This is a genomic window from Arsenicibacter sp. R0_47 (assembly GCF_057652235.1).
In genome coordinates this window covers 1-115,343 of record NZ_JBYFCJ010000024.1, presented here as the reverse complement: position 1 = coordinate 115,343, position 115,343 = coordinate 1, and the positions used below count along the sequence as shown (strand labels likewise).

The 115,343-nt window shown below is 52.1% G+C and carries 77 protein-coding genes; 37 read left to right on the top strand and 40 right to left on the bottom strand.

The annotated features are described in order from the left end of the window. Window positions 1-107 precede the first annotated feature (107 nt). The 12 genes from sufD to ruvC form a co-directional block, all read right to left on the bottom strand. Entirely contained in the window at window positions 108-1,442 is a 1,335-nt protein-coding gene (sufD, locus tag AC23NW_RS27700) for a Fe-S cluster assembly protein SufD (protein ID WP_293837322.1), read from the bottom strand. Window positions 1,443-1,527: 85 nt separating this feature from the next. Continuing rightward, on the bottom strand, window positions 1,528-2,286 hold the full coding sequence (gene sufC / locus AC23NW_RS27695) for a Fe-S cluster assembly ATPase SufC (RefSeq protein WP_293837323.1): 759 nt from the start codon (window positions 2,284-2,286) through the stop codon (window positions 1,528-1,530). Window positions 2,287-2,506: 220 nt separating this feature from the next. Then, a complete protein-coding gene (locus AC23NW_RS27690) occupies window positions 2,507-7,912 on the bottom strand; it encodes a hypothetical protein (RefSeq protein WP_487453617.1) in 5,406 nt (1,801 codons plus the stop codon). A gap of 415 nt (window positions 7,913-8,327) precedes the next feature. Further along, complete coding sequence (locus AC23NW_RS27685) at window positions 8,328-13,535, bottom strand: SdrD B-like domain-containing protein (RefSeq protein WP_487453615.1); 5,208 nt, start codon at window positions 13,533-13,535, stop codon at window positions 8,328-8,330. A 320-nt stretch (window positions 13,536-13,855) separates the two neighbouring features. Next, window positions 13,856-19,384 (bottom strand): SdrD B-like domain-containing protein, encoded by a 5,529-nt coding sequence (locus AC23NW_RS27680; RefSeq protein WP_487453614.1) that lies wholly within the window; start codon window positions 19,382-19,384, stop codon window positions 13,856-13,858. A gap of 324 nt (window positions 19,385-19,708) precedes the next feature. Then, window positions 19,709-23,320 (bottom strand): SdrD B-like domain-containing protein, encoded by a 3,612-nt coding sequence (locus AC23NW_RS27675; RefSeq protein WP_487453613.1) that lies wholly within the window; start codon window positions 23,318-23,320, stop codon window positions 19,709-19,711. Window positions 23,321-23,691: 371 nt separating this feature from the next. Further along, window positions 23,692-29,031, bottom strand: coding sequence for an SdrD B-like domain-containing protein (locus AC23NW_RS27670; RefSeq protein WP_487453611.1), 5,340 nt, complete (start codon window positions 29,029-29,031; stop codon window positions 23,692-23,694). A gap of 430 nt (window positions 29,032-29,461) precedes the next feature. Continuing rightward, entirely contained in the window at window positions 29,462-30,598 is a 1,137-nt protein-coding gene (locus AC23NW_RS27665) for a DUF11 domain-containing protein (protein ID WP_487453609.1), read from the bottom strand. 195 nt (window positions 30,599-30,793) lie between these two features. Beyond that, window positions 30,794-36,592, bottom strand: a complete 5,799-nt coding sequence (locus tag AC23NW_RS27660) for an SdrD B-like domain-containing protein (RefSeq protein ID WP_487453607.1) — start codon at window positions 36,590-36,592, stop codon at window positions 30,794-30,796. 229 nt (window positions 36,593-36,821) lie between these two features. Then, a complete protein-coding gene (locus AC23NW_RS27655) occupies window positions 36,822-43,466 on the bottom strand; it encodes a beta strand repeat-containing protein (RefSeq protein WP_487453605.1) in 6,645 nt (2,214 codons plus the stop codon). Next, complete coding sequence (locus AC23NW_RS27650) at window positions 43,463-43,816, bottom strand: SdrD B-like domain-containing protein (protein ID WP_487453604.1); 354 nt, start codon at window positions 43,814-43,816, stop codon at window positions 43,463-43,465. Before AC23NW_RS27650 ends, AC23NW_RS27655 begins: the two co-directional genes overlap by 4 nt. A gap of 331 nt (window positions 43,817-44,147) precedes the next feature. After that, the gene (ruvC, locus tag AC23NW_RS27645) at window positions 44,148-44,726 is read right to left on the bottom strand and encodes a crossover junction endodeoxyribonuclease RuvC (RefSeq protein WP_487453603.1); all 579 of its coding nucleotides are present in this window, start codon (window positions 44,724-44,726) and stop codon (window positions 44,148-44,150) included. A gap of 151 nt (window positions 44,727-44,877) precedes the next feature. Between ruvC and AC23NW_RS27640 the strand changes: the two genes are divergently transcribed. From AC23NW_RS27640 to AC23NW_RS27605, 8 genes are all read left to right on the top strand, one after another. After that, window positions 44,878-46,017 (top strand): glycosyltransferase, encoded by a 1,140-nt coding sequence (locus tag AC23NW_RS27640; RefSeq protein WP_487453601.1) that lies wholly within the window; start codon window positions 44,878-44,880, stop codon window positions 46,015-46,017. Between the two features lie 86 nt (window positions 46,018-46,103). Next, entirely contained in the window at window positions 46,104-46,730 is a 627-nt protein-coding gene (locus AC23NW_RS27635) for a polysaccharide deacetylase family protein (RefSeq protein ID WP_487453600.1), read from the top strand. Between the two features lie 193 nt (window positions 46,731-46,923). Beyond that, window positions 46,924-49,089: a hypothetical protein gene (locus AC23NW_RS27630; protein WP_487453599.1), complete on the top strand. Its 2,166-nt coding sequence runs from the start codon at window positions 46,924-46,926 to the stop codon at window positions 49,087-49,089. Between the two features lie 47 nt (window positions 49,090-49,136). Continuing rightward, a complete protein-coding gene (locus tag AC23NW_RS27625) occupies window positions 49,137-49,880 on the top strand; it encodes a lysoplasmalogenase (RefSeq protein ID WP_487453597.1) in 744 nt (247 codons plus the stop codon). Window positions 49,881-49,900: 20 nt separating this feature from the next. Beyond that, complete coding sequence (locus AC23NW_RS27620) at window positions 49,901-50,614, top strand: OmpA family protein (RefSeq protein WP_487453595.1); 714 nt, start codon at window positions 49,901-49,903, stop codon at window positions 50,612-50,614. 137 nt (window positions 50,615-50,751) lie between these two features. Beyond that, on the top strand, window positions 50,752-51,633 hold the full coding sequence (locus AC23NW_RS27615) for a universal stress protein (protein ID WP_487453593.1): 882 nt from the start codon (window positions 50,752-50,754) through the stop codon (window positions 51,631-51,633). A 51-nt stretch (window positions 51,634-51,684) separates the two neighbouring features. Then, a complete protein-coding gene (locus tag AC23NW_RS27610; protein ID WP_487453592.1) occupies window positions 51,685-52,449 on the top strand; it encodes an oxygenase MpaB family protein in 765 nt (254 codons plus the stop codon). A 52-nt stretch (window positions 52,450-52,501) separates the two neighbouring features. Further along, complete coding sequence (locus tag AC23NW_RS27605) at window positions 52,502-53,533, top strand: Rpn family recombination-promoting nuclease/putative transposase (protein ID WP_487453590.1); 1,032 nt, start codon at window positions 52,502-52,504, stop codon at window positions 53,531-53,533. A 40-nt stretch (window positions 53,534-53,573) separates the two neighbouring features. On the opposite strand, the gene AC23NW_RS27600 is transcribed toward AC23NW_RS27605, so the two are convergent. From AC23NW_RS27600 to AC23NW_RS27555, 10 genes are all read right to left on the bottom strand, one after another. Continuing rightward, a complete protein-coding gene (locus AC23NW_RS27600) occupies window positions 53,574-54,893 on the bottom strand; it encodes an ABC transporter permease (RefSeq protein ID WP_487453589.1) in 1,320 nt (439 codons plus the stop codon). A gap of 12 nt (window positions 54,894-54,905) precedes the next feature. Beyond that, window positions 54,906-55,820 (bottom strand): ABC transporter ATP-binding protein, encoded by a 915-nt coding sequence (locus tag AC23NW_RS27595; RefSeq protein WP_487453587.1) that lies wholly within the window; start codon window positions 55,818-55,820, stop codon window positions 54,906-54,908. 183 nt (window positions 55,821-56,003) lie between these two features. Next, on the bottom strand, window positions 56,004-56,435 hold the full coding sequence (locus tag AC23NW_RS27590) for a chromate transporter (protein ID WP_293834464.1): 432 nt from the start codon (window positions 56,433-56,435) through the stop codon (window positions 56,004-56,006). 91 nt (window positions 56,436-56,526) lie between these two features. After that, complete coding sequence (locus tag AC23NW_RS27585) at window positions 56,527-57,768, bottom strand: dicarboxylate/amino acid:cation symporter (RefSeq protein WP_487453585.1); 1,242 nt, start codon at window positions 57,766-57,768, stop codon at window positions 56,527-56,529. 131 nt (window positions 57,769-57,899) lie between these two features. After that, on the bottom strand, window positions 57,900-60,161 hold the full coding sequence (locus tag AC23NW_RS27580; protein ID WP_487453584.1) for a T9SS type A sorting domain-containing protein: 2,262 nt from the start codon (window positions 60,159-60,161) through the stop codon (window positions 57,900-57,902). A 201-nt stretch (window positions 60,162-60,362) separates the two neighbouring features. Continuing rightward, a complete protein-coding gene (locus AC23NW_RS27575; RefSeq protein WP_487453582.1) occupies window positions 60,363-60,797 on the bottom strand; it encodes an SRPBCC family protein in 435 nt (144 codons plus the stop codon). Between the two features lie 60 nt (window positions 60,798-60,857). Then, entirely contained in the window at window positions 60,858-63,956 is a 3,099-nt protein-coding gene (locus AC23NW_RS27570) for an efflux RND transporter permease subunit (protein WP_487453580.1), read from the bottom strand. A gap of 137 nt (window positions 63,957-64,093) precedes the next feature. Beyond that, a complete protein-coding gene (locus AC23NW_RS27565; RefSeq protein ID WP_293834474.1) occupies window positions 64,094-65,212 on the bottom strand; it encodes an efflux RND transporter periplasmic adaptor subunit in 1,119 nt (372 codons plus the stop codon). 20 nt (window positions 65,213-65,232) lie between these two features. Continuing rightward, window positions 65,233-66,516 (bottom strand): TolC family protein, encoded by a 1,284-nt coding sequence (locus AC23NW_RS27560; RefSeq protein WP_487453578.1) that lies wholly within the window; start codon window positions 66,514-66,516, stop codon window positions 65,233-65,235. Between the two features lie 126 nt (window positions 66,517-66,642). Next, window positions 66,643-67,026 carry a hypothetical protein gene (locus AC23NW_RS27555; RefSeq protein WP_487453577.1) on the bottom strand — a complete coding sequence of 128 codons (384 nt, stop codon included), beginning with the start codon at window positions 67,024-67,026 and terminating at the stop codon, window positions 66,643-66,645. Between the two features lie 287 nt (window positions 67,027-67,313). On the opposite strand from AC23NW_RS27555, the gene AC23NW_RS27550 reads away from it, so the two are divergent. After that, window positions 67,314-68,012 carry an NUDIX hydrolase gene (locus AC23NW_RS27550; protein WP_487453575.1) on the top strand — a complete coding sequence of 233 codons (699 nt, stop codon included), beginning with the start codon at window positions 67,314-67,316 and terminating at the stop codon, window positions 68,010-68,012. Between the two features lie 56 nt (window positions 68,013-68,068). On the opposite strand, the gene AC23NW_RS27545 is transcribed toward AC23NW_RS27550, so the two are convergent. Continuing rightward, entirely contained in the window at window positions 68,069-69,040 is a 972-nt protein-coding gene (locus AC23NW_RS27545) for a GNAT family N-acetyltransferase (protein ID WP_487453573.1), read from the bottom strand. Window positions 69,041-69,097: 57 nt separating this feature from the next. Next, window positions 69,098-70,507 carry a chromosomal replication initiator protein DnaA gene (dnaA, locus tag AC23NW_RS27540; protein WP_293834483.1) on the bottom strand — a complete coding sequence of 470 codons (1,410 nt, stop codon included), beginning with the start codon at window positions 70,505-70,507 and terminating at the stop codon, window positions 69,098-69,100. Between the two features lie 369 nt (window positions 70,508-70,876). Here dnaA and AC23NW_RS27535 point away from each other — a divergent pair, with 369 nt between their 5' ends. The 3 genes from AC23NW_RS27535 to AC23NW_RS27525 are packed head-to-tail and all read left to right on the top strand — an operon-like array spanning window position 70,877 to window position 75,345. Further along, a complete protein-coding gene (locus AC23NW_RS27535; protein WP_487453572.1) occupies window positions 70,877-72,238 on the top strand; it encodes a methylmalonyl-CoA mutase family protein in 1,362 nt (453 codons plus the stop codon). A 24-nt stretch (window positions 72,239-72,262) separates the two neighbouring features. Next, the gene (gene scpA / locus AC23NW_RS27530) at window positions 72,263-74,464 is read left to right on the top strand and encodes a methylmalonyl-CoA mutase (protein WP_487453570.1); all 2,202 of its coding nucleotides are present in this window, start codon (window positions 72,263-72,265) and stop codon (window positions 74,462-74,464) included. Between the two features lie 20 nt (window positions 74,465-74,484). Continuing rightward, window positions 74,485-75,345, top strand: a complete 861-nt coding sequence (locus tag AC23NW_RS27525; RefSeq protein WP_293834489.1) for a helix-turn-helix transcriptional regulator — start codon at window positions 74,485-74,487, stop codon at window positions 75,343-75,345. Between the two features lie 50 nt (window positions 75,346-75,395). Here the strand turns inward: AC23NW_RS27525 and katG are convergent, their stop codons facing one another. Then, window positions 75,396-77,624, bottom strand: a complete 2,229-nt coding sequence (gene katG / locus AC23NW_RS27520) for a catalase/peroxidase HPI (RefSeq protein ID WP_487453569.1) — start codon at window positions 77,622-77,624, stop codon at window positions 75,396-75,398. A 353-nt stretch (window positions 77,625-77,977) separates the two neighbouring features. On the opposite strand from katG, the gene AC23NW_RS27515 reads away from it, so the two are divergent. From AC23NW_RS27515 to AC23NW_RS27445, 15 genes are all read left to right on the top strand, one after another. Continuing rightward, window positions 77,978-78,691 (top strand): class I SAM-dependent methyltransferase, encoded by a 714-nt coding sequence (locus AC23NW_RS27515; protein ID WP_487453567.1) that lies wholly within the window; start codon window positions 77,978-77,980, stop codon window positions 78,689-78,691. A 9-nt stretch (window positions 78,692-78,700) separates the two neighbouring features. Next, window positions 78,701-79,864 (top strand): hypothetical protein, encoded by a 1,164-nt coding sequence (locus AC23NW_RS27510; protein ID WP_487453565.1) that lies wholly within the window; start codon window positions 78,701-78,703, stop codon window positions 79,862-79,864. A gap of 91 nt (window positions 79,865-79,955) precedes the next feature. Next, the gene (locus tag AC23NW_RS27505) at window positions 79,956-80,264 is read left to right on the top strand and encodes a hypothetical protein (RefSeq protein WP_487453564.1); all 309 of its coding nucleotides are present in this window, start codon (window positions 79,956-79,958) and stop codon (window positions 80,262-80,264) included. A 141-nt stretch (window positions 80,265-80,405) separates the two neighbouring features. Then, complete coding sequence (locus AC23NW_RS27500; RefSeq protein WP_487453562.1) at window positions 80,406-80,729, top strand: ArsR/SmtB family transcription factor; 324 nt, start codon at window positions 80,406-80,408, stop codon at window positions 80,727-80,729. A 6-nt stretch (window positions 80,730-80,735) separates the two neighbouring features. Then, on the top strand, window positions 80,736-81,197 hold the full coding sequence (locus AC23NW_RS27495; RefSeq protein ID WP_487453561.1) for an SRPBCC domain-containing protein: 462 nt from the start codon (window positions 80,736-80,738) through the stop codon (window positions 81,195-81,197). A 48-nt stretch (window positions 81,198-81,245) separates the two neighbouring features. Next, window positions 81,246-81,824 (top strand): YdeI/OmpD-associated family protein, encoded by a 579-nt coding sequence (locus AC23NW_RS27490; RefSeq protein WP_487453559.1) that lies wholly within the window; start codon window positions 81,246-81,248, stop codon window positions 81,822-81,824. A 34-nt stretch (window positions 81,825-81,858) separates the two neighbouring features. Next, a complete protein-coding gene (locus tag AC23NW_RS27485; protein ID WP_487453558.1) occupies window positions 81,859-82,992 on the top strand; it encodes an acyltransferase family protein in 1,134 nt (377 codons plus the stop codon). Window positions 82,993-83,063: 71 nt separating this feature from the next. Beyond that, window positions 83,064-83,366, top strand: coding sequence for a DUF1330 domain-containing protein (locus tag AC23NW_RS27480; RefSeq protein ID WP_293834518.1), 303 nt, complete (start codon window positions 83,064-83,066; stop codon window positions 83,364-83,366). Between the two features lie 13 nt (window positions 83,367-83,379). Further along, entirely contained in the window at window positions 83,380-84,144 is a 765-nt protein-coding gene (locus AC23NW_RS27475; RefSeq protein WP_487453556.1) for a helix-turn-helix transcriptional regulator, read from the top strand. 106 nt (window positions 84,145-84,250) lie between these two features. Beyond that, entirely contained in the window at window positions 84,251-84,643 is a 393-nt protein-coding gene (locus AC23NW_RS27470; RefSeq protein ID WP_487453554.1) for a DUF1398 domain-containing protein, read from the top strand. 159 nt (window positions 84,644-84,802) lie between these two features. Continuing rightward, on the top strand, window positions 84,803-86,155 hold the full coding sequence (locus tag AC23NW_RS27465) for a flavin monoamine oxidase family protein (protein ID WP_487453552.1): 1,353 nt from the start codon (window positions 84,803-84,805) through the stop codon (window positions 86,153-86,155). A 124-nt stretch (window positions 86,156-86,279) separates the two neighbouring features. After that, the gene (gene leuC, locus AC23NW_RS27460) at window positions 86,280-87,686 is read left to right on the top strand and encodes a 3-isopropylmalate dehydratase large subunit (protein ID WP_487453550.1); all 1,407 of its coding nucleotides are present in this window, start codon (window positions 86,280-86,282) and stop codon (window positions 87,684-87,686) included. Window positions 87,687-87,747: 61 nt separating this feature from the next. Beyond that, window positions 87,748-88,344 carry a 3-isopropylmalate dehydratase small subunit gene (gene leuD, locus AC23NW_RS27455; RefSeq protein WP_071505798.1) on the top strand — a complete coding sequence of 199 codons (597 nt, stop codon included), beginning with the start codon at window positions 87,748-87,750 and terminating at the stop codon, window positions 88,342-88,344. 82 nt (window positions 88,345-88,426) lie between these two features. Then, entirely contained in the window at window positions 88,427-89,947 is a 1,521-nt protein-coding gene (locus tag AC23NW_RS27450; protein WP_293834526.1) for an alpha-isopropylmalate synthase regulatory domain-containing protein, read from the top strand. A gap of 204 nt (window positions 89,948-90,151) precedes the next feature. Continuing rightward, the gene (locus tag AC23NW_RS27445; RefSeq protein ID WP_487453548.1) at window positions 90,152-91,219 is read left to right on the top strand and encodes a DUF5694 domain-containing protein; all 1,068 of its coding nucleotides are present in this window, start codon (window positions 90,152-90,154) and stop codon (window positions 91,217-91,219) included. 61 nt (window positions 91,220-91,280) lie between these two features. Here the strand turns inward: AC23NW_RS27445 and AC23NW_RS27440 are convergent, their stop codons facing one another. Beyond that, entirely contained in the window at window positions 91,281-92,180 is a 900-nt protein-coding gene (locus AC23NW_RS27440; RefSeq protein ID WP_487453547.1) for a hypothetical protein, read from the bottom strand. 145 nt (window positions 92,181-92,325) lie between these two features. After that, the gene (locus AC23NW_RS27435) at window positions 92,326-94,392 is read right to left on the bottom strand and encodes a tetratricopeptide repeat protein (protein ID WP_487453545.1); all 2,067 of its coding nucleotides are present in this window, start codon (window positions 94,390-94,392) and stop codon (window positions 92,326-92,328) included. Window positions 94,393-94,488: 96 nt separating this feature from the next. Between AC23NW_RS27435 and AC23NW_RS27430 the strand changes: the two genes are divergently transcribed. Next, complete coding sequence (locus AC23NW_RS27430; RefSeq protein WP_487453544.1) at window positions 94,489-95,364, top strand: DNA/RNA non-specific endonuclease; 876 nt, start codon at window positions 94,489-94,491, stop codon at window positions 95,362-95,364. A 9-nt stretch (window positions 95,365-95,373) separates the two neighbouring features. Continuing rightward, window positions 95,374-95,739, top strand: coding sequence for a VOC family protein (locus AC23NW_RS27425; RefSeq protein WP_487453543.1), 366 nt, complete (start codon window positions 95,374-95,376; stop codon window positions 95,737-95,739). Between the two features lie 33 nt (window positions 95,740-95,772). On the opposite strand, the gene lysM is transcribed toward AC23NW_RS27425, so the two are convergent. Continuing rightward, window positions 95,773-96,249, bottom strand: coding sequence for a peptidoglycan-binding protein LysM (gene lysM, locus AC23NW_RS27420; RefSeq protein WP_293834537.1), 477 nt, complete (start codon window positions 96,247-96,249; stop codon window positions 95,773-95,775). 208 nt (window positions 96,250-96,457) lie between these two features. On the opposite strand from lysM, the gene AC23NW_RS27415 reads away from it, so the two are divergent. After that, window positions 96,458-97,246, top strand: a complete 789-nt coding sequence (locus AC23NW_RS27415; protein ID WP_487453541.1) for an outer membrane beta-barrel protein — start codon at window positions 96,458-96,460, stop codon at window positions 97,244-97,246. A 33-nt stretch (window positions 97,247-97,279) separates the two neighbouring features. Here the strand turns inward: AC23NW_RS27415 and AC23NW_RS27410 are convergent, their stop codons facing one another. Continuing rightward, on the bottom strand, window positions 97,280-97,855 hold the full coding sequence (locus AC23NW_RS27410; RefSeq protein WP_487453540.1) for a hypothetical protein: 576 nt from the start codon (window positions 97,853-97,855) through the stop codon (window positions 97,280-97,282). 80 nt (window positions 97,856-97,935) lie between these two features. Continuing rightward, window positions 97,936-98,271, bottom strand: a complete 336-nt coding sequence (locus AC23NW_RS27405; RefSeq protein WP_487453539.1) for a winged helix-turn-helix transcriptional regulator — start codon at window positions 98,269-98,271, stop codon at window positions 97,936-97,938. Window positions 98,272-98,572: 301 nt separating this feature from the next. Here AC23NW_RS27405 and miaA point away from each other — a divergent pair, with 301 nt between their 5' ends. Beyond that, window positions 98,573-99,475 carry a tRNA (adenosine(37)-N6)-dimethylallyltransferase MiaA gene (gene miaA / locus AC23NW_RS27400; protein ID WP_487453537.1) on the top strand — a complete coding sequence of 301 codons (903 nt, stop codon included), beginning with the start codon at window positions 98,573-98,575 and terminating at the stop codon, window positions 99,473-99,475. Window positions 99,476-99,497: 22 nt separating this feature from the next. On the opposite strand, the gene AC23NW_RS27395 is transcribed toward miaA, so the two are convergent. From AC23NW_RS27395 to AC23NW_RS27355, 9 genes are all read right to left on the bottom strand, one after another. Next, window positions 99,498-99,791: a rhodanese-like domain-containing protein gene (locus AC23NW_RS27395; protein ID WP_487453536.1), complete on the bottom strand. Its 294-nt coding sequence runs from the start codon at window positions 99,789-99,791 to the stop codon at window positions 99,498-99,500. A 33-nt stretch (window positions 99,792-99,824) separates the two neighbouring features. Further along, the gene (locus tag AC23NW_RS27390; protein WP_487453535.1) at window positions 99,825-100,781 is read right to left on the bottom strand and encodes a DUF4034 domain-containing protein; all 957 of its coding nucleotides are present in this window, start codon (window positions 100,779-100,781) and stop codon (window positions 99,825-99,827) included. A gap of 8 nt (window positions 100,782-100,789) precedes the next feature. Continuing rightward, window positions 100,790-102,631 (bottom strand): T9SS type A sorting domain-containing protein, encoded by a 1,842-nt coding sequence (locus tag AC23NW_RS27385; protein ID WP_293840030.1) that lies wholly within the window; start codon window positions 102,629-102,631, stop codon window positions 100,790-100,792. After that, entirely contained in the window at window positions 102,628-103,422 is a 795-nt protein-coding gene (locus AC23NW_RS27380) for a PASTA domain-containing protein (protein WP_293840032.1), read from the bottom strand. Before AC23NW_RS27380 ends, AC23NW_RS27385 begins: the two co-directional genes overlap by 4 nt. A 108-nt stretch (window positions 103,423-103,530) precedes the next feature. Continuing rightward, window positions 103,531-104,121: a riboflavin synthase gene (locus AC23NW_RS27375; RefSeq protein ID WP_487453533.1), complete on the bottom strand. Its 591-nt coding sequence runs from the start codon at window positions 104,119-104,121 to the stop codon at window positions 103,531-103,533. 5 nt (window positions 104,122-104,126) lie between these two features. After that, window positions 104,127-104,900, bottom strand: a complete 774-nt coding sequence (locus AC23NW_RS27370) for a class I SAM-dependent methyltransferase (protein WP_487453531.1) — start codon at window positions 104,898-104,900, stop codon at window positions 104,127-104,129. Continuing rightward, a complete protein-coding gene (locus tag AC23NW_RS27365; RefSeq protein ID WP_487453530.1) occupies window positions 104,897-105,856 on the bottom strand; it encodes a glycosyltransferase family 2 protein in 960 nt (319 codons plus the stop codon). The genes AC23NW_RS27370 and AC23NW_RS27365 overlap by 4 nt, the downstream gene beginning before the upstream one ends. Then, window positions 105,853-106,944 carry a DegT/DnrJ/EryC1/StrS family aminotransferase gene (locus tag AC23NW_RS27360; protein WP_487453529.1) on the bottom strand — a complete coding sequence of 364 codons (1,092 nt, stop codon included), beginning with the start codon at window positions 106,942-106,944 and terminating at the stop codon, window positions 105,853-105,855. Before AC23NW_RS27360 ends, AC23NW_RS27365 begins: the two co-directional genes overlap by 4 nt. After that, a complete protein-coding gene (locus AC23NW_RS27355) occupies window positions 106,941-107,333 on the bottom strand; it encodes a sugar 3,4-ketoisomerase (protein ID WP_487453527.1) in 393 nt (130 codons plus the stop codon). The genes AC23NW_RS27360 and AC23NW_RS27355 overlap by 4 nt, the downstream gene beginning before the upstream one ends. Before the next feature lie 81 nt (window positions 107,334-107,414). Here AC23NW_RS27355 and AC23NW_RS27350 point away from each other — a divergent pair, with 81 nt between their 5' ends. The 6 genes from AC23NW_RS27350 (at window position 107,415) to AC23NW_RS27325 (ending at window position 113,864) form a co-directional block, all read left to right on the top strand. Then, the gene (locus tag AC23NW_RS27350; protein ID WP_487453526.1) at window positions 107,415-108,041 is read left to right on the top strand and encodes a DUF1684 domain-containing protein; all 627 of its coding nucleotides are present in this window, start codon (window positions 107,415-107,417) and stop codon (window positions 108,039-108,041) included. Between the two features lie 35 nt (window positions 108,042-108,076). Then, on the top strand, window positions 108,077-110,518 hold the full coding sequence (pheT, locus tag AC23NW_RS27345; RefSeq protein WP_487453525.1) for a phenylalanine--tRNA ligase subunit beta: 2,442 nt from the start codon (window positions 108,077-108,079) through the stop codon (window positions 110,516-110,518). Between the two features lie 101 nt (window positions 110,519-110,619). Further along, complete coding sequence (locus AC23NW_RS27340) at window positions 110,620-110,958, top strand: hypothetical protein (RefSeq protein ID WP_293840055.1); 339 nt, start codon at window positions 110,620-110,622, stop codon at window positions 110,956-110,958. 59 nt (window positions 110,959-111,017) lie between these two features. Then, window positions 111,018-111,308 (top strand): cell division protein ZapA, encoded by a 291-nt coding sequence (locus AC23NW_RS27335; RefSeq protein WP_071505775.1) that lies wholly within the window; start codon window positions 111,018-111,020, stop codon window positions 111,306-111,308. A gap of 217 nt (window positions 111,309-111,525) precedes the next feature. Further along, the gene (rny, locus tag AC23NW_RS27330) at window positions 111,526-113,100 is read left to right on the top strand and encodes a ribonuclease Y (protein WP_487453524.1); all 1,575 of its coding nucleotides are present in this window, start codon (window positions 111,526-111,528) and stop codon (window positions 113,098-113,100) included. Window positions 113,101-113,189: 89 nt separating this feature from the next. Next, on the top strand, window positions 113,190-113,864 hold the full coding sequence (locus tag AC23NW_RS27325; RefSeq protein ID WP_487453522.1) for a DUF4230 domain-containing protein: 675 nt from the start codon (window positions 113,190-113,192) through the stop codon (window positions 113,862-113,864). 16 nt (window positions 113,865-113,880) lie between these two features. Here AC23NW_RS27325 and AC23NW_RS27320 read toward each other — a convergent pair whose 3' ends face one another. After that, the gene (locus tag AC23NW_RS27320; RefSeq protein ID WP_487453520.1) at window positions 113,881-115,167 is read right to left on the bottom strand and encodes an HlyD family secretion protein; all 1,287 of its coding nucleotides are present in this window, start codon (window positions 115,165-115,167) and stop codon (window positions 113,881-113,883) included. Window positions 115,168-115,343: the final 176 nt, after the last annotated feature.

Genomic DNA, 115,343 nt, shown 5'->3' with positions numbered 1-115,343 from the left:
GAAGTAATCCCCGTCGCTGTGCCGTCAGGTACAGCACATGCAGTTGTATAGTCACAAAAAAAGCGGCTCAGATGTCTGAGCCGCTTTCCTGTCGCTTATCATTATGCTTACATCGCCAGTTTCTGAGCAACAACCGCACTCAGGTACTCGCGGATCGGTTCAATTTTGATTTGTGTCAGCACGTCCTGCGCAAAGGCATACATCAGCAATGCCTGGGCTTCGGTTCTCGGGATACCGCGTGACCGCATGTAGAACAGGGCCTCTTCGTCGAGCATACCCGTTGTTGTACCGTGCGAGCACTTCACGTCATCCGCAAAAATTTCGAGCTGCGGCTTGGTATTCATCGTTGCTTCCGGCGACAACACTACGTTTTTGCACGACTGGTACGCGTTGGTTTTCTGCGCATCCTGACGAACAAAGATCTTCCCGTTGAAAACGCCCGTCGATTTCTCTTCCAGAATCCCCTTATAGAGTTCGCTGCTGTACGAGTTCGGTTTAGCGTGATCAACCAGCGTGTGGTTATCGACAAACTGACGGCCGTTCGGGATGTAAAGCCCGTACATGTAGGCCTCGCAGTACTCCCCGTCGAGCACGATATTCAGGTTGTTCCGGACAAAGCCGCCATTCAGCGTAACCGTGGCTGAATAGAAGTGGCTGTTGTCGGCCTGACGCACCTGCGTTGTCCCGATGTGATAAGCCGCATCCGTATCGTTCTGCACTTTGTAGTGTTCAACATTAGCGTCGCGGGCCAGCGAGATTTCGGTCACGACGTTGGTGAACGCCGTCATCTCACCCAGCGAGCGGTATGATTCGGCAATTTTCACGTTTGCATTCCGGCCAACAATAATCAGGTTACGCGGCTGGGCAGCGACTTTCTTTTCGCGGGCGTCGTTGATGTAGCGGATGATAATCGGCTGTTCGACCACTTTCCCGTCCGGTACACGGATAAATACCCCGTCATGGGCAAATGCCGTATTCAGGGCCGTAAAGGCATTATCCTGATAATCGGCCTGCTGTGCAAAGTAATTGTTAATCGTTTCCGGCTGCGACTTCAGCGCTTCGGCGAAGCTCAGAATCTGTACCTCAGCCGCAGGGCTGACGATGGTCGACATCTCCGGTTTGTAACGACCATTCACAAAGTAAAGAATGTTGCCCGACAGGTTCGGGATTTCCAGCGTATGCAGGTCATCGGCCGACAGCGGTGAGGGGGTTTCCAGCTCAAACGCTTCCTGAATCAGGTTCTTTACATTGGCATACTTCCACTCTTCGTGTTTAATGGTCGGAAAGCCCAGTTTGTCGAACTGTTGCAGGGCCGCCCGGCGCACCTGATGCACGGGAGACTTGCTTTCGCCATTGATTCGTTCCTCCGTCACCTGAAATGCGGCCAGCAACTGGTCTTTCAGCGGAGAGGTCCGACTGTATGATTGAGAATTGGGAGTCATAATAGTTTTGTAGCAGTTTGCTGAGGCTCACGCCCGGCAGTAGGTTTATTGAACAACAGTTTCGTCAACGCGTTACTGCCACAGATTACTGCTGGTATTCGGCTTCAGCTTTGATCCAGTCGTAGCCTTTTTCTTCCAGCTCAAGGGCCAGTTCTTTCGGACCCGACTTCACGATACGGCCTTTATACAATACGTGTACGTAGTCCGGCACGATATAATCCAGCAATCGCTGATAGTGCGTTACGACAATGGTTGAGCGTTCCGGAGAGCGCAGTTTGTTCACGCCTTCGGCCACAATCCGCAGGGCGTCGATATCCAGACCCGAATCCGTTTCGTCGAGGATCGCCAGTTTCGGCTCCAGCATCGCCATCTGGAATACTTCGTTCCGTTTTTTCTCACCACCGGAGAAGCCTTCGTTCAGGGAGCGGCTCAGGAGCGACTGGTCGATGTTCACCAGCTTCATTTTCTCCTTCATCAGTTTCAGGAACTGAACGGCATCGAGTGCCTCTTCGCCACGGTATTTACGGATTTCGTTCAGGGCTGTACGCAGGAAGTTCGTTGTACTGACGCCCGGAATTTCAACCGGATATTGAAAAGCGAGGAATATACCTTCGGCAGCCCGCTCTTCGGGTGCCAGTTCTAACAGATCTTTTCCATCAAACAGCACACTTCCGCCGGTAACTTCGTAGGTTTCACGACCCGCTAACACCGAAGCCAGTGTACTTTTTCCTGAGCCGTTCGGGCCCATAATTGCATGAACCTCACCGGCTTTCACCTCAAGGTTAATGCCCTTTAGAATTTCTTTTTCCCCAATCGAGGCCTGCAAATTACTGATAGTAAGCATAATAGGTCAGTCGTAACGGCTGTAAAAGAACTGCAAAAGTAGCGCTAAATCAGATTGATTCTACGCAGCTAACAAAAATGAGTGAATAAAAGTTGATTTTGCGCCCGCCCGAACCGAAATAAAGTACTGAAAAGCAGATGCAAAGAAGCCCGGCTTCATCTGAGCCGGGCTTGCCTGACATACTTGCTTATTCCTTCGGCATCGAACCAAAGGAGATCGTTTATGGGAGCGTTGCTACCCTTGATTTCGTTTTCCGGATCACGGCCGGTACACAGATTTCCGCCGGGCACTGGCAGTTGGTCACTACATCTACCCGCACATCGCGGTAGCAGCCCAGTGCACTGTATACGCGGACGGTATATTGCTGATCGCCCGCGAGATTTGACGCAATCACACCGTTGGCCGGTATGGCCGTCAGCACCGGATTCACCGTGGTGAAGCTGCCGCCCGCCGAGATCGCAACGCTGTACGAAGCCGGATCACCCAGCCCCAGCACCGTCAGCTGACCGTTCAGCTGTGGCTGGCTCGCAATACAGGTCGGCGACTTCGCCATCACCGTAAACAACGGCACGCTGTCAGCTTCAATGACAATCGGACAGCACGACAGATCCGGACACAGTCCCGGCGCATCGTTTACCACGATCCGATACTCACCGAACGCCGTTGCTGTAAATGTATTTAACGGACCTTCGTAGGCTTTTATTTCGGCACCTGTAACCGGTTTAAAGAACCACTGATACAAACTGTAACCAGACGGAGCAGACAGTTCATATTCAAAAGTAGCACCTGCACAGACTTTTACTGGTACAGACGTACAAACTTTCGCAATGGCCCCCGGTATCATGGCGGTGTTATAGACAACACCCTCTTCGGTGATGCTGGCCGAAAATACCAGCGTCACGGTTGCACTCGCCGGCAGGCTCGGAATTGTCCATTCGCTCACCGGATTACCAGGCGAGAATGTACCCGTTGATACATTGATTGAGCCGGTCTGAATCGCCAGTCCGCTGCTCACCGAATCGCGCACCACCACGTTTGTTGCGGCACCGGGACCTCCGTTGCTGACAATCAGCGTATAGGTAATCAGGTCACCCACTTTCGCGCGGCTGGCACTGACCAGCTTTGTGATGGCGAGCGATGTCTGCTCATTGACACTGACCGTCACGGAACCGGTGGCCACGCACTGACCGCTGGCACACGACGCGGTATAGGTTGTTGTTGTCAGCGGCATGACCACAATGCTCGGCTGTCCGGCAAACTGACTACCCGCCGACCAGGTAAGTGTTCCGCTCTGACAACCGGAAGCGGTCAGGGTAACACTTTGCCCGGCGGCAGCGGTCTGACTGGAAGCTGTGACAAGTATGGTATTACCTATTCCGACAGTCACCGGAATGACCAGTGTCAGCACCGGCGTACCCAGTACGCTGGCGGTGACCGTCAGCCCTTGTGTTCCGCTTAGTAACCCATCGACAGTTGCAACACCGGCTGAGTTTACAGCACTCACCGTAGCACCGACCGGACCTGTTATGGCCAGTTGTACCAGCGGGTTGGTCAGGCCGAAGTTGAGCGGCAGCAGCGTTAAAGACAAGGTCTGCCCTAAACAAATGACATTATTTAAGGCAATATCAAGCAGTGGTGCCACAACGGTCAGGTTAATGATCGTCGTCGGGCTCACACACGTTCCGTTACCGCAGACCAGCGACAGGGCCTGAACCCCGATCGCAGACGTCGATACCGGCACAATGCCCTGCACCGGATTCAGCAACGTACCCAGCGTACCGGCCGGACATAAGCCCGTCAGCGATACCGTACTGCCGACAACCGTCGTCAGTGTACCTGGCAATGACGGCGGCAGCAGACTGCCGATATTCACCGGAATCGGCAGGGTCAGTACCGGATTGCCCAGCACACTGGCGGTCAACGTCAGGGTTGACGGGCCGGCTGGCAGGCCGTTTACCGTTAAGACGCCATCCGGACCTAAAGCGGAGATCGTAGCACCCACCGGTCCGGTTACCGCCAGTTGAATCAGCGGATTCGTCAGACCAAAGTTCACCGGCAGCAGCGTCAGCGACAGCGGGCCGTTGATGCAGGCAATCGTACCGGTCAATACCTGTACAATCGGGGCCACAATGGATAAGTTGACAATACTCGTCGGACTCAGACAGGTACCGTTACCGCAGACGAGCGACAAGGTCTGAACGCCTACTGCCGACGTTGATACCGGAATTACCCCTTGCAGCGGATTGAGCAGCGTACCCAGCGTACCGGTCGGGCACAGGCCGGACAACGATACTGTACTGCCTGTCAGAGCAGTCAGCGTGGCCGGTAACGACGGGGCCAGCGGAACCGGCAGCGCGATAACCGGCAATGGCAGGCTGAGCACTTGTGTACCCGCTACGCTGACACTGACTGTCAATGTGGTTGTCCCCGAGGTCAGGCCGCTAACCGTTAAGGCGCCATCCGGGCCTAAGGCTGAAATCGTTGTATTTGCCGGACCGCTTACCCCAACGCTGATCAGCGGGTTGGCCAGGCTGAAATTCCCCGGCAAGACCGTTAATGACAGATTCTGCCCCACGCACACCAGTCCGCCCTGCAATATCTGTAGCAACGGCGCAACCACACTCAGGTTCAGAATGCTGGTCGGGCTTAAACAGGTGCCGTTACCGCAGACCAGCGACAAGGTTTGTACCCCGACCGCCGATGTCGATACCGGAATGATACCTTGTAACGGGTTCAGCAGTGTACCGAGCGTACCGGCCGGACAGAGGCCCGACAACGACAATGGTGTACCGGCCAGCGCCGTCAGGGTCGTTGGCAGCGTAGGCGGCAGCAGATTACCAATCGTAACCGGGATAGGGATCGTAAGCAGCGGCGTCCCCAGCACACTGGCTGTCACGGTCAGCGTCGACGGACCGGCGGGCAGGCCGTTTACCGTCAGGACACCATCCGGGCCGAGTGCCGAGATCGTCGCCCCTACCGGACCGGTCACCGCCAGCTGAATCAAAGGGTTGGTCAGGTTAAAGTTGACCGGCAGCAGTGTTACCGACAGCGGCTGGCCAAGGCAGACAATACCGGATGTCAACGTTTGCAGCAGCGGCGCCACTACGCTTAAATTGATGACGGATGTCGGGCTGACACAGGTGCCGTTGCCGCAGATCAGCGACAGCGACTGCACCCCGACGGCCGTTGTTGATACCGGAATAATGCCTTGCAGCGGATTCAGCAGCGTTCCCAGCGTACCGGCCGGACAAAGGCCCGACAGCGATAGTGTGCTGCCGACTACCGTTGTCAGCGTCGTTGGCAGGGACGGCGGCAGAATACTGCCCACATTTACCGGAACCGGAATCGTGAGTACCGGATTGCCCAGCACACTTACCGTCACCGTCAGCGTTGACGGGCCGGTTGGCAGGCCGTTTACGGTTAATACACCATCGGGGCCGAGCGCCGAGATCGTTGCACCAACCGGACCGGTTACGGCGACCTGGACCAGAGGATTGGTCAGGCCGAAATTAAGCGGCAGTACGGTTAGTGACAGTGGCTGACCCAGACAGACAACACTGGTAAGCGTTTGTACGAGCGGGGCAACAATCGATAAGTTAATGATATTCGTCGGACTGATACAGCCTGAGGCGTTTGTACAGATCAGCGACAGGCTCTGTGTACCGACCGTGGATGTCGATACCGGAATACTGCCTAAGAGCGGCAGACCAGGAAGACCCAGTGTGCTGCCCACCTCGCAGAGGCCCGACAGCGACAACGGCAAGCCGACCAGACCCGTTACGGTTGTTGGTGTCGTTGGCGCCAACGGCAGCGGCAGACGCACTACCGGCACCGGCAGGCTCAGCACCTGATTGCCCAGCACACTCACACTCAGTGTCAGCGTTGTGGTTCCTGATGTCAGGCCGCTGATCGTCAATACACCATCCGGACCAAGCGCCGAAATCGTGGTGTTAGCCGGTCCGCTGACACCCACGTTGATTAATGGATTTGACAAATTAAAGTTACCCGGCAGCAGCGTCAGCGATAAGGCTTCGCCCACGCAGGCCAGCGGCCCCTGTAACACCTGCAACAATGGCGCAACGATTGACAGGTTCAGCACATTCGTCGGACTGATACAGCCTGAGGCGTTTGTACAGATCAGCGACAGACTCTGCGTACCGACCGTTGATGTCGGCACCGGCACACTACCCAGCAGCGGCAAACCCGGCACACCCAGTGTACTGCCTACTTCGCAAAGACCGGATACGGATAATGGTAAGCCGACCAGGCCCGTTACGGTTGTCGGCGTCGTCGGGGCTAATGGTAACGGTAAGCGTACGACCGGTACAGGCAGGCTTAGCACCTGTGTACCCGCTATGCTCAGGTTCAGCGTCAGGGTTGTAGTTCCTGATGTCAGCCCGCTGATGGTCAATACACCATCCGGACCAAGCGCCGAGATGGTGGTGTTGGCCGGGCCGCTGACACCCACGTTGATTAATGGATTTGACAAATTAAAGTTACCCGGCAGCAGCGTCAGCGATAAGGCTTCGCCCACGCAGGCCAGCGGTCCCTGTAACACCTGCAACAATGGCGCAACGATTGACAGGTTCAGCACATTGGCCGGGCTTACGCACCCTGATGCGTTTGTACAAATCAGCGACAGGCTCTGCGTACCGACAGTGGATGTCGACACCGGAATACTGCCTAATAACGGCAGGCCGGGAAGCCCCAGTGTACTGCCCACTTCGCAAAGACCGGACAGTGATAAGGGCAGACCTACCAGGCTGGTTACCGTTGTCGGCGTGGTCGGCGCCAATGGCAGCGGCAACCGCACTACCGGTACCGGCAGGCTCAGAATTTGTGTTCCTGCCAAGCTTACGCTAACCGTCAGGGTTGTTGTGCCCGAGGTCAGCCCGCTGACGGTCAGCACACCGCCCGGACCGAGCGCCGAGATGGTGGTGTTGGCCGGGCCGCTGACACCGACGTTGATTAACGGATTTGTTAAATCAAAATTACCCGGCAGCAGCGTCAGCGATAAGGCTTCGCCCACGCAGGCCAGCGGCCCCTGAACAATCTGCAATACAGGATCAAGAATGGAGAGATTGACAAGAGTCGGTGCGCTCAGACATCCCCCGTTGTTACAGACAAGGGATAGGGACCGGGTTCCGGCCGTGGTGGTCGGCACCGGAATGACGCCCAGCAGCGGCTGCGTTACCGTTCCTAACACAGTCCCGACCGGACACAATCCGGATAAGGACAATGTTGAGCCAGTCAGCGCAGTCAGCGTTGCGGGCGGGCTTGGGCTGGACGGTAGTCCGGTAATGTTCAGGGGAACCTCTAATACCAACGGAGGGATTAAATTCAGCGGATCAAGGACCGGTAGCACATCAGCCGAGATTGTCAGATTATAGACACCTGTTGGTAAACCGGTTCCGGTACTGACACTGATTAAACTGTTTCCACTCCCAACGGAGGCACTGATACCAGCGGGACCTGATACAGATAGATCCAGAATTCCCAGATCACCTGTCCCTGGCAAGGTTAGACCGGGAAGTACTGTGAGGCCTATCGGTTGCCCGGCACAAATGGAACCGCTCGACGGCTGAATACTGATGAGCTGGGCTTTACCCGCGAAAGGTAACAGCATAGCCAGCCAAAGCCAAAGCCATGGCTTTTTCCGTGGAAGTAAACAATAAAGCATAAACGTTATAGTTAGAAAACCTGTCGCAACTCCGCCCTGCTGTGTCCTTTTCCTCAATACTATGGCTTATCAATTTAAGCCGACATCAGAAAAAGATTTTTTATGACAACAAAACCAAAAATCACTTCTAAGTACTTAATCTGCGACAACAATTAAACCACTATTCAATTCACGTAACAAATAATTTTACTTCAAATACTAAAATCAATCAATTAGTCACAATTTTGACATATTCATTGACGAAAGCAGGCAAACTTTTTTTCGTAAAAAACAGGGGCCGGTACTTACAAAAAGTATACCATTAATTAATGATTAACCATCCATAAGTACCGCTCACCTGCTTTTTTGCCGGCAAAGCATATTATTTTATCTTTCTGATGCGAATTGGCACGCATTCGGGCCCATCACACGTACAGGTTACCTGAATGGTAACGGTCACATCCTGATAACAGCCGCGCTCGTTATAGATCCGGACAGTATACGCCCCTGCCGTACTGATGGTATCTGCCAGCAGCCCGTTTTCCGGAATGCCTTTTGCGGCACCGGCGGTTGTTTCGTTAAACGTACTACCGGCTGAGTAACGGTATGTATACGCATTCCGGACACCATCCAGACCGCTCAGCTGAATCCGGCCATCAGCCTGCGCCACCGTACCGCGGCAGGTCGGGTTAGCAGCGGTAAGCGAGAACGACGGAATACTGTCTTCACGGATAATTACCGGACAGCACGATCCGCTGGCACAGGCTCCGCCCTGTTCATCAATGAAAACCGTGTATTCGCCCGCGGTGGTGGCAGTATAGCTGTTCAGGCTACCTTCATAGACCAGTGTACCGTTCCGCAAGAACTTATAGTTCAGATACCCCGCCGGTGCATTGACCCGGAAGGCGTAATCACTCCCTTTACAAACGATAAACGGCACCGACACACAGACCTCTGCCGTATCGGTCGGTACGGTAGCCGTGTTCCGGACAGAACCTCCCCGCAACACACTGGCAGAGTAAACAACGGTTGCGGTTCCGTTCACCGGCAGCCCGGGCACGGCCCAGGCAAAACCGGACGCCGTTGTCGTAAACTGCCCGACCGACGTGGTAACGGAGCCGGGAATAACGACCGCATTGGTGGTCAGCGAATCCCTGACTATATCGTTCAGTGACGGGCCGGTTCCGAGGTTTTGTAAAACCAGCGTGTACGAAATCAGTCCCCCTACCTGCGCCTCCGAGCGGTCGACCAGCTTGCGGATTGTCAGTGCAGGCGTCAGCGGCGCATAAACGGCAATGGAAACCGTAGTATATGTACTACAGCCGGGAACCGTTGTCACGACGGCCGTAAACGTATGAATACCCACCGGCAGCGCCGATGTGGTCACGGTCGGCGAGCTGACTGACGAGAGGGTAATTCCAGCCGGTGCCGACCAGACATAGCTGTAACTACCGGTCGGCGTTACGTTGGCCGACAGGTCAACAGCACCGCTACTCATCGCAGTCTGGCTGCTAACCTGAGTCGTTACCGTAATAACCGGGCAAAGGGTCTGACACACCGGAGAGGCAACTGTCTGCGTGGCTATACAACCGCCGGATGTCATCAGCGCCAGTGTGACGGCACTACCGGAAGCAATGTTGCTTACTGTAAAGCTGTTTCCGCTCTGGCTGAGGGTTCCGGCTGAGGCCGAAACGGTTGCCGAAACCGGACTCACTGTCCCCAGTATTATGTAGGTTTTCCCGTCTGCTGCACAGGTCGTCGACACTACTGTAAAGACAGGGTTTGGCACCACCGTCACCATACCGACGGACACGGCCGTCGTACTCAACACCACGCAGGTGGCGCTGTAACTTAAGATCGTCGTCGTTGTAATCGTCGGCGAAACAGGAATCGACAGGACCGGCGTGGTTCCGCTCACCCCGTTGCCCGACCAGCTCAGCTGACCCGCACAACCCGTTGCCGTCAGACTCGCCGTACTGCCCGCACAGACCGTTGTGTTATTCACACTCACCACCGCCGGCGCGTAGCTGTCAATGGTAAGACTGCCCGTGCCCACACAGCCCGGACCGCTCACGCAGCTGGCCGAGTATACCGTAGTCGCCACTGGACTTACCACCACCGTGGTCTGCCCGTCGAAGCCACTGCCCATCGACCAGCTCAATGTACCGCCCTGGCAACCCGAAGCTGTCAGGCTAACGCTGCTGCCCGAGGCCACTGTCGTGTTCGGGCTGGCACTCAGGCTCACCACCGGTATGGGCACCACCGTCACCGTGCCGACCGACACGGCCGTAGAACTATATAAAACACAGGTAGCCGTATAGCTCAGTACGGTACCGGACGTAATCGTCGGCGATACCGGTATGGCTACCACTGATGTGGCTGCACTAAGGCCCTCGCCCGACCAGCTCAACTGACCGATACAGCCCGTCGCCGTCAGACTCGCCGTCGTTCCGGCACAGACCGTTGTGTTATTCACACTCACCACCGCCGGCGCGTAGCTGTCAATGGTAATATTGCCCGTGCCCACACAACCCGGACCACTTACGCAGCTGGCCGAATATACCGTAGTCGCCACCGGACTTACCACCACCGTGGTTTGCCCGTCGAAGCCACTGCCCATCGACCAGCTCAATGTACCGCCCTGGCAACCCGAAGCCGTCAGGCTAACGCTGCTGCCCGAGGCCACTGTCGTGTTCGGGCTGGCACTCAGGCTCACCACCGGTATGGGCACCACCGTCACCGTGCCGACCGACACGGCCGTAGAACTATATAAAACACAGGTAGCCGTATAGCTCAGTACGGTACCGGACGTAATCGTCGGCGATACCGGTATGGCTACCACTGATGTGGCTGCACTAAGGCCCTCGCCCGACCAGCTCAACTGACCGATACAGCCCGTCGCCGTCAGACTCGCCGTCGTTCCGGCACAGACCGTTGTGTTATTCACACTCACCACCGCCGGCACGGTACATGATGCCGGAGCAGTAAAGGTATCACTCACCGGCCCGCACCACAGATCCGAGAAGGTGGCAGTAACTGTATACGTAGCCGCATCGCTGGTGAGCCCCGTAAACGCAAACGGCACCGACGTGGTAGAGGCCGTAGCCGCAACCGTCAGCGATGTTGTTCCGACAGTAATCGTCAGCGTACCATCAGCCGGTAATCCTTCTGTCAGAAGCGCCCCGAGTAACGTATATTGATTCGTGGCACTGTTACATCCGGATGGCGTTAAAACCAGTGACAGGGAGCAAGGTGGCAAGGGCGCAAAACCAATATCTATATTATGATTATTTTCTCCTGAATATCCTGTGTGTACCGTTGCCGATACCAGACCGCCCGTCTGCACGGCATCATTGTCCCGCACGGCCACATTATCCGTCAGCGGCGCATCGGCAAACGCTCTCCGGAGAATCGCTGTCGTAACTGTCAGACCATATAACGGGCCATACCCGCGGCCACGATACTGGGAAGCCGGAATCCGGATCGTGTACTGACGATCTACCTGAAGCCCCGGCCGGTTGGGCCGGAAAATACCTGTCGTATCAATTACATTTCCCTGATTGAAATAATACGTACCGTCAGCATCCGTAACCTGCGTACCAACCAGCTGATTTTCATCATTATACAACTCAAGTATTACATTCGGCACGACCTGTTCATCAGCATCCTGGATTCCGTTTTTATTCGTATCAATCCAGACACGATTCCCGATTTCGAGCGATTTTGCCGTGCATAACACTTCAATACCGCCAACACCCGATGCTTTACCAAAGAGGTTATTTCCGTTATTTGGCGGAATTTCAGTTAACAGCTGGAACCCTCGTACTTCCTGGCCAGTCGTATTGCTCAGTACACGGTAGCCGTTTGAATAGATATCCCCGCCGTTCGCTTCATTGATCGGGTCAAACGCCGACATGATCAGCTCATTGGTTCCCGGCACAAGTCCAAGGGCCCCGTCGGCCGTTTCGGTATGGCTGTCTTTGTTGAAATTATCCCCCGAATAATATTCGTATTCAATCGGGCTGTAGGTAGCATCCAGATATTGTCCTCCGCCGTTATCCCCGCATTTACCGAGTTGCTCCAGATCATACACCGGTTTATTGACTGTTCCGGAATTACAGATGCGCAGCACATCCCCTCCCGCACGCAGGTTAAACCGCCGGAACTGCGTATTGTCATCAGCCCGTTTTGAGCCCTGCGGATCCGGCCCGTCAAAAATACCCTGATGCCCGAAGCGATCCATGAAGGCAACGACAAGCGAGCCATCATCATCAAACACGATATCAGACAATAAGGCTTGCGGACAAACCAGCTCCCAGCGGTAGCCTAAGCTCCAGACCTCACCCGGCGATTCGTTGTAGTTCGTCCAGTCTGCATCGTCGGTCCAGGGCTGCCACTTGCCGTGTTCGCGGATAAACTCGCCGCCTGAAATATTACCCCGCAGATAATCCAGCGTAAAGTCAATAACCGGCGTCATGACGTGGGTCAGCACGTTCAGCTTGTAGATATAGGCGTGCAGATCCTGATATTGTTTAGAAATGCTGCCGTCGCACACGGTACCAATGTATACGTCGTCGCCGCGGACACCTAATCCATAGGGACGTACCACCCCACCGGTACAGGCCGGCGTGGGTAGGTCATAGGCCAGCACATCAGCGGCGGTCGGAAAGGTAGCCGGATTTTTATCGCTGTCGATCCGGATCCGGTAAAGCCGGTTTTCGTTCAGACTGACCACAAAAAGGAATTGTCCGTCACTCGACATATCCATGTCGCCGAACGAGATTTTCCCTACTGCATCCGTGGGATTACCATTGGCATTAATCAAATCCAGATAGTAATCGCTTTTCATGTGCGGATCATTACCCGTATTGACGGTTACGGTGCCGCCATTGATGTGCGCCACGGTCATCCCGTTCAGGTTGAGCCACTCAAATGACCGCGACCCCGCCGGATCCTTAATATCCGTTGTTACATAAATAACCCCGGTCCCATTAGCGCCGAATGCCGTATGGCGGCGCATAAACGAGGCAGCATACAGCCAGCCCGTTTCCCGGTCAAAGGCTGTTCCCCAGATGGACCCGACTGTTGTTGCCGGTGCATTCGGGTGGCCGACATCATTCGGATCCTTGCCGTTTGCGTTGTAAGGAATGTTAGCGAGCAGGTTATCGCCAAGCGTCGTGCCGGATCCCACAACAAAACACACCACCGAAACAGGAGGCGTCGCTTCACAGAAATCTACCGGATAGTTAATGGCAAAATTAATGTCGGTAGCAGGCCCATGCACAAACTGAACGCCTGTGCCATTACGTCCGACTCCGGGTGCATAAGCACCGGGAAAAAACTTCTTGAGCGAGTCCGGAACGGAAAATTCAATCCGCAGGGCCTCTCCCGCTGCCGCTGCCGGTGCTAAGGCATACAACCCGTCGGCGCCGGATACAGCCGTTGCCAGTAATGAGTTGTCAGCTCTGAATGATTGAATAACGATGCCTTTTACACCAATATCATTACCATCAGCCGCCCCGTTGTTGTTGAAGTCACGAAATATCTTACCTGACTGTGCTATTACTGACGAAAAAGTCAGTATAAGCAATAAAACTGGCAAGACTATTTTCAAAATTTGTGCATAAAATTTCGCCATACGTGTTGAGTTAATCTCAATTGGATATACCTCACCCGCAGCAAAAAAAATGCCCTATGTCCCAATATGAAACACTTAATAAACAATATGATACTATAAGTATATTTTACGACTACTTTTTACCATCAAATAACCATTCATTCATGTTTACATAAATCCATCATTAGTAACATCAAATACTATGCCACATTTTTAGCGTAAACACGCTGAAAACAAAAAGGGCTTCCCATCTTATGGGAAGCCCTTTTTTACACATGAATAACCCTTGTTTTTTACCTCACTTTTGAGCGCTTAATAACGACTGGCACACAGATTGCCTCGGGACATTCGCAATTTGTACTTACTGTTATTGTTTCATCACGGAAGCAACCCTGTTTATTATATACCCGCACCGTATACGTCTTTGTTTGGTTCAGCCCGTTCAGCAATATCCCGTCTGCCGGGACCGGCCGGACGACCGGATTTGTCGCCGTAAAGCTGCTTCCTTCTGAGATAGCATACGTATACCCCGTCATCGCTGTTGCTGAACCCAGCCCTGTGATAACCAGACTACCATTTGCCTGCGGCTGGTTAGCCACACACGTCGGAGAGCTGGCAATCAGGCTAAAGGCCGGAATGCTGTCTTCTTCAATAATGAGCGGACAGCACGATAAAGTCGGACATTTATCCGGCTGCTCATCCACCACCACCCGGTATTCGCCCGGCTCAGTGGCTGTAAAACTGTTCAGTGCTCCGTCATATACGACTGCCTCCGGTGCCGTACCTACCCGCCGTAGCCATTGGTAACGGCTAAATCCGGCCGGGGCACTCACCTGAATAGCATATCCGGAATCTTTACAAACCCGGATCGGTATCGACGTACAGACGGTATTGGTATCCCCGGGAATGGTAGCGGTATTATACACAACCCCTTCAGTGGTAGCACTTGCCGAAAATGTCAGGGTAACGGTCGTATTCGATGGCAAGGAAATCAGCGTCCACAAACTAACCGGCGAGCCGGACTGATAAACACCCTGCGATACACTCACCGAGCCCGGCACGATGGCCAGCCCGCTGCTGATCGAGTCGCGGACGATTACGTTTGTGGCCGTTCCCCGACCCGTATTGCTCAGCACAACAGTATACGAGAGTACATCCCCAACCGCAGCCTTGGCCTTATTTACATATTTTTCAAGCGATAGCTTCGGTAATAACTGCACCAGCAAACTGATGTTGGCAGAAACCTGACATTGGGGTCCGGTTGTGCAGGTTGCCGAATACACCGAATTAACCGTCGGGCTCACCACGATACTGGTTGTCGCCTGCCCCGTTGACCAGACAACAGTGCCACTCTCACAGCCCGTGCTGACTAAGGTTACACTCGTACCTTCAACCGGATTCGTTGCACTAGCCGTTAAGGTCAGGGCCGGAATCGGGTATACCATCACCATGCCGGTTGCGACCTCGACAATAGACCCGTTTGTACAGGTTACACTGTATTCGGTCGATACCGTCGGACTAACCACTACCTGTATCGTTGTAGCTCCTGTGCTCCACCGTAACCGCGCATCACAACCAATCGCAGACAGAGTTACGCTCTGTCCGGCGCAGATAATGCCATTATCCGTAAAGATCATCAGATTGATCGGCGCTCCGCCAACGGTTACACTGGCCGTTGTCATACAGTTTGGCTGCGTGATACAGGTTACCGAATAGGTATTGCTGATGGTTGTGGCTTCCACAACGGCTATACGTCCGGTGTTACCCGGCACATTCCAGATGAATGACCCGTTTTCGCAGCCGACAGCGGTTAATGTTACGTTGCTGCCCTGAGTTACCGTCAGGCTTGAGGCCACGATGGACACAGAAGGCAGCGGTTCAAAGGTTGCCGTGGCAATGCCCGTGGTTACGGTCGCAACGTTTGTACAGGTAACGGTATAACTCAGTACCGTACGGGTTGTTACTGTCGCCGGCGACGGCACCTGAATCTGCGCACTGGTACTATTCACCCCGTTGCCGCTCCACTGAATCTGTCCGTTACAGCCCGCGACCATTAACACAGCTGTTTCGCCCGCACATGCCACATCGCTGGTTACAACAAGGCTGGTTGGTGGCAGAGCCGTAATCGTCAGACTTGTCGTTGTCGCGCAATTTGGCAAGTTGGTGCAGGTTACCGAATAAACGTTCGTTGCGGCCATCGGCATAACAATGCGCGTATTCTGTGCCGTATTGCCGTTAACACTCCAGGTCAGATTACCATTCTGGCATCCTGAAGCCGTCAGCGTTACGCTGCTCCCCTGCACCACCGTCAGGCTGGAGGCTGTCAGCGTCAGGCTCGGTATTGGTACAACCGTTACACGCCCGATTGCTGTGGTGGTAGCCGAAACAGTAGTACAACGGGCGGTATAACTCAGCACCGTCGTGGCCGTAACGGCTGCATTTGTAGAGACAATTATATTGGTCGTATTGCTGGTAAAGTTATTTGGCCCTATCCAGGAAACAATTCCCTGACAACCGGTAGACGTCAGCGACGTGGTAGCTCCGGCACAGACCGTCTGCGAACTGACACTGATAACCGCCGGAACCGTACAGCTGGCAGGTGCGGCATACGTCCGGCTCACACTTCCGCAGGCTGTCGCCGGCGACAGCACCGAAACAGTATGCGTCCCGCTGCCCGAATTCAGCCCCGTCAGCGAGAATGAGGCCGATGTCTGGCCTACTGTCACCGAAACGACCGAACGCACACTGCCATCTGTAACCGTCAGACTTCCGGCCGGTGTGTTGGTCAGGCTGATGGTTCCTGCAACGGTGTACTGGTTCGTTACCGGATCGCACTGGCCCGGCGTAACACCTAACGCCAGCGAACAGTTACAGCTTGTTTGCGGCAAGGTAACCGAAATAACGGTCGAGCAGCATGGACCGTTAAAAATGATAAGTTTGTAAGCCGTTCCGGTAGTAGCCGCCGGATTTGACAGCCCCGTAAACGCCACGGCACCGCTTACGACCGCCGTATTGGTTGTTGTCGTATAAGCAGGCGGTGTAGTCTGGCTGGCCGGATAGAGTGCCACCTTATCGCCATTGACAATATTCGTCAACCGGATAGCTGCATTACTCTGGGCCGTAATTCCCGCACAGGTCGCCGGCGTTACAGACAAGGTATAGGTCGATGTCAGGCAGACAAAGCCAACGTCGAAGGTATGATTTACCTCGCCCAGACTACCGGTGGTCAGGCTGATAACCGGTGCAGTAATCCCGGCTACCGTACCAATCTGCGCGTCCGAATCGTTCAGGTCGTTAGCGGTTACGGAAGTGCTGTTAAAGGCTGATAGCTGATATTTTCCGTTGTCTACCGTCAATGTTGTTCCGCTGAACTGATTACCGGTACCAAAAACAAGCTGATACGCGGTATTCGGTTGTACAAGCGTGTAGGAGAAATAGTATTCCCCGACCGCATTGGTAGTTGTTGAGGCGACCAGCGTAGTACCACGATACAAGGCAACCCGAACATTTGGCAGGCCTTTTTCGCAGGCATCCTGAATACCATCCTTATCGGTATCCACCCAAACGCGGTTACCGATCTGCAGATACTGAACAGGATCGCAGGTAAGTTCCATATCCCCTAACCCGGCAGCTTTGCCGAACGTACCCGGTGCCGGATCAGCATTGGAAGTTGCCGTCTGGTAGACAACATACGCGTCATTGACCAGACCGCTTGTATTATTCATGCGGCGTACCCCGCCAGAAAAAGGTGTAAACCCATAATTTGTGTTAACCCCTGTCGGATCCATGGCGCCGGTGACAACCTCGCCGGATCCCGGACGGAGGGCCAGTGACCCGAAACCGACCTCAGAGTGATATAACCCATCGCCCAGATCAACACCGGAATCATCGTTATAAAACTCGCCGAAGCCGGGGCCCTGATTATTTCGGTTTGCATAGCCGGTTGCAGGCCCTGCCTTAGCGGCATTTTCCAGTACAAATGTACCGTTCCGATAAAATGCCCGGAGAATATCTCCGCCAATGTGCCCGTTGTAAAGAATTGACGTTCCGTTTGTGGCATAATTCCGGTAACCCGTCTGTAAACCGGTCCGGTCGTTCAACGCCAGTACCAATGAGCCATCAATATCGAATTCAATGTCACTCAGTATCGGCGTAGGCCGTGTAACATTGAATAAAGGATTGTAATCAGCCGTAATGAACAGGTTGCTGAATGAATCCGTCCATGGGTACCAGCCCGTGACATCTCTGTTACCACCGTCAGGAAATCCTTTCGGATAGGTCAGCGGAAAATCGAAAACCGGTTGGGTAGAGAAGGTACTGGTTGCGGGATCAAAGGCAAAGACCCCGGCCCGCAAATCCGAACGGGTACCGGCAGACCCATCACAAATGGTACCGACATATACTTTCCCTTTATTATACTTAACCGCCCAGGAACGTTGCTGCCCGTTTGCACACCCCAACCCCGGAACTGCATAAGGCCCACCCTTAAGGGTAATGCTGGCTGCATTCAGGGTGATATTGTACGCAGACAGATCGAGTGCATACAGTGAATTATTACTCAGATTGAGGAAATATAAAGTCTCTCCGTCGCTCGACATGCTCATTCCGCCGATACCGATCTTACCGATAGCCGTAAAGGATTGCGGATCGTTAGACGGCTGAGTTTTGTCGCCTACCAGTCCGCGGGCGCTGTTGCTGATAAACGTCCCCACACTAACGCCCAGATTTCCGACTTTGATATAGCTTAGTGATTGCGGGCTGGATGGGTTCGTGAGATTGGTAATATAAATGGCATCCAGTCCCCCGGGGCCGAGCCCTGAGTGCCGCTTAATGGTTGCCGCACTAAACAACCGTTTTGTATACTTACTATACGCCTGTGCCCAGGTTGATCCTATGGTTGAGGCCGGTATCATAAACGTTTTGGTTCCGCCCGTTCCCGAACTGTTGTAAGGGAAACCGACCAGAACATCGCCCGAGGCGGCGGATCCGGCCACTAACGGGTCACCGCTTACATAACAAGGTGTTATGATCAGCGGATTACTCTGACAATAATCAATAGGATCGTTTACCCCCAGATTAACCGCACAACTGGCTGCGTCGACAAACTGAACGGTAGTTTTACTACTTGCCCCATACACTGTCGACGTATTCAGGAAGGCCGGCGGGATACTGGTAAATTCTACCCTGACCGGATAGACCACGGCTCCGCTGATGCTCCATTTACCGAACGCATCGGTTGTTGCCTGATAAACGGTGTTATCACAGGCGTAGGCTTTAACCGTTACGCCGGCAACCCCGTTACTCTCACCCGGTTCCAGAATACCATCGCCGTTGTAGTCATTAAACACAACCCCTCCCAATCCGCCGGTCTGACAAACAAGCGGATTACAGGAAGCCGGAATTGTGTAGGATGCCACTACCGGAGTTGTACAGGTTGCGTTTACAAACCTGGCGGCTACCGTCGTACTGGACGGACCATTGGCGTTAATCTCAAAGGCTACGACCTGCGGAGAAACAATCGTCTGTAAACCCGATGGTGTCGTCGTGCCGTTATTCCCGTAATTAACCGTGATTTCCCCCGGCGTAATCGTCCGGCTCTGGGTGCCCGTAGCTACGACTATGTAACTGTTCGCGGGCGCACTGGTCCAGCTTACCTCAACGCTGACGGTCGCTTTACTGCTTCCGCTGACGGAGTAACAGCCGGAAACTGTCACTTTCTTAATAGCAACGGAGCACTGCCCGAATACAGTAAACGTTGCAAAACATAACAGAGCAATACATAACGTACCGCCCCGTATAAACGGGGTGTAGAAAAGTCCCATACTCTTTCAAAAAGTTTCGATGCCAAAAGTGCCTGTAATACCAATAGTTAGGGCAAAAAAAATGCCGTCTGTCGATCGAGGCAACAAAATGGTTTTATCCGAAACATTTGAAGACTAAAGCGGAACTAATATTTGATTTATGGTCACAAAAACAGCTTACCTTTATAACACATAGTATTTTAGCAAAATTAATGCCATAGTACATATATAATTTATTTCATATATAAGTTCCGGGCTGTTACCCGTTCTTTTAACTGATTTCCCATAAAAGCAATATAAAAAAAGCGCTGTTCATACAGCGCTTTTTAAGTACGTTGAAGCTGTCTATTTAATTCTGGTAACAGTTACCGGCACACAGCTTGCTGGTGGACACGCGCAGCTAACCGTCATGGTAACGGTGAAGTCGGCAAAGCAACCGGTGGCATTGGTGATCCTGACGGTGTATGTCTGCGTTGCACTCAGGTTCCGGATCAGGATCCCGTCCTCCGGAATCTGCGCAACCGTAGTCGCTGTAGTCTCATTGAATGCCGTACCCGTGGAGTACCGGTACGTATACTGCCCCGCACCGGCCGGACCGCTCAGTGCAATCTGTCCGTTGGCTTGCGGCTGATTGCCCGAACAGGTCGAAGCTCTGGCCACCAGCGTGAACGACGAGATGCTCTCTTCCTCAATAATCTGCGGGCAGCAGGCGTCCTGCGGACATCCATTGGCATTGACCCGCACGATATAGGAGCCGGCCTGCGTTGCCGTGTAGCTGCTCAGCGGTCCGTCATAGACCACCTGATCCGGCTGACCGGCTACCTGCCGAACCCACTGGTACTGGCTATAACCGGCCGGGGCGACCAGGCGAATGGCGTAATTGCTGCCCTTACAGACCTTAAATGCCACCGATGTACACACGGTAGTGGTATCGCCCGGCACATTGGCTCCGTTGTAGATTACGCCCTCTGCCAGTACACTCGCCGAAATAACGAGAGCTGCCGTACCGTTTGCCGGTAAACTCGTCAGCGCCCATGTGCTGACCGGAACGCCGGGCGTGTAGGTACCCGATGTTACGCTCGCTGTGGTTGGCTGGTAGGCAGCAAGGTTGCTGCTGATCGAATCCCGTACAACCACGTTATTGGCCGTAACCGGACCGGTATTGGTCAGTACCAGGGTATAACTGATGACATCACCAACCTGCGCCTTATTGGTGCTGACGAGCTTTCTCAGCGTCAGGCCGCACTGTTCGCAGACAAAACCGGCATCGAACGTATGGTCTACCCACCCGCTGTTGCCCGTTGTCAGGCTGATTACCGGTGCTACCAGACTGTTAACGGCTGCGACAGCGGCATCCGAATCGTTCAGGTCATTGGCGACACCCGATGTACTGTTGGACAACGTGAGCTGGTAAGCCGTCTGCCCCAACGTCAGTGCATTACCGGCAAACTGCCCCTGGATGCCGAAAGCAACCTGATACACCGTATTCGGCAGGAGCGTTGTATCTGCGCCCGTCCCGTTCCAGGTGCCGGTTGTCAGTTTGCTCTTTGCGGAGAAATAATACTCACCGGCAGCATTGGTTTCTGTAGTGGCAATCAGACTGCCGTTTTTATAGAGGCCGACCTTTACACCCGGCAATGCCGGTTCACAGGCGTCCTGAATTCCGTCATAATTGCTGTCGATCCAGACGCGGTTACCCAGTTCCATGTACTGTACCTGATCGCAGGCCAGTTCAAGGTCACCCAGACCAGCAGCTTTCCCGAAGGTGCCGTCGGCCACGGCGCCCGGATCATTGAACGTATCCGGCGTGGCATAGACGACATAGGCGTCGTTGACAAGGCCCGTAGTATTGTTCATGCGGCGGATACCGGCCGCCCAGTTGACAAACGGATACGGGGTATTGATACCCAGCGGATCCATCGCCGCCGAAATTACTTCGCCCGAACCCGGCCGCAACGCCAGGGCGCCCAGACTGTTTTCGGAGTGATTCAGGCTGTTGCCGAAATCAACGCCCGAATCATCGTTGTAGAACTCCCCGAAGCCCGGTCCCTGATTGTTGCCCACCCCATAGCCTGTAGCAGGTCCGGCCTTGGCGTTGTTTTCCAGTACATACGTACCGTTTTTAAAGTAGGCCCGCAGAATATCCCCGCCGATTATACCGGTATAATCATTGTTATTATTGCCGTCCAGCCCGTAATTCCGGAAGCCGGACTGCAGACCGGTCCGGTCGTTGAACGCCAGAATAAGTGACCCGTCGATGTCGAATTCAATATCGCTGAAGATCGGCTGCGGATGGTCAAGAAAGGCGCTGTTGGGTGTCGTGTAGGTTGCAGAGACCAGATCACTGAAATTGTCGGTCCACGGGAACCAACCGGTAATGTCAGTGGCACTAACGTCCGGATAGCCTTTCGGATAGGTAAGCGGAAAATTAAAAACCGGTGTGCTGTTGAAGGTCTCCGTGGCCGGATCGAACGCAAACACAGCGGCCGTCAGGTCTGAGCGCGTACCGTCGGCGCCGTCGCAGACACTACCCACATATACCTGACCCTTATTGACTTTCACCGCCCAGGAACGCTGCCCGCCGTTTACGCAACCCATATCCGGTATGGCATACGGCCCGCCTTTCAGGCTGATATCACCCGGATCACCCGAAATATTGTAATTGGTCAGATCAAGCGCATACAGGGCATTTTCGCGGATATTCATCAGGTAGAGCGTTCTGCTGTCGGAAGACAGGCTCATGCCACCGATTCCGACCTTGCCGATAGCATCAAACGCCTGCTGATCAACCGACGGCGATGTACGGTCCGGTACCAGACCACGGGTGATGTTATCATCAATCGTACCGACATTGATCCCGAATGAGCTCAGGGTGATGTAGGCAGGAATGCCCGGATTCGCCGGGTCCGACAGATCCGTCACATAAATGGCATCCAGGCCACCCGGACCGAGACCGGCATGGCGCTTCAGCGTAGCCGCGCTGAAAAGATGTTTAGTTACTTTATTATAGGCTTGTGCCCAGGTTGTGCCCACAAACTCGCCCTTGATGGTAAACGTCTTAGGCCCGCTCATGCCTGTGCTGAAATACGGGAAGCCAACTATAGCATCGGCAGTTGCCGAAGACCCACCCTGTAACGGATCGCCCATTACGTAGCAAGGTGTAATGATCATCGGGGCACTCTGGCAATAATCGAGCGGGTCATTCACGCCCAGACTCACATCACAGCGGCTTCCGGCCACAAACTGAACAGTTGTGCGGCTACCGGTTCCGTTAGGCGTCGACGTACCAAGGTAGGCCGCCGGAATGTTCTGAAATTCGACCCGAACCGGATAACTGATCCCCGTCTGGCTGAGAAACCAGCGGCCGGTCACGTCAGACGTTGCCTGATACTGCGCACCGTTACAGTCATAGACGGTTACGGCAATGCCAGCCACTCCGTTTGTTTCGCCGGCATCCTGTATCCCGTTGGCATTGTAGTCATTAAAGACCATACCGCCTAGACCGCCTGCCTGACAGGCCAGCGGCACACAGGCTGCCGGAGCCGTAAACGAAGCCGTTGCCGTACATCCTGCATTTGACCCGAATACCGCCGAAACGGTACCGGTACTGCCATCGGCATCAATGTCAAAAGCAATGGTCTGAGGGGATACAATAACCTGGACGCCACTGGGTGGTGTTGTACCGTTATTCCCGTAATCAACCGTAATCGGTCCCGGGGTAATGGTACGGCTTTGCGTACCGGTTGTAACGAGAATGTAATCGCCGGCCGGCGGATTAACCCACCCGACGTTGATACTGACCGTCGCTTTGCTGGACCCGCTGACAGAATAGCAACCCGACACGGTTACCTGTCTGATCGTAAGGCCGCACTGACCAAAAGCGCCGTATAAGCCAACACAAAACAGACAGCACAGTAAACTGCCCGCCCGTAACAACAACCGGTAATAATGTACCATAAAAATTCTATGCCAAAAGTGCCTGTATGTACTCCGAAACGGAACAAAAAAAATGCCGTACTCGTGAGGCTGTTCCGAATACGGCATTAAGGTACACTTTTAGCGCATTTTATACACTTTAAGTACCGATGCAACCTATAAAAGTTATTTTCCAATTTACATTAATTCAACAGCAACTTTCATACCAAATCGGAAACAAAAAGCTACCATTTATCAATTCTTCTACACTTAAATTTATTTTCAGAATACATTCGGTTCTTCAGATTCCGTTTTTTACATCATCAGCTTGCCCTTATATTAATTTTCGTCAGCTGCTATTACGCAAAAAAGCTCTCCTGAGGAGAGCTTTTTTGCGTAGCGTTACCAGTCGGTTATGGATTTACAACCCGTACTCTCCGGATTGATACCGGTACGCAGACTTGCGGCGGACATGCACAGTTGACTGACAGCGTAACTGTTACGTCGCGGAAACAGCCTTGCTGGTTATAAACCCGCACCGTGTAGGTTTGTGTCGTATTCAGATTGCTGAGAATAATCCCGTTTGCCGGTACCGAAGCGGCCACAGATGGCAGCGCCGTTGCCGGCGTAAAGGTTGCACCAGCCGATACCTGATAGGTAAACTGCGTCGGATCAGCGCCCAGGCCCATAATCGTCAAACTGCCATTCCCTTGGGGCTGCGTATTTACACAGCTTGGCGACTGCGCCATGACGGTGAACTGTGGAATACTGTCTTCTTCAATCACAAACGGACAGCAGGACAGATCCGGACACTGACCCTGTACATCGTTTACCACCACACGGTACTCACCGGCCTGTGTTACCGTAAAGCTGGACAATGTACCATCATACACAACCGTTTCGGCCGATGTCGGGGTAGCCCGACGGAACCATTGATAGCGTGCGTAACCTTCCGGTGCGTTCAGCTGGAATGCGTAGTCTGTCCCCTGGCAAACACGGATTGGAATGGTTGTACAGGCCGAGGCCGTACTGCCCGGTACCGATGCCTTGTTATACACAACGCCTTCGGCCGTTACACTCGCCGAGAAGGTAAAGGTAGCTGTACTGTTGGCCGGTAACGATGGCACCACCCACACACTCACCGGCGAACCCGGCGAATACGTACCAACCGACGGCATCACCGACGCGGTCAGAATCTCCAGTCCGTAGCTTACCGAATCCCGCACCTGTATATTGGTGGCTTCGCCGGTACCGGTATTCGCCAGCACAATCGTATAGGAGATGATGTCGCCCAGGCGTGCGCGGGACGCACTGACCAGTTTGGTAACAGTAAGTACAGGCGTTTGCGGTGGCATAACCGTCACCGTTACCGTCGCCACTGACTGGCACTGCGGTCCGGTTGTACAGGTAGCCGTATAGGTCGTAGTAGCCGTCGGACTGTCTACAATGCTCATCATACCAGTTGCCGCCGGTCCGGTTGACCACACCAGCGTGCCGCTTGTGCAGCCAGTTGCCGTGATCGTAACGCTCTGTCCCGGCGTAACCGACGGACTTGAGGCGCTTAACGAGATTGCCGGTGCTCCCTGAACAATTACCGTTGCCGAACCCACGACGCTGCTGAGGTCATCCGAGCAACTGACGGAGTAAACCGTAGTTATTGCCGGATTCACAACGATGGTTGCTGTTGTCTGTCCGGTGTTCCAGAGCAGACTGGCCGTACAGCCGCTGGCAGTCAGGGTAGCCGATTGGTTGCTACAGATAATCCCGCCGGTGACCAGTACATCCAGCACCGGAGGCACCTGACCGATCCGCACCTGGTCAGTACCCTGACAGTTCGGTCCGGTTGTACAGGTTACCGAGTAGAGTGTCAGCGCGCCGGATGTTATCACAATGGTTGGCGTTACTTCGCCAGTTGACCACAGCAGCGTGCCGTTCTGACAACCAGCTGCCGACAGGGTCACACTGCTGGTTGTTGTACTGCGCTGCGCCGAGATGGTTACGTCCGGCACCGGCACAATGGTAATGGTGCCAACGGCCGTTGTTGTTTCAACGTTGGTCGTACAGGTAGCCACATACGTCAGTGTGGTCAGTGTCGTCGTCGTTGCCGGTGTCTGCACGGTCAGGACATTGCCGTTGACCGTACCGGTACCCGGATTACTGAACGTTACCGTATTCGAACAGCCAACCGCCGTCAGACTCGCCGTCTGGCCGGCACATACCGTTGCGCTGCTCACCGTAAGCGACGTTGACGGGATCCCTGTCACCGTCACGGACGCCGTGCCGCTACAGTTTGGCTGGTTAGTACAGGTAACTGAATAAACGTTGGTTGTACCGGTCACCATCACCTGAGCCGACGAGGACGAAACGCTGCCGGTGATCGTACCCATCGTACAGCCCCGGGTTGTCAGGGTAACCATGCTACCCTGCACCACTGTCAGGCTGGAGGCCGTCAGGGTCAGGCTCGGGATTGGTATCACAACGACATTACCGACCGCAGAAACAGCAGTTGCCGCATCCGTACAGGTAGCCGTATAGCTCAGCACAAACGTATCCGTTATGCCGGACGGCGTATTAACATTCAGTACGTTACCGGCAAAGTTAACGACGCCGTTACCGTTCCACGTTACAGTGCCGTTTGCACAGCCGGTCGCTGTCAGCGTAGCCGGCTGGCCGGCACACACGGTGGTGCTGGAGGCGGTAACACTGGCTGGAGGCCGGGTGGTGATGGTCACAGAAGCGGTTCCGGTACAACCGGGTGCCCGTACGCAGGTGAATGAATAGACATTTGTCGCCAATGAAGCCGTAACCGCTGCCACACTGGTTGATGCCGCACCGGACAAGGTTCCGCCGCTGCAACCGGCAATGGTCAGACTGACCACACTACCCTGCGTAACCGTCTGTGACGGTCCGGCGGTGATGGTCAGCGACGGCACCGGTACGATGGTAACGGTACCGACAGAAACAGCGGTCGAACTGTAAAGAACACAGGTAGCCGTGTAGCTAACCACAGTCTGTGCTGTCAGGCTGGCTGATGTACCGACGGTTACGACCGATGTGGTTGCCCCACCGGTAATGCCCGTACCGGTCCACTGGATGGTGCCTAAGCACCCGGCAGCCGTCAGACTGGCCGGTGAACCCGCACATACCGTGGCCGAAGACGCCGTCACGGATGCCGGCACCGTGCAGGAAGCCGGTGCGTTGAACGTCAGGCTGGCCGTTCCGCAGGCCGATGCCGATGAGAGTACCGTAACCGTCCGTACCCCTAAACCACTGGTCAGCCCGGTTAACGTAAACGGAAGCGATGTAGTCGCGGCCGAAACGCTCAGTACCGTTGACGCTGTACCGACACTCACGGTTACGCTGCCGGCTGTCGTGTTGGTAAAGTTGACAGTACCACTCAGGGTATACTGGTTGGTAACTGAGCTACAGGCGCCCGGCGTTACGGTCAGTGACAGGTAACAAGGCGCCGTCAGACCAAAGTCAAAGTTGTGGACGGCACCGCCTTCGCTGCCGGTCGTAAACCGGACACACGGACGGCTGGCTTCCACAACCGCATCGTTATTACTGATCGTTGTGCCGGAGTTGATGCTTGAGCTTTCACCGGGCCGCGGGGATACACTCGTCAGCGACAGGAAGTTGCCGGTTACGACTGTACCGGTGCCCAGACTACTGATCACAACGGCATAGGCCGTATTGTAGGTCAATGCGGTGGTGACAGCTGCCGAGGTTGACGTAACCGTCGAACTGCTGGCCGACGAGAAATAATACTCACCGGCGGCATTGGTCGTTACCGATGCCAGCACCGTTGTTTTGGCACTGTTATATAACTGGACAACGGCACCGGCAATTGGCTGTTCGCCCGGATCCTGGATACCGTTCTGATTCTGATCGAACCATACGCGGTTACCGATCTGAACCGGCGCCGGGCCACATAACAGTTCGACGTCACCAATACCGTTTGCTTTACCGTATGAAGTAATGTCGTTATCAGTATAAAGGTAAAAACCGGCAGTCGGCGAAGCCGTAGTAAAACTTTCGCCCGCTTTAGCCCCTGTGGCATTGACCAGTCGTTTTACCCCGCCGGTATTAAAAATATCGTTTGGGTCCATAGCGGTCATAATTACCTGGCCGCTACCACCCAGTACGGCCAGCCCCCCTAGTGAGCTTAGCTGGTGGTTAGCCCCCTGCTGTACACGGTCGCCCCAATAGAACTTACCGCCCCCCGGCCCCTGACCGGCAGTCTGCGCAGTTGTATTGGCCGGAATGGTACAGGTAGCCCCATTACTTTCAATGGTCCATGAGTCAGCCGGCGTACATTTGCCGGCCCGCAGGATTTCACCCGGCGAAATAACACTCACAAAGTCAGTAAGGCCACTAATCGGGAAATAATTCTGATAGCCCATCTGATCGCCAAAGCGGTCGCGCACGCCCAGAATCATATCGCCGTTAACATCAAATTCAATATCAGTTAGCCAAGGCTGCGGATAACTGGCAATCACCGGATTTGCTCCGGTCAACCGGTCGGCACGGAAGCTATTCGTCCATGGACGCCAGTATTCAGCCCGTGCCTGAGGGGCCGTAGCAATCGAGTAATCCGCATTGGTCGGCGCCTTCAGATAATTCATCGGAAAACTCAGCGCTACCGATGTAGTTGCCGTAGTACCAGTAATCTGATAGGCATAAACGGTCCCCTGCAATCCGGCTGTCGGGCCGTATGTATCCGCAACACCATCATTATTGGCATCAGCAACAACCGCATCTTCCCGCGTACAGACAACACCGACATAAACTTTTCCGCGGTGGTATTTAACGGCAAACGGCCGGTAGCTCGTACCAGTCGAACAGTTATTCGGAATGCTGAAACTTACCGTATCCTTTGTTGCAATATTGAGTTGGTATAGCCGCCGGTTAAACAGGTTGACTACATACAGATATTGTTCATCGTCCGAGATATCAATGTCGCCCAAACCGACCTTACCGACCAGACTGAACGACTGAATATCGTAGCTGGCCTCTCCTGCCGACACCGATAACGGTCCGTGCACGGTTGTAGCGGCGCCGGCAACGTTACTGAAGTTAAAGAAAGGAGTCGCCGCCGTTGTACCCGACTGCAGGTTAGTTCCCAGCGTTGTTACATAGATCGCTCCCGGCCCGCCCGGACCATAACCTACATGCCGTTTCTGAAAAGCTGCCGAAAAAAGCTGCCGGGTTGTTTTTTTGTAGGTAAGCCCCCAAACCGATCCGACAGCCAACGCATTGGCAATGCTGCTGTGAGACGGTCTGGCGTCACCGGTTGTACTGTAAGGTACCCCCACAATGACGTCCCGCCCTCCGGCCAGTGCCGTGTTGCTGAGCGGTGTGGCCGTAGTCGGCGTTCCGGACACAAAGCAGGTTGTGATCACTTCAGGATCCTGTGTACTGCAATAATTCTGCGGATAGTTAATCCCGAAATTAATGCCCGTAACGGATGTGGCCACTGTCACAAACTGAACGTTGGTGCCGTTACCGGTTCCCCGGAAGCTGCCCAGATCACCCTGCGGCAGGTTCGTAAACTCCAGCCGGAACTGCCCTATGCCGGTCGTAAGCGTATACGTACCCGTTGATGAGGTGGTAACCGACAATGGTGAGGTCGCTGTATTACTACTATAAGCGGTAACGACAATGCCAGGGACACCTACATCCCCTGCCGATACTCCCGTAGCACTTGCCGGCGTAGTTCGTACCCCATCGCTGTTGAAATCGCGATAGACCACACCCGAAATTGTTTGTGCTCTTAGTTCGGCAGACAGATAACCATATCCCACTAAAAGCAGTAAAAGGCAAAAAATCCTTCGCCGATTTTCAGGTGATTTAATACCAGTAAAACAATGCTCCATAATGTTTCCCGAGAGGACAAAATCGTAAACTTTTAATATATTTTTTTCAGGCAATGGTCATGCCAAATACACTAACTAATGGCTATTTCCTACTTAAGATTACCTTAAGCTTATTTTTAACCAATTTCAGCAATTCAATACAATAAGTTTACATATTTATCAAAATAAATACTTTTAACATTTATTTCAAGCCTCTTTTAATCAAAAGGTATGCCAACAAGTGCCCCCCCCCTGGCAAATAAGTAAAAATAAAACCCCGAACGGAAACATCCGTTCGGGGTTTTATAGGATCATGTTCAGTTACTGGTTACATTCGGTTTCTTGTCTTTCTAATGCTTATTGGCACGCAGATTTCCGGCGGACACGCACAGTTGACCGTCAGCGTTACCGTCACATCACGGTAACAACCCAGCTGGTTGTAGATACGCACCGTGTAGGTCTTCGCCGCACTCAATCCGCTGGCCACTACCCCAGTCGGAGGCAGACTTTGCAACGTCGGATTGGCTACTGTGAAGCTGCTGCCTTCCGAAACGGCATAGCTGTAACCGCTAACACTCGTGCCCAGGCCCATCACCGTTAGCGTACCATTTGGCTGCGGCTGGTTAGACACACACGTCGGCGATTTGGCCATCACCGTAAAGACCGGAATACTGTCTTCTTCGATGATTGCCGGACAGCACGACAGATCCGGGCACTTACCCTGTACATCGTTCACTACCACCCGGTACTCTCCCGTCGCCGTCGCTGTATAACTGCTCAGCACGCCGTCATAAACCATTACCTCCTGGCTGGTCCCCGACCGGCGGAACCACTGATAGCGGATATAACCGGCAGGCGCTGACAGCTCGATCGCATAGTTCGTGCCTTTACATACCTTGATCGGAATGGACGTACAGACGCTTGCTGTATCACCCGGAATCATCGCCTTGTTGTACACTACCCCCTCAGCAGTAGCGCTGGCTGAGAACACAATCGTTGCGGTTGTATTAGCGGGCAATGTGGTTATATTCCACAGACTGACCGGATTGCCTAAGGTATAGCTGTTGGCTACCGATGTTGTTACAGACCCAGGCAAGATGGTCAGACCCGAACTGATCGAATCACGGACAATTACGTTATTGGCCGCACCCGTGCCGGTGTTGGCTACCACGATGGTATACGTCAACAGCTCACCCAGCTGTGCTTTCGATTTATTCACCAGTTTCTCCAGTGACAGGCTTGGTGTCAGCGACTGACCGACCGTTACCGTAATGTTGGCGACTCCCACACATTGCGGACCAGCAACACAGGTTACGCTGTAGTTGGCGGTCATGGTCGGACTAACCACAATACTTGTTTTTCCATTGTCACTACTACCCGTCGACCAGGCAAGTGTACCACTCTGACAACCGGCCACTGTCAAGGTCGATGACTGACCAGGCGTAATTGCCGATGGTGATGCCATGGCTGTCAGAACCGGAGCAGACGCGACCGTCACTTGCGCCGCCACCTCAATAACCGAAGATCCGTTAGTACAGATGGCGGTGTACGACGTTGTTTGTGTCGTATTTATGACTACACTAGCCGTTGTCTGCCCGTTGATACCATTCCCGCTCCAGCTGATGCTGCCCAGACATCCGGTTGATGTCAGTGTAGCACTCTACCCGGCACAGATCACGGCGTCATTGACCGTGAACTCATTCGCACCTGCATTTCCAACCATAATCCGGCCGGCGGCCTTACAACCCGGTCCGCTGGTACAGGTTACAGTATAAATACTACTAACCGCTGCCGGTACAACAATACTGGTTTTACCATTGTCAACCGCTCCCGTCGACCAGGTCAGCGTACCGTTTGTACAACCGCGGGCCGAAATGGTAACCGCTGTTGAGCTGGCAACTGATGTCCGGCTGACCGTCAGGCTGACCGGCACCATCACTGTAACCGTGCCCACTGCCGTGGTGGCTGAGCCGCCCTGAGTGGTACACGTCGCTGTATAGGTTGTTGTCTGCGTCAGATTCGGCGTCACCAGGCTGGCGCCCGTCGTGCCGTTCGACCACGTCACCGTACCGTTGTTGCAGCCCGAGGCCGTCAGCGTAGCCGAACTGCCGTAGCATACCGTGGCTGAGACAACCACTAAGCTCGCCGCCGGCTGCGTATTGACCGTCACCGACGCCGTCGTCAAACATGCCGGTCCTGTCGTACACGTGGCCGAATAGGTTTGCGTGTTAGCCGTTGGCGTCACGCTGATGCTGGCTCCGTTCTGACCCGTTGACCACGTCAATGTGCCCACACAACCGATGGCCGAGATGCTTACCGGTGTTCCTACCGTCACGTTTGTCGAACTGGCTTGCAGACTCAGCACCGGCTGTGGCATCACCGTCGCCGTGCCCACTGCCGTGGTAGCCGAACCGGTCTGCGTCGTACAGGTCGCTGTATAAGTTGTTGTCTGGGTCAGATTCGGCGTCACCAGGCTGGCCCCCGTCGTGCCGTTCGACCACGTCACCGTACCGTTGTTGCAGCCCGAGGCCGTCAGCGTCGCCGAACTGCCGTAGCATACCGTCGCCGAGACAACCACCAAACTCGCTGCCGGCTGGGTATTCACCGTCACCGACGCCGTCGTCACACACGCAGGGCCTGTCGTACACGTGGCCGAATAGGTTTGCGTGTTAGCCGTTGGCGTCACGCTGATGCTGGCTCCGTTCTGGCCCGTTGACCACGTCACATTGCCCACACAACCGATGGCCGAGATACTTACCGGTGTTCCTACCGTCACATTCGTTGAACTGGCTTGCAGGCTCAGCACCGGCTGTGGCATGACCGTCGCCGTGCCCACTGCCGTGGTAGCCGAACCGGTCTGCGTCGTACACGTCGCTGTATAATTGGTCGTCTGCGTCAGATTCGGCGTCACCAGGCTGGTGCCCGTCGTGCCGTTCGACCACGTTACCGTACCGTTGTTGCAGCCCGAGGCCGTCAGCGTCGCCGAATTGCCGTAACATACCGTCGCCGAGACAACCACTAAACTCGCCGCCGGCTGCGTATTGACCGTCACCGACGCCGTCGTCAAACATGCCGGTCCTGTCGTACACGTGGCCGAATAGGTTTGCGTGTTAGCCGTTGGCGTCACGCTGATGCTGGCTCCGTTCTGACCCGTTGACCACGTCAATGTGCCCACACAACCGATGGCCGAGATGCTTACCGGTGTTCCTACCGTCACATTCGTTGAACTGGCTTGCAGACTCAGCACCGGCTGTGGCATTACCGTCGCCGTGCCCACTGCCGTAGTAGCCGAACCGGTCTGCGTCGTACAGGTCGCTGTATAAGTTGTTGTCTGGGTCAGATTCGGCGTCACCAGGCTGGCCCCCGTCGTGCCGTTCGACCACGTCACCGTACCGTTGTTGCAGCCCGAGGCCGTCAGCGTCGCCGAACTGCCGTAGCATACCGTCGCCGAGACAACCACCAAACTCGCTGCCGGCTGGGTATTCACCGTCACCGACGCCGTCGTCACACACGCAGGGCCTGTCGTACACGTGGCTGAGTAGGTTTGCGTGTTAGCCGTTGGCGTCACGCTGATGCTGGCTCCGTTCTGACCCGTTGACCACGTCAATGTGCCCACACAACCGATGGCCGAGATGCTTACCGGTGTTCCTACCGTCACATTCGTTGAACTGGCTTGCAGACTCAGCACCGGCTGTGGCATCACCGTCGCCGTACCCACTGCCGAGGTGGCCGAGCCGCCCTGAGTGGTACACGTCGCTGTATAGGTTGTTGTCTGCGTCAGATTCGGCGTCACCAGGCTGGCCCCCGTCGTGCCGTTCGACCACGTCACCGTACCGTTGTTGCAGCCCGAGGCCGTCAGCGTCGCCGAACTGCCGTAGCATACCGTCGCCGAGACAACCACCAAACTCGCTGCCGGCTGGGTATTCACCGTCACCGACGCCGTCGTCACACACGCAGGGCCTGTCGTACACGTGGCTGAGTAGGTTTGCGTGTTAGCCGTTGGCGTCACGCTGATGCTGGCTCCGTTCTGACCCGTTGACCACGTCAATGTGCCCACACAACCGATGGCCGAGATGCTTACCGGTGTTCCTACCGTCACGTTTGTCGAACTGGCTTGCAGACTCAGCACCGGCTGTGGCATCACCGTCGCCGTGCCTACTGCCGTGGTAGCCGAGCCGCCCTGAGTCGTACAGGTCGCTGTATAGGTTGTTGTCTGCGTCAGATTCGGCGTCACCAGGCTGGCCCCCGTCGTGCCGTTCGACCACGTCACCGTACCGTTGTTGCAGCCCGAGGCCGTCAGCGTAGCCGAACTGCCGTAGCATACCGTCGCCGAGACAACCACTAAACTCGCTGCCGGCTGGGTATTCACCGTCACCGACGCCGTCGTCACACACGCAGGGCCTGTCGTACATGTGGCTGAGTAGGTTTGCGTGTTAGCCGTTGGCGTCACGCTGATGCTGGCTCCGTTCTGACCCGTTGACCACGTCAATGTGCCCACACAACCGATGGCCGAGATGCTTACCGGTGTTCCTACCGTCACATTCGTTGAACTGGCTTGCAGACTCAGCACCGGCTGTGGCATCACCGTCGCCGTACCCACTGCCGAGGTGGCCGAGCCGCCCTGAGTGGTACACGTCGCTGTATAGGTTGTTGTCTGGGTCAGATTCGGCGTCACCAGGCTGGCGCCCGTCGTGCCGTTCGACCACGTCACCGTACCGTTGTTGCAGCCCGAGGCCGTCAGCGTAGCCGAACTGCCGTAACATACCGTGGCTGAAACGACAGCGATTGTTGCAGCCACGGTACAGGCTGCCGGTGCCGTATATGTTTGACTAACAGTTCCACATGCAGTCGCCGCTACAACTACTGAAACAGTGTGCTTACCGCTGCCTGAACTCAATCCGGTTAGCGAAAAGACAGCACTCGTTTGACCTGCGGTTACACTAATTACCGTTGACTTTGTTCCATCTGTAATTGTCAGGCTCGTTGCCGGACTACTGTCAAGGCTAACCGTTCCGGAAACCGGATATGTATTCGTGACCTCATTACAAATACCCGCCAAAACGGTGAGAGACATTGAACAAGGAGGTATCAGCGAGTAGGCCGCATCGATTGAGAAATCATTTTCTCCGCCTACCCCGATTGTCAGCGTAACAACTCCGGTTGCAGAAGGATCTGAATCAATTTTGTCAGCATTATCACCTGTTGCTGTATTCGTATTTTCACTGATCAAGAGCGCCCCAGCACTTGCACTTGTTGGAAAGCAAACCGAATATGCTCCCCCGTAAGTTAAAGAAAGGTTCAGCACAGCGGACGTACTGGAGGTACCGGTTGCTGTACTAAAATAGTATTCACCTTTACTGTTCGTCGTAGCAGTCACACCATTAGCGGCAAGCCCCGGACCTTTCAGTGTCACAACAACCCCTGGAATACCCGACTCACCGGCATCCTGAACACCGTTATTATTTGTATCATTCCAAACACGGTTGCCAATCATAACCGGTGCCGGTGAGCAAAGTGCTTCAATCAAGCCTAATCCGTTTGCTTTTCCCAAGGTCACATCATTGGCTGCACTACCGCCTAATGTCCGGTAAATTTCTGCCCGCCGGTTGTCTGCACCTGTACGGTTATCAAACCAGGCAATTCCGCCAGACCAGGTATTAAGTGGGTCCATCATCGTGGATATCAAATAATTACTCCCGGGCAGAATCAGGCTACTACCCATATACGTTTCCTGATGTATCTCCACATTAGGCATACTTGAACTTAAATAACCACTGTAAGCATCTGTGTAATAAAATTCACCGGACGGGTTAGTATAAGTCGTACTGGTCGGTGTTCCAGGACCCTGACTGTTACCGGCACCAGCACTGGTCAGTGTACCAACAGTGCCGTTCTTCTCCAGGACCCACGCAGTTCCGTTGTAGGTTGCCCGTAACAGGTCGCCTCCGATGTACCCGTTCAGGAGTGTAGTTGAGGTAGTCTGTGTGGTGTTCCGCTGACGAAAACCCAACTGATGGCCGCCACGATCCATAAAACCCAATACCATGTCTCCGTTACCAGTAAAATCAATATCCGATAACATCGGCTGTGGTCGGGCCGACCGGCGAAAGAACGGATCAGTAGCGGTACCGGCTGAAGATGTATTCGTTATCGAGCCCAGATTAATTCCGGCAAACTGACTTACCCAAGGCTCCCATGAATCGCCCAGCGGGGCATCCTGTGTATGAATCATGCCTTTGGCATAATTCAGGCGGAAGCTAAACACCGCTGTCGACGGGATTGTTGTAGCTCCCTCATCCATCGCATATACATAGGCAAACATATCGTTTGCCGTTCCGCCATTTTCAGCGGTACAAACTACACCAACGTATACTTTTCCGTTGTAAACCTTTACCGCAAACGGGCGGCCCACACCATTCGTACAGCCAGGATTCGGGATAGCTATTTTCGTTAGATCCGAAGCCTGTACTGTTGTTTTAGCGGGATTACCAATAGACAGGGCCAATAGCTGCCGGTTAAACAAATCAACTACATATAAAACACGTCCATCGGTTGACAGAGTCATACCGCCTAAACCGATTTTACCCACGGCATCAAATCCCAAAGGGTCATTACTGGTAACAGCACCATCTCCGGGAAGGACCCGCGCCGCAATATCAGATGCACCTAAGGATAAACTAAATGGAGCACTCTCAAGATCAACATAAACACCATTTGCCGGTGCGCTACCTGACATATTCGTCACATAAATACCACCCAGGCCGGCCGTTCCGAGCCCGACGTGGCGTTTCATAAAAGCAGCCGTAAACAGTTTCTTCGACTCCCGCTGATACGCCGCGCCAAAAACACTACCCAGTTCTTTGGCATTGGCCAGTTTCGTACCCGCTATGCCTGTTCCCGATGAATTATATGGCACACTGACCAGGGCAACTTCTGTCGATACGGTACTCGTAGCTGACAGCGGATCCCCCACAACAAAACAGGGAATAGCGAGCGGAGGTGTTGACTGGCAGTAATCAGTCAGACTACTTACACCAAAGTTTAGTGTTACAGTTCCGGACGAGACAAACTCTACCGATGTCCCGGAGGCATTTCCGTTGTAATAACCCTCTCCCAAATAGCTAAGGGTTGATGGAATCGTATATTCCACCCGATACGGTCCGCTCCCGCTTGCCGTAATAGAATACGAGCCTGTACTACCCGATGTGGCAGAGCCTGCCAACACCCCACTCGTATTGTACGCTTTAATAATTACCCCGCCGACTCCCGGTTCACCGTAGGTATACGTGCCGGATGCCGGGGTACTCTGGTATGTTCCGTTCCCGTTATAGTCCCTGTAGACTATACCGGAAATATTCTGTGCCTGCACAGCCCCTGAGAGCCCTGCCACACAAACCAGCCAGACCAACAACTGTCTGCAGGAATGATACCCGCTCAATAATGTGCGTAAACAAATCATATTCATGGTTATCCTGAAAAGAATTACAAGTATGTAATCCCAGCTTCAGACAAAAACCACGCCAACAAAACAAATAAAACTCATATGTTACCGGTAACATAAAAACGTATCAAGTAGTAACATGCCTTTTAAAACGTAAAAGAGATAAACAGAATCAATTAGTTATAAAAAAATCCCCTGACCAGAATGTACTGGTCAGGGGAAGAAAAAATTTATTGATTGTTATTAATCATATCCGTGTTTTGGTCTTTTTGATGCTAACCGGTACACAGATTTCCGGCGGACACGCACAGTTGACCGTCAGCGTTACCGTCACATCACGGTAACAACCCAGCTGGTTGTAGATACGCACCGTGTAGCTCTTCGCCGCACTCAATCCGCTGGCCACTACCCCAGTCGGAGGCAGGCTTTGCAATGTCGGATTGGCTACCGTGAAGCTGCTGCCTTCCGAAACGGCATAGCTGTAACCGCTAACACTCGTGCCCAGGCCCATCACCGTCAGCGTACCATTTGGCTGCGGCTGGTTAGACACACACGTCGGCGATTTGGCCATCACCGTAAAGACCGGAATACTGTCTTCTTCGATGATTGCCGGACAACACGACAGATCCGGACACTTACCCTGTACATCGTTCACCACCACCCGGTATTCATCCGCAGCCGTGGCTGTGTAACTGCTTACCTCTCCGTCATAGACCAGCACTTCCTGACTGGTCCCTGACCGGCGGAACCACTGATAGCGGATATAACCGGCAGGCGCTGACAGCTCGATCGCATAGTTCGTGCCTTTACATACCTTGATCGGAATGGACGTACAGACGCTTGCTGTATCACCCGGAATCATCGCCTTGTTGTACACCACACCTTCGGTTTCTGCACTGGCCGAGAAGATAATTATGGCTGTACTATTGGCGGGCAGGGTCGTAATATTCCAGAGGCTGATTGGACTGCCTAAAGTATAACTATTGGCAACCGAGGTAGTAACCGAAGCAGGCAGAATGGTCAGACCCGAACTAATCGAATCACGAACAATTACGTTATTGGCAGGCCCTGTACCAGTGTTGGCTACCACGATGGTATAGGTCAACAGCTCACCCGGCTGTGCTTTCGATTTATTCACCAGCTTATCCAGTGACAGGATCGGCGTCAGTGATTGACCGACCGTTACCGTAATGTTGGCGGCTCCCACACATTGCGGACCGGCAGCGCAGGTTACGCTGTAGTTGGCGGTCATGGTCGGACTAACCACAATACTTGTTTTTCCATTGTCACTGCTACCCGTCGACCAGGCAAGTGTACCACTCTGACAACCGGCCACTGTCAAGGTCGATGACTGACCAGGCGTAATTGCCGATGGCGAGGCACTGAGCGTCAGACTTGGCGCAGATGCAACCGTTACCTGCGCAACAACCTCCTGTGATGAGTTTCCATTGTTACAAACAGCAGTGTAGGATGTCGTTTGTACAGGATTCACAACTACATTGGCTGTTGTCTGTCCGCTGATACCGGCGCCACTCCAACTGATACTACCCAGACAGCCTGTTGCCGTTAGTGTAGCACTCTGGCCAGCGCAGATCACGGCATCATTGACCGTGAACTCATTAGCCCCCGCACTACCCACCATCATACGGCCAGTAGCCACACAACCAGGGCCGCTGGTGCAGGTTACGGTGTAAATTCCGCTTACAGCTGATGGTACCACAATGCTGGTTTTGCCGTTGTCAGCCGCTCCTGTCGACCAGGTCAGCGTACCGTTTGTACAACCGCGGGCCGAAATGGTAACCGCTGTTGAGCTGGCAACTGATGTCCGGCTGACCGTCAGGCTGACCGGCGCTAACACCGTCGCCGTGCCCACTGCCGTAGTAGCTGAACCGGTCTGCGTCGTACACGTCGCTGTATAATTGGTCGTCTGCGTCAGATTCGGCGTTACCAGGCTGGTGCCCGTCGTGCCGTTTGACCACGTTACCGTACCATTGTTGCAGCCTGAGGCCGTCAGCGTCGCCGAACTGCCGTAGCACACCGTCGCCGAGACAACCACTAAACTCGCTGCCGGCTGCGTATTGACCGTCACCGACGCCGTTGTCAAACAGCCCGGACCCGTCGTACACGTCGCTGAGTAGGTCTGCGTGTTAGCCGTCGGCGTCACATTGATCGTACTGCCGTTCTGGCCCGTTGACCACGTCAAGGTGCCCACACAACCGATGGCTGAAATACTTACCGGTGTTCCTACCGTCACGTTTGTCGAACTGGCTGACAAGCTCAGTACCGGCTGTGGCATTACCGTCGCCGTGCCCACTACCGAGGTAGCCGAACCGGTCTGCGTCGTACACGTCGCTGTATAATTGGTCGTCTGCGTCAGGCTCGGCGTCACCAGGCTGGTGCCCGTCGTGCCGTTTGACCACGTTACCGTACCGTTGGCACAGCCCGAGGCCGTCAGCGTCGCCGAACTGCCGTAGCACACCGTCGCCGAGACAACCACCAAACTCGCTGCCGGCTGCGTATTCACCGTCACCGACGCCGTTGTCAAACAGCCCGGACCCGTCGTACACGTGGCTGAGTAGGTCTGCGTGTTAGCCGTCGGCGTCACATTGATCGTGCTGCCGTTCTGGCCCGTTGACCACGTCAATGTGCCCACACAACCGATGGCCGAGATGCTCACCGGTGTTCCTACCGTCACATTCGTTGAACTGGCTTGCAGGCTCAGTACCGGCTGTGGCATGACCGTCGCCGTACCCAATACCGAGGTAGCCGAACCGGTCTGAGTGGTACAAGTCGCTGTATAAGTTGTTGTCTGCGTCAGGTTCGGCGTCACCAGACTGGCCCCCGTCGTGCCGTTTGACCACGTTACCGTACCATTGTTGCAGCCTGAGGCCGTCAGCGTCGCGCTGCTGCCGTAGCACACCGTCGCTGAGACAACCACCAAACTCGCTGCCGGCTGCGTATTGACCGTCACCGACGCCGTTGTCAAACAGCCCGGACCCGTCGTACACGTCGCTGAGTAGGTCTGCGTGTTAGCCGTCGGCGTCACATTGATAGTGCTGCCGTTCTGGCCCGTTGACCACGTCACATTGCCCACACAACCGATGGCCGAAATACTTACCGGTGTTCCTACCGTCACATTCGTTGAACTGGCTTGCAGGCTCAGTACCGGCTGTGGCATCACCGTCGCCGTACCCACTACCGAGGTAGCCGAACCGGTCTGCGTCGTACACGTCGCTGTGTAATTAGTCGTCTGCGTCAGATTCGGCGTTACCAGGCTGTTACCCGTCGTGCCGTTTGACCACGTTACCGTACCATTGTTGCAGCCTGAGGCCGTCAGCGTCGCCGAACTGCCGTAGCACACCGTCGCCGAGACAACCACTAAACTCGCTGCCGGCTGCGTATTGACCGTCACCGACGCCGTTGTCAAACAGCCCGGACCCGTCGTACACGTCGCTGAGTAGGTCTGCGTGTTAGCCGTCGGCGTCACATTGATAGTGCTGCCGTTCTGACCCGTTGACCACGTCAATGTGCCCACACAACCGATGGCCGAAATACTTACCGGTGTTCCTACCGTCACATTCGTTGAACTGGCTTGCAGGCTCAGTACCGGCTGTGGCATGACGGTTACTGTACCCACTGCCGAGGTTGTTTGACTGACAGTCGTACAGGTTACCGTATAATTTGTTGTCTGCGTCAGGTTCGGCGTCACCAGGCTGGTGCCCGTCGTGCCATTAGACCATGTCAATGTTCCGCTGGCACAGCCTGTTGCCGTCAATGTTGTTGATGTTCCATAGCAAATAGTTGCCGAGTTCACCGCTACTGAAGCCGCTACCGTGCAGCTTGCCGGTGCAGCATATGTACGGCTTACTGTTCCGCAGGTAGTTCCTGACGAAATAACTGTTACAGTATGGTTGCCACTACCTGAGTTCAAGCCTGTCAGCGAAAAAGAAGCCGTTGACTGACCAGCCGTTATGCTAATTACTGTCGATTTAGTACCATCTGTAATCGTCAGGCTGGTAGCCGGGCTGCTGCTCAGGCTAATCGTACCGCTAACTGTGTACAGATTAGTTACCGGATTACAGGCGGCTGGTGTTACGGATAGTGTCATCTGACAGGTTTTCTCTTCCGTCAGACACATGGCATCCACTTTTGCCCATCTGTTCGCATCGGTATTACCACCCGTTCCGGTACCGACTGCGCAGACACGGATCAGGTTTGTTCCAGCCGGTGCTACGTCTGATACCAGTGTGTATGGTCCTCCGAAACTGCCTGTGCTCAACAGATTTGTAATCGTAAAGGCTTTTGGCGAACCAACCAATGAAGAACCATTCAGGAATTGTAGTGTCACAGTCTGACCGTTTGCCTGATGCACACCGGCAAAGAACGTCAATGTATAAATTGAGCCGACATTGGCCGAAACGCTCTGACACATTGATGTACTTGTACCACTTGTGTAGGCATATGCATATCCGTCCGGAGCATTAAAGTTACCCGTCGGATTCATTTCCGCTAAACCACCTGTCCATGACGGCGGCGGCGTAACAGTTGTTGTGGCTGTTGGCGTAGAAGGTAAACCCTGTTCAAAGCTGGCATTTGCCAGGAGGTTACCCGGACATGCCAGCAGACAGCCCCCCGGAGCTGTGTACGTCTTACTTGTTGTACCACATAAGGTAGCCGATGACGTAACCGTAATTGTATGGAAACCGGTGCCACTCTTAATCCCCGTCAGCGAGAATGGTACAGCAGTAGTACTGGCCGTTGCTGTCACGGTAATACTCGACGCATTGGTAGCCGGGCTGTCGTCAGAAATAACGATTGTCTGCGCCACGCCGTTAGTAATAGACAGTGTGCCGGAGACCACATATGTATTCGTTGCCGACTGGCAGGTGCCTGGTGTTACAGCCAGCGACAGAGAACACGGGGGCACGGCTACGTAGCCGGCATCAAATGAAAAATCATTTTCACCACCCAGACCAACAACAATCGCTACGACACCGGCAGTGTTCGGATCCGTATCAATTTTTGTAGCATTAGTACCCGTTGCAGTATTCGGCTTCGTACTCAGCAAAACCGTACCGGCACTCAGGCTGGTCGGGAAGCATACAGAATAGGATCCACCGTACGTCAATGTCAGATTGGTTACGGCCGAAGTGCTTGTTGCCACAGACAGGTTACTGAAGAAATATTCACCTTTGCTGTTTGTGGTGGCGGTTACGCCGTTAGTACCTAATCCAGGTCCTTTCAGGGTTACAACAACACCTGGAATACCGGCCTCACCGGCATCCTGCACACCATTATCATTCGTATCATTCCAGACACGGTTACCGATCATGATCGGTGCCGGTGAACAGAGTGCTTCGATTACCCCAAGACCGTTGGCTTTACCAAGTGTCGTTCCGTTTGGTTCTGAGCCCCCAAGCGTACGATAAATTTCGGCACGACGGTTATCCGTACCCGTCCGGTTATCGTACCAGCCAAACCCGCCTGACCATGTATTCAGCGGATCCATAATGGTAGCAATCAAATAATTACTGCCCGGCAGGACCAGACTGCTACCCATATAGGTCTCCTGATGAAGTTCGATGTAAGTGTTACTACTATTAAAGTAGCCAAAGAAATTTTCCGTACGATAAAACTCACCCGCAGGAGTGGTATACCCAGTAGTTGTCGGCGTGCCAGGCCCCTGACCGTTACCGGCGCCAGTGCTGGTTAATGTTCCAACTGAACCATTTTTCTCCAGTACCCACGCAGTTCCATTGTAGGCAGCCCGTAACAGGTCGCCGCCAATGTATCCATTGTACAATGTTGCTGTACTTGTGGAGGTGGTATTCCGCTGGCGATACCCAAGCTGGTGCCCGCCACGATCCATGAAGCCCAGGATCATATCACCGTTACCGGCAAAATCGATATCAGATAACATCGGTTGCGGACGCGCCATCCGCTGAAAATACGGATCAGCAGTTGTACCGGCTGCATTATCTTGATTGATAATTGCTCCCGCGTTAATCCCCGAAAACTGGCTGGTCCATGGCTCCCAGGCATCACCCAGAGCCGCATCCTGCGTATGTACCATCCCTTTGGCATAATTCAGGCGGAAACTAAAGACAGCCGTCGTCGGGATTGTTGTCGCTCCTTCATTCATTGCATAGATGTGCGCATACATATCACTCGCGGTACCGCTGTTTTCTGCCGTACAGATTACACTGACATATACTTTACCATCATGTACTTTTACGGCAAACGGCCGGCCGACCCCATTCGTACATCCTGGATTCGGGATGGCAATTTTGGTCAGGTCAGATGCCAGAAACGATGTTTTGGCGGGGTTACCAATAGCCAGCGCTAACAGTTGCCGGTTAAATAAGTCAACAATATATAAAGTCCGTCCGTCGGTTGAGAGAGCCATACCCCCTAATCCGATTTTACCAACGGCATCAAAGGCCAGCGGGTCATTGCTGGATGTTGTACCGCTACCTGGTAACACGCGGGAAGCAATCGTCGAGGCCCCTAATGAAAGACTGAAAGGTGCACTTTCCAGGTCAACATATACACTGTTTGCCGGTGTGTTACCGGCCATATTCGTCACATAAATACCACCCAGCCCGGCAGTGCCAAGCCCGACATGGCGTTTCATAAAGGCAGCAGTAAAGAGCTTTTTCGTTTCCCGCTGGTAGGCAGCGCCAAACACACTACCGACTTGCGCAGCGGTAGCCAGATACGTTCCGGAAAGGCCTGTACCAGAAGAATTATAGGGAATACTGACAATGGCAGCTTCAGTTCCTACGGATGTAGTGGCTGAAAGCGGGTCACCACTAACAAAGCAAGGAACTGCCAGTGGAGGGGTAGACTGACAATAGTCAGTTAAACCAGTTACGCCGAAATTAAGCGTCACACTCCCGGAAGCACAAACTCTACCGAGGTACCGGAAGCGATTCCGTTATAATACCCTTCATTGAGGTAACTGAGTGTCGCCGGAATAGTATATTCTACCCGATACGGGCCGCTTCCGCTGGCCGATATCGTGTAAGAACCGCTGCTACCCGACGTAGCCGAACCAGCCAGAACGCCGCTGGTGTTGTAGGCGCGTATCACCACTCCGCTGACTCCGGGCTCCCCGTACGTATACGTACCTGAACTTGGTGTACTCTGGTATACACCGTCACCATTAAAGTCACGGTATACGATTCCGGAAATGGTTTGCGCTTGTGTTAATCCCGACGCGCCAAGTAGTAGCAGAAGCATTATAAAAATGCGTTCAGGTACACACAGGCAGCGCTTAAGTGAGCGTAAATAATTTTTTCTCATAATTGTCCGCAAAGGAATAAGCAAGTATGCTTCCTTAAAGGACAAGAATTAGGCCAATCTAGTAACATTACGCCATATGTTACCAATGAAAAGTATTAGATCACTACTTTAACACCAAAATCACCTTAACCATTAAGCCATAAACAAAGATACCAGACCAAGCAGCGTATCTGTGTTAAAACAGAATTTCAGCGGCCGGCCTATCAAATAGTATGCCATACAGATTAATAAAAATGCCTACCGGCTGAATTTTGCCAAAAGCCTGCTTTCAGGAAATACGGTTAGGATTTTCGCTCACAAAAGCGCCCCATCCGCCTTTCTTTGTTTGCTTCGTCGAGCGCGTTGGCAAGGCATTTGCGTGGAAGTGATGGCACAACGCAATAGCCAGGGCATCGGTAGCATCAAAGAACTCCGGTTCAAGTTGGGTATGCAGCAGGGTAGCTACCATTTGGGCAACCTGCTCTTTACTGGCGTTGCCATTACCGGTTACTGATTGTTTAATCCGGCGGGGTGCATACTCGACAATCGGAATATTCCGCGACAACGCAGCGGCCATAACAACTCCCTGTGCACGGCCTAGTTTGAGCATCGCCTGCACGTTTTTCCCGAAAAACGGATCTTCAATGGCCATCTCATCCGGCGCATGTTCGTCGATCAGCCGGATAATGGTTTCGTGTAGTTTCTGAAGCTTTAGCTGATAGGTCGTATATTTGCTGAGTTTAATAACGCCGTACTGCAACATGGTCATGTCATTCCCACGGATTAAAACCACGCCATAACCGGCTATCTGGGTTCCGGGGTCAACACCAAGAATTATTTTTTCTGTGGATGAAGCAGATACGTTCATATTTTTAGCCGGTTCACTCATGTTGGCTGGTTTCTTTTATGCAAAGTAACGATTTCCGGGCCGATTCTTTACCGTACCGGCTAAATATCGGTGGCCGGTTCACAGACCTGGCAGCCGGCATAAACCGGTTACCGATTCCGAAAAGTACTTTATGATCAGTGTTGTGCTCCTGTTCTCCGGTCTGTATGCCCTCTTTACAATAACGCTCTGGATCATCTGGTTACGCATACCCTTGTCCCTATACGCCGGTCAACCGGCCTCTCCCCTACCCCGGCTCTCGGTGGTTATTCCGGTACGGAACGAAGCGGACCGCATTGCGGACTTGCTGGCCGACCTTGACCGGCAGACCTACCGGCATTTTGACGTGATTGTCGCCGATGACGCGTCTACTGATCAGACTGCGGCCATTGTACAGGCGTTCATCCGGAACGCATCTTTTCCGCTGACGCTGCTTCCCTTACAGGAAACCGGCACGGCGTCGCCTAAAAAACGGGCGATTACCCAAAGCATCCGCCAGGCTACGGGCGATCTTATTGTGACCACCGACGGCGACTGCCGGGTGGGGTCGGGCTGGCTGGAAAGTCTGGCTGTCTTTTACCGGCAGACCGGCGCCAGGCTCATCAGCGGGCCGGTTACCTTTCTGCCACCGGCCGGCCCGGCTACCGGACGCCTGTTTACCGCCCTGCAAACCGTTGAATTTGCGAGCCTGATCGGTTCGGGAGCCACAACGCTGCACGCAGGCGTCCCGACGATGTGTAACGGAGCAAACCTTTGCTACGAAAAAGCCGTTTTTCACGAAGTCGGCGGCTTTGCCGGTGTTGATCACCTGGCTTCTGGCGACGATGAGTTTCTGATGCATAAAATTGCCCGGAAATATCCGTCGGGGGTTCGTTTCCTGAAAAATCCGGACGCCATTGTCTTGACGGAAGCCCATCAGTCACTGACGGCGTTTTATAATCAGCGGCGGCGCTGGGCCAGCAAATGGCAGGCTTACCAGAGCCGCTGGCCATCGGTGCTGGCCGTTTTTATTTTTCTGAGTAACCTGATGCCACTTATCGGTCTGGGGTGCTGGCTGGCCGGCCTTATCACCGGCAAATGGTTTATGATAAGCCTGTTGCTAAAGGTTTTGCCGGAGTTTTTGTACTTACGGCAAATTCTTCTTTTTTTACAAAAAAAATCACTGATACCCGCCATCTTTTTAACGGCGGTGGTTTACCCGTTTTACGTTGTTTTTTTCGGATTAGCCGCCCAGGGCAAAGGATACCAGTGGAAAGGAAGAAAACTTAACTGAAGCCTGATGGAGGTACCGGTCTTTGTACCGGCTGCTTTACCGTCTCCGGCGGGCCTCACAGACTGCGAACGACCTTGTCATTCTTTTTGCACAAATCTAATTGTCTGCTCCGGAGTATCTATCCGGACTTCTGGTGGAAATCCGATGATTCAGAGCGGATTATTTACCTGACATTTGATGATGGCCCCATCCCTGAGGTCACAGAATTTGTACTGGAGCAGCTGGACAGGTATGCGGCTCAGGCAACCTTTTTCTGTATCGGCGATAACGTGCGGAAGCACCGCGATATTTTCTATAAGGTGATTGAAGCCGGTCACTATATCGGCAATCATACCTTCAATCATCTCAACGGATGGAAGAATGAAGACGTGACCTATCTTGAAAATATACAACGCTGTCAGCAGGAAATCGGCTTCGATACCCCGTTTTTCCGTCCGCCCTATGGCCGCATCAAAAAAAGCCAGGCGGCTCAGTTACTCGATCAATATGCCGTTGTGATGTGGGATGTGTTGTCCGGTGATTTTGATCAGTCAATGGCCCCGCAAACCTGCTTACGGAAAACCATACAATATACCGAACCGGGCTCTATCGTCGTCTTTCACGACAGCTGGAAAGCCTGGCCCAATATGCGGTATGCGCTGCCACGTATGTTGTCGCACTTCAGCGAACGCGGTTACCGGTTTCAGGCCCTGCCCCAGCCGGTTTATGCATAATCCGTATATCAGCTGAACCGGCAACGCCTTCTTCTTCCTGATAAGTTTTTAAACATCTTCCATAACCTTGCTGGTTATATAGGTAAGTAATGCATTCTTAACCAGCAACGTTATGAAAAAAGTAATTTACAGAAGCGCCTGTAGCCTGCCGGCCCCGGGCTTCCCCGTTCGTTATACTCAACCATACTAAGCCATGATAGTCGTACGGTCATTGCACCGGGTGATTATTTCGGTGCAGTATTTTATTATTTACGCGTGGGCGGTACTGCGGCATCTGCTGCCCCACGTGCTGCTGCTGCTGCTCGCGTATGTGCTGCTGTCGGGTGGTCCGCAGGTGCAGGATGTATTCCGCTCCCTGAACGCCGGCGCACCCAACCTGCTGACGAATATTCCGTTTATGGCCATGACCGGCTTTACCATCGCCTGGGGCGTCAGCCTCTGGTTCTGCGGCCGGTTGCTGCTGTCACTGGCCGACGTACGGGGTCCGAAACTGCTGGATACCTTTCACCGTTTTCCGCGGCATGAATCCCGCCGTGAACGCGAACGACTGAGCGATTTTATTGCCCAGATTCCGGCCATTCTCGGCCTGTTGCCACCGCTGCTGATCAGTCTTGCCTTTGCCGGCACCGAAAACCGGAAGCTGTTTTACGTACTCTGGTTCTACGGCCTGACCATTGCCCTGGGGTTATGGTTTACGTATCACCGGCAACTGCTCCGGATGGTGTTGCCAGACATTCGTTTTGATCCCTTTCTGTACAAACCCGACCGCCGTCACTGGCGCGACATCTGGCGGCTTTCTGACACGTATTCACGGATCTGCTACATCCTGCTGGCTGTTAATTTTGCGCTATGGCTGGCACTGATCTTCATCCCGGACCAATGGCCGGTAATCTGGCAGGCAGGGCCGGTCGGCATTCTGCTGATTGCCTTTACGTGGCTTACGCCTCTGGTCAGCTACCTTACCTATCTCAACCGGCCAACGCGCCCCGTACTGGTCCTGCTGACGTGCTGGATCGTGCTTTGTAGTTATTTTAATGACCATACCCTGTTGCGGTTTACCGAAGCAGGACCGGTAGTCCGGCAGTCGGCGCTGATTCACCCGGCGGCGGCGGGCGCCAACCGGTCGCTGGCCGCACTCGCCGACACGCTGTCCGGTACAGCCACCGGTATTGTCCGGCCGGGGATACACCGGCATCTAAGGCAATGGATCGCTCATCGTAACGCGTGGCCGACCGATACCATGCCCGTTTTTATTGTGGCAACAGAAGGCGGCGGAATCCGGAGCCTCAACTGGACAACGGGCGTTATCCAGCAGCTTGACTCAATGATTCCCGGCTTTTACAAGCAGCTTTTTGCCATCAGCGGGGTGTCGGGCGGAGGCGTCGGAGCGGCTTTTATGACGACGTTCCGACGCGATGTGGCAACGGTAACGCCGGCCAACCAGCGGCAGTTCCGGCAGGCGACCAACGACGATTTTCTGTCGCCGGTTATGGGGGCGCTGCTTTTCCATGAAACGTTGCAGAAAGTACTGCCTTTTCCGGTGCGGCAGTTCAACCGCAGTAACTGGCTGGAGGACGCCTGGAGTGCATCCTATTACCATCATTTACAGCTCCGTTCGCTGGACAAGCCCTTTTTATCGCTCTGGTCGGCGGCTGATTCGCTCGACCATCCGAGTCTGTTTCTGAATGCGGTTATTACCGAAAGCGGGCAGAAAGGCATTCTGAGTAACCTTCAGCTGGATTCGCAATACTTCCGCGACGTGGTTGACATCTACGGTATTACGCGGCGGGATATTCCGATCAAAACCGCTGCCTCACTGACTGCCCGTTTTCCGTGGTTATCATCGGGCGGGTTAATTACCTATCCTGACGGCCGCCCGTTCGGCCACGTTGTTGATGGCGGATACTGGGATAACACCGGTCTGGAAACAGCCTTGTCAATTCTGACAGCCATTACTCCTGACATTCAGCAGTTTAACAAAAACCCAAAACGGCCGTTTGTTATTCAGCCGGTAGTACTTTACCTCAAAAATACCTTGCTGGATGATGAGTGCGATGTTTCCGATTCGTATTTCGACTGGCTTATTCCGATTGTCGCCTCCATGAACGCGAACCAGCGGAAATCCGGTACGGTCTCAAACCTCACCGAAAACCTGCTGCACAATTATCAGCCTGTGGTTCCCTATCACATTATCCAGCTTGACCGGAAAACCGGTGTCCCCTTACCTCTGGGCTGGTATCTTTCCGAAGATGCGAAACATGACCTCTGGCGCAAAGTCAATGCCTTTGCCGGAAGCCACAAAGAGGTCATAAAAACAGTACAACATTTTTTCAATAACGGATCCAGGACAAAATATTAAAAAAGAATGTTTATTTTCGGAGCGTATTACATGGACCTTTCTAAACCGTGCGCGCTACCAACCTCCTTTTTCCCGTTTTCTGGGCCATAACCGGCATTGAAATCAGTGGAGACCTGCTTGATATTGCGTGGATGCATTTGGGCTTTAAGCCACTCATCATGATTTCGCTCATGCTCTTTGTCTGGCAACACCGTCCGCTGCTGACCATGTTTGCCAGTCTGCGCTGGCTGTTGGCGGGTATGGTCTTTGCCCTGGGCGGCGATATTTTCCTCATGATTCCGGAAAGAGACCTGTTTGTACCGGGTTTGGCATCCTTTTTGGTGATGCAATTGTGTTATATCGTTGCCTTTTTTCGGTCTGCCCGCGAAAACGGCCATCCTGTTACCGGTCTGAAATGGCTGAGTCATGCCCTGCCCTTTGTTCTTTACAGCGGGGCATTTGTCTTTTACCTGCGTGCCTCGTTTGAGACAAACACGGCGCTTCAGCCCCTTTGGACACCGGTAGTATTGTATGTGGTCTGCATCAGCAGCATGGGTGTTTCGGCAACGGCCCGCTTCGGTGCGGTATTGACAGGCAGTTTCCGGCGTGTGACCCTCGGAGCCATCTTATTCATGATCTCCGATTCCGTTATTGCGCTGAACAAGTTTGTTATCCGCGTTCCGTTTGCGCCCCTGCTGATCATGGTTACCTATGCAGCGGCCCAATACCTGATCGTAATCGGTATGCTGCGGGAGCATCAGCTGACAGACGAACGAATCCGGAAGCGAAATGACAGCCTCTTGACCCGTTGATTTTACGCTCATTATTCAGCATGAAAACGCTTCTCTCTCTGCTTCTTGTTTGCTTATGTACCATGGCTTCCGGCCAGAAAGTCATTAAAAAGGTTTCTGATCCGACAACCGTTACCATTAAGGCCGTCGATGAAAAAACGCAGCAGGAACTGAGTGCTCAGTATTCGGTTCAGGCAGTGCTGGGGAGGAAAAAATTTCAGGGGGTCAGCAAGCCGGGAAACTCCTTTTCCATGATTCTGACCAAAAGCGATACGCTCGTTGTTACTACACGGGTAAAGGGCTATTATGAGACTGAAGAAACCCTGCTGATTGCCTGTGACACCTGCGGCCTGTACGAACACATCGCGCTGATGGAAAAACAGGATTCCGTCTTCAGCGACCTTCAGCTCAACAAGGCCATCCGGCTCGATAATGTTTATTTTGATCAGAGCAGTTATATTCTGCGCCCCGAATCATATACCCAACTCAACAAACTGCTGAAAACCTTACAGGGGAACCCTAAGCTTGTCATTGAAATTGCCGGACATACTGATAATGTCGGTGACCGGCAACTGAACAGACTGCTGTCACAGAACCGCGCAAAGGTGATTGCCAATTACCTGGCGAACAACGGAATCCGTGACGAGCGTCTGCAACACAAGGGATATGGTGATACAAAACCCGTGGCCCCCAACGATTCCGAAGAAAACAAGCGCCAGAACCGGCGGGTTGAGTTTGTTGTTCTGAAGATGTAATAAACAGGTACTTTCCTGTCTATACTCACGCAGCATGCTGACACCGGTCATGCGCAGGCCCAAAGCCGTTCTCTACTTTTATATTGTTAGTCAGCCACTTAGGCTGAGCCAGCATACAAACAAAAACGGTAAAGGCCATGAAAAAAATCCTGCTGTTGACCGATTTCTCAGACGCATCTAAAAAAGCGATCAGCTTTGCTCAGGTGCTGTTCGACCATACGCCGGCTGCGTTCCGGATCGTAAATACCTATCCGCCGCTGGCCGATCTGACGTATGGTACCGCTGCCATGCTTGAAGCCGAAGAAGAAGCATCTCAACTTCAGCTTACTAAGTTGCTTGCCGAAGTAACCAGCCAGCCAATACCAGCTTATCACACTTACAAGACCGACACCAGTATCGGCGAGCCGGTAAGTACGGCCGAACGTTTGCTCCATCAGGAACCGTTCGATTTTGTACTGGTCGGGGCAAGCGGCAGGCACTCGAGTCAGCTGCTGGGCAGCACCGCAACCGGTATGATCCGTGACTGCCGGACGAATGTGCTTATTGTGCCAGCCGCTGCCCAAATCAAGCCGGTTCGGGAGATTGTTCTGGCGGTTAACGTTACGTCGATCAATGATATGGACACCCTCCTGCCGCTGAAGGAGATTCTGGCCGACAAAGGCGCGAAACTGACAATATTGACCATCACCAGCAAAAAAAATAAACTAACTTCCGCCGAAATTGAGCAGCAACGCGACCGTATTGCCAATTACCTGCAATCGGAAAGAGTTGAAGCCTACATAATTCACGATGACAAAGTTGAACACGGGATCAATGACTATCTGGATACGCACCAGGTTGACCTGCTGGTGACAATCCCGCACCAAAAATCACTGCTGGATGTTATCCTGAATACAAGTGTAACCCGTAAACTTGCATTTAAACCGCACGTCCCGATCCTGACCTTATACGAGCCGGATCCACAACCTGACTATCCCGACTATGAAGAGGTGTCGGTGATCGGGCTGATACCGTACTAAACCCCTCCGGGGGGCGTTAAGGTAGCGGAACAGCCTTGTAAACAACAATTCATGGAACGTTATTTCGTCCGCCCGGACTCCATTGTAAGACAGATCTGGGGTGATGCCGACGTTGTCTTACTGATTTTTGCCGGTTCAGCCGCTGAATTTGCGCTGAACCGTGCCGTAGACTGGCTTTTTTTCACCGGCCGCCTGCCGGCTGATCCGATTGGCCGGCTTTTCTCGACCGTTCAATATGCGCAGGCTATTGTGTTTGCCGATGCAGCTCAGGCACATCAAACCGTTTCACGGATGAGTGCCATTCATGCCGGTGTTGAAAAGAGCCGCGGCTATGCCATTCCTGACTGGGCCTACCGGGATGTGCTTTATATGCTGATCGATTATTCGGAACGGGCTTACCAACTGCTGCACCGTCCGCTGACACCGGCTGAGCAAGAGGCTGTTTTCCAAACGTTTTATGAGGTTGGCAAAGGCATGAACATTCCGGATTTACCAGCCTGTTATGAGGATTGGGTAACTGACCGTCAACAGCACCTGCAACAGGATCTGGAACACACTGCCTATACTGATCAATTGTTCCGCCGGTACCGGGAAGAACTCGGCGACTGGCGGTTTCAGCTGCTCCGGCAGGCCCAGGCCTTGCTGGTTCCGCAACGGGTTCATACGCTGCTGGACTTACCACAAAAGCCTTTGCTAAGTTATACCATAGGCCTGTATAGTATCCTGAACGGATTGGGTCTGCGAAAGTGGATACAACGAGCCCTGCTGCCAACGGAGTATCTGGCTCAAATTCAGGCACTCGATAAATTCAGCTGACCCTGACGGCCGTTTTTCGCTACTTTTGCAGCGTACCTACCACGCTTGCTGTATGGCAAAAAATCTGATCCGATTCGACTGGGCCATGAAACGCCTGCTGCGCCAGAAATCGAATTTTGGCATTTTAGAGGGTTTCCTCTCGGAGTTGCTGCGCGAAGACATAAAAATTGAGCAGATTCTGGAAAGCGAAAGCAATCAGGATATGGCCCGTCTGAAATTCAACCGCGTTGATATGCTGGCGATCAATTCGAAAGGCCAGCTTATTATCATTGAGCTACAGGCAGACAGCGAAAAGGACTACTTTTTCCGGATGCTGTTTGCAACATCAAAAGCAGTGGTTGAACACTTTAATCTGGGTGAGGAGTACCATCAGATTAAGAAAGTGTATTCGATCAACATTATTTACTTTAATCTCGGGCAGGGCGATGATTATGTGTATCACGGAAAAACCGAGTTTAAAGGATTACATACCGGCGATACCCTTGGTTTATCTACACGGCAACAAAAAAGTTTTTCGATTCAGAATGTCTATGACATTTATCCAGAATACTATATCCTGAAAGTCAATTACTTCAACGATCTGGCCAAAGACACGCTGGATGAGTGGATCTATTATCTCAAAAATAATAAGGTGAAACCCGGTTCCCGTGCGAAAGGCCTCTCACTGGTTCAGGCAAAGCTTGAGTTTGACAGCCTGAGCCGTCAGGATCGTATTGACTATATTAAGGCAATCGAAAATCAGGTTATTGAGCGCGATGTCTGGAAGACGAACATCGAGGACGCCGAAGAAAAGGGTCTGGCACGTGGTCTGGAAAAAGGGCTGCAACAGGGGCTACAACAGGGAATTGAAAAAGGAATTGAGCAAGGGATCGAACAAGGTCTACAACAAGGGATTGAAAAGGGTATTGAAAAGGGTATTGAGCAAGGACTACAACAGGGAATTGAAAAAGGCAAGGCACTAGCCATTCGCCAGAGCATCGTCCGGGCGTTACAGCGCGGTAAACTAACACCCGCTGAGATCGCCGAAGATTTTAATGTCACGGAGGAGCTGGTTCTGCAAATTCGACAGGAAGACGGTCTTTAACGAAAGAAGCCCGGCATCAGGTGCCGGGCTTCTTCATATATCAGCCTTTGTAAAAAAGCCATTTCGACATTTCTTTGAACGTTGGTTTTTTGCCGTACATCAGGATACCAACACGGTAAATGCGGGATGCCAGCCAGATCGTTCCGATAAAACCCAGTACCAGCAATCCCATCGACAGTGCCAGTTCCCAGGTTGGTACACCTAACGGTATCCGGACCATCATGACAATCGGAGAAGTAAACGGTATCATAGACGCCCAGAAGGCAAGGCTGCCGTCCGGATCACGCAGCACAAACTGGGCAACGCCAAACGCAAAAATAATCGGTAACATAATCGGAAAGACAAACTGCTGCGTATCCGCTTCATTATCTACCGCTGCTCCGATCGCACCGAATAAGGCGCTATACAGCAGATAGCCCCCCAGATAATAGAACAGGAAACAACCGATAATCAACGGCAGATTCAGCGTGCTGACCGCCTTCATGATTTTCGCCGCCGGCCCTTCTGCCTTAACCACGGTCGTCTTTTTGCCACCGTCCGCAGATTGCGTTACCTGTGCCTGAACAGTACCGGCCATTTCAGCCCGCTTCTGCATAATGCCCGGCGCAACCGTAAACAGCCCGACGGTTAACAGGATCCAGAGCAGAAACTGAGTCAGACCAACCATCGCAACGCCCAGAATTTTACCCAGCATCAGCTGAAAGGGTTTTATCGACGAAATAATTACCTCAACAATCCGGCTTGTTTTTTCTTCGGTAATACTGCGCATCACCTGCGTCCCATAGATCATCATGGTAATGTACAGGACAAAGGCACAAATGCCCCCCACTGCCGTGGCGGCTCCGGTACTGCTTTCTTTCTCGCCTTCTTCGTTCAGGCTGATCGTATCTGAGTCGACACTTACTTTAGCCTCTTCCAGCACTTTGCGCGTGATGCCTGCCTGCGTCAGTTTTATATTCTCAATTTCACGCTCAACGGCTTTTTCGATCTCATTCTTGATTTCATAGCTTACTCCCTTTTCGGCATATAGCTGAATGCCTTCGGGATGGGCCATAATATCAGCCGGAATGTAGGCGAGTACATCGTAATCGCTCTTCAGGAAGTTCTTTTTGGCGTCGGCGAAAGCAACTTCAGGGTAGGAAAACTTGTATGTATCCGTCGACTGAATTTTGCCTTTAAACATACCGCTGGCATCAATCACCTCGATTTTTTTCTCATCAACCGAACTGACCGCCAGATAAATCATCATTGCGTAAAAACCAAAGGAAAGCAATGGCGCCAGAATCGTCATGATGATAAATGACTTTTTCCGGACCCGGACCAGGTATTCACGTTTAAGGACTAAGAAAATTGTATTCATGTCGTAGCAGGATTAAGTGGTTGGAACTTCGCCGACGGCTTTAATGAAAATCTCATTCATACTCGGGATATTCTCGCCGAACGACCGGATCGTTACCTTATCGAGTAACACGCGGATCAGGTCATTTACGCTGGCCCCGACCGGAATCCGGATATTTGTCCGGGTATACCCGTCTTCCGTTAACTTACTGTCCAGCAAGACAAACTGCTCCGGCAGCTGATCAATGGCACCCTGATAGTCGACATGGTAGGTATGGGTCTTAAACTGCTCTTTAATGGCCAGCTTCGGTCCGTCCAGTACTTTCTTTGAGCGGTTAATCAGCGCAATGTGGTCACACAATTCCTCAACCGACTCCATGCGGTGGGTCGAGAAGATGATAGTACTACCCTTTTGTTTGAGCTCCAGAATCTCGTCCTTAATCAGGTTGGCATTGATCGGGTCGAATCCGCTGAAAGGCTCATCCAGAATAATCAGGTCAGGCTCATGCAGAACGGTCGCCACAAACTGAATCTTCTGCTGCATCCCTTTTGAGAGGTCCTCTACGTTCTTGTTCCACCAGGTTTTGATGTCGAACTTGATAAACCACGTTTTCAGCTTATCCATCGCCTGTTTTTCACTCAACCCCTTGAGTTGAGCCAGGTACAGCAGTTGTTCCCCGACCTTCATCTTTTTGTAGAGGCCGCGCTCTTCGGGCAGGTAACCAATCCGGCGGATATGATCCGGCTTGAGGCGTTCTCCGAGGAACAAAACGTCGCCTTCGTCAGGGCCGGTAATCTGGTTGATGATCCGGATCAGTGAAGTTTTTCCGGCACCGTTCGGGCCCAGCAGCCCAAAAATACATCCACGGGGTACGTTCAGGCTGACATCGTCGAGTGCCCGGTGCTGGGCGTACTGCTTAACGATGTGATGCGTCTCCAAAATGTTCATGCAGAACCGTAACGTTTAGGTTTCAAAATGTGCGCCATGTTACCATGTGCATTATACGGCAAGCTACATAATGCCCGTTACAAACCGCAACCTTTTCGGGATAAAGCGACGCGGGCTTCCACAAATGGCAAAAAAATAGCCACAACCTGCACGGCTGCGGCTACCGGTATGACGATTGCCGGGTTAGTTATAATAATCCCGGACCTGAAAAAGCAGCATCAGGAATAAAAGGCCCAGTATAATTCCGACTAAACTGATTGAAAAAACACTGCTCAGAATACTCAGTAACTGGGCATAGTAGCTGAACACCCACCCCTGCCGTTTACGGTTGAATAACCCGGGCAGCGCCATGACCGCCAGTACGGTGCCGGCCAGGCTGATGATCATCGCGATCGTATAGGTGAACCCTACACCGGCAACGGCGGCTACCGGTAAAAATGCCGCTCCGATGCCCAAAAAGACCAGCAGTCCCGGAATCGCGAGCAGCAAAAGTATCAGCGAAACAACCGGCCAGTATTTAACGAATCCTTCGCGGAAATTGACCGGGAACTGAAAAGGAGCTTTCGTAGTAAAGTAGGGAGCCAGTTCTGACTCAAAAATTGCGGCTTGTGCCATGAGAGTAAGGGGTAGGGTTTAATAAAGTTCTGATTTAAAGACTTTAACATACCGATTACCCCTCACATTCGCAACTTCACGACGCTACTTTTTATACAGCGACATCTTCCTGAACCGCTTCCGGATGCCATTCGCCTTCCCATTTGGAAATAATGGCAGTGGCGACGGCATTACCGGCCACACTGGTTGCCGAACGGCCCATATCCAGCACCTGGTCAATACCCAGCAACAAGGCCAGACCTTCGATCGGGAGGTTAAACATAGCCATCGTACCGGCAATGATTACCAGTGAAGCCCGTGGTACACCGGCAATGCCTTTAGAGGTAATCATCAGTGTGAGCATCATCGTAATCTGCTGCTGTGCATCCAGCGGTACGCCATACGCCTGTGCAATAAAGGCTGTCGCAAACGTCATGTACAGCATCGAGCCGTCCAGGTTGAACGAATACCCCAATGGCAGTACAAATGAGATAATCCGCTCTGAGCAGCCGAATTTCCTGAGCGCCTCAATCGTCTGCGGAAACGAGGCCTCCGAACTTGCCGTACTGAACGACAGGATAACGGCATTTTTTATGTGCCCGAGCAATTTGAGATACGGTATGCCATTGACGGCGCAAATCGCCCACAGTACGACAAACAAAAAGAAGATCAGACCACCGAAAAAGCAAAGTATCAGGTAGGCATAGCCCAGCAGAATACTAAGCCCTTGTTGGGCGACCACAGCTGCAATCGCGCCCAAGACCCCGAACGGCGCAAAGCCCATCACATAGCCGGTTACCTTGAACATAACGTGCGAAATGGCATCAAGTGCTTTCACGACAATCTTGCCCTGGTCGCCGATGGCACCGACCGCAATGCCGAAGAAAATACTGAAGACGACAATCTGCAGGATTTCATTAGTAGCCAGCGACTCGATAAAGCTCGTCGGGAAAATGTGGGTAATAAAGTTTTCAAACGTCAGTTTTTTCGCCTCGATGCCGGTATCCGTTCCTTTGGCTGGCAGTGGCAATTGCATTACCTCACCCGGCTTCATGACATTAACGACCAACAAACCAACGATCAGCGACAGGATGGTGGCGAAGTAAAAATAGCCCAGTGTTTTCAGACCGATCCGGCCAACGGCTTTAAAATCACCTAATTTGGCAATCCCGACCACCAGCGTCGAAAAGACCAGCGGGCCGATAATCATTTTAATCAGCCGCAGGAATACCTTAGACAGAATGTTCAGGTCGGTTCCGGAAAAACCGGAATCCGTTGCCGGGAAAAAGTATCCGATCAGAATACCCAACACCATCCCCAGAAAAATACGTGTAGTAATGTTTGGTCGTTTCATTTAGTTGTTTGAAAGAGCAGTATCCACAAAAATACAGGAAAAAGGGAATTTTGACAGCCCGATACGGTCTTTCTGAAAACAGGAAAGCCCTCACGAGTTCATCATGAGGGCTTTCCTGTTACCGTCACCGGTTAATTCCCTTTCAGAATACGGATACTTTTCTGTTTGGAATCCGTAAGGGCTTTCAGGATATACATTCCCGATGGCTGGCTACTCATCGGAAGCTGATACCGGAATAGTGCGGGGGCATCCTGCTGCGTAAACGTATGTATTGGCCGGCCCTGCATATCCGACAGGAACAGATTCAGCGTTTTACCCTCAGCGCCGCTTACCACAATCTCAGCATCGTTGATCACCGGATTACCGACAACACTGACTGTTAATTCTCCCTCACTGAGTTCAGGCGTTGCTTTGCGGCCTGCTAATGCGCTTGTAATGAAAAATTTTATCACCCGTACTCCCGTCGCTGTCCGGATCGTAGCAATATAACTCCCTGCTTCAAGTGCCGGAATACCGCTTAATGAGCCAGGGACTGTCAGCGTGGTATTCTGTTGCTGATAGACGAATCCGGCAGCAGGATTTCCGGCTGCCGTAATGGTATAAGAAAACTCGCCGCCTCTACCACAAACTGACCCGACGAAGGCAATATTCGCAGGTAGCTTTGGAGCTATGTAAACAAATGTTTCCGGAACATCTGCCATAAGTATAGCACCAGACGCCGGGTATGTACTGGTGTTCACTAATGAAAAACTAGATTGAGATCCGATAGATACCTGCCGTATAATTTGATTTGAACAGCCGGCCGCATTACTGCAACTGATAGCAATGGTATTAATGCCTGCTACTGATGTATTGACGATAAAGCTGTTGCCCGTTACGGCATTATTCCAGACAACTGCTCCCGTAGAGCAGCTTGCCGTTAACGTCAGGGGCTCCCCGATACACACCACATTATTGGATGAAGCTGAAATAACCGGTGGAGCAGCAACCGTTACACTATAGATAGATGACGTAGCACAATTAACAGCATTTGTACAAATGGCCATGTAAATAAGCACGCCCGCCCGTGATGCAGTGCCAACAAATACGCCATCTTTTGAGGCGCCGTTCCAAAGGGCGGTGCCGGTTTCACAAACTGCTGTCAATGAGATAACACCCCCAAAGCAGGCTGTCTGGCTTCCCGTAATTGCCGGCGCTGCCGGTGGCGCAACTACGGTTAACGTTGTTGATGCCGTATTATTCACTGAACACAGGCTGCTAAGACATGTGGCCGAGACAACAGTGGTCTGTGATGGTCGTATAACAATCTCAGATCCGGTGGCACCTGTACTCCATAACAATTTTGTTCTTTCACAGCCTGTCGCTGCCAGCGATACGTTCTGGTTTGCGCAGACAGCCGTGGCCGATGCCTTTATTGTGAGCTTTGGCAATACGGTTATGGTCGTTGCAGCTTTTGCCTTACAGCCTCCGTCATTCGTTACGTCAACGGCATAAGTACCCGTTTTTGACGCAACAATTGTTTCGGATGTTGCTCCGGTGTTCCATTTGTAGCCGGTAATATTAGCTGAACCTAAAGCCGTCAGTATAGCCGTTTGTCCTTCGCAAAGAGTCAGCGACTGAGGAGTTATAGTGACCGAAACAGGACTTTCTACAACAACACTGGCTGTGGCTGACGTTGAACAGCCCCGACTATCTGTCACGGCCACCTGATAGCTGCCTGATGCTGTAACACTAATAGCAGCCGTCGTTGCGCCGGTATTCCAGCGGTAGCCGGTACCGGTCTCTGACCGTGCGGTCAGGTTTATTTTTTCGCCGGTACAAACAGTCAGATTACCCGGTGTTAAGGTAACACTTGGTTTTGGTCCGATGGTCCGTCTGGCAGTCGCCACACAACCCGTCCCAACGGTACAGGTTGCCGAATACGTCATGCTGCTATTAACTGTACTCAAATTCAAAACCGTACTTGTTTCTCCGGTCGACCATTTTAATTCTCCATTTGCACAGCCGATGGCCGACAGTGAAACCGGCCCCTGCCCGCATGGTTCGGAGGCGGCAATACTCAGAGACAGCGGCGGCAAAACCGTGATATAGGACACAGCGGTTACTCTCGGAGACGTCGCTGCGTTGCCGCGGCAGCTCGTTCTGAACTGATACAACCCTGCGTTCGTTGTCGATTTCCAGGTTAGTACGCCAACGCCAACGGCGGAATTCACATATTGAAATCCATCCGTAGTGGCCGGTGGAGCGGGTATAATGAAGCCTGAACTTCCCCGGAGTACCGTAATTGATGAGGGTTTATTGAATTCAACCGGACAGTTTATCGTAATCGAAACGGGTCGACCGACACAGACAGTAGCGTTCGCCGGCGTGTTTACCGGCACGCTTTGACTCATCGCTCGTGTGGTAAGCAGAAGCGTACAAAGGGTTACTAAATATAGCAATAAAGTATACGGTTTTATCATAATATTCTACTAATTAGGTGTTTACAGAATAAATATAAGACCGTTCCTGTGTTTAACAAATGTTTTTCTACACGTTACTCACTTTTTCATTAGCACCCAAAACATAGTTTTATTAACTATGACGTAACGGTCTTACTTAAAAACATGTTTATATATAGGTTTTCGATATAAAAACTGAAGCCAAATAAATGGTAACATTAAATAATCCATCAACCGGTTGGGTGTTCGAAATGTAATATCATCGATGATAAGGGTTCCGCTACCGGATTTTACCAGCCGGTGACGGTGATGCCAGTAGCGAAGGAAAAACGGTAGTTTTGTTCCTTCATCGATAAAGTAAATCTCATCGGGAGATGTCTGCTGATCGACAATCAGGCTGTCCCAGCGTTGTTTAAACAGCAAAAAGTTCAGCTCCAGCTGAACCTGATCGCCGGTTTGGCAACCGTCGAAACGAAGGACCTGAACGGGCGGAAAGGGAGGACTCAGCTTATCAAATAATCTCCGGTCGAAACCGGCCCAGACCTCGTTTACCGGCCGGGCAACCTGTGTGCGCAGAATAAGTTTCACAATAGTAAAAATTGAGGTTCAGAGAGCGGAAAACGCTCTCTGAACCTCAACCCGGAAACACTAGCCAAGGTTTGTGGCTTTGCCACGATAAAAAACATAAAACAGCAGCGGGAAAATAAATAAGGTCAGCAAGGTGGCCGTAATCAGTCCGCCGATAACGACGATAGCCAATGGCTTCGACGTTTCGGAACCGATGCCGGTCGAAATCGCAGCCGGTATCAGACCAATGGCGGCCATCATCGCAGTCATCACTACCGGCCGCACCCGCGAAATAACTCCTTGCTTAATGGATGCATCGAGTGTCATGCGGTTATGCAGGTTCTTCTTAAAGACCGAAATCAGAATTACCCCGTTCTGAATACAAATCCCAAAGAGAGCGATGAAGCCGATACCTGCCGAGATACTGAAGTTAACATGTGTTACCAACAGGGCGGCAATACCACCGATAATCGCAAACGGTACATTCAGCAACACCAGTCCGGCATCTTTGACATTCCCGAACAACACGAACAGAATAAAGAAAATACCCAGTAAGCTGATCGGTACGACCTGCTCCAGCCGCAGGGTTGCCCGCTGCTGGTTTTCAAAATCACCGGCCCATTTGATACTGTATCCCTGCGGCAGTTTCACATGTTCGGTAACTTTTTGCTGTGCTTCCGCAACGGCGCTGCCCATGTCCCGGCCGCGCACCGAGAACTTAACGGCCCCGTAGCGCTGATTGCCTTCGCGGTAGATGAGAATCGGACCGGTCTGCGTGTATACTTTGGCGATCTCCTTAATCGGAATCATTCCCTTATCTGTAGGTACCATCAGCTGACCGATCTGCTCTTCGTTGGACCGGAAGCCTTTGTCATACCGGATCCGGAGGTCAAACTTCCGCTCACCTTCATAAATCTGCGTGGCCGCTTTACCGCCGATAGCCATTTCGATTACCGCTTCTGCATCCGCCTTATCAACACCATATACGGCCAGTTTCTGTTCATCCAGCTCAATCCGTAGCTCCGGCTGGCCGATGTTCCGGATAACACCAAGGTCTTCAATGCCTTTTACGGTAGCCAGCTGCTTGTTGATTTCGTTTGATTTTTCTTCGAGTGTGTAGAGATCCGGACCATATACTTTAACGGCAATTGATCCCTTAACCCCCGAAACAGCCTCTGCAACGTTATCCATGATCGGCTGTGAAAAGCCAAAATTAACCCCGGGAAATACTTTCAGCTTTTCCTGCATCTGATCAATCAGCTGCTCCTTGGTCAGGTGGCTTTTCCACTCATCTTTCGGATACACATCAACCAGAAACTCAATGTTATAGAATCCGGTCGGGTCAGTACCATCGTTCGGGCGGCCGGTTTGCGACATCACACCCTTTACCTCCGGAAACTGCTCAAAAATCTTCCGCATCTGCGTCGTCAGTTTAACCGATTCAGGCAGTGAGATACTCATCGGCATACTGGCACGCACGTAGATTGATCCCTCATCCAGCTCCGGTAAAAACTCAGTACCTAACAGCGAGAAACCCGACATCCCGACGACAACCAGTGCCAGTGAAAACAGCAGGCTGATTTTTTTATGGGTGTAGGTAAAGCCGAAAATACTGGTCGATTTTTTCACCAGAAACTCCGTAAACGGATTATGCTTTTCGCGCACATTCTTTTTCAGCAGAATGCTCGACAGTACCGGCACCAGCGTCAGCGTAAAGAACAAGGCACCCAACAAGGCAAATCCCAGTGTCCAGGCCAGCGGGCTGAACATTTTACCTTCTACTTTCTGGAATGAGAAAATCGGCACTAAACAGGTGATAATGATCAGTTTCGAGAAGAAAATAGCCTTTCCCATCTCGGTACCGGTCTTGCGCAGCACGCCCAGTTTAGCCAGTTTATTAAACCGTTCCATACCGTTCCGGTGCGCCATCTCATCGAGTGTCACAAATATCCCTTCAACCATCACCACCGCACCGTCGACGATAATCCCGAAGTCAATGGCGCCCATCGACAGCAGGTTGGCCGACATCCCGCGCAGGCGCAGACAGATAAATGCAAAGAGCAATGCCAGCGGAATAACAATCGACACGGTAACGGTGGTCCGCCAGTCGGCCATAAACAGGAACACAATGACCGTTACGAAAATAATCCCTTCGATCAGGTTGTGCGTTACCGTATGGGTGGCAAAGTGAATCAGCGTTTCGCGGTTGTAGAACGTATCGATTTTAACGTCTGACGGCAGAATGTGGTCGTTCAGGTCGTTGATTTTGTCTTTTACCCGTTCAATGACTGCGCTTGGGTTCTCCCCTTTCCGCATCACCACAATACATTCCACTACATCGTTCTGCTTATCACGACCGGCCTGACCGAGCCGGGGTAGTGCCGATTCGGCCACCTGCGCCACATTCCGCACCATGATCGGTGTCCCGTTTATATTTTTGATGATGATATTCTCAATATCCTTGCTGTTTTTCAGCAAACCAATCCCCCGCACCACATAGGCTTCCGAGTTTTTCTCAATGACATCCCCCCCTACGTTTACGTTTGAGTTGGCAACGGCCTGATACAGTTGCAGCGGCGTAATGTTGTAATCCAGCAGCCGGCGCGGATCAACCGAGATTTCATAGGTTTTCACTTCACCACCGAAGCTGACGACATCGGCCACGCCCGGTACACTTTTCAGCTGCCGGTCAATGACCCAGTCCTGTAGTGTTTTCAGCTCACGGGCAGTGCGGGTCGGGCTTTTGAGGGTATAGCGGAAAATCTCGCCGGTTGGTCCATACGGAGGCTGCACATCGGGCTTAATACCTTCCGGCAGGTCAACGCTCCCCAGCAGGTTATTGACCTGCTGCCGGGCAAAGGCATCATCCACACCATCCTCAAACATTACTTTCACCACCGACAGCCCGAACAGCGTTGTTGAGCGGATATCGGTCTTTTTCTGTACCGGATTCAGGCCGATTTCAATCGGGATCGTTACGAATTTTTCAATTTCTTCGGCACTCCGGCCCGGCCACTGCGTAATGATTGTGATCTGGGTATTGGTCACGTCCGGAAAGGCCTCAATGGGTGTGTTCTGGTAACTGATAAAGCCGGCGATCACGATCAGCACGGTCAGAAAGAACACAAAGAATTTGTTCTTCAGCGAGAACGACAGAATATTTTTTATGAACTTGTTCATGGGAAGATTTTCAGTTAGTGATTGTGTGATTCAGCGATTTAGTGAGCGTTTGGCAGCACATAGGCTGTCGGGTGAACGAGTTTTTGCCGCTTTGGGAGGCCGTCACTCATTCACACAATTACTCAATCACTAAATACCTAATTCCCTAGTGCGTTATAAATCAGGAGCTGATTTTGGGTAACGATGCGGTCGTTGGGTTGCAGGCCGCTGGCAAGGTAGGCACGGTCGCCGATGGTTTTGAAGACGTTTACCTCCCGGACAACCGGCTCGCCTTTCGGTGTAACGACCACCACAAAATTCCGGCTCTTATCAAACACAATCGCTTTGGCAGGAATGGCTACCCGCTTATCCTGACCGGCATACAGCACATTCACGTTCGTGAACATCTCTGGTTTCAGCGCGTAATCCGATGGGCCCATGTACCGGTTATCCAGCGTGACGCGCACTTTCATCGTCTTGCTTTCAGGGTCTAACACGTTGAAAATCTTATCAATTTTTCCCTTGTATACTTTATCGGGATATGACAGGGTGGTGATATCGGCCTCGTAGCCGACCCGCACATTGGCAAGGTCAGATTCATAAACGTTCGCCATTATCCACACCTGATCAAGGTTTGAGATGGTAAACAGGTTTTCGGGGTCGTCAGAACGGAGCTCCATGCCCTGGGCGGCGTTTTTCTCGACCACAAAGCCACTCACCGGTGCTTTTACAATATAAACGGAACCCGTGCCGCCCAGAATCTGACGGCGCTGCGCCACGCGGTTTACTTCACCTTTAGCGGCCTGCAGCTGCTCACGGGCGGCTACCAGATCGCGCTGCGACGACAAACCGGCCTGCGACATATCCTCAGTCACCTGCATGTTTTTCAGCGCAACGGCCAGCTGGCTTTTAGCGGTAACGGCCTGTTGTTCAAGGTCTGCCATGTCGCCGGAGCGGATCACCGACAGCACCTGACCGGCTTTTACATAATCGCCCAGATCGGCCTTAACCTCTTCGATGTGGCCACCAACCAGCGGGAATACCTTCACCACCTTATCCTGATTGAAGGTTACCTTACCAGTCAGGTTCAATTCATTATTTACGGTTTCAAGCCGGGCTGTGTCGATTTTAGCCGTTGCCAGCAGGCTGGCGTCATTTTTCGTTTCGGCTACATTTTTTTCGTCTTCTTTTGCCGACGAAGAACAGCCTGACAGGCCGGACACAAGGGCGAAAGAAATGGCGAACAAGGTTGCGAATGTGTGTTTATTCGTTTTCATGACGGTTGATAAGATGAGGTCTATTTGTTGAATACGGTTGTACCTACGGCAAAATTGATGTCTTCCAGACTCTGAAGCCGGTCGTTCTGAAGCTGATTAAACTGGAGCTGACTGTTTTTGTACGAGTCGAAAAAATCAAGGAATTCGACCACGTCGATGTTCTGCTTCCGGTAGTTGGTGGTAACCCCCTGAATAAGCCTGTCAAAATCATTGACAAACCGCTGATCGAATGTCCGGTAGAGCTGTTCGGTCTGCTGCGCCTTGGTATAGGCCCGCTGCACATCATTTTCTACCTGCATCTGATAGGCGTTGGCGAGTTGCTGACTGCTCTGAATCCGGATCGAAGCGGCCTTGATATTGCCCTGATTCTTGTTGAAAAACGGCAGGTTAATGCCTACGCCAACCCCGAAATAGTTCTGAATGTATCCGGCGTTGCGGTCATACGTACCCTGAAGCGTAAGATCCGGTACAGCCAGTGCTTTCTGCAGAACTAGATTCTGCTGCTCCTGTTTGGCCTGATCGCGGGTGCCTTTCAGGTCGTACCGGTTCTCGTCGGCCAGCCGCAGCAGCTCACTTACGTTTTGTTGACCCACGCCAGCCTGACTTGCTTCGTTATTTGTCAGCAATGGCTTAATCGGGATTGTAGGGCTGACATTCAGGAGTAAAGCTAAATCAGCCTGGTCGTCGGTCAGTTTCTTTAATAATTGCTGGCGTTCAGTGATCAGATTAAACAGATACGCCTTTAGTCGTGTCAGGTCTTTCAGCGGCACGTTGCCTTTATCGTATTGCTGCTGATACAGGTCGACGGTCTGTTGCAGCGTTGCAATTTCTTCGCGGTAAACGTCAAGTGCCTGATTCGTATAGTACAGGCTGTAAAACGTACTCCGCAGCTGATAGCTCAGGGTACGCAGCAGGTCAAAAAAGCGGTCATTGGCCAGCTCGGTACTGGTTCTGGCAATAGCCAGCTGTTTGTTGCGTTTACCGGCAAGCAACAGCAGCTGCTGGTACTGAATCACTTGCTCTGAATTACTCTGCTTAACCGGCATCACTTCCCGTGACTGCTGGTTGTATGGCATTTGTTCAATATAAATCGATGGATTGTTCCAGAGTTTTGCCTGGTATTCATAGGCCTGATTCTCAGAAACCCCCAGCTTAGTTGCCATCAGTGTAAGGTTATTCTGCCGGAAAAGCTGCCCGGCATCGGCCAGTGTGAGCCGCAGCGTATCACCTGCTGCCGGAATGTCTGCTGCCTGAAGGCCATGGACGGTCAGTACGCCCGCAACCAAAAGAATGAGCCGTTTCATAAGTCGATAATAATGCCCTGGTAGTCAGGGACTTTTGAGTGAATAGAAACTAAATTACAGAATGAACAGGCACTAAATAGCCTGGCTATGTGCTACATAGCTGATTAGCGATGATGCTAACGGATACTACATACGCTGCTTTTCAGGAATCCGGAGCGAATGAAAGAGAAGATAATACGGACGTGATTGATACGATTTATATGTGTTGAATGGCAGTCGGAAAGAACGTCCCAGCAAAAGCAGCCAGGCGACGGCAAACAGCGTAACCAGAACCGCAGCCGGGGCCAGATCAAACGACGTATCAGCAGAAGCCTGCCGGTACTCCTGTTCATCTTCAGCACGGCCGATCCAGTTCGTATGATCAACAGATTGTTTGCCCCGTTCAGCCGTCAGGTGTTTACCAGCGGAGCCATAGGCCATCGCCCCGCTGCCGTATCCAGGGAGAGTTCCCCGAATGGCGGTCATCGCGAGCAGAAAAGCGATTATTCCTATTTTTTTGATGGCTGACATGTTCGTGTTCTTAACTGCTACAAAGTAAAAGCATCAGGCACCCGGCAACGTTAAGAACAGATAAATCTTTCATTAAAAGGTAATTAAAAGGGTTTTACATAAAGGCTGCCAGCCGTGATACCTCTATCCGAGGATGTCTGTTTGTCAAAGTATTTCCTGGTTTTTTACTATACAACGATATACAGGCTCTTAATTATCAATCATTTATCCGCATCGGACTGATCTACACGTACAGGCTCACAGGCCTGTGTAATGCATAAACCGACCTGAACATGTACTTTTGCAGGATGACACGTTACGCCCACTCCTACCGGCTACTGGTAGCGCTTGATTGCATTATTTTCGGTTTCGATGGCGAGGAAATTAAAGTGCTCCTCATTAAACGGAACTTCGCGCCGGAAGCCGGGAAGTGGTCGCTGGTTGGCGGCTTCCTGAACGAAGAAGAAGATCTGGAAGTAGCGGCATCACGCCTGCTGTTCGACCTGACCGGCCTGCATGATATTTACGTTGAGCAGGTTGAAGCCTTTGGCCGGGTGAACCGTGACCCGGTCGAACGTACGGTGTCAATTGTCTTTTTTGCGCTCATCAACATTGCTGACCATGATCCCGAAGCGGTGAAAGCGCACAATGCTCACTGGATTAGCCTCAACCAAAAGCCATCCCTTATTTTTGACCACGACGATATGGTCCGGAAGGCGCTTGAACAACTACGCTATAAGGCAACCCTGCACCCGCTCGGGTTTGAGCTCCTGCCGGAGAAATTCACGCTGCCGCAGCTGCAAAAGCTGTACGAAGCCATTTATGATGCCCCGCTCGACCGCCGGAATTTCAGCCGCAAACTCCTCTCGACCGGCCTGCTGATCGATACCGGCGAGAAAAACACGAACTCGGCCACTAAAAAGGCAACCCTGTACCGGCTCAACAAGGAAAAATATCAGGACCAGTTCCATGCTTTCTGGAACCTAATGCCGGTGGCGATTCTGTAATGATTAATGTTAAATGGCTAATGAATAATGCCGGACCAGCGCCCATTACACATTAATCATTGTCCATTATACATTAAAATGATCCGCCTCACCCATTGCTCAAGCTTCGTCAGCCGTTTCCAGCGGAGGATATAGTACGGTACCGGATGTGCACCGAACGCCTGATAAAAGCGGGCAATTGCCGGTACGTCGGGGCTTTCAAAATCAAAAATAACCGGCCGCCCCGCTTCCCTGAGCAGGGTGTCGATCAGCCAGGCCCGCGCATGACCGGCACGACCGGCCGGTGTGGCCGCATTAAAGAGGTAAATCATCCGGCCAAACGCCTCCACAATCAACGCTCCCACCTGCGCCTCCCCCGACGTGTCAACCACATACGCAAGTGTTGCCATGCGGCGGCTGATTAAATCCCTGATTAACTGCGTCAGTACGTCATACGCCCAATCCCCGACACCACCGGCTATTTGCTGCGCATGGTATTCTTTAAACCAGGCTATCATCAGCGCCGGATCGGTTGCCGGCCGCCGTTGCCAGCCATGTTGCTCAGCACGGCGTAAGTGCCTTCGCCGGTCGGCCGGATAACGGATTGGATACGATTGCCCGCCTGAAGGCAATGGCAACAAATGAGTATGCGCCGTACGTACCTCGCTTGTTTCCGGTAACCCTTCAGGTAAGCGGGCAAGATGCAGGACAGAGCCATACCGGAAACGCCGGTACAGATACGAAAAAAAAGGCTGGATATCGACCGCAGGGTCTGTACTGTACACGTCAAGAAACTGACAGAAAAGCGGCTGGTGTACCACCCATTGCCCGTATTTCCGCCGGAGCGGCACCGGCATCACCGCCTCGTACTGCCCGTCAGCTGTCGTCCTGACCAGGCCGGCCCACCGCCAGCCCTCAGCCGACGTTACGGCATCAAGGTACCAGCTGAGCCCGTATACCAGCCGGTTCGGCGACCGGGCCACACAGGCGTCCCAGGCCGATGTATCAATCGACGGACGGTTAAGAAATTGAATCGGGGAATTGGTCATCGTTAACAACAGGTTCAGGTTCCTGACGGAGACCAGACCTGTTTGTAACGGATGCGGTTATTTAAAGTAGGATTTGAGCTTTTCGACGGTTTCCCGGGTTTCCGGTTTCTCCGTAATCAGATCGTTGATCGTCTGAATGGCATGGATAACCGTACTGTGGTCGCGGCCGCCGAAATGATAGCCGATGGATTTAAGGGCCAGTTCTGTTTTCTCCTTGGCCAGGTACATCGCAATCTGACGCGGATAGACCAGTTCGCGTTTCCGGCTTTTCGATTTCAGATCGGCAACGGTAATACCGAAGTGATCGGCCACAATCTCCTGCACGGCATCAATAGTCACCTCCTTATCAGAATCAATGACAATATTGCGCAATGTCTGCTTGGCAAGCTCGAGGTCAATCTCGCGGCGGTTGAGCGAGGCCTGCGCCATCAGCGACACAATAACGCCTTCCAGCTCCCGTACGTTGGTGTTGATACTGTGGGCCAGGTATTCAATGACGTTATTGTCAATGTAAACCCCCTCAGCCATTAGTTTTTTCTGAATGATGGCAATCCGGGTCTCGAGATCCGGCGTCTGTAAATCGGCCGTTAACCCCCATTTGAACCGTGACAGCAACCGGTCTTCCAGTCCGGCGAGATCGCGCGGCGGTCGGTCGGAGGTCATGATAATCTGCTTGCCGGACTGATGCAGGTGATTAAAGATATGGAAGAAAATTTCCTGCGTTTTTTCTTTTTTCTGCAGAAACTGCACGTCGTCAATGACCAGCACATCCACCTGCATGTAGAACTGGTTAAAGTCCCGCAGCGTATCGGTTTTGATGGCGTTCAGAAACTGGTTGGTAAATTTCTCAGACGTCACATACAGGACAAATTTATCCTGACTCGTATTTTTGATGGTATTGCCGATGGCCTGTACCAGGTGCGTTTTGCCCAGTCCTACCCCGCCATAGATCATCAGCGGGTTAAATGCTGTAACGCCCGGACGGGTTGCCACCGCATAACCGGCATTCCGTGCCAGCCGGTTACAGTCCCCTTCCACGTAATTATCAAATGTATAACTCGGGTTCAGATACGAATCCAGCGACAGGGAGTCGAGGTCTTTCAGCTGAAAGGGACTCTTCAGAATATCCGGGTTAACGTTGTCAGGCTTAGCGGTTTGGGGTGATTTTGTGGTCGGAACATTGACCGTCAGCGGCCGGTTCTTTTCGTTACCGTTATCAACAATGATGGAATATTCCAGCTGTCCGTCACGGCCGATGCTGAAATCGAGTGCTTTGCGGAGAATGTGTACGAAGTTCTCCTCCAGCCATTCGTAGAAGAACTGACTGGGGACCTGAATTGTCAACACAGTACCGGATAGCCGGAGAGGGACTATCGGTTCAAACCACGTCTTGAAGCTTTGCTCGGGTACGTTCTCCCGGATGACTTGCAGACATCGGTTCCATACCGTCGTTACTTCTCGCTGCATACCAGGTTGAACAGCTACATTCACAGTTAATCAGATATTGTTAGAATAGTAGTTTTACTGAGCAAGGCGTTTCCATCACTAAGTTACAAAAACATCCCTGTTCAACCATCAAAAATTACTATTCCGGGTTATTACTTGCCGGTGGCTCTTTAAAAATGGGAGACAAAAGTAGAAAAAAAAGTCACTTAGTTGTCTGTCCGGAGCGCTCCCGAACAATAAAAATACGCGCATTCCGGCGGCTTAACAAATTAATCAGATAAGAGCCTGGAATTGTACAATACCAATAGCTATAGTTATTTAGCAAAATCTATTTTCAGCATGCTGGCAGAAAATTTACCTTTACCGGAAATTTAGCGTACTGACACGCCTATGACGTCCTTATTTGCCGACACATTTGCGCCTGCCACCAAAGAAGACTGGCTTCAGCAGGTCCGGAAAGATTTAAAAGATCCAACTATTTACGAAGCCTTACGGTGGCAGACGCCGGAAGGTTTTGTACTTGATCCGTACTATACAACCGGTGATGTCAGTCCGCAGCTGCTATCGGCTAATCAGGCAGCACAAAAAGGGCAACCCGGCTGGCTGAATACCCCTGAGGTAGCAGGCAGCAGTGACATTGCGGCGGCAAACCGGCAGGCGCGGGAAGCACTGGACAAAGGTGCCGACGCCATTGTGTTCGATCTGACCACGCAGACCGGCTTTCCGGCAGGTTTGCTGAGCCGGCTGCTGCAAGGCATTAAACTAAGTGACACCCCCGTTTATTTCCGGTCACTAACGCCGGATTTACTACCGGACCTGCGCCGGATTGCGCCTTACCAGCTCAAAGGCGGCCTGCTGATTGATCCGGTAACGGTTTACCTCCAGACCGGTAATGTACCGGCGGCAACGACGGCCGGTGCACTGGCCGAAGCAATACGCCTGACCGCCGACTCACCGCAGTTCCGGTCCGTCTGTGCCGGCAGCACGGTTTTTCACAATGCCGGCGCCACTGCCACTCAGGAACTTGCATTTCTGTTATCCTCGCTGGCCGACACCTATGATCTGCTCACAGAAGCCGGCTTGCCGGTTGAACAGGCATTGTACAAAACCATGCTGTCGGTTTCGGTCGGTACCAGTTATTTTCCGGAGATTGCCAAACTACGGGCTTTGCGGGTATTATGGTATCGCTTCGCGGGTGCTTACGGAGTCAGTGTTCCGCAGCCGTTCATACACGCGCAGACCTCAACATTTTACGACGCGGCGGTTACGCCTTATACTAACCTGCTCAGGGCCACAACCGAAGCCATGGCAGCCGTGGTTGGCGGGGCTGACCTGCTGACCGTTCACCCGTACGACACCGTATCCGGAACGCCCGATGCCTTTTCGGAACGGATTGCCCGCAACGTGTCTGTGTTGCTCAAAGAAGAGGCCCATCTCGACAAAGTGGCCGATCCGGCGGCAGGTGCCTGGTACATCGAACAGGCCACAGACCTGCTGGTTCAGTCTGCCTGGGCGCTGTTTGTGACGACCGAACAGCAAGGTGGTTTGTTGGCCGGTATAGCCAACGGCAGTATTCAGGCGCAATTGCAGGCCGCTTATGATGCCCGTATCGCCGCTATGCACAACGGCAGTATTATGGTTGGCGTAAACAAATTCCGGTTTGATGAAGCTAATCAGCCCGCGCCTCACCAGCCTGCTTATCCGAACGCCCTGATTCCTGACCGCCGGTTAGCGGCAGCTTTCGAACAATAGTGTGACCCGCAAACGATACAACGCATGAGACCTGATTTTTCAACCATATCGGCGGCGCATACACAACCGGAAGCCGCTTCCCAACCGGCACCCAAACCCTTTACCACCGCCGAGGGCATAAAACTGAAGCCCCGCTTTACGGCCGCCGACATCGCCGGTGCGGAACACCTGCACTATGCGGCCGGTATTCCGCCGTTTCTGCGCGGCCCTTACAGCTCTATGTACGTCCGGCAACCGTGGACCGTCCGGCAATACGCCGGTTTTTCGACCGCAGGAGCGTCCAATGCCTTTTACCGCCGGAACCTCGCCGCCGGGCAGAAAGGCCTTTCCGTAGCCTTTGACCTGGCCACTCACCGTGGCTACGACTCCGACCACCCGCGCGTTGTCGGAGACGTAGGCAAAGCCGGTGTAGCCATTGATTCGGTTGAGGACATGAAAATCCTGTTCGACCAGATTCCGCTCGACCAGATGTCGGTATCCATGACGATGAACGGGGCGGTGATTCCGGTCATGGCGTTTTACATCGTAGCGGCCGAAGAACAGGGCGTTTCGCCGGAAAAACTGTCGGGAACGATTCAGAACGATATTCTGAAAGAGTTCATGGTGCGCAACACCTACATCTACCCGCCCGCCCCGTCGATGCGGATTATCGGTGATATTTTTGCGTTTACCAGCCGCTACATGCCGAAATTCAACTCCATCAGCATCAGCGGCTATCACATGCACGAGGCCGGTGCACCTGCCCACATCGAGCTGGCCTATACCCTCGCCGACGGCCTTGAGTACATCCGCACGGGCATTCAGGCGGGCATGGCCATCGACGATTTCGCCCCACGGCTTTCGTTTTTCTGGGGTATCGGAATGAATCACTTTATGGAAATTGCCAAAATGCGGGCAGGCCGCCTGTTGTGGGCCAAAATCGTGAAGCAGTTCGATCCGAAAAACCCGAAATCGCTGGCGCTGCGGACCCACAGCCAGACATCGGGCTACAGCCTGACTGAGCAGGATCCGTTCAACAACGTAACGCGGACCGCTATCGAAGCCATGGCCGCCGCCCTTGGCCACACGCAGTCGCTGCACACCAACTCCCTCGACGAAGCCATTGCCCTGCCGACCGACTTTTCGGCCCGTATCGCCCGGAATACCCAGTTGTACCTCCAGCAGGAAACCGACATTACCCGCGCCGTTGACCCGTGGGGCGGTTCGTATTACGTTGAAGCGCTGACGCAGGAACTTGCAGAAAAAGCGTGGGCGTTAATTGAGGAGGTAGAAACGCTCGGCGGTATGACCAAAGCCATTGAAACCGGTCTGCCCAAACTGCGTATCGAAGAAGCCGCTGCCCGCAAGCAAGCCCGCATCGACTCCGGCAAAGACGTGATTGTCGGCGTAAACCGCTATAAACCGGACTCAGAGAAAGAAATCGAGCTGCTTGAGGTAGACAACCAGGCGGTTCGGGAGGAGCAGATTCAGCGACTGACCAGCATCCGGGCAGGCCGCGATCCGGAAAAAGTAGCTAAGGCCCTGACTGCCATTACCGAAGCGGCCTTCGCCGGTCTGGACAATGCTGGTTCGGATTTGCAATCCGAACCTAACCTGACTGCGGATTTGCAATCCGCATCCGCTCAAACCAACTTACTGGCCCTGGCTATCGAAGCCGCGCGGCAACGGGCCACGCTGGGCGAAATTTCTGACGCTATGGAAAAAGCATTCGGCCGGCACAAGGCCACGATCCGCGCCGTTTCGGGCATTTATTCGGCCGAGGTCTCCGACGACGAAAACTTCCGCATTGCCCGTCAGATGACCGACCGGTTTGCCGAACAGGAAGGCCGCCGCCCACGGATTCTGATTGCCAAAATGGGCCAGGACGGTCACGATCGGGGTGCCAAAGTAATTGCGACCAGCTTCGCCGATCTGGGTTTTGACGTTGATATGGGCCCGCTTTTCCAGACGCCGGAAGAAGTAGCCCGGCAGGCGGCCGAGAACGATGTGCATCTCGTCGGCGTTTCGAGTCTGGCAGCCGGGCATAAAACGCTCGTACCGCAGTTGATCGACGAACTCCGGAAAATAGGCCGCGATGATATCATGGTCATTGCCGGCGGCGTAATTCCGGCTCAGGATTATGCATTTCTGTACGATGCCGGTGTTAAAGGCGTTTTCGGGCCGGGTACGGTTATTTCCATTGCGGCCCAGAAAATCCTACAGGAACTCATGCAGACAGACTTGTAAATCAGGCCCTGAATAACGTTATGCTTCGTGTACCGTCATCCATCAATCCGGAAACCTTCCAGTCGCTGCAAATTCAGGACATGACCTTTGTGGCGTACCGGAGCGACGTGTATCCGGAACGGAATGAAGTATTTTTTGAGGAACACGCAGTCATTTTTGTACTGGAGGGTGAAAAGAAATTCGTGTCGCCGACGCAGGACCTGCACGTTACGAAAGGGCATATTCTGTTTTTTCAGCGCGGCTGCTATTCCATGAATGAGTCGCTGGATGCTAATTACAAAAGCCTCGTGTTTTTCTTTCCGGAGAAGCTGCTTAAGGAGTTTGTCAGCCAGCACCTCGATATTTTCCACAACGTTAAACCGGTGGCCGATGCAGCAGCAGCGTCGGCCGAACCGATTCTGGAATTAGCGGCCTCCCCGACGTTTTCGACGTTTATTCAGTCGCTGCTGCCTTATTTCGGAGCGCAATCGCTGTACCTGAACGATTTGTTACGGCTGAAATTTCAGGAACTGCTGCTGCACCTACTTCAGCTCGACACCTCAGGCAAACTCCGGTCGTTGCTGATGAGCATCTATCAGGGACAGAAAACCGATCTGGATTACCTGATGAATACGTACCTGCTCAAACCACTCTCCATGAATGAACTCGCGCGTTTGTCGGGGCGTAGCCTGTCGGCCTTCAAGCGTGATTTTGAGGCGCATTTTCATACCTCACCCGGCCACTGGATACGGAGCAAGCGGCTGGAACATGCCCATTTCCTGCTCCGGAACACCGAAAAAAACGTCTCGGAAGTCAGCATGGAGATTGGGTACGAAAGCGTTTCGCACTTTATCAAAGCCTACAAGCTGCAATACGGCACTACCCCGGGCGGAAAAGCATAAAAAAATAGGTGGCCCGAAACAGACCACCTATTGTCACTATAGCTATCTCATTAAACTAAATCGAAACGATCGAGGTTCATGACCTTATTCCAGGCCGCCACGAAGTCGTTTACAAATTTCTCTTTTGATCCGGCGAAGCCATACACTTCGGCGATGGCGCGCAGTTCTGAGTTAGAACCAAAGATCAGGTCGGCGCGCGTTGCGGTCCATTTCACTTCGCCGGTTTTCCTGTCACGACCTTCGAACACTTGCTGCGCATGTGACGTACCCCGCCATGTAGTGCTGAAATCCAGCAGGTTTACAAAGAAATCGTTGGTCAGTACACCCGGCGTCTGGGTAAAGACACCGTGCTTCGAGCCATCTGAGTTGGTATTCAGGACCCGCAGACCACCAACCAATACCGTCATTTCCGGAGCGGTCAGCGTCATCAGCTGCGCCTTGTCTACCAGCATTTCTTCGGCCGTGGCATTAGCGCGGCTGCTCATGTAGTTGCGGAATCCGTCGGCAGCCGGTTCAAGGGCTTCGAATGATTCTACATCGGTATCAGCCTGCGAAGCATCGGCGCGGCCTGGTGTAAACGGAACGCTTACCTCAACACCGGCGTCCTTCGCCGCTTTTTCGACGGCGGCACAACCCGCCAGGACAATCAGATCGGCCAGGGAAACCTGCTTACCACCGGTCTGGATACTGTTGAACTCCTGCTGAATACTTTCCAGCGTGCTCAGTACTTTCGACAGCTGAACCGGGTTGTTTGCCGCCCAGAATTTCTGTGGCGACAGCCGGACACGGGCCCCATTGGCACCACCGCGCTTATCAGAACCACGGAACGTCGACGCCGACGCCCAGGCGGTTGACACCAGCTCAGAAACGGTCAGGCCTGAGGCTAAAATATTGGCTTTCAGAGCGGCGATATCGCCCTCGTCAATCGTTGCATAGGTAACGGCCGGAATCGGATCCTGCCAGATCAATACCTCTTGTGGTACTTCCGGTCCCAGATAACGGGCACGAGGACCCATATCGCGGTGTGTCAGTTTAAACCAGGCACGGGCAAACGCATCGGCAAACTGATCCGGATTTTCGTGGAAACGGCGTGAGATTTTCTCGTATGCCGGATCGAAACGAAGCGAGAGGTCAGTTGTCAGCATAAACGGCGCGTGGCGTTTTTCCGGATTGTGAGCGTCCGGAATCAACCCTTCACCGGCATTTCCTTTCGGCTTCCACTGGTGCGCACCCGCCGGGCTTTGGGTCAGCTCCCATTCGTAACCAAAGAGGTGATCAAAAAAGTCGTTGCTCCATTTGGTCGGTGTTTTTGTCCAGGCACCTTCCAGACCGCTGGTGATGGTATGTTCGCCATGGCCTGAGCCGTATGAACTTATCCAGCCCATGCCCTGCTCTTCAATCGTGGCCGCAGCAGGTTCTTTACCAACATATTTGCCGGGATCCGCAGCACCGTGCGTTTTACCGAATGAGTGACCACCGGCAATCAGCGCAACCGTTTCTTCATCATTCATCGCCATCCGGCCGAATGTTTCGCGGATCGCTTTTGCCGCCAGCAGCGGGTCCGGATTACGCTCCGGTCCTTCAGGGTTTACGTAGATCAGGCCCATTTCGGTTGCTCCCAGCGGACTTTCCAGAGCTTCCGGGTGGCGGTGCGCCAGCCATTCGCCTTCACTACCCCAGTAAATATCTTCTTCCGGCTCCCATACGTCGGCACGGCCACCGCCAAAACCAAACGTGTTGAATCCCATGGATTCCAGCGCGCAGTTACCGGCCAGAATCATCAGATCGGCCCACGACAGGCTGTTGCCGTATTTTTGCTTTACCGGCCACAACAGCAGACGGGCTTTGTCGAGGTTGGTGTTATCCGGCCAGCTGTTGAGCGGCGCAAAACGCTGCGTACCCGATCCGGCACCACCACGGCCATCCTGAATCCGGTAGGTACCGGCGCTGTGCCAGGCCATACGGATAAACAGCGGACCATAGTGACCATAATCTGCCGGCCACCAGTCCTGCGACGTGGTCATGATGTCATTGATGTCTTTTTTAACAGCATCCAGATCCAGAGCCTTAAACGCTTCTGCATAGTTGAACTGCTCACCCAGCGGATTCGACAATGATGAATGCTGACGAAGAATATTCAGCCGCAGCTGGTTTGGCCACCAGTCACGGTTGCGGGTACCACCACCGGCTGTCTGCTTTAATTCACCGTGTAAAAAGGGGCATTTAGCCTCGGAGCTCATGGTCTCTGCCAGTGGGCTATCGTGTGCAGCGTCGTTCATGGTTTAGATGTATTGAGTGTTTTTGTATGAAAACAAAAATGAATAATTCTAATATTTAACAGGACTCAAAATAACAAAACGCCTCCCAATAAATCAAATTGATAATATCTAGGAGACATAGCTTTTATCTATAACACATCTTTACCAGGATGTTTCTCTGGTAAAGATGCTGTTTGCGGGAGAATTCACCAGACGCCTTTGTAAAGAAAATCTGTTTTTAACAAAAACTTCATGCCGGTGGATAGCAGTATGGTTGATAAGATTTATACTCACCCTTCGGTAAAATCACAATGAAGCCGGCATTGCATCACATACCGACTTAAATGATAACTTTCCGGCAAAATCAACCTGCCATGATTACAGATAAAGTCCTGACGGCCTACGAGCAGATGGCTGAACGCTACAATCAGCTCATCGACCATAAACCCCACAACGCTTATTACGACCGGCCCAACACCCTGGCGCTGCTGCCGGATGTGGCCGGTAAAGCGGTGCTGGATGCGGCCTGTGGCCCCGGCAAATACGCCGAAATCCTGCTGGATCGCGGGGCTTCCGTTGTTGGCCTTGACCTTAGCCCGACGATGATAAAACTGGCTCAAGAGCGAAATCAGGGTAAGGGTTCTTTCCTGGTTCACGATCTTACCGCACCCTTGACAATGTGCGCCGACGCATCATTTGACGTGGTACTGTGTGCACTGGCGCTGCATTACATTCAGGACTGGGCCTTAACGATACAGGAGTTCTGCCGGGTACTGAAGCCCAACGGCACGCTCGTGATTTCGGTTGAACATCCGTTTTTTGAATACAACTACTTTAACTCCAGTGCCTATTTTGACGTCGAACACGTGACGTGCGTCTGGAAAGGGTTCGGACAACCGGTCGAGGTCAACAGCTACCGGCGGCCGCTCGGCGAGTGCATTACCCCGCTGACCAACAACGGTTTTTATATCGATCAGCTGGTCGAACCAAGGCCTGTTCCCGAATTTGAGAAACTGGATCCCAAACATTTTAACGAACTCAACAGCTTTCCGGCATTTCTGTGCATCCGCGCGGTGAAACGGGAATAACAATCAACCATGCAACGTTATCTTACGATTCTTTTCAGCCTGTTTGCCCTGACAATCAGCACCCAGCGTCTATATGCACAGCGTAAGCCAGGTAGCTGGCCGGACTCCGTCTATACCGGCAAACAGGGAACGCTTCATGTGCAGGGCATTGCCGTGGATCATGCCCGCAAGGTGATCTATTTTTCATTTACCAATCAGCTGATCAAAATGACGCTCGACGGCCGGTTGCTGGGCAGCGTAACCGGGTTGGTCGGCCACCTCGGTGATCTGGATATCAATCCCGAAGACGGAAAAATTTACGGGTCGCTGGAATATAAAAACGATGCTATCGGCAAAGGTATCAAACAGGCAACGGGTGCCGGCGAAGGGCATTCGGGATCGGGTTTCTACATAGCCATCATTGACGGCAACCGCATTACGAAGCCGGGCATGGATGCCGAAAAAGACGATATTGTCCGGACGGTTTACCTCCGCGAAGTCCTCAGCGATTACGAAGCCAGTGTACGTAAGGGGCCGAAAACGGTAGCACACCGCTTTGGCTGTTCAGGTATTGACGGCGTGGCTTTCGCGCCGAAGCCGGGCGGCAAACGCAACGGCCGGCAGTATCTGTACGTGGCATATGGTATTTACGGCGACACTACCCGCACCGACAACGACCATCAGGTACTGCTTCTATACGATACAAGCAACTGGAGCCGCCTTGCCCGGACCCTCACCCAGGACAGCCTGCACCGGTCTGGTCCGGCGGCTCCCGCCGGCAAGTATTTTGTCCGGACGGGTAATACGAGCTACGGCATCCAGAATCTGGCCTACGACCCCGACTCAGGCAACCTGCTCGCTGCTGTCTATACGGGGGCCAAAAAAGCATTCCCGAACTACGCCCTGTTTGAGATTGACGGCCACCAAAAGCCGGTGAAACAGTCCGTCATGATTGATAACCAGCCAACAACCATTGAGACGTTGCCACTGACGAATAACGGATTAGCGCATCCGGCCAGCGGGACACATGGCTGGCGTTTCAAGTGGGGAGCCACCGGTCTCTGCCCTCTCGGCGACGGGCTGTTTTACATTTCGCACAACCGCAAAACAACCGATGGTAAGCAGGAAAGCACCGCCTGGCTGTACCGGTGGACCGGCAATCCGGACATGCTGTTTGAGCGGGTCCGGCCATAGCGGTTATCCATCCGTTACAGGTGCCAATGTTTTCCTTTGGAGGGGCAACAGTCTAAACAAAGTACTATCTTTAGATCAAACATCTTACCGTATGAAAGCTCTCTTTTACACCGGCCTTTTCTGTTGCCTCCTGGTCGTGGCTAACGTCATGCTCTGGATAAATACCGCCACGAAGGACCTCCCTTTCGATCAGGCGAAAGCGCTTTACCTCGGTTATTTCCCTTTTTTCCTGCAAAACGCGCTGACGATTACACTACTAAGCATTGGCTTGTGCGGTATTTCGGTTTGGTTGCTAAGCCAATCACGACGTCTTTCCGGATTCAGCTATCGCAGAACCAGTACAGCCTTTATCGGACTGGATATGCTGCTGATCAGCTGGCTGTTGTTTACGTTGATGTAGTGAGGGAACTTCCTAATCTTTTCCCCCAACTCCCCGAGGGTTTAAAACCCTCGGGGAGTTCCTATAGAATTCAGGCTTTCCCAAAAATAAATTTGCGTAGCCAAATAGCTACACGTATATTTGTAGTTAAATGACTACACAATGAATCTACGACGCGACGTTTTCCAGGCCATTGCCGATCCGACCCGGCGGGCCATTCTGTTGCTGGTGGCAACGCAGGCCATGACGGCGGGGGCCATAGCCGCTAACTTTGACACGGCCCGGCCAACCGTTTCCAAACATTTACAGATTCTGACCGAATGCGAATTGCTGCGGCAGGAACAAAACGGCCGCGAAATGTACTATCACCTCAATGCCGCCAAAATGAAGGAAATCGCTGACTTTATCGAACCGTTCCGCCAGATGTGGGATGACCGGTTCAACAAACTCGAAAGCATTATGAAAGCGTATCAGGGTAACCAATAACCATTTATGGAACGCAAAACACAGGTCCGCGCCGGCGACGGCCATCAGGATATATGCATCACACGGGAGTTTGATCTGCCCCTGCCACTCCTCTTTAAGGCCTATACCGAACCGGAGCTGGTGGCCCAATGGATGGGTACGCGGGTGCTGACACTGGAGAGTAAACCGCACGGCAGCTGGCACTTCCAGACCGTTGACGCCCACGGGAATGTAGTTTTTCAGGCTAATGGTGTGATCCATACGTTTATTCCCGACCGGCAGATTATACGGACATTTGAGATAGAAAACGCACCCTTCGGGGTGCAGCTTGAGTTTCTGGACTTTGAAGCGCTCTCCGCTACTACCAGCAAACTAACCATGCAGATTGTCTATAAATCGGCCGAACTCCGCAACAAGATGCTGCAAATGCCCTTTGCCCATGGCCTCAACCTCGCCCACAACCGCCTACAGACCCTGCTGCCTCATTGATTTTAGCTTTTTTCGCTCTTTCACTCTTTATCTCTTTCACTCTTTGCTATGAACCCCAACGTTGATTTCTTTTTTAATAAAGCCACGAAATGGCAGGACGAGTACGAAAAACTGCGGCAGATCACGCTCAGCTGCGGCCTGACCGAGCAACTGAAATGGGGGGTGCCCTGCTACACCTATCAGCAGCATAACGTAACGCTGATTCATGGCTTCAAGGAGTATTGCGCTCTGTTGTTCACGAAAGGCGCTCTGCTCCACGATGCAGAAGGGTTGCTGATACAGCAGACGGAAAACGTACAGGCCGCCCGACAGCTGCGTTTCACAAGCCTGAAACAGATTCTGGAACTGGAACCAACCATTAAAGCCTATCTTTTTGAAGCGATTGAGGTCGAACGGGCGGGCCTGAACGTAACGCTTAAAAAGCTGGAGGACTATGCTGTAGCAGACGAGTTCCGGGAAAAGCTGGACCAGAATGCTGCCCTGAAAGCCGCTTTCGAGGCCCTGACACCCGGCCGGCAGCGCGCCTACCTGCTCCACTTTTCGGCACCAAAGCAATCGAAAACCCGGACGGCACGGGTCGAAAAAAGTATTCCTGATATTCTGAACGGTAAAGGGTTGAATGATTAATTTTGCGGCTCTGTGTAGCAACTAACAACTCAACATGTCAACCCACCCGGCCAGACTCAACGGGCTCGACCACTTACGGGCCACGGCCATTACGTTCGTCTTTTTCTTTCATTATTTCATCATCAGTAAAGGCGAACCGGCGTGGTTGCCGGGCGTGGCTAAGTTTGGCTGGACGGGTGTTGATCTGTTTTTTGTCCTGAGCGGCTTTTTGATTTCGGCGCAGCTGTTTGCGCAGGTTAAGGCCGGTCAGCCCTTGTCGTACAGAGATTTTTTCCTCAAACGCGTTTTCCGGATCATCCCGGCCTATCTGGTTACGGTCGGGCTGTACTTTATTTTCCCCGTCTTCCGCGAGCGTGAGGCCCTGCCGCCGCTCTGGCGCTTTCTGACCTTTACCCAGAATCTCGGCCTAAACCTCAAAGACTTCGGCACGTTTTCGCATGCCTGGTCCCTGTGCGTCGAAGAACATTTTTACCTGTTCCTGCCCCTTATCCTGATCGCGCTGCAACAAACGAACCGGTTCCGCAACGGGACATGGTTGTTCGTTATTCTTTTTCTGGGCGGATTTGTGATCCGGTATGCGTCCTATGTCTACCTCTATGGTCCCTGGCAGGCGGACGATGCCAGCTGGATGTACTGGTACAAATATATTTACTATCCGACCTACACCCGGCTGGACGGGCTGCTGGCAGGTGTAGCCATTGCTGCCTTGTCTGTCTTCTCCCCTGCCCGCTGGCGAATGGTGGCCGGCTACGGCAACTGGCTGATGCTGCCAGGAATACTGCTCCTGACGGCAGCCTATTTCCTGTGCGCCGACCAGCAGACCTTTACGGCCTCCGTGTTTGGTTTTCCACTGATTGCGCTCGGTTTCGGATGGCTGGTGGGCGCTGCCATTAGTCCGGCATCATTTTTATACCGCTGGTATTCACCGGTAACGGCTTTACTGGCCAACCTGTCGTACGCCCTCTATTTAACCCATAAAGGCATCATTCACCTGACCCGCGACCTACTGGCGGGCTATGAACTACACCCGAACCTGATGCTGGTCATCTGCACCGTTACCTGTCTGGCAGGTGCCTATGCCATGCACATCCTGATCGAAAAACCGTTCATGCGTTTACGGCACAGGGTAATGACAAACGTAGAGACGCAACATCTTGCGTCTCAGTAACCGGCAGGTTGCAGATAATCACATAAAACCTATGCACAAAACGAGACGCAAAATATTGCGTCTCTACCACTATGATCTACATTACCCAGCTCATTTATCTCATCGACGGACAGGAGGAAACATTCGATGCCTTCGAACGGGTAGCCATCCCGCTGATTGCCAAATACAACGGCCGTCTATTGCTGCGGAACCGGCTTTCGCCGGAAAATGTCATTGAGCAATCCATTGAGACACCCTACGAAATTCATCTGGTCGAATTCGACAATGAATCGGATCTGGCTGACTTCTTCAAGGACGAAGAACGGAAGCGGTTCGTGCACCTGAAAGAACAATCGATAAAGTCAGTCTGGCTGATTAAGGGCGAAAAACTGTAATTCAGTTGTTGAGATGCGGTTTGATACAATAATCCCCTCAGAGCCGTTACAGCCTTACGTCAGGCACTTCGTTATATCGGAAAACGAAGCCGGCATGACTTATAAGGTGTTTCCGTCAACGGGTATGGTCATCGGATTCCAGTACAGAGGCCAGCTTGCGACAGTCAGTCAGGATACCGAAACACACCTCGCCACCGCCGGTATTTCAGGAATGACCGACAGCTATACGGTGTTCAGAAACTCGCCCCATATCGGGACCATTCTGGTTTACTTCACCGAAACCGGTTTTGCGCGTTTTTCGAAGCATCCGGCCCACGAGCTGTTCAACCAGCGTCTGTCGCTCGACCTCATTTTTGACAAAACCAGCGTTTCTGAAACCGAAGACCGTTTATCGCAGGCCACCACCGATCAGCAACGCATTCAGCTGGTGGAGCGTTTTTTACGGGCCCACCTTAAGGCGATTGAAACGGATAAACTGATTATCGAAGCAGTGAAGCTGATCTATCAAAGCAAGGGGGCTATCCGCATCCGGGAGCTGAATGAACGGTTAGCCATCAGCCAGAGCCCGTTTGAGAAGCGGTTCCGAAAGCTGGTGGGCACCACCCCGAAAAAGTTCACCTCCATTGTCCGCTTCAATACGGTGCTCAGCAGTCTGGATGGCGCAAAATCGCTGGCCGACATCTGCTACGAAAACAACTTTTTCGATCAGGCACACTTCAGCAAAGACTTTAAACTCTATACCGGCGAAGCACCCGAACACTTCCGCCGCTTCCTGTAAAAAACGATTTTTTACAATGACCGCCCTTGCCTGAACCGGACCTTTGTGCTGTCAATCGGGACTAAACATGTCCCTGACGGACACACAACATAACCCCGTTCAGTCAATGTTTACCATAGCTCAAATCAAAGAAGCACACAGCAACGTCAAATCAGGCGCCGACTTTCCGGCTTACATCCAGGCCATCAAACAAATGGGCGTGACCTGTTATGAAACGTATGTAGCCGATGGTCATGCCAGCTATTTCGGCGCAAACAATTACCAGACCTCATCACCCGCCAAATACGAATCACTGTCTGTTGCTGATACCTGCGATGCGCCCCGCTTCAAGGCCGACCTGATCGCTCATCAGCAAGGTCAATCCGATTACCTTACATTTTGCCGGCAAGCGGCGGCATCGGGCATTGACAAATGGACAGTACGTATGGATCAGTTAACCTGTACGTATTACGACAAAGCCGGTCAGGAAATACTGGTCGAAGCAATTCCATCCGTGTAGAGACGCAAGATGTTGCGTCTCAGTAACCGGCAGGTAGTAGCTAATAACCTAAAATCTATGCACAAAATGAGACGCAAAATATTGCGTCTCTACAAGACGGCAGGTAACCACAGGAGGCTATTTTTCGTCACAATACAAACAGATCATGCCGGAAATACAATGCTGCGACGGAAATTCATCAAACATACCATGGCGGGGCTGCCGATAGCGGCATCGCTTTTATCGAATGCCTGTACCCTGAACGTGCCGGCCGATCCCAAAACCAAACGCGTACTGGTGATCGGGGCCGGCCTGTCGGGCCTGGCAGCGGCCCGACAGCTACACGATAAAGGATTCATCGTGACGGTACTGGAAGCCCAAAGTACTGTCGGTGGTCGTCTGCGGACAAACCGGTCGGCCGGCGTTGCTTTCGATGAAGGGGCCAGCTGGATCCATGGCATCGACGGCAATCCGATCACGACACTGGCGCAGCAGGCGGGCATGCAAACGTTCCCGACAATTGACGAAAGCCGGGTTTCCTATGACATTGGAGGCATAAAGCGGAAAGCGGCCTTTTATGACGCTGCCGAAGATGAACTGTATGGTATTCTGGATTCACTCATGAAGCAGGGCAGCCGTACCCGGAGCTTTGAATCAGTCTTTAATGCTACTTATCCTGCTAAAGCCAACGACCGGCTCTGGACTTTTTTTCTGTCTACGTATGTCACGTTTGACACCGGGGATCTGAATAAATTATCGTCGCTGCTGTACAATGAAGGGGAGGAATACGGCGGCGTGGAAACCATTGCTACGAATGGGTATGACACTATTGCCACATATCTGGCCAGGGGGCTCGACATACGCTTTGATCAGCGCGTGACAGCCATTGATTACAGCTCATCAACTGTAACCGTGACACATAACGGCAGCGTCAGCGAAGCCGGTTATGTGATCGTAACGGTGCCGCTCGGTGTACTGAAAAGCGAAAGTATCCGGTTTACCCCCCTGCTCCCCGCCGGCAAGCAGTCAGCAATCCGGAGCATCGGCATGAATTGCGTCAATAAGTTTCTGCTCATCTGGGAAAAGGCGTTCTGGGACGATGTGCAGTACATTTCATACACGCCGGCGGTGCGGGATAAATTCAATTACTTTGTCAACGTCCGGAAATACCAGCCAACCGTTAATGCGCTGATGACCTTTGCGTATGCCGACTACGCCCAGCAAACCGAGACGATGACCGATACTCAGGTGGTGGCTGATATCATGGCCCACCTCAGGGATATGTACGGCACCGGTATTCCCGAACCGGTCACCATGCTGCGGACGAAATGGCAAAACAACGAATTTACCTTTGGCTCCTACTCTTACACGGCCATTGACACCGAAATGACCCATTTTGACGATCTTGCTGAATCCATTGACAACCGGCTTTTCTTTGCCGGAGAGCATACCCACGCCGATTATTTCTCAACGGCCCATGGTGCCTGGCTGAGTGGTATCCGGGAGGCCGAAAAGATCATTGACTTGCTCTGACGATACCGTTTACCTCTCAAATAGTCCTATTGAACCAAAATCGCTATTTACTGAACGCCTACCGTGATGTCGATTGTACAATTAATTCTGACCTTTGCCCTATACGAATTATTTGCCGATCGCTATGAGTAACCCAACTACCCTTTTCGACAAAGTGTGGGACGCACACGTTGTCCGGAAAATCGAGGACGGACCTGATGTTCTGTTCATCGACCGTCACTTTATCCATGAAGTTACCAGCCCTGTTGCGTTCCTTGGCCTTGAGAGCCGGGGCATCGGTGTGCTCTATCCGGAGCGGACATTTGCAACAGCTGACCACAATACGCCGACCATTAACCAGCACCTGCCGGTAGCCGATCCGCTTTCGGCAAACCAGCTGGCAGCGCTGGAAAAGAATTCAGCAAAGTACAACATCTCTCACTGGGGTCTGGGCCATCAGAAGAACGGTATCGTTCACGTGGTCGGACCGGAAAACGGCATTACCCTGCCGGGCATGACCATCGTATGCGGTGACTCACACACCTCTACGCACGGTGCGTTCGGTGCCATTGCCTTTGGTATCGGTACCTCGGAAGTTGAAATGGTCCTGGCGTCGCAGTGTATCATGCAGCCGAAACCAAAGAAAATGCGGATCAGCGTTAACGGTACCCTGCAAAAAGGTGTCGTTGCCAAAGACGTGGTGCTGTATATCATCTCGCAGATTTCGGCCAGTGGTGCAACCGGCTATTTCATTGAATTTGCGGGTGATGTGTTCCGTAACCTGACGATGGAAGGCCGGATGACCGTTTGTAACATGAGTATCGAAATGGGTGCCCGTGGCGGCATGGTCGCTCCCGACGAAAAAACACTGGCCTACATTCAGGGCCGCGAGCAGGCACCAAAGGGCGAAGCCTGGGACAAGGCCGTCGCTTACTGGGAGACGCTGAAAACCGACGACGGCGCCTCATTCGACCTCGAATATGTATACGACGCGGCTAACATTGAGCCGCAGATTACATACGGTACCAACCCGGGTCTGGGTACGGGCATTACCAACCACATCCCGACAGCCAGCCAGGTGCTCGACGGCGCTGCTTCGTACGCCAAGTCACTGAATTACATGGGCTTTGCCGAAAATGACTCTATCATTGGTAAGCCAATCGATTACGTTTTCCTTGGCAGCTGCACCAACGGCCGGATTGAAGACTTCCGCGCCTTTGCGTCGATTGTAAAAGGCCGTAAGAAAGCCGACAACGTAACGGCATGGCTCGTGCCAGGCTCGCACATCGTTGAGGCTCAGATTAAGGAAGAAGGCATTCTGGACATTCTGACCGACGCCGGTTTCCAGCTGCGTCAGCCGGGTTGTTCGGCTTGTCTGGCTATGAATGATGATAAGATTCCGGCCGGAAAATATGCGGTAAGTACCTCAAACCGGAATTTCGAAGGCCGTCAGGGCCCGGGTGCCCGTACGCTGCTCGCCAGTCCGCTGGTTGCCGCCGCGGCCGCCGTTACCGGTGTCGTTACTGACCCGCGGGAACTGATTGCTGAGTAATGGACAATGTATTTCGATACAGCTCATTATTCATTCTACATTTTTCATTATTCATTCTATCATGGCTTACGATAAATTCACCATATTGAAAAGCTCGGCTGTGCCGATGCCGATCGAAAACGTCGATACTGACCAGATTATTCCTGCCCGTTTCCTGAAAGCGACGGAGCGCAAGGGCTTTGGCGACAACCTGTTCCGCGACTGGCGCTACAATGCCGACGGAACACCGAAAGAAGACTTTATCCTGAACAACCCGATCTACAGCGGCAAGATTCTGGTTGGCGGCAAGAACTTTGGTAGCGGATCAAGCCGGGAGCATGCAGCCTGGGCGATCTATGACTACGGGTTCCGGTGTGTGGTATCGAGCTTCTTCGCCGATATCTTCAAGAACAATTCCCTGAACATCGGCATTCTGCCGGTGCAGGTCAGCCCTGAGTTTCTGGACAAGATTTTCCTGGCCATCGAAGCCGACCCTAAGGCCGAACTGGAAGTGAACCTTCCGGAGCAAACGATAACGATTGTGCCGACCGGCGAGCAGGAGTCATTTGCGATCAATGGCTACAAAAAGCACAACATGACCAACGGGTTCGATGATATCGATTACCTGCGGTCGCTGAAGGAAGATATTGCTGTTTTTGAAGCCGCAAGGCCGTACTAATGAGTGAAAGAGCGAAAGAGATAAAGAGCGACCCAAAATCCGCTTTATCTCTTTCACTCTTCCGCTCTTTCGCTCTTTATTAATGAGTCGTCTTATCGAAATTATGGATACGACACTCCGCGATGGTGAACAAACATCGGGGGTGTCTTTTTCTGCATCTGAGAAGCTGACAATTGCCCAGTTGTTGCTGAAGGAAGTAAAAGTTGACCGGCTGGAAGTTGCCTCTGCCCGCGTGTCGGACGGCGAATTTCAGGCGGTTAAGAAAATTACCGGATGGGCACAGGAAAACGGACTGATCGACAAGATTGAGGTACTGACCTTTGTTGACGGCGAAACGTCTGTGAACTGGATGATCGATGCCGGCGCAAAGGTGATGAACCTGCTCACCAAAGGATCGATGAACCACCTGACGCATCAGCTCAAGAAAACACCGGAGCAGCATTTCGGAGAAATTGAGCAGGTCATTACCCTGGCCCGGTCAAAGGATATCCGCTGTAACGTGTATCTGGAAGACTGGAGCAACGGCATGCGCAACTCACCGGAGTACGTTTTTCAGTTCCTCGACTTCCTGACCCAACAACCGGTCGACCGCGTGTTACTGCCTGATACCCTTGGTGTACTGACCCCGCACGAGACCTACACGTTTATCAAATCCATTGTTGAGCGATACCCGAACAGCCATTTTGATTTTCACGCCCACAACGACTACGACCTGAGCATTGCCAATGTGATGGAAGCTGTCCGGGCGGGAGCGCATGGCCTGCACCTGACGGTCAACGGCATGGGCGAACGGGCCGGTAACGCCCCGCTGGCCTCGGCCATTGCGGCGCTGAATGACTTTATGCCGGAGGTGAAAACGTCGGTGGTTGAAACGTCGCTGTATTCCGTAAGCAAGCTGGTCGAAACCTTTACCGGTTTCCGGATTCCGGCCAATAAACCGGTTGTCGGCGAAAACGTGTTTACCCAGACGGCCGGTATTCATGCCGACGGAGACAACAAAAACAACCTCTATTTCAATGACCTGATGCCGGAACGCTTCGGCCGGACGCGTAAGTATGCGCTGGGCAAAACCTCCGGGAAGGCCAACATTGAAAAGAACTTACAGGAACTGGGCATTAAGCTGTCCGATAGCGATCTGAAAAAGGTAACGCAGCGGATTATTGAGCTCGGCGACCGCAAGGAAATGGTGACGCGGGAGGATCTGCCGTACATTATTTCTGATATCCTCGACAGTAATGCGATAGAGGAAAATGTGGTTGTGGTCAACTATGTACTTACGCATTCAAAAGGACTGCGGCCATCGGCTACCCTGCAGGTGCAGATTAAAGGGCAGCTGTACGAAGAAAATGCGCAGGGCGACGGGCAGTATGACGCCTTTATGAATGCGTTGAAAAAGATTTATCACAAGCGGAAAATCGAACTGCCGATGCTGACCGACTATACCGTCCGGATTCCGCCCGGTGGCAAAACCGACGCCCTTTGCGAAACCGTTATTACGTGGAGTATCAACGATAAGGAAGTAAAAACCCGTGGCCTTGATTCCGATCAGACGGTATCAGCCATCAAAGCCACGCAGAAAATGCTGAACCTGCTGGCGGTTTAGCGGATATTTTACCTCATCTCCGACCAACACCCTTATTTTACCGACCAACGCCCGAACAGCAGTCATTACCTGCATTCGGGCGTTGGTCGTTTTATTGGCGGGTTAGCCGACGTGGCGGGCGGGTTGGTCGAATGGATTCGTTGCGGGCGGCGTGGCCAGTGCAACTTTACAGCATCAACGCACAACGAATTAAACGAAACGACCATGAAAACGCTCATCATTACCCTGCTTCTGAGTGCCTCCGCCCTGCTTTCATTCGCTCAGTCAACCCAACCGGTTGAGGTCTTTCTCATTGGCACCTCACACAGCTATTATACTGAGTACGAAAAATTTGATCCGGTCATCTCTACTGTGGTAGGTTATAAGCCTGACCTGATGTTTTCGGAAACTCTCTCTCCCGCCGATTATGATGTATTGACCGATTACTGGAATCAGAAAGGGATCGACAAAATCATGAATACCCTGAAAAAGGCGGGCTATCCGGCACCGAAAAACCTGGACGCCTTCATTAAAAAACAGTATGCGCTTCTGGCCAAATACCCCAACTTCCATCAGGACCGGATGAAGCTCGCCCATGCCCTGTTCTACAAGCATGATTTCGGTAATGCCAATTACCAGCTTTACCTGATCAATAAAGCGAAACCGGTTTTAGGCCCTGAAGAGCTGGCAGCCTGCACTAAGATACTTGGGCCGGTTGATTCCCTTAAAACCCTCGGCCTGCGTGCCAACAGCGAGTATACAACCATCTTCTATCCGGCCGCTCAGCAGCTTGGAATTCAGAAAATGACGCCTATGGATTGCCAGACCTACAATACGCCATGGGATAAAGCCTGGGATAAATCGGACTCCCTTTTCCGCCGGTTTGAGAAAGGCCTGACGGCGTTGGATACCAACAGTGCAACGATTGCCGGCTACAAAAAAATGATGAGCCGCTATATGGAACTGGACAAGAAAGAAACCGAAATCGGCAAGCAGGGGCGCTTAACCGAGTACCTGAACACACCGGAAGGCGACGAATTTCTGCACCTGGCAAATTTTTACGGGGGTAAATATATGCTCAGTGTTCCCGGCTATCCGGCTAAGGAAGTAAGTGAGATGCTGCACTTCTGGCAACTGCGCAACGAAGGCATGTGCCGCAACATTGTAAACCGGGCACGCGAAGCCGGAGCAAAACGGGTAGTGGTAGCGGTGGGCGCCAATCACCGCCGGATTATGCTCGACATTCTGGCCGGTATGCCAAACGTGACGGTAAAGTCCCTGAATAACCAGTAAACTAAAAAGGCACGGCTTTCTTAGCGGATAAGAAGCCGTGCCACCTTGTCAGATAATATATTTATATCCCCTCGCTTTTCGTGTCTGCGAAAGCGATTCCTTTTTTACGGGGTGTATTGCCCTTCAGTTTAAAAATATTGTTCAGCGGCGCATAGCGCTGGGCATACACAAACCGCAGCGAAACCCCGAAACTGTAGCCCTGTCCGTCGCCCTTCACCAGCGACGTTTGTGTTGACCGGCCATTGTCGAGATACGTCATATCGGTTGTTACCGCATTACCGGCTCCCCAAGCTCTGCGGCCATAGACACTGACATACCACTGATCGCTCAGACGCGCGTTGTACTCCAGACCCAACTGAAAGGTAGCCGTCGGGCGCAGATTTGTATTCGTTATACTCCGGATAATAACCGTATCGGGTGAGGTCTGAAAATCGCGGTAGCGCAGTCCATCTACCAGAAAACGGTCTACCGACCGGCCCCGGTTCGGCATCAGCCACATATCAGCCGTGACCCACAGACCCGACCGGAGCCCGACTTTGCTGGTTGGCAGCAGCAGGCGTTTGCCACGCACCATAAAGTTGAACTTATCGCTGTCGTAGCGAAGGCTGATCGGAAACGGATGGCGGTTGATAACAAATGTATTGTGTACCGGCGAACTGACGAAACCGCCTTCAATCGCCCATTTTTGCTGATACGTATAGCCGATATGCAAACCCCAGCCTATTTTGCTGAAGCTGCGGGGAGAAAGGATGCCTCCGAATGTATTGGTAATGCTGCTCCGATCCGTACGGATGAAGCTCTCCGTGCCGATATACCACTCATCTGTCCGTGGAGCATATTTAGCGACTAGTTTCTCGTAAATATGTCCGCGTTGTTGTGCCGGAAAGTAATCCGACGTACTCTGTCCCTGTCCCGGCAAGGCGAATCCCGATAATAGCAGAATGTAAAGGATTTTCTTCATAGGCCGACTGGATGTCTGTACATCGTAAATATAACACTTTCAGGCAATTATTGTTATTTACCTCAAAAAAATGAGCGAAAGGGCATTTTTATAAAAAAAAGCGCAACAGACAAGGTCTGTTGCGCTCCGGTAAAAGCAGTTTTTCCTAGTTCTTTGTTAACACGGAATCCGGCAGGAATGTAACATCGACACCTGTCTGGCGTTTCAGGTTTGCATGGTTGTTTTTACCATCCTGATAAGCCGGGTTCACCTGCATCGACCGGTTGTAGTAGTACGATGCCAGCTGTAACTTACCTTCATTCTGGTAAATTACCCCAAGGTTGTTATAAGCCGGTGCATAGGCATTGGCGGCACGGATCGTTTGTTTGTAATAATAAACAGCCGAGTCGCGGTTTGGCGTAATTCTCTGGAATACATACGCCATTGAGAAGAAGGCTTCCCCGAAACCAGGGTAGATCTGCGTTGCTTCCTTCAGGTGATCAAGTGCCCAGCGAGCGTGTTGATTAGCCCATTTCTGGTTGGTATCTACCAGCGCCTGTGCTTCGCGGATCGCCACATCCCGGGTTTTGCCTTTCATCAGTTTCAGAACTGAGTCCAGTTTAGTCTGATTGTTAACGATAGCCGCTACGGAGTCAATCTTCGCGCGGTCTTTCACCCCTTTTTCAATCCACTCGTTAGCCACGTGACGCTGTACCTGGCAACTGCTCGGTGCATACGGTAAGGCTGAATTAAAGAGCACGAAGTTGTTTTTCCAGTCGCGGTTCCGCTCAACTGTTTTGAACGAATACAAACCGGCAACTACCGCCAGCAGGGCAACCAATGGCGCGTATTGAACAAGAAACGGCTTTTTAGCCACCTCATCGCCGGCCGGCTGCTCTTTTACCAGGAGTTTCTGCAGACCCCATACGGCCACAAACGCAAAGCCCATAACAGCCGCATACAGGAAACGTTCGGCAAGGATACCACCCCGCATGAAGATAAAGCCTAAGCCCGGTGCCATCGTTACGAAGAACCAGAACAGACCAAAACCCCACAACGTGCGTTTCATGAAGCCTTTCCACGCCAGCCATACCAGTGCCAGGAATGACAGGAAGCCCAGCCATACGAGAAGGTCACCACCACGGCCCGACGGAATTACGTTGTATGAATAGTCATACACCAGCGGATGGGGCAGTACCAGCAGTTTGAGATAATACATCAGGAACTTAAAGGTAGTGGCTCCCTGTGTTTTTTCGATAGCGTACGGGTAGTTGGCCCAGTCGACCGGCGGTGTACCGCTCAGGGTACCGATCATTACTTTTTTCTGATAGAAGAACAGGGCTGCTACAATCAGGAACGGCCATAAACCAGCCAGTGACTGGATGACATTACGGCGGGCAAACCAGTATTGCTGAGCCGGAACAAGGCCCAAACTTACGATAGACGATTCTTTTGAGAGGAATGCCAGATACAATGAAATACCGGCAGCCACAATCCAGCCCCACTGTTTTGTTTCCAGGTAACGGAAATGGGCCAGCAGCATCAGTGAGATAAACAGAAAGCTCAGCACCTCATCGCGGCCTTTGATGTTGGCAACAATCTCGGTATGAATCGGATGAGCCATGAAAATCAGGCCAATCAGGAACGCCATCAGGACTTCAGACTGACGTTTGGCCCCGCTGACATCCGATGATTTAGGCGATACCAGCCATTTCTGGAGCAGAATGCCGAGCACCAGGCCGGTCAGCGCATATAAGCCGGTATTGATCTGGTGACTGATCCCCGGATTATCCTTAAAATACTCCTGCTCAATGGCAAACGTAATCAGGGATAACGGCCGGTAATAACCAAGGGAGATATTGCTGAAGTGCCAGAATTCCGTACGCAACAGGTCAGGAATCCCTTTCAGGCCTGATTTAACGAACAGGTTCTGGCTGATCGCCGCGATGTCGTCAAGTGCATATCCGTGGCCGAATGTGTTAATGTATAGTACGAAACCGACGATTGCCAGAATCAGCGGAGGCCACCACGTTACCGGTCTTTTCTCAATAGGTAACTCAACCGATGTCGAAACAGTACGGTTAGACCGGCTGGAGCTTATTTGTGGTCGGGATACTGGTCTTGGAGGTGTTGGGGTCGGCGTAACCGCGCGCCCGCCCGTATTGGCAGGTCGGCTACTCTGTGCAGCCTGTATGGTAGGCTTGGGCGCTGCCGGTTGTTTTTTTTTCGACATACAAAAAGTATAAATACAGTTATTTTACAAAAATTTCGGGCTCCGGAGTGCCATTTTTACTAAGTCCGGTTAATTCCATCGTAAAGTTCACGAAGTATGCTTAGAAAGTCAACAGATTACCTGATGCGTTGGTCAACGTTTTGTCTTTTCATCGTTTTATCGGCGTCGCTGCACGGTTGTTTACCCGGCGCTCCCCGAACAACTGTAAATAATACCTCACCAACCCGGGACGATAATCTTGCCCTCGGTAACCCGAGTCAGGCCGGCAGCGCAGATCCCGATAACTACCTCATTACTAAGTCAGCATACACCCTGTCGTATAACCGGAAGCGGGCCATTGCCAACTGGGTAAGCTGGCACCTGAGCACGGCCTGGAAGGGAGATAGCAAACGGGGTAATGACTTCAGGCCCGATCCTGCTTTACCATCAGGTTGGTATGCGGTTAAGACATCGGATTACACAAATTCCGGCTTTGACCGTGGACACCTCTGCCCGTCGGACGACCGCGACGGATCGGCCGATGACAACAGCGCTACCTTCCAGATGACAAACATCGTGCCGGAAGCCCCCCGTCATAACCGTGAAGTCTGGAAAAACCTGGAGGATTATTCCCGTCAGCTGGTCAGCGCCGGAAACGAATTATACATCATTGCCGGTACCGACGGGACGGGCGGAACAGGTGAAGGCGGACAAACCTCCACAATCGCCGGCGGTAAACTAACCGTACCGGCCACACTGTGGAAAATCATCGTTGTGCTGCCCGTTGGTTCAGACGATATTAACCGGATTTCGACCAACACCCGTGTTATTGCCGTCAGCATTCCCAACCGGCAAACAGCAGCTGACAAACCCTGGACAGCTTACCTGACCAGCATTAAAGAACTTGAAAAAAAGACCGGTTACGACTTTCTGTCGGCCGTCCCTAAAGATGTACAGCGCATACTGGAAGCACGCGTTGACGCAAACCTGTAAACCAATACAATGATGAGCGGATTTCTTGGTCTCCGGACCACCATTTATGCAGCCCCTGACCTGGAGAAAGCCAAAGCGTGGTATACGCAGGTGCTCGGCGCTGCTCCTTATTTTGACGAGCCGTTTTATGTCGGTTTTTCCGTCGGAGGATTTGAACTGGGCCTCGACCCGGATTTAGCGCCGGGTATCGGTACCCCGGTTGCCTACTGGGGCGTCAGTGATATTGACGCGATGTGGAAACAATTACTGGATATGGGAGCGACTGAGCATGAACCGGTACAGGATGTGGGCGGCGGCATCAAGGTAGCCGTTGTTAAGGACCCCATGGGAAATCTGCTGGGTATTATTGAAAACCCGCACTTTCAGCAAAGGTAAAAAAAACGGGCCGGTTTCAGCCGGCCCGTTTTTTTATAACTGCGGAATCCGCAGCACCTGACCCGGATAAATCAGGTCCGGACTTTTCAGCATCGGTTTATTTGCTTCGAAAATGATACCGTATTTCATTGGATCACCGTATACTTTCTTGGCAATGGCCGACAGCGTATCGCCTGACTCCACTGTATGGAACTGACCTTTTGGCTGCTCCGGTTCGGCAACATCCAGCTGGTTATCGACCACATGAACGCCTTCCACATTCCCAACGGCCAGCGCGATCTTCTCGGCATCTTCATTGGACTTTACTTCGCCTTCCAGCGTAACAGTATCGCCTTTGGTTTTGATAGTCAGCTTATTGTACGGAAGACCTAACTGCTTTACGTGTGCCAGCAGTGCACTGGCGCGCAGTGGCTCAACCTCGGCTTGCTTTGCCGGTTCGGCTGCCGGTGCCTCGTGTTCCTTATTAAAGATTTTTTCGCCTACGCCTTTAAAGAAATTGAGCAGACCCATACGTTGTTTATTTAAGTGAATACCTGGTTAACTGAAGCAAAAATGTAAAAAGGCTATCAAAAGTCAATCATCATCTGTACACAGAATCAGGCTTTTTTAGCGTATGACACATGATTTACCGTAGCTTCGTCATTGGGCTATTCAATAAGTTAACAAAATCTCTATTATAGAAAACCTGTTATTACCTACCAAGGCAAATTTAGTACTTATGAAAAGCTTTTTTTGGATTCCCTGCTTATTGATCGGTGGCCTTCTAACCCAGGCCCCTGCGCAGGCACAACGAGTTTTTGGCGTAAAAGCCGGCGGAACGTTTACCCACGGGGCTACCAATATTCCGGCCCAGCCTATTTCAACCGGTCTTCAGATTCCTGAAATCAATAACAAGAATAACGGGATTGGGGTAGGCTATTCGGCCGGTATTTGGGGTCGCCAGGACTTCGGTAATATCTTTTTACAGGCCGAAGTAACGTATAACCGGTTCGTATTAAAACAAAAGACGGACCTGACCCTGGATGTTAACGCATTGGCCGTACTTGCCCGGCAACAATTACCGGTACAGATTCCGAATGGTCTGGTGACGGGTACGCTGCACAGCGATTCAGAATCAAGCCTAAATTCGGTAAACGTACCGATTCTGATCGGTAAACGATTTGCGAATCAGAAAGTGCGGGTCTTTGCCGGGCCTAACTTCATTTTTGTGGCAAAAGCAGAAGGTAAACAGAAAATTACCGGTCAGGTCAATGGCAACGCCTCGATCGGTGTTCCGACCATACCTGTATCAACCGAACGGACAACGGATCTGCTCAGCAGTGATGCCGGGATTCTTCAGGTAAAACCATTTACGGTTGCCTTGGAAGCCGGGGTAGGTATCAATCCGGTGCCTAAACTGGAGGTTGATCTGCGTTACGCTGTTCCGGTAGGTGGTGTATATAACGACAAGGGCATTACCGGTTATCTCGGAATTGCCACACTGACGGTCGGTTATCAGTTGTTTTAACCCCTCTTTATGAGCCTGTCCGCTCCGGCAGGCTCATTCTTTTCCTTTAGGCTTAAGTAAAAACTGTTCTCCGGCAACCTGAAGCCGGTACCGGATCGTACGCATCCCGCCTGATGGCTGCGCATTGGCATCACCGGGGCGATAAACCGGAAAGCGGCGGCATAATACCCCCTCCTCAATCCAGAGGCTGTCGTGGCCCATATAGGCGGCGTCGTTCAGTTGCCAACCCTCCGACCTGATTTCTGCCTTCCGCTGGCTCAGAAACTGCCAGGCCATGACCCGTCCGAACGAACCGCTGCCATCGCTGCTCAGGAAAATATATAGCTCAGGAAAGTGATTTGCATCCAGATCCGCCACATGGGCATCAATAACCGGCCGGTCAATCGGCAGATGAAAAGCGGTCAGCAAAGTGTTTCCCCTTACAGCATGTATCTGTAATAAACGTTTTGTATCTCCGGCTGAAGCATCAATCTGAAAACGGTAACCTCCAAACGTCAGCGATCGTGAAAACGGCCCGCGCTCCGAACGAATCACATCCTTACCTGCCACGACTATAGTCAGCAGGCAAAGACCGGTAATAATTCGTAACGTATGGCACATTTTCCGCATAAAATAAAAGCCGTTGGTTCTACACTTCCTGTAGAACGCAACGGCAATCAAATTAGTTGAAAAGGGAGTACCCGAACGGGTTAATTCATAAATATTTCGCCGATATCACGCAGTTTCAGTAGCTGTGGCAAAACAGTTAACCCTTTCTGTGTCAGGCGGTACTCCACACGCGGCGGTACTTCATTGTAGGATTGTTTTTCAACAACGCCTATCTCAATAAGTGCTTTCAGTTCCTGAATCAAAACCTTCTCGCTCACGTCCGGAATGGACTTACGAAGCTCACCATAACGGCGGGTCTGGTCGTTCAGATGTAATAAAATGAAAAGTCTCCATTTACCACAGATTACTTCAAGCGTTTTCCGCAATACACGAATCTCGTGCTCATTCATTAGCTGCTGAGAAATATTCTCCTTCATGTAAACTTTATTTTTTTCTAACCCCAGGGTAGGTAACTTACTGACTTGTAGGCATTTGTAACCTCAACAGCAAAGGTAGCTACTTATTTTCGACATTTCCCAAAAATACCTAAATACTTTCAGATGGCCCAACAAATGTTACCTTATTTTTATTTTTATAAAATAAATTTAATGGTAATTCGTGATTGCCAACTAGTCTAAAAATGCTATCCAGGCTCAAAAAAGTGTATTTTAGCGTGAAAAACACCCTAATCAATATACGCACCCGTTTGTAACCGATAAGTCGCTTATTTTATTATTCGTGAATAAAACCCTATTAGTTATTGCCGGACCAACTGCGGTCGGAAAAACAAATTTCTGTGTACAGGTAGCCCGGAATTTACAGACTGAAATAATTTCTGCTGACTCACGCCAGCTTTACCGGGAACTATCGATCGGAACGGCGAAACCAACGGCCGACGAAATGGGTGGTGTCCCCCATCATTTTATTGACTCCCATTCGGTAACAGAGCTTGTCAGCGCCGGGCAGTTTGAGCGGGAAGCGCTGGCGTTGCTTAGCGGTCTTTTCCGGCGGCACGATATTGTTGTCGTTACCGGTGGCACCGGCTTATACATTCAGGCACTTTGCTCCGGTCTGGATGACATTCCGCTGCCGGATAGTACGACCCGAGATACACTCATGCAACGGCTGGAAACAGAGGGATTACCGGCCTTACAGGCTCAGCTCACGGCGCTGGACCCGGACTATGCCGGAGAAGCTGACATGCAGAACTGGCAGCGGGTTGTCCGTGCCCTGGAAGTTTGTCTGACAACCGGTAAGCCCTATTCATCGTTCCGGCAACGGTCAGTTAAGGACCGGCCCTTCACAACGATTTACTGCGCCCTCGAACGCCCGCGTGAAGAACTTTACCGGCGTATCGACCAGCGAATGGATCAGATGCTGGCAGCAGGCCTGGTCGATGAAGTCCGGTCGCTTGCAGCTTACCGCCAACATAACGCCCTGCAAACAGTAGGTTATAAAGAGGTGTTCGAGTACCTCGACGGGGCCTATGATTACAGCACCATGGTCGAGCTGCTGAAACGGAATTCACGGCGGTATGCCAAACGCCAGCTGACCTGGTTCAGACATCAGGGAAATTATACCTGGTTTGCTGCCGACGACCTTGACGGCCTGCTTCAATGGGTCGCAGCGCAGCGCCTGTAAGCGCTGTGCTGCGGAAGATCATTTACAGAGCACGATAGGCCAGAATACCACCCGTCACGTTACGGACGTTGTTAAAGCCATTCTCTTCGAGCAGCTGCTGGGCACGGCCGCTGCGGGCTCCCGAACGGCAATGGACAATCACTTCTTCATCCTGAAGCCCGTCCAGTTCATCAATACGATAAGGCAGTTCGCCGAGCGGGATCAGGGTTGCTCCCAGGTTATCTTCTGCGTATTCGTTTGGTTCGCGGACGTCGAAGAAATTCAGCTTCTCCCCTTTTTCGAGCCGGTCTTTTAATTCGCTAACTGAAATATCCATAATCTGTATCGTAAATTGTCTGATTGATTTTCCTTACAGCCGGCTGAGCGTGGTGTAATTATGTATGCCTACGAGTTTCCACGGCAGCATCGTCATACGCCCTTCCAGGTTTTTAATTTCCTGCCGCGCAAGGGCCTTTTCTCCGGTTCTAATGAGCAGCAAGGCAAAATAGTTCCGGACAATGTATGTTTGCAGCCCGGCATCCTGCGGGTCTTTATACGCCTTATAGAGCGACAACACAGCCGCCTTACGGGACTCGTCATCAAAATAGGTCCGGAAGGCTTCTTCCTGCCCGTCAAAATTGAGTTGTATCCACTTTTCCAGCATGGCCGACAGATGAACACCGGTCAGCAGCGGCCATGTTTTGACATCACAGCAGGTTGCCAGAAAATGGTCCATTTGTCCGATACTGCCTCCCCATTTCGGGGTCAGGGCATTCAGCATGGCCATATGGGCTCCCAGATGATCAGGAACGAGCGCTTTCGCCTGCTCAAAATAAGTCATCAGCACTTCCTCCTCTTCTTCCAGACCCATCAGCACCGGCAACATCCGCGAAAAGCATTGCGGATCGCTTCCGTTGCGTTCAATCGCGCCCAGAAAAGCGGCCCGGGCACTGTTCAGTAAATCAACAAACGCTTTTGTCTGCTCAAGACTTACATCTTTTGCGAGTTTTGAACTCCGTGCGTCCCAGGCTTCTTTGGTCAGAATCATCCCTGTCAGTAAAAACGGCAGGTGGGCAGCAGGCCGGCGGGCAATCCAGGTTTCCAGCGGTGCAGCAGATGATGCAAGCTGATTCACGAGCCCTTCGGTAATCAGCGCCTGCTCGTGCCAGGGAGCTGCCTGATACGCGTCTTCCAGCGCCGGAAAATCCCCTGCTGTCAGCATACCGGTAAACAAGGGCAGCTGTTCAAAACCGAGTGTATTGTCGGGTTGATCTGATTTAGGAACCGACACTGCCTTCGGCGAAAAAAGGCGCTTAAAAAATGACATAGTTACGATTAGTTAATCAACAGCCGCTGCACAACTGACCGCTGGCTGTTACTCATCCGGATCAGATACATACCCGTCGGAAGGCCCGGCAAATCGGCCGTTTGCTGTCCGGATGCGGGTGTAATCACATGGATTGACCGGCCGTTCAGGTCGAATAGTTCCAGCTTTTTAATAGCCGGATGTTTCCAGGCAATCCGGCCGGATGTCGGATTCGGATATACCTTCATTTCGTCCGTTTCTTCTTCCGGATTGGCCAGTACAACCTCAGCGCCTTTCCCCCCCATAATCGGGCGGATCATAAACGCACCGGTAAGCGCCAGCTGCGGTGTTTTCAGGTTTTGTATCCAGTCGGTGCCCGGTCCGGCGCGGTAGAAAAGCTCCGATCCAAAGGGACTGTTTTTATCCAGACCCAGCCGGAGTTTAGACAGTTCATCTTCACTGATCTGCTGATAGCCGACGAAAAACGTATCGGTTAACGCCACCTGCCGGTCAAATTTAAACTCAACAAACCCGTTCCGCGCCGGCGGATACTGCATCGCGAATGTTTTGTAGTAAAGTTCTGTACCAGGCTTGCCCTTATCATTGGCATAGACACGAATGGTAAACTGCTGTCCCGTCTGATCAACGTTAAACGGCATAATGTAGGCGTAAACGCCGGACATGAGGTCTGCCTTGTTCAGCACAAACCGGACGGCCCAGCGTTCCAGCCGGCCGATCTGGGTAGCACTTTCGGCGCTGCCGTCATCATACGCGTAATAATTATCCAGTACCGTAACCCCCGAAATAGTGTCATTTCGGCGCAGGTTCACCGTTGGAATCGACGGGTTCTGATCATCGGTGGTCAGTACGTCAAAGGTATGTTTCAGGACAACCCTGCCCGCCGGAAACGTACCGGTGACCGGTGTCAGCCGTGCACTCAGCACCTGCGAGTTCAGCGAAGGAATCAGTTTTGACTGCGTCTGCGTATCCTGAATCAACCGGCCGGTAACCAGCTCACGGGTGGTGAACCGGAAGCTGGTAAAGTTGAAGTTATTGAACAGGTTGACAATATCTGTCCGGATTGAGTCGGCGGTCTCCGCTGCCGGGTTGATCAGGTACTGATTCAGCGGCATGGCAGTATATCGTTTCAGAAACGAAGGACCTACCGCCTGTCGTGTGGCAATATCGCGGATATACCGGTCGGTCAATGACCGTTTGCTGTTCAGGTAAATGTAATCAATGTTCCAGGTATCGTACGCGCCTGATGACCGGCCGATGGCGCGGAACCGGAACTGAAACGTGCCATACAGAAATTTGGTGGCCCGGATGCTGACAAACGCCTGCCGGAAGTTATTATCGGGACGGCCGCCATACTGATACCATACTGTTTCCCAGACGCCCAGATTATTCCGCATTTCCAGTTTCAGCGTATCATCTTCGTCGGGCAGTTCACCTAACCCGCGGATCTGCCAGTAAAAGCTAAGATAAACCGAATCGGCAGGTGCCAGCCCGCCCAGGTTGATTGGCTGGGATTGGAGCGTGTCATTGCTGCCCGCCGCAAACCGGTCGGTCAGCGTGTACGGCAACCCGTTGGGAGCCAGCCCGTCGAAGGTGGCTACATTCACAGAAGGGTGGTTAATGCCCATCGTATTATTGATGTAGACACTGCTTGATTGCCAGAGTTTCGGGTCGGGGCGGTTGTTGACGACGGTTGAGAAGTCATCAAAAAAAGGAAGCTGGACAACTTGTCCGGATGTTTGTGCGTGAGACAGTGTGGTCGCTACCGCGAATAAACAAACAAAGAAACCTTGTCCGGCCCAGCGGCGGACAAGGTTAATGACAAAAGCAGAATGCGATAAATGTTCGATCATTGGTCAGGAGACTCTTCTTGGGATTCTTCAACCGGCCCTACAACCCACAGGTCAATTGTTTCACCCACCCGTATGCGTTCGCCCGAATTGGCGGCCGGCCGCTGTTTAATCACCGTACCGACTTCTTTTTCCGGATCATCAACAGAAATTTTCGTGCCAACCCGCAGGTTCGATCCTTTTATGACATTGATCGCTTCGTCGAGTGGCATACCTACAACGTTGGGAACCTCAAATTTTGTATTTCCTAACCCGTCGCCGACTTCGAGATCAATTTTTGATCCTTTCGGCACCGGCATTCCCGGCTGAATTTCCTGTCCGTTATAAAACTGCCGGAGTACGGAGTTTTTGGCCAGGTCCGGTACATACCGCTTTTCTCCGACCACAAGCCCTACGGATTGTAACGATAATTCAGCACTGCGGAAGGTCAGGTCAACCAGTTTCGGCATCGGCACCGTCGGAGCCACCCGCTTGTTGATGGTCAGGTAAATTTTCCGGCCCTCCTTTACCTTCGCCCCGGCTTTCGGGTACTGCGCATGTACGGTCAGTGGTTCCTGTCCGGCAACGAACGTACAGTCGTTGACTACGTACCGGAGATTCCGGTCTTCCAGCATGGTTTCCAGCTCATCAACCGACATTTTTGACAAGTCAGGCACCGTGATTGTTTCCCCGTGGTTGGTTGAAAAGGGCAGGTAAACCAGAAAAAAGCCAAGGAATAATACTAACAAAAGGGCTACGATAATGCCAATATGAATCAGCAGGTCGGATTTGCTACTGGTGCTGATTTTAGCCATTCAGAAACGGAGGGAGTTTTAATTTGTTACGTTAAAAGTGACTGCGTTCCGGCCCGATCACCTCAGTTATAACCAGAACTATAGACAAAATTAGTGGATTGGCTTGGCTTACCGATACCCCGCCAGCATTTTTTTGATGTACTTACCGACAATATCGAACTCAAGGTTAATAACATCCCCCGCTTTCAGGTCACGGAACGTCGTATGTTCGAAGGTATACGGAATGATGGTGACCCGAAAACGGTCGTCGCCTGAATTAAAAACGGTCAGACTGACCCCGTTGATGCAGATCGAGCCTTTTTCAACGGTCACATTCCCCTGTCCGGGATCATACTGAAAATCGAACAGCCAGCTGCCGTCCATATCCTGCACCTGCGTACAAACCCCGGTCTGATCAACATGGCCCTGTACAATGTGCCCGTCGAACCGCCCGTTGGCCGGCATACACCGTTCCAGATTGACGCGGTCACCCACTTTAAGATGGCCGAGATTTGTTTTTTTTAGTGTTTCATCAACCGCCGTTACGGTATACCGGTCTCCCGCGATGCCCGTTACCGTCAGGCACACGCCGTTATGGCTCACGCTCTGATCAACTGTCAGTTCATGGGCAATCGGTGCCGAGAGTGTAAATGTAAGATTAGATCCTTCGGCCTCAATGGCTTCAACAAGGCCGGTGGTTTCAACAATACCTGTAAACATAATGGTTAGTTTGTCTTCGTTAATACCAGGAACAACGAACTGCCGAAAGGCGTTCGGGGCAGCACCGCCCGTTCGAACCGGACCAGCCCATACAGCACGTTATTGATCCATTCGCCAGGCATGTAAACATCGGACCCCTGCGCTTCCGGTTGTGCCCCCAGACGTAGTTTCAGGGCCTGCATTTGCCGGATGGCCAGAATTAACGGCGACAAAAATAAGCTCCAGTACGTTGAAAACTGAATGGTTACTCCGGTTCCGGGCAATAAGCGGTCGAAATCCTGCCGGACAAACCGTCGTTTACTCCCGACAGCGAGGTCATGACTTCCCCAAAACACAGTAAAGGCATTGTTATTCGAGATCAGCAAACCATCCGGTTTCAGCCGTTTGCCCAGTTCCCGGATCAGTTTGGTAAGCTGATGGTCATCAAAGTAGCAGAACACATCGTCACAAACCACCACATCAAACTGACCGATCGTTTCGGCAGGCTGGTAGGATTCAAGCTGGGTCAGGTCGAGCAGATCAACGTTCAGTGCCCGCTCCCGGCAAAACGCCACGCCATCGGCCGAACCGTCTACACCCTGAAGCTGTGTATATCCCTGTTTTTTCAGAAAATGCAGCAGCCCGCCGGTTCCGCAGCCCGCATCAAAAATCCGGATGTCGCGCCGGTCGCCGAACCGCTTCTGAATGGCGGTTAACACACCTTCGTGCAGAATGCGGTACCACCACAATTGTTCTTCGAGCCGAAACATTTTTTCGTACTCTTCACTACGTCCGATCAATTTTCTCCGTGTTTTGGCTTAGGCTCCCGGCCGCTGCCGTTGAGATGATATTTAATGACAAACGGCGGCTGGCCGCTATGCGCCAGAAACAGTTTGCCCAGGTATTCGCCCAGAATGCCGAGCACAATCAGCTGGCAACCCGCCAGGAACAACACAACCCAGATGACAATCAGCCAGGCGGGTACTGCCAGCCAGCCGGTCAGCCCACCGATAACCAGGAGTAAGCCAAGCAATACGGATACTCCGAAAATGCCCGCTCCCAGCCCCAGCAGCAACCGGAGCGGCAATACAGAATAGCCGAAAAAGACGTTCAGTGTCAGGGAAATGAGTTTACGCCACGTGTAGTTCGACTGGCCTTCCTCACGGGCGTGATGCGGTACCACCACACTCGTCACAGATCGGGTTACGCGGAAAATCAGTCCGTCGATGTAGGGATAAGGGCCGTTATACGTTGTGATTTCATCAATAACCTCGCGCCGGACCAGTTTAAAACTCGACAGGTACAGGTCTTTGGGTTTATCCAGTAGCCACGTAGTGCAGTAGTTCAGAAACTGACTGCCCAGGTTCCGGTAGAGCGCATGCTTTTTTTCGGCATACCGGCTGTAGACCACATCCGCACCTGTCTGTTCTGCCGTTGCCAGCAGCGTCAGAATAGCCTCAGGCGGGTTCTGAAAATCATCGTCGATGATCACGGCAAAATCGCCGTTTGCCAGCGTCAATCCGCACAGAACGGCATTAAACTCCCCGAAATTCCGCCGTAGTGAGGCAAACTGCACATTCGCAAACTCTGCGGCCAGGCTACGACATACCGTTTCGGAGTTATCAGGGCTGCCGTCGTTTACCAGCACCACTTCAAATGTCAGCTGAGCCAGCCAGACCTGTAGCTGTTCGACCAGCCGCCGGATGGTGGTTTCGCTTTTATACACGGGAATAACCACACTCAGGTATGGCTTCATACGGGGGCCTGATTAATGATTCCGATTATGTAAGCCTGCTGGGCTTCTGTCAGGGCCGGATTCAGGGGCAAACTTATAACTTCCTGATGCAGCTTATCGGCAACAGGCAGGCTTAGCTGCCTGAATTCCGGATAGGCCTCCTGCCGGTGCGGCGGTGTCGGATAGTGTATGTCTGTCTGGATGCCCTTTTCCAGCAGGTATGCCCGGAAGCGATCGCGGTCCGGATGCGTCACCACAAACAAATGCCAGACATCGTCGTGAATGCGGTCGGTTGGCGGCAGACCCAGAACAGGGTGTTTAATATCGGAAAGATAGCGTTCGGCCAGTTGACGGCGGTACTTGTTTTCTGTTTCCAGAAAGGCGAGTTTGGCAGTCAGGATAACTGCCTGCATTTCGTCCAGACGGCTGTTATGGCCTTTGTATTGGTTGACGTACTTTTGTTTTGAGCCGTAGTTCCGCCAGTAAAGGAGCTTATCGGCCAGGTTCGCATCGTTGGTGGTAATGGCTCCCGCATCACCCAGTGCCCCCAGGTTTTTGGTCGGGTAAAAGCTGAAACCGGCAGCATCGCCTAAGTTTCCGGCCCGTTTTCCCTGATATAAGGCACCATGTGCCTGTGCCGCATCTTCGAGTACCAGCAGGCCCGCTTCCTGCGCAACGTCATTGATAGCAGCCATATCACAGCAGCGACCATACAAATGAACGGGCAGGATAGCTCTGGTTCTTGGGGTCAGCGCAGCCCGCAACTGTCCGGCATCCAGGGTATAGGTATGGGGATCAGGTTCAACCAGAACCGGTGTTAACCCTGCCTGCGTAATCGCCAGTATCGAAGCAATATAGGCATTCGAGGCAACCAGCACCTCGCTTCCGGCTGGAAAATCCCAGGCTTTCAGTACGAGCACCAGTGCTTCCAGTCCGTTGGCTACGCCAATGGCATAGGTGGTCTGGCAATAAGCAGCAAAGGCCGCTTCAAAAGCGGCCAGTTCTTTACCTAAAATATACCATCCGGATTGTAAAACACGATTGGTTGCCTGCTGAAGGGCATCAGTATAGCGCTCGTTTAAACGCATTAAATCCAGAAAAGGAATCATGCCAGCTCTGGCTGTGTTTTAGTATTCGGATAGGGTTCGTATATATAGTCCTCTTTATCGTAAAGCTCATTTGCCAATACCAGCAAAATAGCATCATCCGAAAATTGGTCCATCGTATGCCAGTCCTGTGGTTCCAGTATCAGGCATTGGTCCGGTTTGTCGAGAATAAAAGTTTCTTCTTCCAGACCGTTATTTGAGTACACCCGGCAACTACCGGCAATACAAATCAGCGCACACCATGTACGTACATGCCGGTGACCGGCTCGTGTAGCATCACCTGCTCCGTAAATGTAAAAAACGCGCTTGATTTCACCGGGAATGATATTTTCAAACACGGTTAAATTACCTTTATCGGAAGAAAACGTTTGTAGCTGTAAAACTTTGGGCATACGAACCGGATTAAAATCCCATTAAAAATTACTCAGCAAATTTATCGGATATTTGCTCAAAAGACCACAATTCAACACAATATGACAAGAAAAGGCCTAATTTTCCTAACGATCGGCATCTTTTCAGTGGCGTTAGTGTACTTTTTACTTATTAAAGACACAAAGACATCGGCGGGTGAAATCTCCCCGGAAGCCTACGCGCAACAAATTAAAACCGAACGCGCCGAAAAAGATTCCTTCTTTAAAACAAATTCAGAATCACCCTTCACGGATAAAAACGGTTTCAAGGGTTTATCTTACTTCCCGGCTGACCTTACGTACCGAGTAGAAGCACGGCTCGAACCGTTCGCAGACAAAACGCAGAAGATGGTTGTTCAGCTTAGCGACGGCAGCGAAGAAGTCTATGAGAAATATGCCCATGCGGTTTTCAGCCTGAACGGCGACATTCATAGACTACTGATTGTCAAACAGAAAGAAAATTATTCGATCTTATTTAAAGATGCGACCTCGGGGCACGAGACGTATGGGGGCGGCCGGTATATTGACCTTGCTTCTGCCGAAATGACCGGCAGCCAGGCTATTATCGACTTTAATGCTGCCTATAATCCGTATTGTGCCTACAACCCGAATTATGCCTGCCCGCTGCCGCCTGCCGAAAATACATTATCGATTCCGGTGAAGGCGGGTGAACGGTATGTAGAACATTAATCTTATTTTTGCTTTTTCATTGAATTTGTCCTTGCATGAATATTTCGTATAAATGGCTGCAACAGTTCATCGATCTGCCTGAATCACCGGAGGAAACAGGTCGCCGGCTGACCGGAACAGGACTGGAAGTAGAAGGTATTGAGACGATTGAAACAATTCGCGGCGGTCTGGCCGGCGTTGTTGTCGGAGAGGTGCTGACGTGTGAAAAACACCCTGACGCCGATAAATTAAGTGTCACTACGGTTGATGCCGGCACCGGCCAACCCCTGCATATTGTCTGCGGTGCGCCAAATGTGCGCGCCGGACAAAAAGTAATTGTTGCCCTGGTTGGTGCTACACTTTATCCGGCGAGCGGTGAACCGTTCACGATTAAAAAAGCCAAAATCCGCGGATCGGCCTCGGAAGGCATGATCTGTGCCGAAGACGAAATCGGCCTCGGGGAGTCACACGCCGGTATTATGGTGCTCGACACCGACCTGCCCAATGGTACTCCGGCCGCCCGTTATTTCGGACTGGAGCCGGATTACCAGATTGTAATCGGTCTGACACCGAACCGCGTCGACGCTGCTTCACACTGGGGAGTTGCCCGCGACCTGAAAGCCGCGCTGAACCGCCCCTTGAAGCTGCCATCGGTTAACAATTTTACCGTCGGAAATACGGATCTGACGCTTGACGTACGGGTAGAAGCCACTGAAGCCTGCCCCCGTTACGCCGGACTGACCATTTCGGGTCTGACCGTCAGCGAATCGCCGGACTGGCTCAAAAAGCGTCTGATCAGCATTGGCCTCAATCCGATTAATAATGTTGTGGACGTCACCAACTACGTCTGCCATGAGCTGGGTCAGCCGTTACATGCGTTTGACGCCGATCAGATTACCGGTGGTCAGGTTGTTGTGAAAACCCTGCCGGAGGGAACCCCGTTTGTAACGCTCGACGGTGTAGAACGCAAACTGGCAGCTACTGATCTGATGATCTGCAACGGCTCTGCCAACGACGCGGAAGCCGGTATGTGCATTGCCGGCGTATTCGGCGGTACGACATCCGGCGTGAGCGCCGCTACAAGCCGCATTTTTCTCGAATCAGCGTATTTTTCACCGGCCAGTGTCCGGAAAACGGTTCAGCTGCATGGTCTGAAGACCGACGCTGCCTTCCGTTTCGAGCGTGGTACCGACCCGAACCTGCCGGTGTTTGCGCTGAAACGGGCAGCCCTGTTGATTCAGGAAGTAGCCGGTGGCGTAGTCAGTTCCGACATCACTGACATTTATCCGGAACCGATTGCCGATTTCCGTGTACTGGTGCGTTACCGCAACATTGACCGGCTGATTGGTATCAAGCTGGAGCGCGAACGCGTTCACCAGATTCTGGAAAGTCTGGATATTCGTGCCGATGAGCAAACCGATGAGCAGTTTATTGCCGTTGTACCGCCCTACCGCGTTGATGTAACGCGTGAGGCCGATGTGATCGAAGAAATTCTGCGGATTCACGGTTTCGAAAACGTCCCGTTATCCGACAACCTCCGTGCCGATTCCCTGTCGGAGTTCCCGGCTATCGACAGCAATCAGCTACAGTCGCGGATCAGTGCCATGCTGGCCTCAAACGGCTTCGTTGAAACCCTGACGCTGTCCCTGACCCGTCCTTCATACCACGAAGCGATCCGGTCTACCCTGCCGGGTACCGATGTAACGTTGCTGAACCCGTTGAGCGAAGAATTATCGGTAATGCGCCAGAGCATGCTTTTCTCGTCGCTTGAAACGCTGGTGTATAACCTGAACCGCCGTCAGAAGGATCTGAAGATTTTTGAGTTCGGAAAGGTATATCACCGTAAGGATACCGACAACGGCCGGAAGTACATTGAAACTCCGCGCCTGAGCCTGTCCCTTGTCGGCAGCCAGCAAGGCGAGAGCTGGATTCAGAAGAGTCAGCCGGTAAGTTTTCAGGATCTGGCGGCGGCGGTACAACGGGTACTGAGCTCACTGCGGATCAAGCAACCTGATCAGCAGCCGGCCGATCCGGCTATTTTCCAGTATGGTCTGACGTATCTGGTCAACAAAAAGCCTGTGGTAAGTTTTGGTCTGGTTAATCCGAAACTAACGAAGCTGGCAGACATTAAGCAACCAGTGTTTTATGCCGATTTCGACTGGCAGGCGCTCGTAAAACTGTACTCAGGGAAAGCCCTGTATGAAGAGGTATCTAAATTCCCGGAAGTACGCCGCGACTTATCGCTGGTGCTCGACAAGGCTGTAACCTTTGCCGAAATCAAGCGGATTGCCGCCCAGACAGAAAAAAAGTTACTCCGTTCAATAAATGTTTTTGACGTATACGAAGGCGATAAACTGGAGGCCGGTAAGAAATCATACTCGGTCAGCTTCACGCTTCAGGATCCGTCTCAGACGTTAAATGACGCCGTTATTGATAAAACAATGCAACGGCTCATGAGCGCATTCGAACGGGATCTGGGAGCTATTATCCGGAAATAATTTTCCTTCAGGTAAGGCGTGATAATTGACATTATACGGTTTTACGCTAATTTCATCACATCATTGCCTTACCTTTTGCCGTTACTTCCAAAACACTTTGTATGGTTACCGAAGTTCAGCTTGTTGCATTTGTCGAGTCGTTCGAGCATAAAGTTGCCCGATTGGCCGATCATGCAGAACGGCTTTCGGAACGTATCAAAGATCTGGAAGACGAAAACAAACGCCTGACGCGGGTTAACCGTGAACAGGAAAAACAGATAAAACAGTTACAGAAAAAACAATCAAGTGCACAACCGCATTTTCCAAATTCAAAAGATTTTGGTAAGATTGTAGTTAACAACCTGGCTGATACAGCAGCAAGCGCGGAATTCAAAAAACGACTTGATGAGTATATCCGGGAGATCGAACGGTGTATAGAACACCTGAGTAATATGTCATAAACCTTAAAGTGCTCTGCGTCAAAAGCATATGACCCAGTGCCTTTGCAGCCTATAAAGCGATGGAAGACCAGCTATCTATCCGCATAAAAATTGCCGACAGAGATTACAGGTTGAAATCGCAACCGGGAGAAGAAGCCTATGTTCGTAAGGCTGAAAAAATACTTGAGGAGCGGATTGAACACTACCGCAAATTAGGAGCCCGTGATACGCAGGACATCCTGGCGATGATTGCCGTCGACTGTCTGGTTGCCCGTCAGAAAGGTGAAGAACAGATGCAACGGCTGCAGCGGCTGGTCGTTGATCGCATTACTCAGTTGGATCAGATTATCACACCGGCACTCGTGCCATAGTAGTGGAGTAAAAGGTAATTATTATCATTCCGTTTAATAAAGAAATTTATTGTTGTACAGAATTATACTCAATTGCATTAATTACCGGAACACTCCTTCATTTACGCATTAACGCTGTATCTCTCTCTACTCATTCTGTTCTGACTATTGGCCGCCCCTACGCTGATTCGGTTTGGTAAACCTAACTATATGGTTCAACCTAAATTGCATAGCGCAAATGGAGAACACAACATTTTGGCTCGCCATACTTCTTGATAATGCGCTGATTCTCGCGATCGGCCTTTATTTCGGGCAAAAACGACTAAATAAAGCACTCAGCAAACGGCAACAGGATGCTGAAGACCGCGCTGTCACAATCGTTAAAAATGCCGAAGTTCAGGCAGAGAACATCAAGAAAGACCGGATTCTGGAGGCCAAAGAAAAGTACCTGAAACTCAAAGCCGAATTCGAAGAAGAAAGTAACCGGAAAAAGCAGATTTTGCTGCAAAACGAAAACAAGCTGAAACAGCGTGAGCAGCAGCTCAACCAGATGCTGGATCAGAATAAGCGCCGGGAAACTGAACTCGACCAGCAGAAAAATCAGCTAACCCAACAAGCGGAGAGTCTGACGAAGAAGAAAGACGAAGTTGAAAAAATGCGGACTCAGCAGATGGAGCAGCTGGAGAAAATTGCTAATCTGACCTCCGAACAGGCCCGCGATCAGCTGATCAGCAATATGAAAGCCGAGGCCGACTCACGGGCGGCTTCGTATATCAAAAACATCGTTGAAGAAGCTAAACTGACGGCGACCAAAGAAGCCAAGAAAGTAGTTATCGAAACGATTCAGCGGACCGCCACCGAACACGCGATTGAAAACTGCGTATCGGTCTTCAACATCGAATCGGACGACGTTAAAGGCAAAATCATTGGCCGTGAAGGCCGGAACATCCGGGCCCTCGAAGCCGCTACCGGCGTCGAAATCATCGTTGATGATACACCAGAGGCCATCATTATTTCGGGCTTTGACCCTGTCCGCCGCGAAATTGCGCGTCTGTCGCTTCACCGCCTGGTACAGGATGGCCGGATTCACCCCGCCCGGATTGAGGAAATTGTGGCGAAAACCCGCAAAAATATTGAGGACGAAATCGTTGAGATCGGCGAACGTACGGTGATTGACCTGGGAATCCACGGGCTGCATCCCGAACTGATTAAGATGGTGGGCCGGATGCGTTTCCGGTCGAGCTACGGACAGAACTTGCTCCAGCACTCGCGCGAAGTGGCGAAACTGTGTGCGACCATGGCGGCGGAACTGGGCCTGAACGCCAAACTGGCAAAACGGGCCGGTCTGCTCCACGATATCGGTAAGGTATGGCACGAAGAACAAGAGTTGCCGCACGCGATTCTGGGCATGGAACTCGCCAAGAAATACAAGGAAAATGCCGAAGTCTGCAACGCCATCGGCGCGCACCACGACGAAATTGAGATGACCACCATGATTTCACCGATCGTTCAGGTATGTGATGCCGTGTCGGGTTCACGACCGGGCGCACGCCGCGAAATGATGGAGTCGTACATCAAACGTCTGAAAGAACTCGAAGAGCTGGCTACCAACTTCCAGGGCGTCACGAAGTGTTATGCTATCCAGGCTGGCCGTGAACTCCGCGTTCTGGTTGATGCCGAGCGGGTTAGCGACGAACGTGCCAGCACGCTGTCCTTTGATATTTCGCAGAAAATTGAAAAAGAAATGCAGTATCCGGGCCAGATCAAAGTAACGGTTATCCGGGAAATGCGTTCGGTTGCTTACGCAAAGTAAGTTTAGTAAGTTTAGCGGTCCATACAGGCTTTTCAAACAGCGTGTATGGGCCGTTTTTGCGTTTACAGGCTAGTGCAAAACCACATACAATGGATTTTTTAAGTACGTTTCTAATCCTGCTGACCGGTACAGGGGTCGGTTTTGCCATCGCCAGTGCACGGCGCGGAGAGGCCGCTGTCCGCGAAAAACGCAGCGAAGTCACCCTGCTGCTCGAACGCATTGAAAAGGTGTTCAAAGTGGTGATGGCGGAGGGCTATTTTTCCGAGATTTATAACTATCAGGATCAGAAATCGATTCTGTATATGTTCAACGACCCCAAGAAAGCCATGCTGATTGCGAAGGCGAAAGTGTTGGTGGGGTATGATTTTCGTAAAGTCCGTTTCCGGCATATCGACCATGTCAATAACAAGCCTGGTGAGAAAAAGCTGATCATCGAGTACTTCCCCGAGCCGGAAGTGCTATCCATTGATACCGATTATCAGTTCTACGACATCCGGGCGGGTTGGCTGAACCATTTCAGCAGCGACGACTATACCCGGATTCTGGACGAGGCCAAAAAAGCGATGAATGAGCGGGCGATGCAGAGCGATCTGCCGCGCATTGCCAACAATCAGATTCAGTACATGATGTATCAGTTGGCCACCTCTATGGGCTGGCAACTGCAACTGCCCGAAACCGAACAGCGTAAACTGGAGGAGTTTACCCAACATTACGACGAGGTCCGGGCCCAACCCAAGCGGCTGGATGCGGGGGATGGTAAATAAGTTGTTGGACCCCGCTTCACTGAATTAATTTCCGGAAGCCATTAAATAAACGTTCCAGTAACCGTATATCGTCAGTTACCAGGTCAGCCGTACCGGTCATTTCAGGTTGCGAACCAGAAGAGAATTGCCGGAGCGGCCCTAACCCCTTGGGTAAGGTCACAATCGCCCGATATTGTTTTCTGCTGGTTGAAGGCAAAAGCTGACTCACCACAGCAGGCACTGTTCCGAACTCCTGATACGGATAGTTATCCAACCGAATAATCACCCGTTGACCTATGCGTACTTTTCCCATGCCTTGTACGGGAAACGTAACAAATCCCAACAAGGGCTCATTTTGCGGAGAAACAGTAAAAAGCGTATCGTTAGTCCTCACATACTGATTTGGCGTCAGCTCCTTCAAATAACGGATACGGCCTGTTATTGGCGCTGTGATCAGGTAATTCTGCTGCCAGTTTTTAAGCGTATTGCTGATTGTACTTACGGCTAAACGAATGCTACTTTCCAGCACTTTACGTTTTTCCTGTATATCATGAGTCAGTGTTTGTCGTTGCTTTTCCCGATCAGATAACGCGAGCGAATTTTCAATCGCGGTACGCCGATAGCTTTCAATCTCTTTCTTTTTTTGTAGATAACTGTTTTCTTCTTTCAGGAACTCAAGCCGTCCATACACTTTTTCGTCGTATAGCTTTTTATCTGCAAGGTATTTCTGCTCCGTATTAGCGAACTCCTGGCTATTAATCGCGGCCTGTGTTTGAGTAACCACAATCAGCCGCTTCAAATCATTAATCTGTTGGGTTAATACATACCTTTGCTGCTCCGGATAACGGTCATTCTGAAGCCGTTGATATTCATCAAATTGCTTTAATAATAAAACTACTTCGGCATGTAAGTCTCCAAATGTTAAGCGGGGATCCGGTATCTCTACCCGACTTCCGGGGTGTCGCAAATACAGCAGCACCTGATTCGTAAGCCGATGCAACCGTGGTACGTTTTCCAGATGAGTTGTATTTTCAATTTCGGCTAACAACGCTCCCTGTCTGATCGTTGACGTATCATTGACCAGCAGCCGTGCCAGCTTACCGCTAGTCCGGCTGATCACCCGTACCGATGGGCGTGGTGTCGTTATGACTACACTTCCCGTAATAACTTCCGGATACTGAATAAACCATGTACCGGTCAGAAGTCCGGCCAGTAACAAAAAAAGCACCGTAATTCCCCATCGAAGCAGTGCATTGGGTGGTCGGGTGATAATCTCGTCTAACTCACGTACTGTTTCAGAAACAGGTGATGGATTAACCGGCATACTGTTTACGCTTTATATCCCAAGTTCTAATTGATTCCGGACAAGATCGTAGTATCCACCGCGCAATGTAGTGAGCTCTTCATGGGTACCAATTTCGGTAATCAGGGCTTTCTCATAAAAAAAGGCAAGAACCAGTATGTCCTATTTTTGTGGTGACGAAACTACAAAACGATGAC

What these genes read in the sequence shown, in the direction of transcription:
- sufD (WP_293837322.1), bottom strand. Translation starts at nt 1,442, where the DNA reads ATGACTCCCAATTCTCAATCATACAGTCGGACCTCTCCGCTGAAAGAC.
- sufC (WP_293837323.1), bottom strand. Translation starts at nt 2,286, where the DNA reads ATGCTTACTATCAGTAATTTGCAGGCCTCGATTGGGGAAAAAGAAATT.
- AC23NW_RS27690 (WP_487453617.1), bottom strand. Translation starts at nt 7,912, where the DNA reads ATGCTGTTACCTTTCGCGGGTAAAGCCCAGCTCATCAGTATTCAGCCG.
- AC23NW_RS27680 (WP_487453614.1), bottom strand. Translation starts at nt 19,384, where the DNA reads ATGGGACTTTTCTACACCCCGTTTATACGGGGCGGTACGTTATGTATT.
- AC23NW_RS27675 (WP_487453613.1), bottom strand. Translation starts at nt 23,320, where the DNA reads ATGGTACATTATTACCGGTTGTTGTTACGGGCGGGCAGTTTACTGTGC.
- AC23NW_RS27665 (WP_487453609.1), bottom strand. Translation starts at nt 30,598, where the DNA reads ATGGCATCACCATCGGCAATTACGCCTGGTCAGTCATCGACCTTGACA.
- AC23NW_RS27660 (WP_487453607.1), bottom strand. Translation starts at nt 36,592, where the DNA reads ATGATTTGTTTACGCACATTATTGAGCGGGTATCATTCCTGCAGACAG.
- AC23NW_RS27650 (WP_487453604.1), bottom strand. Translation starts at nt 43,816, where the DNA reads ATGCTTCTGCTACTACTTGGCGCGTCGGGATTAACACAAGCGCAAACC.
- ruvC (WP_487453603.1), bottom strand. Translation starts at nt 44,726, where the DNA reads ATGAACGTATCTGCTTCATCCACAGAAAAAATAATTCTTGGTGTTGAC.
- AC23NW_RS27640 (WP_487453601.1), top strand. Translation starts at nt 44,878, where the DNA reads ATGATCAGTGTTGTGCTCCTGTTCTCCGGTCTGTATGCCCTCTTTACA.
- AC23NW_RS27630 (WP_487453599.1), top strand. Translation starts at nt 46,924, where the DNA reads ATGATAGTCGTACGGTCATTGCACCGGGTGATTATTTCGGTGCAGTAT.
- AC23NW_RS27620 (WP_487453595.1), top strand. Translation starts at nt 49,901, where the DNA reads ATGAAAACGCTTCTCTCTCTGCTTCTTGTTTGCTTATGTACCATGGCT.
- AC23NW_RS27615 (WP_487453593.1), top strand. Translation starts at nt 50,752, where the DNA reads ATGAAAAAAATCCTGCTGTTGACCGATTTCTCAGACGCATCTAAAAAA.
- AC23NW_RS27610 (WP_487453592.1), top strand. Translation starts at nt 51,685, where the DNA reads ATGGAACGTTATTTCGTCCGCCCGGACTCCATTGTAAGACAGATCTGG.
- AC23NW_RS27605 (WP_487453590.1), top strand. Translation starts at nt 52,502, where the DNA reads ATGGCAAAAAATCTGATCCGATTCGACTGGGCCATGAAACGCCTGCTG.
- AC23NW_RS27600 (WP_487453589.1), bottom strand. Translation starts at nt 54,893, where the DNA reads ATGAATACAATTTTCTTAGTCCTTAAACGTGAATACCTGGTCCGGGTC.
- AC23NW_RS27595 (WP_487453587.1), bottom strand. Translation starts at nt 55,820, where the DNA reads ATGAACATTTTGGAGACGCATCACATCGTTAAGCAGTACGCCCAGCAC.
- AC23NW_RS27590 (WP_293834464.1), bottom strand. Translation starts at nt 56,435, where the DNA reads ATGGCACAAGCCGCAATTTTTGAGTCAGAACTGGCTCCCTACTTTACT.
- AC23NW_RS27585 (WP_487453585.1), bottom strand. Translation starts at nt 57,768, where the DNA reads ATGAAACGACCAAACATTACTACACGTATTTTTCTGGGGATGGTGTTG.
- AC23NW_RS27580 (WP_487453584.1), bottom strand. Translation starts at nt 60,161, where the DNA reads ATGAGTCAAAGCGTGCCGGTAAACACGCCGGCGAACGCTACTGTCTGT.
- AC23NW_RS27570 (WP_487453580.1), bottom strand. Translation starts at nt 63,956, where the DNA reads ATGAACAAGTTCATAAAAAATATTCTGTCGTTCTCGCTGAAGAACAAA.
- AC23NW_RS27565 (WP_293834474.1), bottom strand. Translation starts at nt 65,212, where the DNA reads ATGAAAACGAATAAACACACATTCGCAACCTTGTTCGCCATTTCTTTC.
- AC23NW_RS27560 (WP_487453578.1), bottom strand. Translation starts at nt 66,516, where the DNA reads ATGAAACGGCTCATTCTTTTGGTTGCGGGCGTACTGACCGTCCATGGC.
- AC23NW_RS27555 (WP_487453577.1), bottom strand. Translation starts at nt 67,026, where the DNA reads ATGTCAGCCATCAAAAAAATAGGAATAATCGCTTTTCTGCTCGCGATG.
- AC23NW_RS27550 (WP_487453575.1), top strand. Translation starts at nt 67,314, where the DNA reads ATGACACGTTACGCCCACTCCTACCGGCTACTGGTAGCGCTTGATTGC.
- AC23NW_RS27545 (WP_487453573.1), bottom strand. Translation starts at nt 69,040, where the DNA reads ATGACCAATTCCCCGATTCAATTTCTTAACCGTCCGTCGATTGATACA.
- dnaA (WP_293834483.1), bottom strand. Translation starts at nt 70,507, where the DNA reads ATGCAGCGAGAAGTAACGACGGTATGGAACCGATGTCTGCAAGTCATC.
- AC23NW_RS27535 (WP_487453572.1), top strand. Translation starts at nt 70,877, where the DNA reads ATGACGTCCTTATTTGCCGACACATTTGCGCCTGCCACCAAAGAAGAC.
- scpA (WP_487453570.1), top strand. Translation starts at nt 72,263, where the DNA reads ATGAGACCTGATTTTTCAACCATATCGGCGGCGCATACACAACCGGAA.
- AC23NW_RS27525 (WP_293834489.1), top strand. Translation starts at nt 74,485, where the DNA reads ATGCTTCGTGTACCGTCATCCATCAATCCGGAAACCTTCCAGTCGCTG.
- katG (WP_487453569.1), bottom strand. Translation starts at nt 77,624, where the DNA reads ATGAACGACGCTGCACACGATAGCCCACTGGCAGAGACCATGAGCTCC.
- AC23NW_RS27515 (WP_487453567.1), top strand. Translation starts at nt 77,978, where the DNA reads ATGATTACAGATAAAGTCCTGACGGCCTACGAGCAGATGGCTGAACGC.
- AC23NW_RS27510 (WP_487453565.1), top strand. Translation starts at nt 78,701, where the DNA reads ATGCAACGTTATCTTACGATTCTTTTCAGCCTGTTTGCCCTGACAATC.
- AC23NW_RS27505 (WP_487453564.1), top strand. Translation starts at nt 79,956, where the DNA reads ATGAAAGCTCTCTTTTACACCGGCCTTTTCTGTTGCCTCCTGGTCGTG.
- AC23NW_RS27500 (WP_487453562.1), top strand. Translation starts at nt 80,406, where the DNA reads ATGAATCTACGACGCGACGTTTTCCAGGCCATTGCCGATCCGACCCGG.
- AC23NW_RS27495 (WP_487453561.1), top strand. Translation starts at nt 80,736, where the DNA reads ATGGAACGCAAAACACAGGTCCGCGCCGGCGACGGCCATCAGGATATA.
- AC23NW_RS27490 (WP_487453559.1), top strand. Translation starts at nt 81,246, where the DNA reads ATGAACCCCAACGTTGATTTCTTTTTTAATAAAGCCACGAAATGGCAG.
- AC23NW_RS27485 (WP_487453558.1), top strand. Translation starts at nt 81,859, where the DNA reads ATGTCAACCCACCCGGCCAGACTCAACGGGCTCGACCACTTACGGGCC.
- AC23NW_RS27480 (WP_293834518.1), top strand. Translation starts at nt 83,064, where the DNA reads ATGATCTACATTACCCAGCTCATTTATCTCATCGACGGACAGGAGGAA.
- AC23NW_RS27475 (WP_487453556.1), top strand. Translation starts at nt 83,380, where the DNA reads ATGCGGTTTGATACAATAATCCCCTCAGAGCCGTTACAGCCTTACGTC.
- AC23NW_RS27470 (WP_487453554.1), top strand. Translation starts at nt 84,251, where the DNA reads ATGTTTACCATAGCTCAAATCAAAGAAGCACACAGCAACGTCAAATCA.
- AC23NW_RS27465 (WP_487453552.1), top strand. Translation starts at nt 84,803, where the DNA reads ATGCTGCGACGGAAATTCATCAAACATACCATGGCGGGGCTGCCGATA.
- leuC (WP_487453550.1), top strand. Translation starts at nt 86,280, where the DNA reads ATGAGTAACCCAACTACCCTTTTCGACAAAGTGTGGGACGCACACGTT.
- leuD (WP_071505798.1), top strand. Translation starts at nt 87,748, where the DNA reads ATGGCTTACGATAAATTCACCATATTGAAAAGCTCGGCTGTGCCGATG.
- AC23NW_RS27450 (WP_293834526.1), top strand. Translation starts at nt 88,427, where the DNA reads ATGAGTCGTCTTATCGAAATTATGGATACGACACTCCGCGATGGTGAA.
- AC23NW_RS27445 (WP_487453548.1), top strand. Translation starts at nt 90,152, where the DNA reads ATGAAAACGCTCATCATTACCCTGCTTCTGAGTGCCTCCGCCCTGCTT.
- AC23NW_RS27440 (WP_487453547.1), bottom strand. Translation starts at nt 92,180, where the DNA reads ATGAAGAAAATCCTTTACATTCTGCTATTATCGGGATTCGCCTTGCCG.
- AC23NW_RS27435 (WP_487453545.1), bottom strand. Translation starts at nt 94,392, where the DNA reads ATGTCGAAAAAAAAACAACCGGCAGCGCCCAAGCCTACCATACAGGCT.
- AC23NW_RS27430 (WP_487453544.1), top strand. Translation starts at nt 94,489, where the DNA reads ATGCTTAGAAAGTCAACAGATTACCTGATGCGTTGGTCAACGTTTTGT.
- AC23NW_RS27425 (WP_487453543.1), top strand. Translation starts at nt 95,374, where the DNA reads ATGATGAGCGGATTTCTTGGTCTCCGGACCACCATTTATGCAGCCCCT.
- lysM (WP_293834537.1), bottom strand. Translation starts at nt 96,249, where the DNA reads ATGGGTCTGCTCAATTTCTTTAAAGGCGTAGGCGAAAAAATCTTTAAT.
- AC23NW_RS27415 (WP_487453541.1), top strand. Translation starts at nt 96,458, where the DNA reads ATGAAAAGCTTTTTTTGGATTCCCTGCTTATTGATCGGTGGCCTTCTA.
- AC23NW_RS27410 (WP_487453540.1), bottom strand. Translation starts at nt 97,855, where the DNA reads ATGCGGAAAATGTGCCATACGTTACGAATTATTACCGGTCTTTGCCTG.
- AC23NW_RS27405 (WP_487453539.1), bottom strand. Translation starts at nt 98,271, where the DNA reads ATGAAGGAGAATATTTCTCAGCAGCTAATGAATGAGCACGAGATTCGT.
- AC23NW_RS27395 (WP_487453536.1), bottom strand. Translation starts at nt 99,791, where the DNA reads ATGGATATTTCAGTTAGCGAATTAAAAGACCGGCTCGAAAAAGGGGAG.
- AC23NW_RS27390 (WP_487453535.1), bottom strand. Translation starts at nt 100,781, where the DNA reads ATGTCATTTTTTAAGCGCCTTTTTTCGCCGAAGGCAGTGTCGGTTCCT.
- AC23NW_RS27385 (WP_293840030.1), bottom strand. Translation starts at nt 102,631, where the DNA reads ATGATCGAACATTTATCGCATTCTGCTTTTGTCATTAACCTTGTCCGC.
- AC23NW_RS27380 (WP_293840032.1), bottom strand. Translation starts at nt 103,422, where the DNA reads ATGGCTAAAATCAGCACCAGTAGCAAATCCGACCTGCTGATTCATATT.
- AC23NW_RS27375 (WP_487453533.1), bottom strand. Translation starts at nt 104,121, where the DNA reads ATGTTTACAGGTATTGTTGAAACCACCGGCCTTGTTGAAGCCATTGAG.
- AC23NW_RS27365 (WP_487453530.1), bottom strand. Translation starts at nt 105,856, where the DNA reads ATGAAGCCATACCTGAGTGTGGTTATTCCCGTGTATAAAAGCGAAACC.
- AC23NW_RS27360 (WP_487453529.1), bottom strand. Translation starts at nt 106,944, where the DNA reads ATGATTCCTTTTCTGGATTTAATGCGTTTAAACGAGCGCTATACTGAT.
- AC23NW_RS27355 (WP_487453527.1), bottom strand. Translation starts at nt 107,333, where the DNA reads ATGCCCAAAGTTTTACAGCTACAAACGTTTTCTTCCGATAAAGGTAAT.
- AC23NW_RS27350 (WP_487453526.1), top strand. Translation starts at nt 107,415, where the DNA reads ATGACAAGAAAAGGCCTAATTTTCCTAACGATCGGCATCTTTTCAGTG.
- pheT (WP_487453525.1), top strand. Translation starts at nt 108,077, where the DNA reads ATGAATATTTCGTATAAATGGCTGCAACAGTTCATCGATCTGCCTGAA.
- AC23NW_RS27340 (WP_293840055.1), top strand. Translation starts at nt 110,620, where the DNA reads ATGGTTACCGAAGTTCAGCTTGTTGCATTTGTCGAGTCGTTCGAGCAT.
- AC23NW_RS27335 (WP_071505775.1), top strand. Translation starts at nt 111,018, where the DNA reads ATGGAAGACCAGCTATCTATCCGCATAAAAATTGCCGACAGAGATTAC.
- rny (WP_487453524.1), top strand. Translation starts at nt 111,526, where the DNA reads ATGGAGAACACAACATTTTGGCTCGCCATACTTCTTGATAATGCGCTG.
- AC23NW_RS27325 (WP_487453522.1), top strand. Translation starts at nt 113,190, where the DNA reads ATGGATTTTTTAAGTACGTTTCTAATCCTGCTGACCGGTACAGGGGTC.
- AC23NW_RS27320 (WP_487453520.1), bottom strand. Translation starts at nt 115,167, where the DNA reads ATGCCGGTTAATCCATCACCTGTTTCTGAAACAGTACGTGAGTTAGAC.